General features: G+C 60.9%; 117 protein-coding genes, 3 tRNA genes and 3 pseudogenes (2 of these 123 only partly in view). 41 read left to right on the forward strand and 82 right to left on the reverse strand.

The window, feature by feature from the left end; translation table 11 throughout:
- The 3 genes from CIT31_RS29420 to glcF form a co-directional block, all read right to left on the reverse strand.
- On the reverse strand, positions 1–35 hold the 5' portion of the coding sequence (locus tag CIT31_RS29420) for a branched-chain amino acid ABC transporter substrate-binding protein (protein WP_165778595.1). Its footprint begins 1,219 nt before the window's first position; the window shows 35 of its 1,254 coding nt (coding positions 1–35); it begins with the start codon at positions 33–35; its stop codon lies off the left edge, out of view.
- A 219-nt stretch (positions 36–254) separates the two neighbouring features.
- Positions 255–1,787, reverse strand: coding sequence for an FAD-binding oxidoreductase (locus CIT31_RS29425; protein ID WP_095521410.1), 1,533 nt, complete (start codon positions 1,785–1,787; stop codon positions 255–257).
- Between the two features lie 11 nt (positions 1,788–1,798).
- Positions 1,799–3,154, reverse strand: coding sequence for a glycolate oxidase subunit GlcF (gene glcF / locus CIT31_RS29430; RefSeq protein ID WP_095521411.1), 1,356 nt, complete (start codon positions 3,152–3,154; stop codon positions 1,799–1,801).
- Between the two features lie 188 nt (positions 3,155–3,342).
- On the opposite strand from glcF, the gene CIT31_RS29435 reads away from it, so the two are divergent.
- Entirely contained in the window at positions 3,343–4,272 is a 930-nt protein-coding gene (locus tag CIT31_RS29435) for a LysR substrate-binding domain-containing protein (protein ID WP_165778596.1), read from the forward strand.
- Here the strand turns inward: CIT31_RS29435 and CIT31_RS29440 are convergent.
- From CIT31_RS29440 to CIT31_RS29470, 7 genes are all read right to left on the reverse strand, one after another.
- Entirely contained in the window at positions 4,269–4,985 is a 717-nt protein-coding gene (locus CIT31_RS29440) for an ABC transporter ATP-binding protein (RefSeq protein WP_245316508.1), read from the reverse strand. The genes CIT31_RS29435 and CIT31_RS29440 overlap by 4 nt on opposite strands.
- Positions 4,982–5,878, reverse strand: a complete 897-nt coding sequence (locus tag CIT31_RS29445) for an ABC transporter ATP-binding protein (protein ID WP_245316509.1) — start codon at positions 5,876–5,878, stop codon at positions 4,982–4,984. Before CIT31_RS29445 ends, CIT31_RS29440 begins: the two co-directional genes overlap by 4 nt.
- Complete coding sequence (locus tag CIT31_RS29450) at positions 5,827–7,536, reverse strand: branched-chain amino acid ABC transporter permease (RefSeq protein WP_095521413.1); 1,710 nt, start codon at positions 7,534–7,536, stop codon at positions 5,827–5,829. Before CIT31_RS29450 ends, CIT31_RS29445 begins: the two co-directional genes overlap by 52 nt.
- On the reverse strand, positions 7,533–8,618 hold the full coding sequence (locus CIT31_RS29455; protein ID WP_245316510.1) for a branched-chain amino acid ABC transporter permease: 1,086 nt from the start codon (positions 8,616–8,618) through the stop codon (positions 7,533–7,535). The genes CIT31_RS29450 and CIT31_RS29455 overlap by 4 nt, the downstream gene beginning before the upstream one ends.
- Before the next feature lie 115 nt (positions 8,619–8,733).
- On the reverse strand, positions 8,734–9,558 hold the full coding sequence (locus CIT31_RS29460) for an aspartate dehydrogenase (protein WP_095521414.1): 825 nt from the start codon (positions 9,556–9,558) through the stop codon (positions 8,734–8,736).
- Positions 9,559–9,583: 25 nt separating this feature from the next.
- Positions 9,584–10,135: a 3-hydroxyanthranilate 3,4-dioxygenase gene (locus CIT31_RS29465; RefSeq protein WP_095521415.1), complete on the reverse strand. Its 552-nt coding sequence runs from the start codon at positions 10,133–10,135 to the stop codon at positions 9,584–9,586.
- An 18-nt stretch (positions 10,136–10,153) separates the two neighbouring features.
- Positions 10,154–11,116 carry a dihydrodipicolinate synthase family protein gene (locus CIT31_RS29470; protein WP_095521416.1) on the reverse strand — a complete coding sequence of 321 codons (963 nt, stop codon included), beginning with the start codon at positions 11,114–11,116 and terminating at the stop codon, positions 10,154–10,156.
- A gap of 514 nt (positions 11,117–11,630) precedes the next feature.
- Between CIT31_RS29470 and CIT31_RS29475 the strand changes: the two genes are divergently transcribed.
- Together CIT31_RS29475 and CIT31_RS29485 are read left to right on the forward strand one after the other, a co-directional pair.
- Entirely contained in the window at positions 11,631–12,014 is a 384-nt protein-coding gene (locus CIT31_RS29475) for a hypothetical protein (RefSeq protein WP_095521417.1), read from the forward strand.
- 578 nt (positions 12,015–12,592) lie between these two features.
- Positions 12,593–14,785 (forward strand): adenylate/guanylate cyclase domain-containing protein, encoded by a 2,193-nt coding sequence (locus tag CIT31_RS29485; RefSeq protein ID WP_095521419.1) that lies wholly within the window; start codon positions 12,593–12,595, stop codon positions 14,783–14,785.
- A gap of 11 nt (positions 14,786–14,796) precedes the next feature.
- On the opposite strand, the gene CIT31_RS29490 is transcribed toward CIT31_RS29485, so the two are convergent.
- The 3 genes from CIT31_RS29490 to CIT31_RS29500 form a co-directional block, all read right to left on the reverse strand.
- Positions 14,797–15,324 (reverse strand): YHS domain-containing (seleno)protein, encoded by a 528-nt coding sequence (locus tag CIT31_RS29490; protein ID WP_280950419.1) that lies wholly within the window; start codon positions 15,322–15,324, stop codon positions 14,797–14,799.
- Positions 15,325–15,337: 13 nt separating this feature from the next.
- Positions 15,338–15,928 (reverse strand): ankyrin repeat domain-containing protein, encoded by a 591-nt coding sequence (locus CIT31_RS29495; RefSeq protein WP_095521522.1) that lies wholly within the window; start codon positions 15,926–15,928, stop codon positions 15,338–15,340.
- Between the two features lie 177 nt (positions 15,929–16,105).
- Positions 16,106–16,465: a hypothetical protein gene (locus CIT31_RS29500; RefSeq protein ID WP_245316512.1), complete on the reverse strand. Its 360-nt coding sequence runs from the start codon at positions 16,463–16,465 to the stop codon at positions 16,106–16,108.
- Between the two features lie 314 nt (positions 16,466–16,779).
- Between CIT31_RS29500 and CIT31_RS29505 the strand changes: the two genes are divergently transcribed.
- From CIT31_RS29505 to CIT31_RS29515, 3 genes and pseudogenes are all read left to right on the forward strand, one after another.
- Positions 16,780–17,412, forward strand: coding sequence for a hypothetical protein (locus CIT31_RS29505; RefSeq protein ID WP_095521421.1), 633 nt, complete (start codon positions 16,780–16,782; stop codon positions 17,410–17,412).
- A 321-nt stretch (positions 17,413–17,733) separates the two neighbouring features.
- On the forward strand, positions 17,734–17,964 hold the full coding sequence (locus CIT31_RS29510; protein ID WP_095521422.1) for a helix-turn-helix domain-containing protein: 231 nt from the start codon (positions 17,734–17,736) through the stop codon (positions 17,962–17,964).
- Between the two features lie 103 nt (positions 17,965–18,067).
- Positions 18,068–18,232 (forward strand): annotated as a pseudogene (locus tag CIT31_RS29515) (JAB domain-containing protein); the annotation flags it as partial.
- Positions 18,233–18,283: 51 nt separating this feature from the next.
- On the opposite strand, the gene CIT31_RS29520 reads toward CIT31_RS29515, so the two are convergent.
- Complete coding sequence (locus CIT31_RS29520; protein ID WP_425350677.1) at positions 18,284–19,735, reverse strand: MFS transporter; 1,452 nt, start codon at positions 19,733–19,735, stop codon at positions 18,284–18,286.
- Positions 19,736–19,880: 145 nt separating this feature from the next.
- Here CIT31_RS29520 and CIT31_RS29525 point away from each other — a divergent pair, with 145 nt between their 5' ends.
- Positions 19,881–20,789 carry a LysR family transcriptional regulator gene (locus tag CIT31_RS29525; RefSeq protein WP_095521424.1) on the forward strand — a complete coding sequence of 303 codons (909 nt, stop codon included), beginning with the start codon at positions 19,881–19,883 and terminating at the stop codon, positions 20,787–20,789.
- Positions 20,790–20,817: 28 nt separating this feature from the next.
- Here CIT31_RS29525 and CIT31_RS29530 read toward each other — a convergent pair whose 3' ends face one another.
- On the reverse strand, positions 20,818–21,342 hold the full coding sequence (locus tag CIT31_RS29530; protein ID WP_095521523.1) for a hypothetical protein: 525 nt from the start codon (positions 21,340–21,342) through the stop codon (positions 20,818–20,820).
- A gap of 453 nt (positions 21,343–21,795) precedes the next feature.
- Here CIT31_RS29530 and coxB point away from each other — a divergent pair, with 453 nt between their 5' ends.
- The 6 genes from coxB (at position 21,796) to CIT31_RS29560 (ending at position 26,994) form a co-directional block, all read left to right on the forward strand.
- Positions 21,796–22,611, forward strand: coding sequence for a cytochrome c oxidase subunit II (gene coxB / locus CIT31_RS29535; protein ID WP_065007787.1), 816 nt, complete (start codon positions 21,796–21,798; stop codon positions 22,609–22,611).
- Between the two features lie 86 nt (positions 22,612–22,697).
- Positions 22,698–24,467, forward strand: coding sequence for a cytochrome c oxidase subunit I (ctaD, locus tag CIT31_RS29540; RefSeq protein WP_095521425.1), 1,770 nt, complete (start codon positions 22,698–22,700; stop codon positions 24,465–24,467).
- Positions 24,464–25,168 (forward strand): cytochrome c oxidase subunit 3, encoded by a 705-nt coding sequence (locus CIT31_RS29545; RefSeq protein WP_095521426.1) that lies wholly within the window; start codon positions 24,464–24,466, stop codon positions 25,166–25,168. Before ctaD ends, CIT31_RS29545 begins: the two co-directional genes overlap by 4 nt.
- A gap of 13 nt (positions 25,169–25,181) precedes the next feature.
- Positions 25,182–25,904, forward strand: a complete 723-nt coding sequence (locus CIT31_RS29550; protein WP_095521427.1) for a heme-copper oxidase subunit III family protein — start codon at positions 25,182–25,184, stop codon at positions 25,902–25,904.
- A gap of 25 nt (positions 25,905–25,929) precedes the next feature.
- On the forward strand, positions 25,930–26,334 hold the full coding sequence (locus tag CIT31_RS29555; protein WP_095521428.1) for a cytochrome C oxidase subunit IV family protein: 405 nt from the start codon (positions 25,930–25,932) through the stop codon (positions 26,332–26,334).
- A gap of 186 nt (positions 26,335–26,520) precedes the next feature.
- Positions 26,521–26,994, forward strand: a complete 474-nt coding sequence (locus CIT31_RS29560; RefSeq protein ID WP_065007814.1) for an aminoacyl-tRNA deacylase — start codon at positions 26,521–26,523, stop codon at positions 26,992–26,994.
- A 54-nt stretch (positions 26,995–27,048) separates the two neighbouring features.
- Here the strand turns inward: CIT31_RS29560 and CIT31_RS29565 are convergent, their stop codons facing one another.
- The 3 genes from CIT31_RS29565 to CIT31_RS29575 all read right to left on the reverse strand — a co-directional run bounded on the left by CIT31_RS29565 (position 27,049) and on the right by CIT31_RS29575 (position 29,599).
- Complete coding sequence (locus tag CIT31_RS29565; protein WP_095521524.1) at positions 27,049–27,867, reverse strand: DUF2189 domain-containing protein; 819 nt, start codon at positions 27,865–27,867, stop codon at positions 27,049–27,051.
- A gap of 316 nt (positions 27,868–28,183) precedes the next feature.
- The gene (locus CIT31_RS29570; RefSeq protein ID WP_095521429.1) at positions 28,184–29,131 is read right to left on the reverse strand and encodes a heme o synthase; all 948 of its coding nucleotides are present in this window, start codon (positions 29,129–29,131) and stop codon (positions 28,184–28,186) included.
- An 87-nt stretch (positions 29,132–29,218) separates the two neighbouring features.
- The gene (locus tag CIT31_RS29575) at positions 29,219–29,599 is read right to left on the reverse strand and encodes a c-type cytochrome (RefSeq protein WP_095521525.1); all 381 of its coding nucleotides are present in this window, start codon (positions 29,597–29,599) and stop codon (positions 29,219–29,221) included.
- A gap of 286 nt (positions 29,600–29,885) precedes the next feature.
- Here CIT31_RS29575 and CIT31_RS29580 point away from each other — a divergent pair, with 286 nt between their 5' ends.
- Together CIT31_RS29580 and CIT31_RS29585 are read left to right on the forward strand one after the other, a co-directional pair.
- Positions 29,886–30,773, forward strand: coding sequence for an alpha/beta fold hydrolase (locus tag CIT31_RS29580; RefSeq protein ID WP_095521430.1), 888 nt, complete (start codon positions 29,886–29,888; stop codon positions 30,771–30,773).
- A 75-nt stretch (positions 30,774–30,848) separates the two neighbouring features.
- Positions 30,849–31,175 carry an antibiotic biosynthesis monooxygenase family protein gene (locus CIT31_RS29585; RefSeq protein ID WP_095521431.1) on the forward strand — a complete coding sequence of 109 codons (327 nt, stop codon included), beginning with the start codon at positions 30,849–30,851 and terminating at the stop codon, positions 31,173–31,175.
- Between the two features lie 79 nt (positions 31,176–31,254).
- On the opposite strand, the gene tig is transcribed toward CIT31_RS29585, so the two are convergent.
- Both tig and CIT31_RS34720 read right to left on the reverse strand, forming a co-directional pair.
- Positions 31,255–32,727 (reverse strand): trigger factor, encoded by a 1,473-nt coding sequence (gene tig, locus CIT31_RS29590; protein ID WP_095521526.1) that lies wholly within the window; start codon positions 32,725–32,727, stop codon positions 31,255–31,257.
- Positions 32,728–33,278: 551 nt separating this feature from the next.
- A complete protein-coding gene (locus CIT31_RS34720; RefSeq protein ID WP_206073429.1) occupies positions 33,279–34,199 on the reverse strand; it encodes a hypothetical protein in 921 nt (306 codons plus the stop codon).
- A 485-nt stretch (positions 34,200–34,684) separates the two neighbouring features.
- Here CIT31_RS34720 and CIT31_RS29600 point away from each other — a divergent pair.
- Together CIT31_RS29600 and CIT31_RS35805 are read left to right on the forward strand one after the other, a co-directional pair.
- Positions 34,685–34,767: transfer RNA gene (locus CIT31_RS29600), tRNA-Leu, on the forward strand.
- A gap of 238 nt (positions 34,768–35,005) precedes the next feature.
- The gene (locus CIT31_RS35805; protein WP_280950420.1) at positions 35,006–35,137 is read left to right on the forward strand and encodes a hypothetical protein; all 132 of its coding nucleotides are present in this window, start codon (positions 35,006–35,008) and stop codon (positions 35,135–35,137) included.
- Positions 35,138–35,170: 33 nt separating this feature from the next.
- On the opposite strand, the gene CIT31_RS29605 is transcribed toward CIT31_RS35805, so the two are convergent.
- Genes CIT31_RS29605 through CIT31_RS29615 form a run of 3 tightly spaced genes read right to left on the reverse strand, consistent with a single transcriptional unit; the run spans position 35,171 to position 38,365 of the window.
- Positions 35,171–36,619, reverse strand: coding sequence for an aromatic amino acid lyase (locus CIT31_RS29605; protein ID WP_095521432.1), 1,449 nt, complete (start codon positions 36,617–36,619; stop codon positions 35,171–35,173).
- Positions 36,620–36,671: 52 nt separating this feature from the next.
- Positions 36,672–37,253 (reverse strand): GDYXXLXY domain-containing protein, encoded by a 582-nt coding sequence (locus tag CIT31_RS29610; RefSeq protein WP_095521433.1) that lies wholly within the window; start codon positions 37,251–37,253, stop codon positions 36,672–36,674.
- Positions 37,250–38,365, reverse strand: coding sequence for a DUF2157 domain-containing protein (locus tag CIT31_RS29615; protein WP_095521434.1), 1,116 nt, complete (start codon positions 38,363–38,365; stop codon positions 37,250–37,252). The genes CIT31_RS29610 and CIT31_RS29615 overlap by 4 nt, the downstream gene beginning before the upstream one ends.
- A 236-nt stretch (positions 38,366–38,601) precedes the next feature.
- On the opposite strand from CIT31_RS29615, the gene CIT31_RS29620 reads away from it, so the two are divergent.
- Both CIT31_RS29620 and CIT31_RS29625 read left to right on the forward strand, forming a co-directional pair.
- The gene (locus CIT31_RS29620; protein WP_006335194.1) at positions 38,602–38,742 is read left to right on the forward strand and encodes a DUF1127 domain-containing protein; all 141 of its coding nucleotides are present in this window, start codon (positions 38,602–38,604) and stop codon (positions 38,740–38,742) included.
- Positions 38,743–38,796: 54 nt separating this feature from the next.
- Positions 38,797–38,937, forward strand: a complete 141-nt coding sequence (locus CIT31_RS29625; protein WP_023802557.1) for a DUF1127 domain-containing protein — start codon at positions 38,797–38,799, stop codon at positions 38,935–38,937.
- Positions 38,938–39,313: 376 nt separating this feature from the next.
- Here the strand turns inward: CIT31_RS29625 and CIT31_RS29630 are convergent, their stop codons facing one another.
- A complete protein-coding gene (locus tag CIT31_RS29630; RefSeq protein ID WP_095521527.1) occupies positions 39,314–39,865 on the reverse strand; it encodes a hypothetical protein in 552 nt (183 codons plus the stop codon).
- A 150-nt stretch (positions 39,866–40,015) separates the two neighbouring features.
- Here CIT31_RS29630 and trmFO point away from each other — a divergent pair, with 150 nt between their 5' ends.
- Positions 40,016–41,425 carry a methylenetetrahydrofolate--tRNA-(uracil(54)-C(5))-methyltransferase (FADH(2)-oxidizing) TrmFO gene (gene trmFO / locus CIT31_RS29635; RefSeq protein WP_095521435.1) on the forward strand — a complete coding sequence of 470 codons (1,410 nt, stop codon included), beginning with the start codon at positions 40,016–40,018 and terminating at the stop codon, positions 41,423–41,425.
- Between the two features lie 24 nt (positions 41,426–41,449).
- Here the strand turns inward: trmFO and CIT31_RS29640 are convergent, their stop codons facing one another.
- The 5 genes from CIT31_RS29640 to yajC all read right to left on the reverse strand — a co-directional run bounded on the left by CIT31_RS29640 (position 41,450) and on the right by yajC (position 46,056).
- Positions 41,450–42,301 carry a phytoene/squalene synthase family protein gene (locus CIT31_RS29640; RefSeq protein ID WP_165778598.1) on the reverse strand — a complete coding sequence of 284 codons (852 nt, stop codon included), beginning with the start codon at positions 42,299–42,301 and terminating at the stop codon, positions 41,450–41,452.
- Between the two features lies 1 nt (position 42,302).
- On the reverse strand, positions 42,303–42,692 hold the full coding sequence (locus tag CIT31_RS29645) for an Mth938-like domain-containing protein (RefSeq protein WP_065007774.1): 390 nt from the start codon (positions 42,690–42,692) through the stop codon (positions 42,303–42,305).
- Positions 42,693–42,707: 15 nt separating this feature from the next.
- On the reverse strand, positions 42,708–45,260 hold the full coding sequence (secDF, locus tag CIT31_RS29650; protein ID WP_095521436.1) for a protein translocase subunit SecDF: 2,553 nt from the start codon (positions 45,258–45,260) through the stop codon (positions 42,708–42,710).
- Between the two features lie 121 nt (positions 45,261–45,381).
- Entirely contained in the window at positions 45,382–45,639 is a 258-nt protein-coding gene (locus tag CIT31_RS29655; RefSeq protein WP_133116229.1) for a hypothetical protein, read from the reverse strand.
- Positions 45,640–45,717: 78 nt separating this feature from the next.
- Entirely contained in the window at positions 45,718–46,056 is a 339-nt protein-coding gene (yajC, locus tag CIT31_RS29660; protein WP_065007771.1) for a preprotein translocase subunit YajC, read from the reverse strand.
- Between the two features lie 289 nt (positions 46,057–46,345).
- Here yajC and CIT31_RS29665 point away from each other — a divergent pair, with 289 nt between their 5' ends.
- Positions 46,346–47,221 carry an ATP-binding protein gene (locus CIT31_RS29665; RefSeq protein WP_095521438.1) on the forward strand — a complete coding sequence of 292 codons (876 nt, stop codon included), beginning with the start codon at positions 46,346–46,348 and terminating at the stop codon, positions 47,219–47,221.
- A gap of 151 nt (positions 47,222–47,372) precedes the next feature.
- On the opposite strand, the gene CIT31_RS29670 is transcribed toward CIT31_RS29665, so the two are convergent.
- From CIT31_RS29670 to CIT31_RS29735, 13 genes are all read right to left on the reverse strand, one after another.
- A complete protein-coding gene (locus CIT31_RS29670; protein WP_095521439.1) occupies positions 47,373–48,872 on the reverse strand; it encodes a peptidoglycan DD-metalloendopeptidase family protein in 1,500 nt (499 codons plus the stop codon).
- A gap of 213 nt (positions 48,873–49,085) precedes the next feature.
- Complete coding sequence (locus tag CIT31_RS29675; protein WP_206073430.1) at positions 49,086–49,751, reverse strand: protein-L-isoaspartate(D-aspartate) O-methyltransferase; 666 nt, start codon at positions 49,749–49,751, stop codon at positions 49,086–49,088.
- Positions 49,748–50,506 carry a 5'/3'-nucleotidase SurE gene (gene surE, locus CIT31_RS29680; protein ID WP_095521440.1) on the reverse strand — a complete coding sequence of 253 codons (759 nt, stop codon included), beginning with the start codon at positions 50,504–50,506 and terminating at the stop codon, positions 49,748–49,750. Before surE ends, CIT31_RS29675 begins: the two co-directional genes overlap by 4 nt.
- Complete coding sequence (gene serS / locus CIT31_RS29685; RefSeq protein WP_095521441.1) at positions 50,506–51,810, reverse strand: serine--tRNA ligase; 1,305 nt, start codon at positions 51,808–51,810, stop codon at positions 50,506–50,508. Before serS ends, surE begins: the two co-directional genes overlap by 1 nt.
- 343 nt (positions 51,811–52,153) lie before the next feature.
- Positions 52,154–52,963, reverse strand: a complete 810-nt coding sequence (gene tatC / locus CIT31_RS29695) for a twin-arginine translocase subunit TatC (RefSeq protein WP_051695763.1) — start codon at positions 52,961–52,963, stop codon at positions 52,154–52,156.
- Between the two features lie 44 nt (positions 52,964–53,007).
- A complete protein-coding gene (gene tatB / locus CIT31_RS29700) occupies positions 53,008–53,700 on the reverse strand; it encodes a Sec-independent protein translocase protein TatB (RefSeq protein ID WP_095521442.1) in 693 nt (230 codons plus the stop codon).
- A 28-nt stretch (positions 53,701–53,728) separates the two neighbouring features.
- The gene (locus tag CIT31_RS29705) at positions 53,729–53,950 is read right to left on the reverse strand and encodes a twin-arginine translocase TatA/TatE family subunit (RefSeq protein ID WP_029353164.1); all 222 of its coding nucleotides are present in this window, start codon (positions 53,948–53,950) and stop codon (positions 53,729–53,731) included.
- Between the two features lie 180 nt (positions 53,951–54,130).
- Positions 54,131–54,910, reverse strand: coding sequence for an SMC-Scp complex subunit ScpB (gene scpB, locus CIT31_RS29710; RefSeq protein WP_029353166.1), 780 nt, complete (start codon positions 54,908–54,910; stop codon positions 54,131–54,133).
- Complete coding sequence (locus CIT31_RS29715; RefSeq protein WP_065007808.1) at positions 54,907–55,707, reverse strand: segregation and condensation protein A; 801 nt, start codon at positions 55,705–55,707, stop codon at positions 54,907–54,909. Before CIT31_RS29715 ends, scpB begins: the two co-directional genes overlap by 4 nt.
- Before the next feature lie 127 nt (positions 55,708–55,834).
- Positions 55,835–56,854, reverse strand: a complete 1,020-nt coding sequence (nagZ, locus tag CIT31_RS29720) for a beta-N-acetylhexosaminidase (RefSeq protein ID WP_095521443.1) — start codon at positions 56,852–56,854, stop codon at positions 55,835–55,837.
- 156 nt (positions 56,855–57,010) lie between these two features.
- Complete coding sequence (locus tag CIT31_RS29725) at positions 57,011–60,976, reverse strand: SPOR domain-containing protein (protein ID WP_245316513.1); 3,966 nt, start codon at positions 60,974–60,976, stop codon at positions 57,011–57,013.
- 103 nt (positions 60,977–61,079) lie between these two features.
- Positions 61,080–62,837, reverse strand: coding sequence for an arginine--tRNA ligase (argS, locus tag CIT31_RS29730; RefSeq protein WP_095521444.1), 1,758 nt, complete (start codon positions 62,835–62,837; stop codon positions 61,080–61,082).
- Positions 62,838–62,911: 74 nt separating this feature from the next.
- A complete protein-coding gene (locus CIT31_RS29735; protein ID WP_095521531.1) occupies positions 62,912–64,126 on the reverse strand; it encodes a deoxyguanosinetriphosphate triphosphohydrolase in 1,215 nt (404 codons plus the stop codon).
- Between the two features lie 73 nt (positions 64,127–64,199).
- On the opposite strand from CIT31_RS29735, the gene erpA reads away from it, so the two are divergent.
- The 4 genes from erpA to CIT31_RS29755 all read left to right on the forward strand — a co-directional run bounded on the left by erpA (position 64,200) and on the right by CIT31_RS29755 (position 66,141).
- A complete protein-coding gene (erpA, locus tag CIT31_RS29740; RefSeq protein ID WP_095521445.1) occupies positions 64,200–64,547 on the forward strand; it encodes an iron-sulfur cluster insertion protein ErpA in 348 nt (115 codons plus the stop codon).
- Position 64,548: 1 nt separating this feature from the next.
- Entirely contained in the window at positions 64,549–64,962 is a 414-nt protein-coding gene (locus CIT31_RS29745; protein ID WP_095521446.1) for a VOC family protein, read from the forward strand.
- On the forward strand, positions 64,959–65,753 hold the full coding sequence (gene xth, locus CIT31_RS29750; RefSeq protein ID WP_095521447.1) for an exodeoxyribonuclease III: 795 nt from the start codon (positions 64,959–64,961) through the stop codon (positions 65,751–65,753). The genes CIT31_RS29745 and xth overlap by 4 nt, the downstream gene beginning before the upstream one ends.
- Before the next feature lie 97 nt (positions 65,754–65,850).
- Complete coding sequence (locus tag CIT31_RS29755; protein ID WP_095521532.1) at positions 65,851–66,141, forward strand: hypothetical protein; 291 nt, start codon at positions 65,851–65,853, stop codon at positions 66,139–66,141.
- Between the two features lie 84 nt (positions 66,142–66,225).
- On the opposite strand, the gene CIT31_RS29760 is transcribed toward CIT31_RS29755, so the two are convergent.
- The 9 genes from CIT31_RS29760 to CIT31_RS29800 all read right to left on the reverse strand — a co-directional run bounded on the left by CIT31_RS29760 (position 66,226) and on the right by CIT31_RS29800 (position 77,851).
- Positions 66,226–67,062 carry a tetratricopeptide repeat protein gene (locus CIT31_RS29760; protein WP_029353183.1) on the reverse strand — a complete coding sequence of 279 codons (837 nt, stop codon included), beginning with the start codon at positions 67,060–67,062 and terminating at the stop codon, positions 66,226–66,228.
- Positions 67,049–68,773 carry a dihydroxy-acid dehydratase gene (ilvD, locus tag CIT31_RS29765; protein WP_095521448.1) on the reverse strand — a complete coding sequence of 575 codons (1,725 nt, stop codon included), beginning with the start codon at positions 68,771–68,773 and terminating at the stop codon, positions 67,049–67,051. The genes CIT31_RS29760 and ilvD overlap by 14 nt, the downstream gene beginning before the upstream one ends.
- A 279-nt stretch (positions 68,774–69,052) precedes the next feature.
- Positions 69,053–70,273: an OmpP1/FadL family transporter gene (locus tag CIT31_RS29770; protein ID WP_095521449.1), complete on the reverse strand. Its 1,221-nt coding sequence runs from the start codon at positions 70,271–70,273 to the stop codon at positions 69,053–69,055.
- 432 nt (positions 70,274–70,705) lie between these two features.
- Positions 70,706–73,489: a valine--tRNA ligase gene (locus tag CIT31_RS29775; RefSeq protein WP_095521450.1), complete on the reverse strand. Its 2,784-nt coding sequence runs from the start codon at positions 73,487–73,489 to the stop codon at positions 70,706–70,708.
- A 221-nt stretch (positions 73,490–73,710) separates the two neighbouring features.
- On the reverse strand, positions 73,711–74,607 hold the full coding sequence (locus tag CIT31_RS29780; RefSeq protein ID WP_095521451.1) for a PopZ family protein: 897 nt from the start codon (positions 74,605–74,607) through the stop codon (positions 73,711–73,713).
- Positions 74,608–74,818: 211 nt separating this feature from the next.
- Positions 74,819–76,225: a TolC family outer membrane protein gene (locus CIT31_RS29785; RefSeq protein WP_095521452.1), complete on the reverse strand. Its 1,407-nt coding sequence runs from the start codon at positions 76,223–76,225 to the stop codon at positions 74,819–74,821.
- 186 nt (positions 76,226–76,411) lie between these two features.
- The gene (locus CIT31_RS29790) at positions 76,412–77,080 is read right to left on the reverse strand and encodes a protein-L-isoaspartate O-methyltransferase family protein (RefSeq protein WP_095521453.1); all 669 of its coding nucleotides are present in this window, start codon (positions 77,078–77,080) and stop codon (positions 76,412–76,414) included.
- Between the two features lie 107 nt (positions 77,081–77,187).
- Positions 77,188–77,261 (reverse strand) — tRNA-Cys (locus CIT31_RS29795).
- A 329-nt stretch (positions 77,262–77,590) separates the two neighbouring features.
- The gene (locus CIT31_RS29800; protein WP_029353198.1) at positions 77,591–77,851 is read right to left on the reverse strand and encodes a hypothetical protein; all 261 of its coding nucleotides are present in this window, start codon (positions 77,849–77,851) and stop codon (positions 77,591–77,593) included.
- A gap of 220 nt (positions 77,852–78,071) precedes the next feature.
- Here CIT31_RS29800 and CIT31_RS29805 point away from each other — a divergent pair.
- The 5 genes from CIT31_RS29805 to CIT31_RS29830 all read left to right on the forward strand — a co-directional run bounded on the left by CIT31_RS29805 (position 78,072) and on the right by CIT31_RS29830 (position 81,935).
- Positions 78,072–78,146 (forward strand) — tRNA-Asn (locus tag CIT31_RS29805).
- Between the two features lie 159 nt (positions 78,147–78,305).
- The gene (locus tag CIT31_RS29810; RefSeq protein WP_095521454.1) at positions 78,306–79,295 is read left to right on the forward strand and encodes an AlbA family DNA-binding domain-containing protein; all 990 of its coding nucleotides are present in this window, start codon (positions 78,306–78,308) and stop codon (positions 79,293–79,295) included.
- Between the two features lie 480 nt (positions 79,296–79,775).
- Positions 79,776–80,003: a helix-turn-helix domain-containing protein gene (locus CIT31_RS29815; protein ID WP_095521455.1), complete on the forward strand. Its 228-nt coding sequence runs from the start codon at positions 79,776–79,778 to the stop codon at positions 80,001–80,003.
- Between the two features lie 573 nt (positions 80,004–80,576).
- Positions 80,577–81,458, forward strand: a complete 882-nt coding sequence (locus CIT31_RS29825) for a trypsin-like peptidase domain-containing protein (RefSeq protein ID WP_108722863.1) — start codon at positions 80,577–80,579, stop codon at positions 81,456–81,458.
- 264 nt (positions 81,459–81,722) lie between these two features.
- Positions 81,723–81,935: a hypothetical protein gene (locus tag CIT31_RS29830; protein ID WP_165778599.1), complete on the forward strand. Its 213-nt coding sequence runs from the start codon at positions 81,723–81,725 to the stop codon at positions 81,933–81,935.
- Positions 81,936–82,034: 99 nt separating this feature from the next.
- Here CIT31_RS29830 and CIT31_RS33965 read toward each other — a convergent pair whose 3' ends face one another.
- Together CIT31_RS33965 and CIT31_RS29840 are read right to left on the reverse strand one after the other, a co-directional pair.
- Positions 82,035–82,499 (reverse strand): hypothetical protein, encoded by a 465-nt coding sequence (locus CIT31_RS33965; RefSeq protein WP_133116230.1) that lies wholly within the window; start codon positions 82,497–82,499, stop codon positions 82,035–82,037.
- A gap of 210 nt (positions 82,500–82,709) precedes the next feature.
- The gene (locus CIT31_RS29840; protein WP_245316514.1) at positions 82,710–82,934 is read right to left on the reverse strand and encodes a hypothetical protein; all 225 of its coding nucleotides are present in this window, start codon (positions 82,932–82,934) and stop codon (positions 82,710–82,712) included.
- Between the two features lie 64 nt (positions 82,935–82,998).
- On the opposite strand from CIT31_RS29840, the gene CIT31_RS29845 reads away from it, so the two are divergent.
- The 3 genes from CIT31_RS29845 (at position 82,999) to CIT31_RS29855 (ending at position 83,870) form a co-directional block, all read left to right on the forward strand.
- Positions 82,999–83,250, forward strand: coding sequence for a hypothetical protein (locus tag CIT31_RS29845; RefSeq protein WP_245316515.1), 252 nt, complete (start codon positions 82,999–83,001; stop codon positions 83,248–83,250).
- A 146-nt stretch (positions 83,251–83,396) separates the two neighbouring features.
- The gene (locus CIT31_RS29850) at positions 83,397–83,576 is read left to right on the forward strand and encodes a hypothetical protein (RefSeq protein WP_095521460.1); all 180 of its coding nucleotides are present in this window, start codon (positions 83,397–83,399) and stop codon (positions 83,574–83,576) included.
- A gap of 3 nt (positions 83,577–83,579) precedes the next feature.
- Positions 83,580–83,870 carry a ribbon-helix-helix protein, CopG family gene (locus tag CIT31_RS29855; RefSeq protein WP_095521461.1) on the forward strand — a complete coding sequence of 97 codons (291 nt, stop codon included), beginning with the start codon at positions 83,580–83,582 and terminating at the stop codon, positions 83,868–83,870.
- Positions 83,871–84,035: 165 nt separating this feature from the next.
- Here the strand turns inward: CIT31_RS29855 and CIT31_RS29860 are convergent, their stop codons facing one another.
- The 3 genes and pseudogenes from CIT31_RS29860 to CIT31_RS29870 form a co-directional block, all read right to left on the reverse strand.
- Positions 84,036–84,266, reverse strand: coding sequence for a hypothetical protein (locus tag CIT31_RS29860; protein WP_165778600.1), 231 nt, complete (start codon positions 84,264–84,266; stop codon positions 84,036–84,038).
- Positions 84,267–84,271: 5 nt separating this feature from the next.
- Positions 84,272–85,131: pseudogene (locus CIT31_RS29865) on the reverse strand (ATP-dependent DNA ligase).
- A 477-nt stretch (positions 85,132–85,608) separates the two neighbouring features.
- On the reverse strand, positions 85,609–85,860 hold the full coding sequence (locus CIT31_RS29870; protein WP_206073431.1) for a hypothetical protein: 252 nt from the start codon (positions 85,858–85,860) through the stop codon (positions 85,609–85,611).
- Positions 85,861–86,124: 264 nt separating this feature from the next.
- Between CIT31_RS29870 and CIT31_RS33970 the strand changes: the two genes are divergently transcribed.
- The gene (locus tag CIT31_RS33970) at positions 86,125–86,361 is read left to right on the forward strand and encodes a hypothetical protein (RefSeq protein ID WP_133116231.1); all 237 of its coding nucleotides are present in this window, start codon (positions 86,125–86,127) and stop codon (positions 86,359–86,361) included.
- Positions 86,362–86,689: 328 nt separating this feature from the next.
- On the opposite strand, the gene CIT31_RS29880 is transcribed toward CIT31_RS33970, so the two are convergent.
- The 16 genes from CIT31_RS29880 to CIT31_RS29965 all read right to left on the reverse strand — a co-directional run bounded on the left by CIT31_RS29880 (position 86,690) and on the right by CIT31_RS29965 (position 96,001).
- A complete protein-coding gene (locus CIT31_RS29880) occupies positions 86,690–86,887 on the reverse strand; it encodes a hypothetical protein (protein ID WP_095521464.1) in 198 nt (65 codons plus the stop codon).
- A gap of 75 nt (positions 86,888–86,962) precedes the next feature.
- Positions 86,963–87,262, reverse strand: a complete 300-nt coding sequence (locus CIT31_RS29885; protein WP_095521465.1) for a DUF1236 domain-containing protein — start codon at positions 87,260–87,262, stop codon at positions 86,963–86,965.
- Positions 87,263–87,571: 309 nt separating this feature from the next.
- Positions 87,572–88,135 (reverse strand): HK97 family phage prohead protease, encoded by a 564-nt coding sequence (locus tag CIT31_RS33975; protein WP_133116232.1) that lies wholly within the window; start codon positions 88,133–88,135, stop codon positions 87,572–87,574.
- Between the two features lie 67 nt (positions 88,136–88,202).
- The gene (locus CIT31_RS29895; RefSeq protein WP_245316517.1) at positions 88,203–88,541 is read right to left on the reverse strand and encodes an HNH endonuclease; all 339 of its coding nucleotides are present in this window, start codon (positions 88,539–88,541) and stop codon (positions 88,203–88,205) included.
- A 219-nt stretch (positions 88,542–88,760) separates the two neighbouring features.
- A complete protein-coding gene (locus CIT31_RS29905; protein ID WP_095521469.1) occupies positions 88,761–89,018 on the reverse strand; it encodes a hypothetical protein in 258 nt (85 codons plus the stop codon).
- The gene (locus CIT31_RS29910) at positions 89,015–89,779 is read right to left on the reverse strand and encodes a hypothetical protein (RefSeq protein ID WP_095521470.1); all 765 of its coding nucleotides are present in this window, start codon (positions 89,777–89,779) and stop codon (positions 89,015–89,017) included. The genes CIT31_RS29905 and CIT31_RS29910 overlap by 4 nt, the downstream gene beginning before the upstream one ends.
- Positions 89,776–90,453, reverse strand: coding sequence for an ATP-dependent Clp protease proteolytic subunit (locus CIT31_RS29915; protein WP_095521471.1), 678 nt, complete (start codon positions 90,451–90,453; stop codon positions 89,776–89,778). Before CIT31_RS29915 ends, CIT31_RS29910 begins: the two co-directional genes overlap by 4 nt.
- A 13-nt stretch (positions 90,454–90,466) precedes the next feature.
- The gene (locus CIT31_RS29920) at positions 90,467–90,985 is read right to left on the reverse strand and encodes a hypothetical protein (RefSeq protein ID WP_095521472.1); all 519 of its coding nucleotides are present in this window, start codon (positions 90,983–90,985) and stop codon (positions 90,467–90,469) included.
- 69 nt (positions 90,986–91,054) lie between these two features.
- Complete coding sequence (locus tag CIT31_RS29925) at positions 91,055–91,330, reverse strand: hypothetical protein (RefSeq protein WP_095521473.1); 276 nt, start codon at positions 91,328–91,330, stop codon at positions 91,055–91,057.
- An 885-nt stretch (positions 91,331–92,215) separates the two neighbouring features.
- Positions 92,216–92,464, reverse strand: coding sequence for a hypothetical protein (locus CIT31_RS29935; protein WP_095521475.1), 249 nt, complete (start codon positions 92,462–92,464; stop codon positions 92,216–92,218).
- Positions 92,461–93,120 (reverse strand): DUF1376 domain-containing protein, encoded by a 660-nt coding sequence (locus CIT31_RS29940; RefSeq protein WP_095521476.1) that lies wholly within the window; start codon positions 93,118–93,120, stop codon positions 92,461–92,463. The genes CIT31_RS29935 and CIT31_RS29940 overlap by 4 nt, the downstream gene beginning before the upstream one ends.
- On the reverse strand, positions 93,117–93,329 hold the full coding sequence (locus CIT31_RS29945; protein WP_095521477.1) for a hypothetical protein: 213 nt from the start codon (positions 93,327–93,329) through the stop codon (positions 93,117–93,119). Before CIT31_RS29945 ends, CIT31_RS29940 begins: the two co-directional genes overlap by 4 nt.
- Entirely contained in the window at positions 93,326–93,667 is a 342-nt protein-coding gene (locus CIT31_RS29950; protein WP_095521478.1) for a hypothetical protein, read from the reverse strand. Before CIT31_RS29950 ends, CIT31_RS29945 begins: the two co-directional genes overlap by 4 nt.
- Positions 93,667–93,894 (reverse strand): helix-turn-helix transcriptional regulator, encoded by a 228-nt coding sequence (locus CIT31_RS29955; protein WP_095521479.1) that lies wholly within the window; start codon positions 93,892–93,894, stop codon positions 93,667–93,669. Before CIT31_RS29955 ends, CIT31_RS29950 begins: the two co-directional genes overlap by 1 nt.
- Positions 93,895–93,965: 71 nt before the next feature.
- Complete coding sequence (locus tag CIT31_RS29960) at positions 93,966–94,718, reverse strand: hypothetical protein (protein WP_133116233.1); 753 nt, start codon at positions 94,716–94,718, stop codon at positions 93,966–93,968.
- Positions 94,715–96,001, reverse strand: coding sequence for a tyrosine-type recombinase/integrase (locus tag CIT31_RS29965; RefSeq protein ID WP_095521481.1), 1,287 nt, complete (start codon positions 95,999–96,001; stop codon positions 94,715–94,717). The genes CIT31_RS29960 and CIT31_RS29965 overlap by 4 nt, the downstream gene beginning before the upstream one ends.
- A 353-nt stretch (positions 96,002–96,354) precedes the next feature.
- Between CIT31_RS29965 and CIT31_RS29970 the strand changes: the two genes are divergently transcribed.
- Together CIT31_RS29970 and CIT31_RS29975 are read left to right on the forward strand one after the other, a co-directional pair.
- The gene (locus tag CIT31_RS29970; protein ID WP_095521482.1) at positions 96,355–96,564 is read left to right on the forward strand and encodes a hypothetical protein; all 210 of its coding nucleotides are present in this window, start codon (positions 96,355–96,357) and stop codon (positions 96,562–96,564) included.
- Positions 96,561–96,854: a hypothetical protein gene (locus tag CIT31_RS29975; RefSeq protein ID WP_095521483.1), complete on the forward strand. Its 294-nt coding sequence runs from the start codon at positions 96,561–96,563 to the stop codon at positions 96,852–96,854. Before CIT31_RS29970 ends, CIT31_RS29975 begins: the two co-directional genes overlap by 4 nt.
- Before the next feature lie 259 nt (positions 96,855–97,113).
- Here CIT31_RS29975 and CIT31_RS35810 read toward each other — a convergent pair whose 3' ends face one another.
- Positions 97,114–97,899, reverse strand: coding sequence for a class I SAM-dependent methyltransferase (locus CIT31_RS35810; protein WP_095521484.1), 786 nt, complete (start codon positions 97,897–97,899; stop codon positions 97,114–97,116).
- A 486-nt stretch (positions 97,900–98,385) separates the two neighbouring features.
- Here CIT31_RS35810 and CIT31_RS29990 point away from each other — a divergent pair, with 486 nt between their 5' ends.
- Entirely contained in the window at positions 98,386–98,634 is a 249-nt protein-coding gene (locus tag CIT31_RS29990) for a DUF6894 family protein (protein ID WP_095521485.1), read from the forward strand.
- A 600-nt stretch (positions 98,635–99,234) separates the two neighbouring features.
- On the forward strand, positions 99,235–99,504 hold the full coding sequence (locus CIT31_RS29995) for a hypothetical protein (RefSeq protein WP_342586966.1): 270 nt from the start codon (positions 99,235–99,237) through the stop codon (positions 99,502–99,504).
- Between the two features lie 601 nt (positions 99,505–100,105).
- Here CIT31_RS29995 and CIT31_RS30000 read toward each other — a convergent pair.
- The 4 genes from CIT31_RS30000 to CIT31_RS30020 form a co-directional block, all read right to left on the reverse strand.
- On the reverse strand, positions 100,106–100,339 hold the full coding sequence (locus CIT31_RS30000; RefSeq protein ID WP_095521535.1) for a hypothetical protein: 234 nt from the start codon (positions 100,337–100,339) through the stop codon (positions 100,106–100,108).
- Between the two features lie 246 nt (positions 100,340–100,585).
- Entirely contained in the window at positions 100,586–101,128 is a 543-nt protein-coding gene (locus CIT31_RS30005; RefSeq protein WP_245316518.1) for a DUF924 family protein, read from the reverse strand.
- Positions 101,129–101,277: 149 nt separating this feature from the next.
- A complete protein-coding gene (locus tag CIT31_RS30010; RefSeq protein WP_095521488.1) occupies positions 101,278–101,847 on the reverse strand; it encodes a GNAT family N-acetyltransferase in 570 nt (189 codons plus the stop codon).
- Between the two features lie 302 nt (positions 101,848–102,149).
- Entirely contained in the window at positions 102,150–102,608 is a 459-nt protein-coding gene (locus CIT31_RS30020) for a cupin domain-containing protein (protein ID WP_095521490.1), read from the reverse strand.
- Between the two features lie 70 nt (positions 102,609–102,678).
- Between CIT31_RS30020 and CIT31_RS30025 the strand changes: the two genes are divergently transcribed.
- A complete protein-coding gene (locus tag CIT31_RS30025; RefSeq protein ID WP_095521491.1) occupies positions 102,679–103,638 on the forward strand; it encodes a LysR family transcriptional regulator in 960 nt (319 codons plus the stop codon).
- 453 nt (positions 103,639–104,091) lie between these two features.
- Here the strand turns inward: CIT31_RS30025 and CIT31_RS30030 are convergent, their stop codons facing one another.
- The 4 genes from CIT31_RS30030 to CIT31_RS30045 form a co-directional block, all read right to left on the reverse strand.
- Positions 104,092–104,832 (reverse strand): SDR family NAD(P)-dependent oxidoreductase, encoded by a 741-nt coding sequence (locus tag CIT31_RS30030; RefSeq protein ID WP_095521536.1) that lies wholly within the window; start codon positions 104,830–104,832, stop codon positions 104,092–104,094.
- A 418-nt stretch (positions 104,833–105,250) separates the two neighbouring features.
- The gene (locus tag CIT31_RS30035) at positions 105,251–106,504 is read right to left on the reverse strand and encodes a DUF5996 family protein (RefSeq protein WP_095521537.1); all 1,254 of its coding nucleotides are present in this window, start codon (positions 106,502–106,504) and stop codon (positions 105,251–105,253) included.
- Positions 106,505–106,600: 96 nt separating this feature from the next.
- The gene (locus CIT31_RS30040) at positions 106,601–107,527 is read right to left on the reverse strand and encodes a pirin family protein (protein ID WP_095521538.1); all 927 of its coding nucleotides are present in this window, start codon (positions 107,525–107,527) and stop codon (positions 106,601–106,603) included.
- 177 nt (positions 107,528–107,704) lie between these two features.
- Complete coding sequence (locus CIT31_RS30045; RefSeq protein ID WP_095521492.1) at positions 107,705–108,598, reverse strand: LysR family transcriptional regulator; 894 nt, start codon at positions 108,596–108,598, stop codon at positions 107,705–107,707.
- Positions 108,599–108,746: 148 nt separating this feature from the next.
- Between CIT31_RS30045 and CIT31_RS30050 the strand changes: the two genes are divergently transcribed.
- Positions 108,747–109,391, forward strand: coding sequence for a hydrolase (locus CIT31_RS30050; protein ID WP_095521539.1), 645 nt, complete (start codon positions 108,747–108,749; stop codon positions 109,389–109,391).
- Positions 109,392–109,542: 151 nt separating this feature from the next.
- A pseudogene (locus tag CIT31_RS35535) lies at positions 109,543–109,877 on the forward strand (alpha/beta fold hydrolase); the annotation flags it as partial.
- A 219-nt stretch (positions 109,878–110,096) separates the two neighbouring features.
- Here the strand turns inward: CIT31_RS35535 and CIT31_RS30060 are convergent.
- Positions 110,097–110,163: the 3' portion of a hypothetical protein gene (locus CIT31_RS30060; RefSeq protein ID WP_133116234.1), read on the reverse strand. It continues 152 nt past the right edge of the window; 67 of the gene's 219 nt are visible here — the last part of the coding sequence; its start codon lies beyond the right edge, outside the window — the gene reads right to left on this strand; it ends in the stop codon at positions 110,097–110,099.

Consider the following 110,163-nt stretch of genomic DNA (forward strand, 5'->3'; position numbering starts at 1 on the left):
GCCCATAAAGATGACAGGAACGGTGATTTGCGCATTCGAACTTCTCCCATTTGTTTGTTGTTCCGCTGACCATCGTTTCGTAGCCGGCTGGCCAATGTGGTTAGGTTTGCGCGCAATCGATATATCTCTCAATCATGGTTTATGATATCAATTGATCGCGCCTCGCTATAAGCCGCGAAGTCGATCATCCCATCTGACCGGGTGCGGCGGACAGCTTTTCCCATTCTTGCAATCACTGCGCCCTCCTTGCCCAGTCAGGCCGTCGCGGCTCGACCAATGCCATAGCGCCCTGGCGCGATGATGCCGCGAGGATCAAGCACATCCTTGATGGCCTCACATGTCTTTCGCGTCGCATCGCCAAGCAGCGACATGTGGAAATCCTGGTAGCGGATCGGTGACCTGCCGACCTGCAGTCCAAGGTCTGTGTAGGCGGCGGCAAGCGCCTTGTAGGCCTGGTCGGCCGCGCGGTCCTCAGCCTCGACCGTTCGGTTCCACAGCAGGTGGTGAAGGCCTCGCGCGAAACGCGGACCGCAGACATACATCTTCAAGTATTCAAGGCCGTGCGAGCGCAGGATTTCGCGTGACTTGCGGCTTGACTGGAGAACCAGATCGCGGTCCATCGGAACACCAGGGGTGAAGCTGGCCATTCCGCCGCCCGGACGCCAGGCGAGTTGCTTCATCTCGTGCACGCTGGGAACGCCGGCATAAGCGGCCACGGCCGAAGCAAGGGTTGGAGACTCCATCGCCTCTTCGTGGGAGATATAGCGCCCTCGTCCAAGGCTGGCGAAATGGCTTCGCACCCGCTCCACCATGGGGGCGATCTGGGCATCGCTGGCGCCGTAAAAGGCGCCCGACACCGTCCATGAGCCGAGATTGTGCGCGCGCTGAAGGTCCTTGCGCTCGTCGTCCGTAATGCTGCGACCGCTGACATAGCTGGGATGCGATGTTTCGGATGCCAACAGCCAGAGGTCGTTGCAAAGCCGCATCATCGTGGGCACGAAGCCGGACATCCTGAGCGGCCGGATTGCAGCCACGATGTCGCCGAGGTCGTCGTCATTGTCGAAGGTAAATGCGAAGGAGCGAATTGCCGGAGGTTTCGGCATAAGCCAGAAACCCGCTTGGGTGACGATGCCGTAATTCGACTGCACGAACAGTCCGTCGAGATAAGGCCCGTAGGAATATTTGGACATGTGCCAGTTGCGCGCCGTTTCCAGCGCGCCGTCCCCGGTGCGCAGTCGCTGTCCATTGCCGAGCACAATCTCCATTCCGCAGGTCATGGCGAAATGGTCTGCGTAGGGTGTATAGCCGGCGCCTTTGTCGAGGGCGTTTCCAAGCACCGATCCAGCCGGTGGCCCGGATGTCACGTCAACCATGAAGCGGTCGCCGCGGCGGACAAGTTCATCATGCATCTGCTGGTAGGAGACCCCCGGCTCGACTGTGGCGATGCCCATGTCCTCGTTGAAATCGAGGATCCGGTTCATGCGTCTGCCGAGATCGACAACGATCTGGTTGGCGCCGACCGGCGCCCTGCTGCCTTGCGAGATGTTGTTGCCGTTGCTGATTGGAAACAGCTGCGTGCCGGTCTCGTTGGCCGCATTGACGATCGCGACAACCTCATCCACCGAACCTGGGTAGACGACAGCGGGCGGGGGATTGTCCGAGCCGGGCAGCGTGGTTTCACCATAACGGCTGACGGTAGCGTCAGCCGTGTGCACCCAATCATCGCCAATGGAGCGGCGAACGATGTCGAGGAACTTCGGCGTCTGCGCTTGGCTGTTCAAATTCATCAGAATGGCCCTTACCAGAAGGATTGTGTCGCTGCGCTGAGCGGCGCGGTATCGTTTTGTGGCGCCTCAGTTTTCGTTTCGGGTGCCAGGGGGTAGGCGCGAAGCGCGGGCGGCATCGGCCCGCCGGTCGCCCAGTCAAGCAGCTCGACCGTGTGGACCGCAGGCAAATCAGAATAGTGGCCGATCTGGGTGAGACAGCCGAGATTGCCGGCGCACAGGATGTCGGCGCCGCTTCCTGCGATATTCGCCGCCTTGCGCTGCCCCAGCCTGGTGGCGATTTCCGGCTGCAGCATGTTGTAGACGCCGGCCGAGCCGCAGCAGAAATGCCGCTCGGCGATGTCATGCACGCTGAAGCCCGCCCGCTTGAGGACGGCCCTCGGCTGGACGACGACGCGCTGCCCGTGCAGCATTGAGCAGGCGTCGTGATACGCGACCTTGTATGCCATGTTTTCCTTGGGAGGATGGAGCTGCAGATCGTTGAGCAGCTCGGACACGTCGCGCGTTTTTCGAGCAATTGCCATGGCCGCGGCCGACATGTCCGCATCAGCCGCAAGCAGATGTCCGTAATCCTTGACGGTGGTGCCGCAGCCCGAGGCGGTGATCACCACTGCGTCGATCGCTTCCTTTTCAGCCATGACGTCCTGGACGAAGCGAATTGCCGCGGCCTTCGCCTGGCGTTCCTTGCCCATGTGCAGCGTGAGCGCGCCACAACAGGAGCTGTTCCCCAGCGCGACAACTTCAATCCCATGCCGCGTCAGCAGTCGGATAGCGGCTTCGTTGATATGCTGGGCGGCAACCTGCTGGACGCATCCAAGGTGAAGCACCACGCGTGATTTGCGCTCGCCATCCGCTGCGAAGACCTGACGCCGCCTTGGCGCGGGTGGATTTCTTTCGCCCGCAGGCAACAGCTCGAGCATGGCGCGAAGCCGGCCCCTGAACAGCTGGCGGAAGGGGCGGGCCAGGGCGCCAATGCGCAAGGCAGTGTGCAGGGCCCGTGGATTGGGCAGGATCAGCGCAAGTGCGGTGCGGATCAGGCGATCGGCAAGCGGCCGGCGATAGGTCTGTTCGATATGGATGCGCGCCCTGTCGATAAGGTGGCCATAGTCGACCTTGGCGGCGCATGTCGTCATACAGGAAAGGCAGGAGAGGCAGTTGTCGAGATGCTTTACCGTGTCTTTGCTTGGGGCGGCATTCGACGCGAGCATATCCTTGATGAGGTCAATGCGACCGCGCGGCGATTCATTTTCATCGCCGAGGAGTACGTAGGTGGGGCAGGTGTTGGTGCAAAAGCCATAGTGGACGCACGTCTTGATGATTGCGTTGGCTTCCGCCAGATCCCCTTTCGGCATGGTCACAGTGCTGTTCATGTCGGAGACGATAAGCCCGGCGCCGTTAATAAGGAAAATACTCGTTCCCTATCAGTTTGATCTGAAAATCAGATCAGAGCTGCTACGCGCATGCGCCGGGCGGAGAACCGTTAGCGCGGCCTTCTCGTTACGGCAGATATGCATTATGGGTTGTCTTGATAGGAAATTCGGATCAAGGGCGGGTCGGCGTGAATCTCAGGCAGCTTCGCTATTTTGTCGCCGTCTGCGAGGCGCAGCATTTCCGCCGCGCCGCCGAAAAACTCAATGTCTCGCAGCCTCCCCTCAGCCAGCAGATTAAAGAGCTCGAAATCGAACTCGGCGTGCAATTGCTTACCCGCTCGAACCGCATCGTCGAAATGACGCCGGAGGGCACGCTTTTTCTCAGGCGCGCCAAGGCGATCCTGGAGAGCGTCGAGGAAGCGGGCCGGGAGATGATGAATTTCACCGCCACTGGTGGGGGCATAAAGATCGGGTATATGAGCGCGGCGATGGCTTCGAGCCTGGTGCCGATCCTCTCGGCTCTGCGGGAGGCCAACAACGGCGCCACCACCTTCAAGCTGCACCAGCTCGACCCTCAGACCCAGCTCCGGTCCGTCGCCAGGGGCGAGCTCGACATCGGTTTTGCAAGCTTTTCGGCGCGCCAGGCGCCGCTCTCTTTCGACGATAAGCTGCTGGTCATCGAAAGGGCATGGCAAGAGGCCCTGAAGGTGGCGTTGCCGCGCAACCATCCGCTCGCCGGCAAGACCGTGATCAGCCTCGGCCAGCTCCAAAACGAGAGGTTGATCGTCATGGCGCGCCATCCGTTGCCTGGATTTTTCGACCAGGTGATCAGCCTCTGCTACAACGCCGGTGTGACCGTAAACATCGTCTACGAAGCCAGCCAGTTGCCAGAGGTCATGACGCTGGTGGCGGCGGGCTATGGCATTTCCTTGGTGCCGGAACGGTCGTCTGCGCTATGGGATCGACAGCTGGCGCTGATCCCGCTTTCGCAAAGCCCGACAACCGACGTTTCCATCATGTACCGGGCCGACAACACATCGCCCGTGCTGAGGCGATTCCGGGGTCTGCTCAAGAAGATCTACGGTTCGGGCTTGGCCGGCAACTACCAACCGGTCTAGCCGAGATAGGCCTCGCGCACCCGCTCGTCGTGCAAGAGCGAAACGCCGCTGCCCTGCAGGCTGATGCTGCCGCTTTCAATCACGTAAGCGCTGGTTGCGATCTGCAGCGCCAGGCTGGCATTCTGCTCGACGAGCAGGATGGTGATACCCTCGCCATTGATCTTGGTGATGGTGTCGAAAACGAAGTCCACCATAAGCGGCGAGAGGCCCATGCTTGGCTCATCAAGAAGCAGCATGCGGGGCCTGGACATCAGCGCGCGCGCCATGGCGACCATTTGCTGCTCGCCGCCCGAAAGCGTCCCAGAGATCTGAGCGGTTCGTTCGCGCAACCGTGGGAACATATCCATCAAGCGCTCCCGGTCGTCTTCGATGGCCCTGCGGTCGTTACGGCGGAAAGCGCCCATGCGCAGGTTCTCGTCTACCGTGAGCTTGGCGAAAAGCCTGCGGCCTTCGGGAACATGCGCCAAGCCAGTTCGAGCGATCAGATGCGCCGGCGCCTGTTCGATGCTGGCGCCTGCGAACTTGATGCTGCCCGATCGAGCGCGAAGGATGCCGCTGATGCTACGCAGCAATGTGCTCTTGCCGGCTCCGTTCGCGCCAATCAACGTCACGATCGCTCGCTCATCAACGCTGAGTGACACGCCGCGCAGGGCTTCGATCTGATCGTAGAACACATGCAGGTCCTTGACCTGCAACAGGGGCTGGTGAGTCACGCAGGTTGCTCCTGTCGATGGGCTGCTCGGCCCAAATAGGCCTCGATCACGGCGGGATGGCTCTTGACGTGTGCGGGATCGCCTTCGGCGATCTTCACGCCATGGTCGAGCACGGTAACGGTATCCGACACCTGCATCACGAGCCGCATCTGGTGCTCGATGAGCACGATTGTCAGGTTGAACACGTCACGGATCCGCAAGATAAAATGCATCATCTCCGTGATTTCCCGGGGATTCATGCCAGCTGTCGGTTCGTCGAGCATCAGGAGTTTTGGTTTTGTACAAAGCGCACGTCCGATCTCGAGCCGCCTCTGGTCGCCATAGGACAGGTTGCGCGCCAGCATGTCGCCGCGCCCGGAAAGCCCGATAAAATTCAGGATTTCGCAGGCCTCCTCATGCGCCTTCTTTTCATCGAGACGACAACGCGCGGAGTTGATGACGGCTTCCCACCAGTGCGACTTCAATTGGCGATGCATGCCGACAAGCAGGTTCTCGATCGCCGTGATCCCGGTGAACAAACGGATATTCTGGTAGGTGCGCGCGATCCCTGCGGCCGCCACCTTGTCGGGCGTCAGTCCAACCAGTCTCTCGCTGGCAAAATGGATGTCGCCAGACGAGATGCGGTTTGCCTGCATGATGCAGTTGAACAGGGTTGTCTTGCCGGCGCCGTTGGGGCCGATCACGCTGTGGATCGAGCCCCGGCGGACATCGACGTTGACCTTGTCGAGTGCTGTCAAACCGCCAAAACGCATGGTGAGGTCACTCGTGCGCAGCAGTACCGGCGCCAGCTCCTGAGTTTCGCCGAGACGCTGCGCGGCTTTGATCGGGGTGGTCATCGCAGTCATCCCTTTTCGGCCGCCCTGAGTTCGCGCTTTCGTTGCGGGGAAGGCCACAGGCCCTCGGGCCGCACGCGCATGACGACAATCAGCAAGGCGCCGTAGAACAGGTATCGGTATTCGTCGAACTCCCTCAGCACCTCCGGCAGCCCGATCAGCAGGATCGCACCGACGATGACGCCCGGTAGGCTGCCCATGCCGCCGACGATCAGCAGCGCCAGCACGTTGATGGAGATCAGCAGGCTGAAGCTGTGGGGATAAACCGAGGTCAGCATCGTTGCGAAGATTGCGCCTGCGAGCCCGGCGAAGGCGGCGCCAAGCCCGTAGGCAAGCAGTTTCGACTGCACCAGGTTGATGCCCAGCGCCTGCGCAACATCTTCGTCGTCCCGGATGGCCATCCATGCACGGCCAAGCCGCGAGCCCTCCAGCCGCCAGGCGATGTATGCCGCCACCAGTACAAAAACGAGCGTCAGGTAAAACAAGGAGACGGGATCGGCCAGTTCGAACGAGCCGATGTGGGGTTTGGGTATTTGAAGAATGCCTTGCGCTCCCCCCAGAACGGGTTTAGCGGCGTCCGAAATCACCAGGACACGCACGATTTCTCCGAGTCCCAGCGTGGCTACCGCCAGGTAGTCGCCTTTGACACTGAGCACGGGCAGCCCGAACAACACGCCGACCAAGGTCGCCGCCAGAACGGCGAAGGGCAATGCGCTCCAGAAGTTCAGGGATGGCAGGAAAGTGTCTTGGGCAAGCGCATACTCGCTGTCGGCGGTGAGCAGCGCGATCGTATAGGCGCCGACCGCAAAGAAAGCCACGAAGCCCATGTCCAGCAGGCCGGCGAGGCCGACCTCAATGTTCAGCCCCATGCCCATCAGCACGAAAAGGGACACCAGCATCATCACCTGGCCAATGTATGAACCGGCCACCAGCGGGAAAGCAATGAGCACCGCAATCAAGAGAAGCGCGCTCGCAAGCTGACTGCGCGCCTTCGGCGCCGGCGATTTGAGCGTTGTCGCCGCGCCCCTCCGCTTGCGTGCATCGAGGGCCTGCAACACGACGAAGGCAAAGAAAAAAACGATTGCCGCACCCTGGACGGTCAAGCCGCCCCACACGTAGAGCAACTCACGAATGGCCGCGACCGCGCCGCCGAACCTTAGCGAGATCTGGATGAGCTCCTGGAAAACACCGGCGATAAGAACGCACGCCATGCTCCAAAGTAGGCTCCGGCGCAGGCTATCGGACATCGACATCAACAATGCGCCGCACAAAGCCGCAGACATGCTCGCCGCGATGATCATCAGGCTGCCGGCGAGCGCACCCTGCTTGTATGTCAGGGTGCGCGACAGGTCAGCCGAAAGCGCGGTGAACATCCAGCGCAGGTTGAGCTGTGTCACGGCGACGACGAGACCCACCAGGATAAGCCCGGCAATCAGGCCTGCAGCAAATGCCTGGGCTGCGCGAATGTGGCCGGCCTGTGTCGATTTCCGCCAGACATAAGCGCCACAGCACGCCGCAAGCGTGGCCAGGAACAAGTCGCCGAGCGTCAGGGTATCGACGATGACATCGCGCTCGAAAAACAGCTTGAGGATACCGACGGCTGCTGAGTAGATCGCCAGGAGGCCGGTTATGATGCCGGTTTTGAGCGGAAGCACGACGGCTGGAGGAGTCAGCGGTTTGGTCCACGACAGATGTTGAGTGGCGGATTGCATCGTCATCCCCTCTTTCCGGCGAGCCGTTCGCCAAAGATCCCGTAGGGACGAAAGATCAGCACGGCGATCAATAGAGTGAAGGCAATCAGATCGCGCATCTGGTAAGGCGCTGGAATGCCCAGACCATCCAGCAGCAAGGCCGGCGCAAGCGATTCGCAAATGCCCAGGAAAATGCCACCGATCATAGCGCCGGGCACATTGCCGATGCCACCGAGCACGGCTGCGCCAAACGCCTTGATGCCCGGCGTGAAGCCCATGAAGAAGTAGACCTGCTTGAAAACCAGGCCGTAGAAAACCCCGGCGACGCCACCCACGGCGCCGCCGAGCGCAAAGGTGAATGTCACGACGCGGTTGACGTCGATGCCCATTAACGTGGCCGTTTCGACGTCCTCCGAAACCGCTCGCATCGCGGTGCCCATCTTGGTCTTGTGGACGATGAGATAAAGGACGAGCATGACGACGATTGCGCTTGCCACGACCAGGACCTGGACGGCTGGTACGTTAAACTCGAACAGCGACACTGGCGCGCGCAACCATACAGGATCTGGATAAGAGCGCAGACCGGCGCCGAAGAAGCCGCGGAAGGACTGCTGAAGGAAGAACGACACGCCGATCGCACAGATCAGCGGCGCCAGCCCCCTGACATGCCGGAACGGCCGGTAGGCGAACCGCTCAGTAAGAACCGCAATACCTGCGGAGACCAGCATGGCAACCGCCAGCATGGCTGCGAACGCCAACACAGGGTGTTGGTCAAGAAACCCGGAACGCTCCATCGAAGCGGCGATGAAGAATCCCGCGAAAGAGCCCGCCATCATGATATCGCCATGGGCGAAATTGATCAGCCGGAGCACGCCGTAAACCATGGTGTAGCCGAGCGCGATAAGCGCGTAGACGCTGCCAATGGTTATGCCGAATGCCACTAGGTCGAACCACTGATCGGCGGAATACCGGTCCTTCAAAATCGAGCCGACGACCCCGGCCACCAAAATGAGCGCGATGCTGATACGAAGCACCCAGGATGTCGCGGCGCTGAAACTGATGCGCCATCGGGCGCGCCGCTCAGGAAGAACGTTCGTGGCCGTCATCATTATTCCCCTTCGGCCCTTGGGAGGCCTTCTTGCGGTTCAGCATATGCATTCGCGTGAACCGACATTCATCTTTCATGCCAGGAACGCGACAGGGCCGGAGCGCTGGCATTTGGAGCTAGACAACCAGAGTTCCGGCTTCCGATTCAAGCAGCTTGACCAGACTGAGCGCCGCCATGTCGGAGGTCTTCGCGTTGGTCGGCATGGGTTCGTTCTCGATGCGGAAGCTCAATGCTCCGAATGCGCCCAGCGCCGTCACCTCGTGAATATTGCGTCGAGCGGCCGGGTCGGCGACAAGGCGCACCAAGGTCCTATCAAGCCCAATACCTGCAAGCGACGACAGCACAACGGCATTTGCGTTGGCTGGATAGCTACTTGCCGCCTCGCGCGCGCTGCCTTCGAACAGCGTTGTCGCTATCGGCAAATTCGATAAGTCGAACCCCGTTTCTGCTGCCGTGCCTTTCCAAGCCGCCGGCGGTTTGGAAATGATGTGTGTTACCTGATCGAGCGGCAGCAGTGATGCCGCAGACAAGGCGTGCAGGCCACCCAACGCACCATGCGGCACGACCAGTTGCGACCCCGACGTGTGTGCTGTCGTCAACAACGCCTCGCGCAACCCGTCGTCGGTCAGCGCGCTGGCAGAGCAGATTATGAACTTGCGCGCGCATCGCAATGCTGCTTCGCCCCATTCCTTGACCGCTTGTCGGCTTGCGGCCTCCAACACGATATCGGGACGCATTCCCGCCAGTTCGGTCGGACTGCTCAGCACCGGCCCAGTCCACCACGGCTGCACGTTGATGCCTGGCCGTTCCGCGATAGCCACCAACTCCATCGATTGTGCCAGGCGCTGTCCCACGAATTCCGCAACCCGCTGGCCGATGGCGCCGGCGCCTATCAGACAGAGCCGCATCTTGCGGTCGCGGGCAGTTGCGGCTTGGGTCATCGTGTCCACGCGCGCATGCCGCCGGTCACATTGACACCCATCCCGCCGGGGGTACTTTGCCCGGGTGAACGGTTCCACATTTGCTGCACGTACGGGCCGCCTCATCGGCATAAAACGCATGGTATATCGGCGGCAGATCGCGAACGATGCTCTTCAGCTTGACCTCGACCCGTTTAACCAGGTTGCTGCACTCGAAGCAGTACCATTCGAAAGCGTCCAGTTGATCAGGTTGCCGCTTCGGCTCCACGACCAAGCCGATCGATCCTTCCTGAGGACGCTGGGGCGAATGCCGGACATGCGGGGGCAAGAGAAAGATTTCCCCCTCCCGGATCGGCACATCGTAAAACTGGCCGTTGTCGACAACCTTCAACAGCATGTCACCCTTCATCTGGTAAAAGAATTCCTCAACTGCATCGTCGTGGTAGTCAGTCCTCTGGTTTGGTCCTCCAACGACCGTGACCATCAGGTCGGCGTCCTCCCAGATCTGTTGGTTGCCAACCGGCGGCTTCAGCAGATGCTGATGTTCGTCGATCCACTTGGAGAAACTGAAAGCGCTCAGCCGTCCTGTCTTGGCCATCGTCGAAACTCCTCCGCTTCACCGTTGATTGACGTTCAGGCCACTGGCCTCGAACGCGCTTTGCGTATTCCTTCGCTCTTGCGCCGTCAGTTCGAGCAACGGCGCACGAACGGCGCCGCCTGTTTGCCCGAGCAGCTCTTGCCAAAACTTCTGATGTGCATGCGGCTTTTCAAGCGGGCGCGTGGTGCGCAGGGCTTTGCGCACCGGCTCCAAACTGTCACGCACGGCCCGCGCCTCCGATTCCTTGCCTTGAAAGGCCAGCTCCGTATAGCGCCGCATCCTCAAATCCGTTGCGCTCTGGATAAGGTAGGGTGGCGAGGAGCACAGGTAGAGTTGCCAGCCGAGTTCCAGAATGTTGTCGAGCCATTCGCTCTCGGACGCTGTGCTCACCAGAATGCGGTCGCCCGCCAGCCTAGTCAGTTCTGCGTACATGGACCGGGGAACGCTGTACTTGATGGCGACGACATTCTCGATATCGGCAAGCCGTGTGCAAAGCTCCGGCGACATCAAATAACCGCTGTCCGGATGGCTCCAAAGTGCGATGCCAATGTCAACCTTATCGGCAATGGTCCGGTAGTAGTTGAAGAGCGTTTCATCCTGGGCTTCGAGAAAATGTAACACTGGCGCGTGAACGACGATGTAATCGGCGCCGGCGCGTTGGGCATGTATTGCAAGGTCGATAACGACATCGAGGTTCTGATCGGAACAAGACATGATTGTCTGCGCACGACCGGCGCAAGCATCAACCGCAATTTCGAGGCACCGCTTCCTCTCGTCGACGGACATCGAGAAAAATTCACCCTGCTTTCCGGCGACAAAGAAGCCATCGATGCCGAGATCGCCGATCCAATGCTCGTAGTTGCGCCGCATCCCCTCTTCGTCGATGGAAAGATCGGGTCTGAACGGTGCAAGCGCCGCCGCCCAGATGCCGCGCATCGTCGCACGTGAATGGTGTTTGGCATCTTTCTTCGCGTATTTCATTTAAGCTCCAGCGTCTTCCGTCCTGGCAAAGGAAGGTTACGAATGGCCGATATATATCTCAATCCGCCATATTCTTATTAAGTAAGAAGCTTCACTTATATATACGCGATTGTCAGATGTAACCGACCAGGCAACCACGTCGCGCGGCGACGTACCAAACCAAAGCCTGCTTCGTCTTACCCGTGAGCCCGACCGATTAGGCGATGGGGCGTCGCGGGAGCGGCGCCCCATAATCCAAGCGAAGACGGAGCAATCAGCATGACCACGGACAACGGCCAGAATGGCAGCGAACCGTTCTTTGGTGGCGATGCCGAGGGGAAATAATCGATCGAAAAGTTACGCGAGGTGCCGATCCCCGCGATCTGCCCTAGCCATGCCCTGGCCGTAACGCGGCTAACGGTGCCATCCATCCTGACATGAATGCGCCGACAGTCGTGCTACGTTGAGAGCGCGGCCGGCCGGTGTTCCGACACCGATCTGGCAGCCTGCCATGAAGTGAAAAGGAGAGTTCACCATGTCCAGGATCAATCGCCGCGCCTTGCTTCTCAACGCCGGCAGCGCCGTTATTGCGTCGACCGTTGCGGCATCGGCTTTCGCCACAGAGCCGCGACGCCGGGACCGGGAACCGTCCCGCGATCTGCGGGCGATCAAGGCGCACAAGGCAACGTACGCGGCGTTCGGCAAGGCAATCCACGAAGTGGACGGCAGTCACCGCGACCACCACAGAGCCAGCCGGGCTGAGGAAAGGGCACTGCTGGCTGTATGCGCCTATCCTGCGGTCAGGGAAGGTGATCGCCGGGCCAAGGCACGATATCTTTTGAGGATCGAGGCGCGCGGCGAACTCGACCTGGCAGAGCACATGCAGGCTCTCCTCCGCTCGACGATGTGGAAGGGATAGGACCGGCTTCCCCGTCGTGTAGGACGTCCGCGTCCTTAATGCGCCAAAGACCGGATCGCGTCCATGTTTGAGAGGTTCGCGTTGAAACAGCGCTAACGGAGATCAAACGCTGATTTGGTGGCGATCATTATGATCGCTGCCTGGGTCACTCGCAGTCAACTCTGCCGGCTGTGGAATGAGCAAGGAACGCCAGGAGCTGTCCTCGCTGCGCCGAACTCCAAACGTCGCGATAGGGGCCGGAAGCGGACGGTCGGCTTTCAGCCGTTAAAGGGGTGGAAGCGGACATTCAGGACCTTGGGGAGCATCGACGCGATCTGACCCATTCCGGTCATTCCCAGAGCATTTCGGCGTCTCCAAAGCGGACACTCAGCCAAGCCGGCGCTGATGACCTAAGCGGACATCTTGTCGAGAGAGCTTTCCGTTCAGAACTCTCGTGGATGGAAGGACCGGCGCGTTGCGTATGCCGAGTAACCCGCCATCCGCTAGCTATAGCTAAAGCACGCTCGCGTCCGAAGCAGGACTAGAATAGGGTGAAAGGTAAAGCCGCTACGACCGACCAGGGAAGGCGCACGGCACGGATGGACCGACGGCTTACGGCAATACTTGCTGCCGACGTGGTTGGCTACAGCCGCCTCATGGGCGAGGACGAGGTAGGCACGCTCGAGGGACTGAAGAGCTGCCGTCGCGAACTGATCGACCCCGAGATCACGAAGCACCACGGCCGCATGATCAAGCTCATGGGCGACGGCGCGCTCGTCGAGTTCGCCAGTGTCGTCGATGCCGTCCAGTGTGCTGCTGTAATCCAGCGCCGGATGGCCGACCGCAACAAGGGCACCGCCGAAGCCCGGCAAATCCGGTTTCGCATTGGTGTCAATCTCGGTGATATCATCGTTGAGGGTGAAGATATCTACGGCGACGGGGTAAACATCGCCGCCCGTCTGCAGGCGATCGCAGAGCCCGGCGGAATTTGCATCTCCGGCACGGCGTTCGATCACGCAGCGCACAAAGTGGATGTAGGCTTTGCCGGTCTGGGAGAGCAGCGCCTCAAGAATATCGCCGATCCGATTCGCGTCTATCGGGTCCTGCTAGATCCCGGACAATCGGGGAAGATCGTGGCCGCGCCACACCGGCCGGGCTCCTGGATCATGATTTTGGCAGGAATCGCGGCGGTCCTGTTGATCGGCTTGGTTGTAGGCATCTTTGCCTGGCAGAGGCCCTCCGCGCTTCAACGACCATCCGTTGCCGTCCTGCCATTTGCAAACCTGAGCGGCGATCCGAGCCAGGACTATTTTGCCGACGGCATCACCGAGGACTTGATTACCGACCTTGCCAAGCTTTCTGGCCTCGATGTCATCGCTCGCAATTCGGTTTTTGCCTACAAAGGAAAGCCCCTCGTTTTGGCCGATGTCGGACGCGATCTTGGCGTGCGGTTTGTCGTTGACGGCAGCGTGAGGCGGACCGGCGATCAAATCCGCCTCAATGCGCAGCTAATCGACATAGCCACTGGCGACAATCTGTGGGCCGATCGGTTCGATCGCGGCATCGCGGAAGTGTTTGCGGTCCAGGACGAGATGGGCCGGGAAATCGCCAAGGCGCTCGGCGTCCAAGCTTCGGCAGCCGAGAGCGAGCGAATGGCACGCCCGCCGACTGCAAATCTCGAAGCCTATGATACCTACCTGCGTGCGGAGCGGGAGGCGCGCACCGGTCGAGGCGACGGATTGCGCGAGGCGCTTGCGCTCTATGAGAAGGCGCAGAAGCTCGACCCTGCCTTCGCCGAGGCCTTCGCCGCCGACGCACGGCTGAGTGTCTATCTTTGGCGCACTGCCTCCGATGATATCATTCAGAGCGCGCTTGCGCGAAAGAGAGCATATGAGAAGGCAAGCCGTGCTTTGGAGCTTGATTCGGAGTTTTCATCGCCCTACGCCGTTCTCGGGATTATGCAGGTCATGGATCGCCGCTATGAAGATGCGATCACCTCGGCGGAGCGTGCTGTCGCATTAGGCTCCGGAGATGCTGCGACGCAAATTGCCGTTGGTTATATCCAGCTGTTCGCCGGCAATCATAACGAAGCGGCATTAGCCGTCGAGACGGCATTGAAGCTTGATCCCAATCTGGCTCCGATAGACCGCGAGGTTGTCGGAGTTGTCTTTCTTTTGCTCGGGGACACCAGGAAAGCCGTTGAGACTCTCGAGCGCGCTCGCAACGATGCTCCAGAGGCGGGCAGCCTTAGGATTCTGCTCGCAGCGGCCTATGCCCGCGCCGGCCGCTCAGAGGACGCCAAAGCGGCGATTGCGGACGGCCTCCGGCTGGTGGCGAGGACCGAATCCTTGGCTCGACTGCGGTCGTTGGAAGCGTTTCGGAATCACTATGCCCATCTTCGCAACGCTGAAGATTTGGCACCGATCATCGACGCCCTACGCCAGGCAGGACTGCCCGAATGGCCGTTCGGCTTCACCGCTGATGAACAGAACCGGTTGAACGGCGCGGAAATCGCATCTCTTGTTGTTGGCAAGACCTTGAAAGGCAACCTCGAACCCGACGGGCTTCCAGCCATTATGCGGATCGAACAGGACGGCACGGCAGTCTTCCGCACGATGACACGAATGATCACCGTGAGGGTCTACGTCGATCGCGACCTGTTATGTGAGCAGAGCGAAAATATGTTTGGGCGCCCCATCTGTGGTCCCGTCTACCGACGAAGAGACGCTGCCGGCAACGGGTATTCTTATGTCAATATAGGTATGGTGTTTCACTTCGTGACAGTGAATTGAGCTCGCAAGTCTCAGGGGTTATTGATCAAGTTCCAATCCGGCTCATCAACTGCCAACTTTGCCTGGACAACCGGCCATTTAGCATCGCCCTTCGGAACAAAATCATCGGCATTGTCCGCAAAAGCGGCCGCGTTCCCTTCGTCGTAGATCAGGTAGAGCTTGCCATCGATGATCTTGAACGCTTCCGGATCGACATTGACGGTGACGGATTCATTGAGTGCGACCTCGCCCGCGCAGTAACCACCGTATTGAGGAGCGTATTTGGCAGGTTCGCTCATGAACATTTCCTTGTGTTTCTTGCTGGCGAAATGCCACGGCGTGCCAAGCCACTCATGGGAAAATTCTTCGGAACCCTTTACGGCCTTGCCATCGGTGAAATAAGCGACCGTGTCGTAGCCCATGATCGCCACGCCGCCGAAGTAGCCAGTGTTCACTGAGTCGTCGGCGAAGGCAGAGCCTGCACCGGCCATCAGGGTGAGCGAACATACGGCTGCCGAGACCGAATTGCGAACCAGTCTCCTCGTGATCAATATGTTCATCTGCGTTCTCCGTTCAATCGTGGATAGCTTCGCACTTCGCAGCGTTCGCTTCGCCAAGGACTTTCGCCTGGCACGTGGCGCCATGCCGTTTGAATAGTTTTATGATGTCGGTGTTACCCTTCCAGAACGCGCGGGTAATCGGCATATAGCCATGACCCTCGGCCCGGTTCACATCCGCACCTTGCGCAATGAGGAATTCTGCCAGTTCGACATGGTTTTCCTCACCCGCTATCACCAAGGGTGTGACCCCAGACTTGTTAGCCGAGTCCTCGAGCACCGCGCCCTTTTCGAGCAACAGCTTGGCGATCGGGAGGCTTCCAGAAAACGCAGCCGCGTGGAGGGGGGTAAACCCACCGGAATTGCGCGCCATGATGTCGGCGCCCTTGCTCAGCAGGAATTCCGCAATGGGAAGCTGATCGTTGAGAGCAGCAGCGATGAGGAGCGTTGCCTGGTCGCGTGCCCGGCTGTCGACGTCGGCACCGCCTGCCAAGGCTTGCTCCACGGCACTCTTGTCGCCGGCAGCGATGGAGTCGAACAACGACTCACCTGCGACTACTCTTGTAGCCGCCAATACCAGCATAGTAAGTGCCAGCAGTCCGCGCATCATGTAAAATAGCATATTAGCTTCGAGTCATACAAGCTGCATTGGGCTCATCGGGGGCAGATGCCGGCGGACAGCGCGGCCGGATGTCCGCTTTTGGGATGCGGCTATGGTCTGCTCAACGGCCGATATTAGGCGCATACCAGACATCAGCAGCTTACCTTCTGCGCGCCGGTCGCCTCATTCGTTCCACATTGTCGATCGGAGAACGGCCTGCATATGCTCTGCGAGGTCGAGCTCACCGCGCGCCTCAATCTCTAAAAGATATCGGGCTTTGGCCAGGCGATCCCTTTCCATAACCGCAGCGTAGCCGCAGATGGCGAGCAGCGCCCTCTCCTCCTCCCGGCTAGCTCTGTCGGAGCCGCTGCCGCCGCCTATGTCATGCAGGGCTTTATCGAACGCCGCATAAGCTGCCTTGTGCGCCTCGATCAGCGCTCGCAGATTATTGGATGGCTCTTTGTCCCATCCCGGCGGCTCTGCACCGAGCGCCGTTGCCGCAATCGTCGAGGCGACGACTGCGCTGCCGGAGTGGAACAGCAAGACGCGGCGATTGATCCTGGACGTGGCAAACTCTCCCTGCTTTGATGGCAATCAGGCCAATGACGTAAAACCATTAGTTTGTAACACGACGGGTTGCGCATTCGTGTCAGGATGGACCCCTGGCAGCCGACAGCCAGTGCGGCTGAGCATGCGCAGGGCCTGCATCTCGGACAGGATGCGCCCGACCGCAGCCGCAGTGTGCGCCCTTTTATCCTGCCATCGGTCTTCGGTCGTGTATCGCGGCCCTCCCTCGGTAGTACCAACCCCGCGCTCTGCCACGAGGCAATGTCCCGCAAAACCCTACGAGGTGTGTCATGCCCACCGATAGCCAGTACATTCTCGAAAGCATCAAGCAGGGATGCGTGATGCTTTCCGATGATGAGTTCGTCATAGACAGGTTGGTGAAGTATTTCGGCAATGGCAGGATCCGCTGGCACGTCGAATTCCGTGGGCATCGCATCGAGCTGACGACCGGCCAGATCAAGAAGCAGCCCGCCTTCCGCAGGAAGATACTCGAACAGGCTGGCGTGCTGCCGCCCCAGCGTGCCGGGGCCAGCCACAGGCGATGGGCACTGGATCTGAGGAAGAATGCCATTGAGCTCCCCTGGCGGGACAGGCCGGTCGATGCCGATTTCGCCATCGACAGGCTCACCAGCCACGGAGATGGGCGCTGGACGGTTGAATACCAAGGCAAGTCAATCAAGTTCACGTCAATCAAACTGCGCAGGCAAGTCAGTTTCCGCAAACGCATGCTGGCCAAGGCAAAGGTGCTGCCGCCCCAACTGGATCCGGTTGCCTATCGGAAGTGGGTGGACTGGCTCATTCAAAACGCCACCGAGGCTGCACCGCAGGACGGCGATGCCTCGATGACAGAGAAAAGCTGGCTTGACGATCTGCCAGAGCTAGCCGGCTGGCAAAATGAAGCACCGCCCCAAGGGACCAGCTAGGGCGGCAGTGGTGGCGCGCTGACAGGATTCGACCGTGTTCCCTCTGCCTTCGGAGGGCCCTGCTGGTTGATCCTGCCCGGAGCACAGACTAATGATCGCGCTTCCCTCCGGCCTTTTTCTAGCCGGCAGCCCGAGATGGTCCTACCGTGGTCAGAACCCCCTTTCAGTCTTGCGCGAAGGCGCCGTAGAGATGCGTGACGCACCAGTATCGACTGATGTTCTCAATGAAGATTGCCTTGTCGACCCCGAGCGTAGGAGGTCGTCTCCGTTCATCATTCGCGGACCCGATCATCCCAACCGAGACTTGGTTTGAGGTAGAAGATGACGGAACCACTGTATTTGACACCGGAGGAAGTGAGCGAACGTTTTCGCGGCGCAATCTCGACCGGGACATTGGCCAACTGGCGAGCAATGCGCGTCGGGCCAGCGTTCGTGAAGATTGGAAAATCCATCGTCTATCCCGTGGCCGACCTAAACCAATGGGCAAATCAGCAAACTGTTAAGTGCCGCGCGACAAATCGCCTCAACGGGAAGGAACATGAGCAATCGTGAACCTCGTCGAATAGAGCTCCCTACGCACCCCAGAAACCGCCCCCACTAACTTCGTTATTGCAATTTTACCGTTATCTATCAGGTAGATACGGAGTGGCGACGGGTGGCGCACAATCATCCGTCAGGGGATCCGACGCCGTCGCGCGCCGACATCGAGATGACCAAGCTGGTCATCGAGACGGCCAAACCGCTCGGCATTGCCGTCCACGATCACATCATCATCGGCAAGAAGGGTCATGCCAGCATGAAGGGCCTGCTGCTGATCTGACGCCCGATCTGAGCATGCATCGGCTTCTTGTCGAAAGCGTACGGTCTCGTGTCAAGAAATATCTCCAGGCAGAGAGGGGCGCGCCGCGAGAGCACGGCTACCAACCGCCATCGCGAGCGCGACGACAATCAGAACCGCCGCGACTGCGAACGTGATCCGCATGCCGGCGGCAACGGCCTCGGGGCGCGCCGTTGCGATGTCGATCGTCACTGAGGCGAATGCGAACACGGCGCCCATGGCGGATGCACCGGTGATGAGCCCGAGATTGCGCGACAAATTGAGCAAGCCGGAAATGACGCCCCGCTGGTCCGGGCGGATATCCGACATGACGGCGGTGTTGTTGGCCGTTTGGAACAGCGCATAGCCTGATGTGACGATTGCGATCGGAGCGATGTAGCCAGGGATGCCTGATATTGTCGGCATCATGGATAGAATGAGGCAACCGGCCGCTATCGCGATGAGCCCAATGATGGTCATCCGCCCAGCGCCAAAACGGTCCGCTATGCGACCAGCTGGCACGCCGGTCAGCGCGGCGACAAGCGGACCGACCGACATGACGACGCCAACAAGAGCCGCGTCGAGCCCGAGCGCACGAGACAGATAGAACGGCCCGACCACCAGTGTCGCCATCATCACCGTCGCGACGAGTGCGCTCATGGCGAGGCTCGTACTCAGCGTCGCATTGCGGAATGCGGCCAATCGGATCAAAGGTGATGCCACCCTCGCCTCCACAAGCACAAAGAAGCCGGCTCCGAAAACGGCTGCGACCAACAGAGCCATGTTGAGCGGACCAAAACTGCCACGCCCGAACGTCATCGCGAGCGCATAGGCGCCAAGCGCCAAGGCAAGCAGCAGCGTGCCCACAACGTCGAAGCCGGCCCGATCCGTCTTCGATCCCCGGCGATCAGCCGGCAGGTAGCGATAGGCGAGAACAAGGGCCAGCAAACCCAATGGCACGTTGACAAGGAAGATCGCCCGCCAGCCGGATCCGGCAATCAGAAGGCCCCCGAGCGACGGACCGACAGCGGTGCCGATCGCCGACATCGTTCCGAGCAGCCCCATAGCGCTGCCGGTCCTTGCCTTCGGAACCGTATCACCGACGAAAGCCATGGTGAGGGCCATCATGATGGCCGCCCCCAAGCCCTGCGCCGCCCGCGCGGCGATCAGCAGCCAGAGCGTCGGCGCGACACCACATAGGACCGAAGCCGTCGTGAACAGGAACAGTCCGGCCAGCAACAGCTGCCGGCGACCGATGAGGTCACCGAGCCGTCCAACGCTGACGATCAGGGTGGTCACGGCGAGGAGATAAGCCAGCACGATCCACTGGACTTCCTGGAACGAGGCGTCGAACGCCTGCGCCAAGGTCGGCAAGGCAACATTGGCGATGCTGATGCCGAGTGAGGACAGCAACATTGACAGCGAAAGGCCGGCAAGCGCCCACCGAAGCGAAGGTGCTCGTTCCACATTTCCGGCGACTGCCCGTCCTGCATCGATTGGCTTCAATATGAACTCCGTTTTCTGGCGGCTCCGGAAACGGAGCTGGCAGACACGTAGTCCTTTGCTTGACATGGCTGAAGACGCATCGTTTGCACTTAATCATTGCGTTTGACGCTATGTCAGATCGTGCCAACCATGCTACGATCCATCTATGCCGCATCCCGATCTCAATCTGCTCGTCACCCTCGATGTGCTGCTGACGGAAGGCAGTGTGGCACGCGCCGCCAAGAGGCTGCGGCTTAGCCCGTCGGCGATGAGCCGGGCGCTGGCGCGATTGCGTGAGACGATCGGCGATCCGCTGTTGGTCAGGGCCGGACGCAGCCTTGTTCCCACACCCCGGGCCCTCGAGCTCCGCGAGCGCGTGGGTCAGCTTGTGGAGGACGCCGAAGCCGTTCTGCGTCCTGTTGAGACGCTCGACCTGAAACGGCTAGTGCGGACCTTCACGCTCAGAAACCAGGACGGCTTTGTTGAGAATTTCGGACCTGATCTCATTGCGCGCGTCGGCGAACAAGCACCGGGCGTGCGGCTGCGTTTCGTACTGAAGCCGGACAAGGACAGCACGCCCCTGCGCGACGGCAGCGCAGACCTGGAAACCGGCGTCGTCGGAAAGGTCACGGGGCCAGAGGTGCGCGCGCAAGCGCTGTTCCGTGATCGTTTCGTCGGCGTCGTGCGGATGGGGCATCCCTTACGCGAGTTGACGATCACCCCTGCCCGTTATGCGGCCGGCCGGCACATCCTCCTCTCCCGTCGCGGGCTCGACAGGGGACCGATCGACCACGCGCTTGAGCCGCTAGGGTTGAAACGAGAGATCGTGACGGTCGTCGGCGGTTTTTCGGAAGCTCTGGCTCTGGCGCGCGCCTCGGACCTGATCGCCAGCGTTCCCGAACGATATACGGGGAACCTGCGCGACGGAATGTACTGTTTCCCTCTGCCGGTTCCCCTGCCGGAAATCACGGTTTCACTTTTGTGGCACCCGCGGCTCGATGCCGATCCGGCGCACCGCTGGCTGCGCGGGTGCGTTCGAGACGTTTGCGCCGGAATAACTCACTGGATTTCTTAGTGGGTTGAGGCGAGCGCTGCTGATCCGATCACGGCAACTCGGTGTTGCAGGTGCCGGCGATCTGGCCGACCGCCTCGCTGAACCCGGCAAGGTCAAAATCGGCCTCGCCTCGCCCCGACAGCAGCCCGAACCGCCAGGACAGTTGGAGCCGGTCTGCGGAAACCAATCGCCTGATCCCGTCGGCACCATCCCGAACCAGCCTCCTCCCCCGCGCGCCGACCGACCAGCTTTCGTTGACCTTGCTGGCCTTGTCGACGGTCACCGACACGGTGATGGTCCGGCTGGCGGAGACGGCATCGTTCAACTGCAGCCATTCGCTCCAGCGCGGTTCGCCATTCGCCCGACAGGCAATGGTCAGAATCGGGCTGTAGCTTAAGGTGCCGCCGCTCGTGATGAGCTTGTTGGTAGCATGGAGCGAGGCAGTGACCAGGCCATCGCTGCCGGTGTCGAACCGCCAATTGTCAAGGACGCTGTCGGCCTGGGCGATACCGCAGACCGAGGCGAAGAGGACCGCCGTGGCGACCGCGCCTCCGATGCCGACGAATAATTTCAACGATCCCTCCAACGACCTGCACTTTGCAACTCGCGCAGATAATGATCAAAACATCGTATCGCCAGCCGCCAACCGCTGCTTGGGCGCGAATCTGTCGCTTATCGCATCGGTCCGAGAATCGGGATCGATTCTCGGACGCACGATTCGTAGATAGTGAAAATTCGTTCAGAGTTTCTGCGTCCAAGTGGACGCACGTCGCTTTAAGGCGACTATGAAAAAGGATGCATTGAGGGCGGTCTTTCATAATTCGGCGCAATGCCGTGTTGTTCGGCGCCTTTGGCAGCTTTTTCTTCGCTGCAGCCTTCTTCTTCTTGGGTTCTTCCGCATCATCGCCATTGCGTTTTCGGCTGACCGGAAGACCGCACTAGAATTTCGACGGGAAATCGAGCTATGATGCATTTGGCATTTCCCGGGGCGGCTTCGCGCCCTTGGAATGCCGGGAGGAAACGGGATATGGCCGTCGCGCTTGTACTCGTTTTGGTAGTTGTGGGCTCAGTGTTGTTTCACTTCCTGAGCCCATGGTGGTGGACGCCGATTGCCTCTAACTGGGACTATATCGACAACACCATCATCATCACCTTCTGGATCACCGGCGTCGTCTTCGCCGCCGTCGTCCTATTCATGGCCTATTGCGTCTTCCGCTTCCGTCATCGGGAAGGGAACCAGGCGGCATACGAACCCGAGAACAAGCGGCTCGAATGGTGGCTGACGATCGTCACCGCAATCGGGGTCACGGCCATGCTGGTTCCCGGCCTGTTCGTCTGGAACCAGTTCGTCAGCGTCCCAAGCGACGCAACAGTGGTCGAAGTCGTCGGCCAGCAATGGCAATGGAGTTTCCGCCTGCCCGGCAAGGACGGCAAGCTCGGCACATCCGACACCCGCAACGTCAGCCCTGAAAATCCCCTGGGCGTGAACGCCAGTGATGCCAACGGCCAGGACGATGTCGTCGTCGAAGCCGCCGATCTGCATCTGCCGGTCGGCAAGCCGGTCAAGATGCTGCTCCGCTCGATTGACGTGCTGCATGATTTCTATGTCCCTGAATTCCGCGCCAAGATGGACATGATCCCGGGCTCGGTCACCTATTTCTGGTTCACCCCGACCAAGACCGGAACCTTCCAGGTCCTGTGCGCCGAACTTTGCGGCCAGGGGCACCCGTTGATGAATGGCGTGGTCATGGTCGACACGCAGGAAGATTATCTGGCGTGGCTCGGCGAACAGCAGACTTTCGCGCAATTGTCGGCCCCCCAGCAGGTGGGCTCGGCAGAGTAGACGCCGGGAAAGACGGCGACGTGGGTTGAAATTGCGGTAGGGCTCGAAACTGTCGAGCCTGGTCGAAAAGGGCACGGAGTGTTCTTATGGTCGATATCACACCTGCAGATGCGGTACCGCCGGCCGAAGTCGCGGAGATGGAACTTTACCATCCACACAGCTGGTGGACGAAATACGTCTTTTCGCAGGATGCCAAGGTCATCGCCATCCAGTATTCGGCGACGGCCACGGCAATCGGCCTGGTGGCGCTGGTGCTGTCCTGGTTGATGCGGCTGCAGCTCGGCTTCCCCGGCACGTTCGACTTCATCAGCCCCGAAGCCTACTACCAGTTCATCACCATGCACGGCATGATCATGGTGATCTACCTGCTCACGGCACTGTTCCTGGGCGGCTTCGGCAACTACCTGATCCCGCTGATGGTCGGCGCGCGCGACATGGTCTTTCCCTATGTCAACATGCTGAGCTACTGGATCTACCTGCTCGCCGTGCTGGTTTTGGCGTCGAGCTTCTTTGCGCCCGGCGGACCGACCGGCGCCGGCTGGACGCTCTACCCGCCGCAGGCGATCATGACCGGCACGCCAGGCGGCCAGGACTGGGGCATCATCCTGATGCTCGTCTCGCTGATCCTGTTCATCATCGGCTTCACCATGGGCGGCTTGAACTACGTCGTGACGGTGCTGCAGGCCCGCACACGCGGCATGACGCTGATGCGCCTGCCGCTGACCGTCTGGGGTATCTTCACCGCCACTGTCATGGCGCTGCTCGCCTTCCCGGCGCTGTTTGTCGCCTGCGTGATGATGCTGTTCGACCGTGCGCTCGGCACCAGCTTCTTCATGCCGGCCATCGTCGAGATGGGCGAGCAATTGCAGCACGGCGGCGGCAGCCCGATCCTTTTCCAGCATCTGTTCTGGTTCTTCGGCCATCCCGAGGTCTACATCGTGGCGCTGCCGGCCTTCGGCATCGTGTCCGACCTGATCAGCACCCATGCGCGCAAGAACATCTTCGGCTACCGGATGATGGTCTGGGCCATCGTCGGCATCGGTGCGCTGAGCTTCGTGGTCTGGGCGCACCACATGTATGTCAGCGGCATGCATCCCTATTTCGGCTTCTTCTTTGCCACCACGACTTTGATCATTGCCGTCCCGACCGCGATCAAGGTCTACAACTGGGTGCTGACGCTGTGGCGCGGCGACATCCACCTCACCGTGCCGATGCTTTTTGCCCTGGCCTTCATCGTCACCTTCGTCAATGGCGGGCTGACCGGACTGTTTCTCGGCAACGTCGTCGTCGACGTTCCGCTGTCGGACACGATGTTCGTCGTTGCCCATTTCCACATGGTCATGGGCGTCGCTCCGATTCTGGTGATCTTCGGGGCGATCTATCACTGGTACCCGAAGGTCACCGGCCGGATGCTGAACGAGGCGATGGGCCAGTTCCATTTCTGGGTCACCTTCCTCGGTGCCTACCTGATTTTCTTTCCCATGCACTACATCGGCCTGATGGGCGTGCCGCGCCGCTACCACGAACTGACCGCCACGACGGTGATGACCGAATCGGCCCACGATCTGAACGCGTTCATCAGCATCATGGCGTTCCTCGTCGGCTTTGCCCAAATCGTGTTCCTGTTCAATCTGATCTGGAGCATTCGCCACGGCCGCGAGGCCGGCGGCAATCCGTGGCGCGCCACGACGCTCGAATGGCAAACGCCGGAAACACCGCCCGCCCATGGCAATTTCGGCAAGGAACTGCCGATCGTCTATCGCTGGGCCTATGACTACAGCGTGCCGGGCGCCAAGGAGGATTTTATCCCGCAAAACATGCCGGGCGCCTTCGGATCGTCCAGGGAGCCGGCATGAGCGTCATTCTGGTCTTCCTCCTCGTGATCGTCGGCTTTGCCGGATGGTGGCTTTCCCACCAGCGGCTGATGGCCAAGCCATGGCTCGAGCAAGGTGTCATCGGTGATATTATCGGCCAGGAAGGATCGGCGTTGCCGACCGCCAAGATCGGCCTCGGCGTCTTCCTCGCCGTCGTCGGCTGCCTGTTTGCACTCTTCACCAGCGCTTATTTCATGCGCATGGCGCTGTCGGACTGGCAGGCGCTGCCGTTGCCGCGCGTGCTCTGGTTCAACACCGGCGTGCTGGTCCTGAGCAGCATCGCGCTGCAATGCGCCTCGGTCGCTGCGCGCCGGGGCCAAATCGACACGGTCAGGCTCGGCCTCGTCACGGCCGGGCTCACCGCGCTTGCCTTCCTGATCGGACAGCTTGTGGCATGGCGGGAACTGACCGCCGACGGCTACTTGCTGACCGCCAATCCGGCCAATAGTTTTTTCTACCTGATAACCGGGATGCATGGCCTGCACATCCTGGGAGGGCTGGTGGGTCTGAGCCGAACAACTGCCGGCGCCTGGAACGGAGCACGGCCGGAGCGGCTTCGCCTCAGCGTCGAATTGTGCGCCATGTACTGGAATTTCCTGCTTTTCGTCTGGCTCGCCATTTTCGCGCTTCTGGCCGGCTGGGCCGCGACTTTCATCGAGATTTGCCGACAGTTGCTGACCTAGGAGGGCCGGACGGATGGCAGACACGACACTGACGCATACTGGCCAAGCACAGCCGCGGCCGGCGGGCTTGCAAGGCGTCGCCGCCGACTGGTCTTCGGATCAGCGCGCGTTCAAAAACGTGTCCTGGGGCAAGGCCATGATGTGGATCTTCCTGCTCAGCGACACCTTCATCTTCGGCTGCTTCCTGCTCTCCTACATGACCGCGCGCATGTCTACCCGAGTGCCGTGGCCCAATCCGAGCGAGGTCTTTGCCCTTCACATTGGCGGCTCGAATATTCCACTGATCCTTATCGCGATCATGACCTTCGTGCTGATCTCGAGCAGCGGAACGATGGCCATGGCGGTGAATTTCGGCTATCGCCACGACCGCCGCAAGACGGCGATCCTCATGCTTTTGACCGCAGCACTCGGCGCGACCTTCGTCGGCATGCAGGCCTTCGAATGGACCAAGCTGATCACCGAAGGGGTACGGCCCTGGGGCAATCCGTGGGGTGCGGCGCAGTTCGGATCATCCTTCTTCATGATCACCGGCTTTCACGGCACCCATGTGACGTTCGGGGTGATCTTCCTGATCATCGTGGCGCGAAAGGTCTGGCGCGGAGATTACGACACGGGACGGCCTGGTTTCTTCACCAGCCGCAGGGGCCGCTACGAGCACGTCGAGATCATGGGGCTCTACTGGCATTTCGTCGACCTGGTCTGGGTATTCATTTTCGCATTCTTCTATCTTTGGTGAGAAGCAGCATCTTTGAGAGGCAGATATGGCTGAGGTAACCGCAAACGGCCTGGCGCAACACACGCTTCACGGAGCTCAAGCGCATGATCCGGCGGCAATCGGCACCGCCCCCGCGGAAGTTTATCAGGAGCACCCGATCAAGCTCTATCTGGTGGTCTGGGCATGGCTGTTCATCCTCAGCGCCTGCTCCTATCTGGTCGATTATGTCGGCCTCCAGGGTTATCTCAGATGGTCGCTGATCCTGATCTTCATGATGCTCAAGGCCGGGTTGATCGTCGCGGTCTTCATGCACATGGCCTGGGAACGGCTGGCGCTGACATATGCGATCATATTGCCGCCGATATTGGTGCTGGTGTTCGTGGCGATGATGGTCTTCGAATCGGATTACACGCTTCTCACCCGGACGGTGTTTTTTGGGGCCGAGCCCTGACGCGCATCCGGGTACAGGGCTTCGGCAGCATGTCCATCAAGAGCCGGAGATGCCATTTGCGGCCCGCTCTGCGTTGCCTTGAAACAATCGACAGCTGGCCCATTTTTGTTGGTAGGGAAACGACGGAAGCAAAATGATTGTCCTCGTTTCCACATGCGTCGCGAACTCCAGCGAGGGAGGCTCAAGATGACGATCGCAAACAGACTGAAGGACTTTATCGACGAGAAAGGAATTTCCTACGACACCGTCGAGCACCACCGCACCTCGACAAGCAGGCAGTCCGCAATAGCGGCGCATGTGCCCGGCAGCATAATGGCCAAATCGGTGGTCGTTCACCACGACGGTGGCTATGCGCTGGCCGTGGTGCCCAGCACGCACAGGATCGAGCTCGGCACGTTGCAGGACGTCATGGACCAGCGCATCGGACTCGCCTCCGAAGACGAGGTGGTTTCGCTCTTCGAGGATTGCGACACCGGCGCCATCCCGCCGATCGGCGCGGCCTACGATGTGCCGGTGATCCTCGATGAAAGCCTAGGCAATGCCGCCGACATCTATTTCGAGGGCGGTGACCACAGGACGCTCGTGCATGTCAGCGGCAAGGATTTCCGCAACCTGACCAGCGATGCACAACAAGCCCGCTTTAGCTACCCGGCTTACTGAAGGCTCAGCCCTTGCCGTACCGGCGCGCTCGCCGGTGCGGCAAGGCAGGATTTTTCAGCTCGCCGGTTTGGTGGAAGCCGGCGATTCCACAACTTTGCGATAGACGTGCCAGGTGGCGTGACCGAGGATCGGCAGCACGACCGCCAACCCGGCAAACACCGGCAGCGAGCCTATGATCAGGGCGACGGCGACGATTAGGCCCCAGACAGCCATCACGATCGGGTTCGCCAGGACCACGCGCACCGAGGTGTGGATGGCTTCATAGGCGCCGACGTCGCGGTCGAGCAACAACGGGAACGCGACGACCGTGGTGCACAATACGACCGCGGCGAAGACGAAGCCGATAGCGTGGCCAACGATAATCAGCGTCCAGCCGCGTCCGGTGGCGAATATTTCACTGATGAAGCTGGAGAGCGATTCCGGCGGGGCCGGGCCGAACACCTGCTGGTAAAATATCTGCGCGGTCAAAAGCCAGGCGATGAAGATCGCAAGCAGCATGATCCCGACCGCCGCGATGGCCGGCAGCGCCGGAGAATTCCTGACCTCGAAAGCGTGGCCCCAGGAGGCGTCGAGTCCGGCTTCCCGCCTGCGGCTGATCTCATACAGCCCGATCGCCGCGAATGGACCGATCAGCGCAAAACCTGACACCAGCGGAAACAACAGCGGCAACGCATTGTTGCCCGACGTCCAGACAGCGAGCACGACGCCGACAAGCGGATAGATCAGGCAGAGGAAAACGATATGCGACGGTTTGACCATAAAATCGTCGACCCCTCGCTTGAGCGCGTCGAAAAGGTCGGAAACGCCGATCTTTCGAATTCTGGTGTGCTCCAGCGTCTCGCTGGCGCCTGCAATCACGTGAAAACTTGCCATGACCATTCCTCCAGACCAGGTCCGGTAAGGTCGCGATTCCACGGTGCTGCCGTTCAGCGTAACTGGCCACGCGAAACCGCGACCTGCACCATGGTCAACATACGCTCTTGCATGGGATTTGTCGCCGCCCTTTGTCTGAGGGACGGCTCCGGTGATCCGGCTAGCTCTAACGGCCTTTCTTCGATATTCTCCAAGCCGGGTTGAAGGGTGAAGGTCATGGATGGAAAGACCGTTCTCATGCTCGGCCTTGGCGTAGTTATTCTGCTGTTGCTGGGGTTCTGCGCAGTGCCAACGTGAGGTTGAGCAGGTCACGCCGTCAATTTCCGGCTGACATGATGGCACGCATTGCAATGGTGTTGGCAAGCAGCACGGCAAAGATCGCGAAAAGATAGAAGATCGAATAGGCAAACAGCGCCTTTGCGCGTTTCATCTCCCACCCTTCAACCCACCTTTTGTCGACCAGAAGCTTCCAGGCATGCCAGATGAAACCCGCGCCCAATGCGGCCGAAACAATCCCGTACAATCCGCTCGCGAATCCGAACGCCCAAGGGAGCACGCCGATTGGTGCCAGGATCAGTGAATAGACGAAGATTTGTCTTCTGGTCGAGGCCTGGCCGGCTACGTTCGGCATCATGGGAATGCCGGCCGCGGCATAGTCGCCGATCTTGAACAACGCGAGCGCCCAGAAATGCGGCGGCGTCCAGAGGAAAATGATTAGAAACAGGATGACGCTTTCAACCCCGACGGCACCGGTGGCCGCCGCCCACCCGATCACCGGAGGAAGGGCACCCGCGGCGCCGCCTATGACGATGTTCTGCGGCGTCGAGCGTTTCAGCCACATCGTGTAGATGACGACGTAGAAGAAGATGGTGAAAGCCAGCAGCGATGCGGCAAGCCACCCCACCAACACGCCGAGCGTCATGACCGAAAGTACGGAAAGCACCAGGCCGAAGCCGAGAGCTTCGCCTGGCGTGACCCGGCCTGACGGGACCGGCCGCTTTGACGTGCGTGACATCAACGCGTCAATATCGGCATCGTACCACATGTTGAGTGCCCCAGCCGCTCCCGCTCCAACCGCAATTGCACCAACTGCAATCACGGCGATGATCGGATTCATCGTCCCGGGCGCCACCATCAAGCCGACGAAAGCGGTAAAAACAGCAAGCGCCATGACGCGTGGCTTCAGAAGCGCGAAGAAATCACTGACCGTCGCTTCGGATATCTGGATACCGGTATCCTTGAGGCCGCTTTCCCGCGCCGACAATTCAGGCGACCATCGATGGAGGCAGGCAATCTGGCCGGCCCATCGGCCGGCGGAAGAGCCGGGTTACTTCCTGGCGGAAGAACCGGGTCATTTGGAGAATTGCTTCAGATACGCGATGACGTTGGCAAGGTCCTCGTCCTTCTTGAGGCCGGGAAACGCCATCTTCCCGCCTTTGATCATGGCTTTGGGATCGCGAAGGTAATTCGTCAGCGTGGCGTCATCCCATTTGATCCCGGATTTACCCGCCTCGGTCATGGCTTTGGAATATTTGAACCCCGGATGCGTGCCGGCCGTTCGGCCTATAACGCCGTTCAACGACGGACCGATCTTGTTCGTGTCCTTGTCCACGACGTGGCAGGCCTTGCATTTGGCGAAGACCTTCTCACCCGCGGCGGCGTCCTGCGCCTGGGATTGGCTCGTGTCTAAGATCGCAACGGATACGGTGGCGAAAAACGCGATTGCACGCATGGCATTTCCTCCCCGATCGCCAAATCTGCCTTGGACGATCTGCGCGCGCAGACTTTCGCCGGCATGCGCCCCTTGCACGAACAGAGCGGAATATCCGCGTCCCCCGCATGGAATTGCGGCATCTACATACCACAGAATCTGGCCGGCAGATAGAAGAAGTCGACCAGCCAGATTGCCCCCGAAGCGGCTCGAGCGGCGTCGGGGCGCGGTCGGAACGCATACCGGGTAAAGGCGTTAGACCAGCTACGGTTAAGCATCTGGAAGATCAAAGATTAGAGAAGCGTCCATGAACGACGGGAGCGTCCTGGAGGTGCGCCACGGCACCCTCACGATCGATGGCGACACGGTCTTTTACAGAGAGGCAGGCCCTGAAGCCGCGCCGGTGTTGCTGCTTCCGCATGGTTATCCCTGCTCATCCTTCCAATATCGCCGGCTGATGCCGGCGCTCGCCGATCGGTGGCGGACGGTTGCGCCGGATTTCCCCGGCTTTGGCTACAGTGGAACCCCGGATCCGGCACGGTTCGGTTATGATTTTGACGCTTATGCAACTTTCCTGGAGCGGTTCACCGACGCGCTGGAGCTCGGCAGCTACGCGTTATGGCTGCACGACTACGGCTCGCAGATCGGCCTGCGGCACGCCATAGCGCACCCATCGCGGATCAGGGCCTTGATCATCCAGAATGGCGACATCTACGCGGATGCTCTTGGCCCGAAATACGAAACGATCCAGCGTTTCTGGCGGGATCCTTCACCAGCGAACCGTGCGCCGCTCGAACAGGCGGTGAGCGAAGACGGCTTTCGCGCCGAGTTCGTAGGCGAAGTCGATGACGACGTCGCTCGACGTGTCCCGCCCGATCTGTGGAAGTTGCATTGGCCGCTGATGGATACGCCTGTGCGCCGTGCGCTCTCAGTCGGACTGATGGAGAAGCTCAAGGCCAATCTCGACTGGTTCCCTCGTTACCAGGGATACCTGCGCGAGCAGCGGCCGCCGGCATTGATCCTTTGGGGACCGAAGGACGAATACATGCCCGAGCCGGCAGCGCGCGCCTATCTGCGCGATCTCCCCGAGGCCGAGCTGCATTTGCTGAACGACGCCGGACACTGGCTGCTGGAGACCCATTTCGAGGTCGCCCTGCCGCTGGTGCGGCGGTTTCTTGGCAAGGTCCTGGGGTAGTTGCCAGCACAACGCCGCAGCGGATCCCGCCATCGCTGCCCCATCCTCATCAACACCCATCGAGAGGAGCACTTCATGACCGACAACGCCACAATTGCCCGGATCTGGCGGGGAAGGACACGCCGTGATCTGGCAGACGCCTACGAGCCATATCTACGCCGCGAAGGCATTCCGCCGCTTCAGGAGAAGGCACTTGGCTTGCAATTGTTTCGCGAAGATCGCGAAGAAGAAACGGAGTTTGTGACCATCTCGTACTGGCCAGACGTCGAAGCCATGGCGAGCTTCACCGGCGGCGACCCGCACAAGATCCACCACCTGCCGCGTGACGAAGAGTTTCTCATTGAACTGCCCAGGCGAGTGACCGTGATGCGGATCCTCGTCAGTCAATTGCCTCGCGACTAGGGCGGCGGCCTTACGACGTCGGCAGCAACGAAAAAGGCCGCCTCGTGGGCGGCCCTTTCACAATTCGCAGAATGCCGTGTTATTCGGCGTCTTTGGCGGCTTTCTTCTTCGGCGCGGCCTTTTTCTTGGGCTCTTCCGTATCGTCGGCCTGCTTGGCGTCGGCCTTCTTCGCGGCGGCTTTCTTCGCCGGCTTCGCCTTGGCCGTCTCGGTGTCCTCGTCGTCGGCCATCAACTCTTCCTTGCTGACCTTGACGTCGGTGATCGAGATCTGGCCGAGCAGATGGTCGACCACCTTCTCCTCGAATAGCGGTGCGCGCAGCGTGTTCAGCGCTTCGGGGTTGCTGCGGTAGAATTCGAAGGCTTCCTGCTGCTGGTTGGCCGGATAGCGGCGCACCTGCTCGAACAGGCCACGCTGCAATTCGTCGTCCGACACCGTCACGCCGGCCTTCTCGCCGATTTCGGCGAGAACCAGGCCGAGACGCACGCGGCGCTCGGCAAGCCGCATATATTCGGCGCGCGCCTCTTCTTCCGTCGTCTCCTCGTCGGCGAAGGTGCGGCCGGCGGCTTCCAGATCGCGGTTGACCTGGTTCCAGATGTTGTTGAACTCGGCCTCGACGAGCTTCGACGGTGCCTCGAACGAGTAGGCGGCATCGAGCTGGTCGAGCAGCTGGCGCTTGATCTTCTGGCGCGTCATCGAACCGAACTGGTTCTCGATCTGGCCGCGCACCACTTCACGCAGGCGCTCCAGCGACTCCAGGCCGAGATTCTTGGCCATTTCGTCGTTGATTTCCAACGCACCGGGCTTGGACACTTCCTTGACGGTGACGTCGAAGGTCGCTTCCTTGCCGGCCAGATGCGCCGCCTGGTAGTTTTCCGGGAACGTAACCGTGACCTGCGTCTCGTCACCGGCCTTGCTGCCGATGAGCTGATCCTCGAAGCCGGGAATGAATTCCTTGGAGCCGAGCACCAGCGGCTGGTCCGTGCCGGCGCCGCCGCTGAAGGCTTCGCCGTCGATCCTGCCGATATAGTCGATCGTCACGCGGTCGCCTTCGGCGGCCTTGCCGGCCTTCGGCTCATAGGTGCGTGCCGATTCGGCGACACGCTGGACCTGCTCGTCGATTTCCGAATCCGGCACGTCGAACACCTGACGCGTCACCTTGATGTCGGAGAAATCCTTGATCTCGATCGGCGGAATGATCTCGTAGTTCAGGCGGAACTCGAAGTCTGCGCCGCCGGCCAGGATCTTCTCGGCCTCCTTCTCGTCCTCGGTCATGATCACTTCGGGCTGCATGGCGGCCTTTTCGCCGCGCCCGGTAATGATCGAACGGGTCGAATCGTTGAGGATCTCGTTGACCACCTCGGCCATGAACGACTTGCCGTAGACCTTGCGCAGGTGCTGCACCGGCACCTTGCCGGGGCGGAAGCCGTTGATACGGACCTTGTTCCTGGCATCGGAAAGCCGCGCCATCAGCTTGGCTTCCATGTCACCCGCCGGCACGGTGATCTTGATCTCGCGCTTGAGACCGGAGTTGAGCGTTTCGGTGACCTGCATCATAGAACCTTTGTTTCCACCAATGAGGCAGCCAAACGGCTCCTGCCGTTTACAGCCTGCCGGTATTATCTTGCCGGGAATGGCTTTTGGTGCGGGACTTGGCGATCTGTCCGCCCAACGCGGCTCAAATCCTTCAGAAATACGCTCCAAAATGTGAATAAGTCTTTGTTTTTCCTACTTCTTATCACATTCGGCAGAAGCGGATCGTCGCATCCCGTCACATTCGACACGCCTTTTGTCACAGGCGCGGCTAATTTTCAACCATCTTCGCGTCTACAGCCCCGCGCGTCCTCTTGGACGCGCAAAGGACGCTGTAGCACCTTCATTTTGGCGCCTAATCCTTTCCGAAAATCGATTTTCGATTTTCGGGATCATGCGCCGGCGAACGGCCCTTGTTTTGACCGCGACATTGACAGAATGATGGCCCAGCGCAGCGATCCTGACGCAGAGAAGCCCGCCACGTTGCGAGTGGCGGGCCGGCCGCGAGCCCAGGAGAGTGTTGTCAAAAGCCTCCACGGCGGATGCGACACCCCCGTTTGCGCAACAGTCTCTCAGCGGCGTGCGATCAGCAAGCAAAGCTCACGTAGGTCGCGATCGTACGTGCCGCCGCTCCCGAGCACGTCGACGCAGCGCTTCTTCATGCGAGTCAGTTGGCTGCTGGACAACTGCGAGACCACGCTTGGCACGCTGGAAGTGCTCGGCGCCCCGGCTGTTCCAAGAGTTCTCAGCGTTCCAAGAGTGCCCGGTGTACCCGGAAGGCTTGCACCTGCAACGCCTACACCGGCACCCGCGGCGACACCACCAGTGCCACCGACATCGGCACCTAAGCCGACAGTTATACCCCTGGTGTCGCCGTCACTTGCGCCTGCACCAGCAGTTATACCCCCGGTGCCGCCCATATTGGCGCCGGCACCAGCGGTAATGCCCTTGCTGCCGCCAATCGATGCACCGGCGCCGGCATTCACCCCGCTTCGGCCGCCGATCGAAGCGCCGACGCCCGCGGTAATGCGTTTCTTGCCGCCTATCGCTGCACCGGCACCGGCATTCACCCCGCCGCTACCGCCGATCGAGGCTCCGGCTCCCGCATTGATGCCGCCACTGCCGCCAATCGATGCACCGGCGCCGGCATTCACCCCGCTTCGGCCGCCGATCGAAGCGCCGACACCCGCGGTAATGCGTTTCTTGCCGCCTATCGCTGCACCGGCACCGGCATTCACCCCGTTGCTTCCGCCGATCGAGGCTCCGGCTCCTGCATTCACCCCGTTGCTTCCGCCGATCGAGGCTCCGGCTCCCGCATTGATGCCGCCACTGCCGCCGATCGAGGCGCCAAGACCGGCGTTTACGCCGCCACTGCCGCCAACCGATGCGCCGGCGCCGACGCTAATGCCGCCTGCGCTGGAGGGTAAAGACAGAGATACAACAAGTGCACCACCGGCCAAAGCTGTGGCGAAACGCTTAACGACATTTGCCATGACACTCTCCTTTGGTAGTTACCTCAGCAGCAGTTTCAAAGCCTGCTACTTTGGCGACAACGAACCCAGAGAGTTTTTGAATTTGCTTACCCGGAATTTGTTTACGATCGTGACTTACGGGTAGTAAAAAATTCCGACTCAATTTGAAAGAATTGTGAATACATTCCCAGCAAGAAAGACCGACCGCCGATGAGTTCGTTCCCGCCGCCGTCGCCTACTTTGGACGGGAGATCCGCGCCGTGGCCGCCGATGGCACCATCTGATGCTGATCTTGGCCGACAGCTTTGCAAGAAACCCTGAATATGATCCGTCAGTTCGAGGCGATGCCGACGCGTGGCGCGGCGTGAAGTTCACGGTCCACCGATAGGGGAATTGCCCAGGCGACTGGCATAGACGGCACGCGGGGGCCGAAAAACCTTGAAAATCTAAGTCTTGAACTTATGACACAGCTTGTGACATAGACGTGTTACGGTAACACAAAGCCAGCGGGTATGGCGGAATTGGTAGACGCACCAGATTTAGGTTCTGGCGTGAGAACGTGGGGGTTCGAGTCCCTCTACCCGCACCACTGCTCCCCTAGAAAAGTGGATTAAGCTTCCAGCGCCGAAAGCGTAGGGTTCGTGTCCCTTCATCGTACCAAGTTTTTCGCCAGAAGGCCTGGAAACGCCGCGTTCTCCCAGGTGCGACCTGTTCGGCAGAGCATCAATTGGCCCTTGCGAAAGCTGATCCTGCTCAAGATGACTGCCGGGAACCAGCCTCGGCAAAACACGTTGCTAAGTCATCGACCTTCACAAAGGATCCGTGCGATGGCGAAAGACCTATCTCGCGAGGAAGAGAAACGCGGCACCGGAAAGGTCTTCATGTGGGGCGCCGTGATCATCGCTGTGCTTTTTGTTGCCCTAATGGCCGTGTTCATCCTCGGCCCGTTCTGGTCTTAGCCGCCATTTGGGCATCGTGAAACTCCAGGCCGCTTACTCCTCAAAGACCTGGCCGGTGAACAATTCGGCCAAATTAGCAAGTTCAGGTCCCAGCACGCGATCCCCGCCGACTGGCGGCACGATGCTTCTGATATCCGCGACGAACGACTGAAGCGCCGGAGGAACCACGCGCTTGGTGACATGCAATGCCTGCGAGGCGATCACAGCCAGCATCGCCATCGCGGCATCGAGGCAGCGGCCGGCGCGTGCTTCCTTCGTCCAGGCGAGGAACACCGTCGTCGCTACATCGTCCTGGCCGGCGCCGGCCGATTCGGTTCCCGGGATGAAGGTGCGCTGCGCCGCGAGTTTAGCCTGCTCCAGATAGCCCGTGATCGCCATCGGCACATAGCCGACATTGCCGTGACCATCGCTGTCACTCCAATCCCGCCCCGTCAAAAGCAGATCGGGCAGGAGCGATACCTTGCCGTTCAAAAGCTTCGAGGCGTGGCGGTCGCATAAGAGGCAGATATCGGCCCATATCGCTGCCAGATCATCCAGGGCGGGTGTTGCCATGGCATTGTGATAGCCGCCCGTGCTGATGCAGCGCCCGAGCGGATGCCCGTCGCCAGGCGGTATGTAGACCGGGTTGTCTGATATCGAGGCGAGCGACACAGTGGCCGCCCGCTCCGCCGATGCCAGCGCGCGATGCGCGTGCCCCAGAATGCGAGGGACGATGCGATAGCTGACCGGCGCCTGATAATTGCGGCGCCCGGTGCCGGTACTGGCAAGAAACTCCCTCAATCCCCGCAGGGCCGCTGCTTCGTGTTCATCGCCCCAAAGCGCGTCGAGCGCCGGATCGTAATGTTCGAGCGGCGCGCGAAACGCTTCGATCGAAAGCGCAAAGACCTTTTCGGCAAGGCGAACGCGACGGCGCGCCGCCAAGGCGGCATCGGCCACGAGTGCGGCAGCGCAGGGCGAGCCATTGATCAGGGATCCCCGTTCCTTGATTTCCAGGTCGAAGCGGGTCGAAAGCTCTGCAAAGAGCGGATAAAGAGCGAGGATTTCACCGGCGCCGCCCTGGCCGCAGGATGGCACCATGGGCATGGGTCCGCCGTCCAGCATCGCGGCGACGGCGAGCGCCATACGCGGTGTAGTCGCGGCATTTCCTTCGAGGAAATTCGTCAGACGGGCGAGCACGATCGCCCTCACCACGCGATCTGGCAAAGGCTCGCCGAATGATGTGGCGGCTGCGAACGCCTTGATGCGCGCATGGCGATCCCGCTCGCCAAGTTCGAGCCGCCTACTCGCGAGTTCTCCCATGGCGGTGGTTACGCCATAGATGACCGGCACAGGGTCGGTTTCGATAAGACGCAGGAACGACGCGCGACACTCTGCGATGCGCTGCAAAGCCTTGCCGCTGATTTGCACCGTGTCTTTCTTCCAGGCGACGCGGAAAACAGAGCTGAGATTTATGTCTTCTCGTGTCGTCAGGATAGTTGTCATGTTTGATGCTGTCCGAGCGGCCACGCTTTCCCAATTCTAATCCGGGCCAATTCTAATAAAGTGGTTCCTCGAACAGCGTCTTGTCGCCGTCCATCAGCGCCTTGATCTGCGCGGCGCCATCGGCTGCGATTGCGACGCGGACGCCGAACGGCCGCACCCGCATATCGTCCTGGATCGCTATTCCCTCGCCTTCCGGCAGGTAGAAACGTTCAATGCCGTAATCCGGCGCTATGGTGGTGGCTGCGCTGAGATCCCACCCCGCGGACACATGCCCGATGATATCGGTTTCGTCGGATGCTGCCGGCGCCGGCGCGTGCCCGAACCAGGCCGCTGTCGCCTGCCAATAGCCGTCGGCGCCCTGCTTCAGCCTGACGACGATTGGCGTGTCGTCGCTCGTGAGCTTGCCGGCTGGAATGTTGGCGATCAGCTTCACCGGTATGCGCGAAATATCGTAGCCAAGGCGAATGAAGTCGCCGCGCAGCAGATCGCGCGGATCGATCGGTTCGACCCTAAGCAGCACTTGCCTGCCGTCGCGCAGGATCGCCGCCCGACCAGCGATGATCCAGCTCAGGAAGCCGATCTGGATGAGCGCCAGCACCACCGCCGAAATGATCAGCCGTATACCGGTCATCATGCCGCTCCTTCCACGCTCGGGGCCCTCATGCGCTTTTCCACGCGGAGGATGACAAAGGCAAGGATGCCGAGAAGCACAGCTGCCGCCAGGAAGAAGCCTGCCGTGTCGAGCATCGACTGCAACATCACCACATAGATGATGGCGAGTTCGAAGGCGAAGCCGGCATAGGCAACCCAGCGCAAGCCCCTGCTGTCGCGTCCGCCCAGCACGATTGCCGCGACAATGCCGGCAAGCGCAACGGCCGAGGCAATGGCAAAGCCGCTGTTGTAGCTGCTTAAATCGGCTAATTCGAACTGGATCATCGCCAGGCCGGTGAGAAATCCGACCAGCGCGTGCAAGGGCAGCCGACCGCCCAGCTGCAGTATCCAGTCGACGGGCTCGGCAGCGAAGATCGCAGCCGAGAAAAGCAGCACCGACACGACGACGATCGGCACAGCGACCTGCAGTGTTTCGTATTCCGTAAACAACAGCACGAGATAGAAGATGACCGACAGGATGATCAGGTGGCGTGCCGCCTGGCTGCGGCTCCAGAACGAAATGGCGAACAACACGCTCGCCATCACGACGAAAAGATGCGGAAATTCCGCGCGACTGAAATAATCGAAGCCCTTCAGGAACAGCCAGGCATCGGCAATGCCGACAGCAGCGACTGTCAACGGGTTCGAGCGCAGCGCAACCGCAGCCAAGGCCGTGCCAGCGCCCCAGGTGATCAAGGCCGATGCCTCGTCGCCGGACAAATGATACATCTGGCCGATGAGCGCGATCGATCCCCCGAATGCCGCCGCGGCGACGATCCAGAGTGCCTCGCCCATTGCAGCATGGTCGCGTGTCTTCAGCACGGCGCCGCCGACATAGCCGGCGAAGATGATGGCGAAGAGCGCTGCCACCCGCGCCAGCCGCGGGATGGCCTGCCAATTGGCGGCGACGAAGATCAGGACGGCCGCACCAAAAAGCAGCGCCGCAATCATCGCCAGGATCGAGCCGAAGCTCAGTGATTTGCGCTCATTGGCCTCGACGTCGCGCGTCAGCGCGTCGGCCGTCGAGGCATCGATCAGGCCAACCTGCAGCCATCGCGCGATATCGGTCCTGACGCGTGACGAATAGCTCGCCATGCCTTTCTCCCCCAGCTTGGTCTTTTTTCAGCCGATCCGGCCAAACCGTTGACGCTACGGCATTTTCCGATTCGGGTGGATCTGTGTCGAAGACGTGATTTGGCGGTGATGGTGCATTGCACAATTTGCATTGCTGCTATGCACCAATAGCGGTTTTAAATCGATATGACCCCACCTATCTTCAGGTCGTACACAAAGACGGAATGATCCGAAAGAAAGACGAAACGAGAAATACCATGAACCTGATCCGCAATTACCGCAACTGGCGCCGCTACCGGGACACCGTTTCCGAGCTGAGCCGCCTGAGCAACCGCGAACTGACCGACCTCGGCATCAGCCGCAGCGACATCCACTACGTCGCCCGCAAGGCGGTCTAATCCTCTTCGGACCGCAAATGGTCCGAACCAGTTTGACTTGAAAAGAGAACGACAATGAACCTGATCCGCAACTATCGTAACTGGCGCGTTTATCGCTCGACGGTTACCGAGCTGGGTCGCCTTTCGAACCGCCAGCTGCATGACCTCGGCATCGTCCGCGAAGAGATCAAGAGCATCGCCCGCAAGGCGATCTAGTCAAGGAATTTCGCCAGGGTTGACCTCCTCCCCAACCCTGACGAATACGGTCAGCCTTCACCTCCTCCCGAGGGTTTGACCACAAAAACGGCGCCCGCCGCACCCTCCTCCCGCGGCGGGCGTTGTTTCCCCAAGGCGAAACAAATTTCGTCCCAGGGCGAAACGAATTTCGTCCCCAGGGGTTTCGCCCCCCTTCATCAGGCGAAAGGAATTTCGTCAAAGCCGACCTCCTCCCCGGCGATGACGAATACGGTCGATCTTCACCTCCTCCCGAGGATCGGCCAGCAAAACGACACCCGCCGGACCTCCTCCCCCGGCGGGTGTTGTTGTTTCAGAGTCGAAGCAGTCCGAGAGCCGTTTTGGCGGGGGACTGTCGTCAGTCCAGCGCACCGCTTTCCAGCACGCCCCGTTTCTTCCACTGGCTCAGCGGAAAAATGTCCGGTGCGCCGCCCATCGGCGCATACCAGGAATCCACCACCCATTCGGTGCCCCCGCGGTCGCTGATCACCGCCGTCCAATGGGGATAGCGCCCGTCGACAAACAGGCCCCGCGAGGCCTTGTCCTCGACCTTGTGAAACCTGAGCAATCTTCGCTCGGCAAGATAGACCAGCAGAGCATGCGTATTGGTCGATTCGTCGACACAATCCATCTGGCCCCTGATGCGCGATGCACCGAATTCCGACTGCGGCAGATCGCGAATGCCGATGGCCCGGAAAATGCGCTGCTCGAAATAGCGGACAGCCTTCGAAATAGCGGAGCGCTCGGCTTGGGGCGAACCCGCACCCGCACGCAGGATAGAGCGGAAACGCGCGCCGTCACCGGGGCCAAGCGCCAGCATCGTGCGATAGTTGCAACTATAGCCGTGGCATATGGGGATCCGCTTGGAAGCCGTCGCGGCCAGTTCGCCGGCGGCCGCTGATCCGGCCATGGCGATCACGACTGTCGAAAAGGTCGCTCTGGCAAAGTTCCCGAGACTCCCGTCCATTCTCCGACAGTAGACGATTGCAGCACTTGGCGCCAACAGTGCGACGAACTCATGCAATTGCAATCGCAGCTACAAGGGATTATTTCGGCGCTCATGAACAAGAATCCCATTCACGTCATCGGCGGCGGTCTCGCCGGCTCAGAAGCCACTTGGCAGGCGGCCGAAGCCGGCGTTCCCGTTGTTCTGCATGAAATGCGTCCCGTCCGCGGCACCGATGCGCACAAGACGGGTGGGCTGGCCGAGCTCGTCTGTTCCAATTCTTTCCGTTCCGACGATGCGCAAACCAACGCCGTCGGTCTGCTGCACGCCGAAATGCGGCTGGCCGGGTCGCTGATCATGAGCGCTGGCGATGACAACCAGGTGCCCGCCGGTGGTGCGCTTGCCGTCGACCGCGACGGATTTTCCGAAGCGGTGACCAAAAAGCTCGAAGCGCACCCACTCATCACCATCCAGCGCGAGGAAGTGCCCGGCCTGCCGCCGGCGGACTGGGACCAGGCGATCATCGCCACCGGCCCGCTGACCGCGCCGTCGCTCGCCCAATCGATCGCGGAAGTGACCGGCGCCGATGCGCTCGCCTTCTTCGATGCCATCGCGCCGATCGTCCATTTCGACACGATCGACATGGACGTTTGCTGGTTCCAGTCACGTTACGACAAAGTCGGGCCTGGCGGCACCGGCAAGGACTACATCAACTGCCCGATGGATAAGGAGCAGTACCTTGCCTTCGTGCGGGCACTTGTCGACGGTCAGAAAACCGAATTCAAGCAATGGGAAGGCACGCCATATTTCGACGGCTGCCTGCCGGTCGAGATCATGGCCGAGCGCGGCGTCGAGACGCTGCGTCATGGGCCGATGAAGCCGATGGGGCTGACCAATGCGCACAATCCATCGGTGAAGGCCTATGCCGTCGTGCAACTTCGCCAGGACAATGCGCTGGGCACGCTCTATAACATGGTCGGCTTCCAGACCAAGCTGAAGCACGCCGAGCAGGTGCGCGTGTTCCGCACCATCCCGGGCCTCGAAAACGCCGAGTTCGCTCGCCTCGGCGGCCTGCACCGCAACACCTATATCAATTCGCCGACGCTGCTTGACCATTCGCTGCAGTTGAAATCGCGGCCCGGCCTGCGCTTCGCCGGCCAGATCACCGGCTGCGAAGGCTATGTCGAAAGTGCGGCCATCGGCCTGCTTGCCGGGCGCTTTGCCGCCGCCGAGCGGCTGGGCCACGCGCCGGCGCTGCCGCCGATGACCACTGCCTTTGGCGCGCTGCTCAACCATATCACCGGCGGTCACATCGTTTCCGACGACGAGCCGGGAAAGCGCTCCTTCCAGCCGATGAACATCAATTTCGGCCTGTTTCCCCCTGTGGAAGCGCCGAAAGCCGAGGGAAAGCGCCTGCGCGGCAAGGATAAGACCGTCGCCAAGCGGCGTGCGCTGACGTCACGCGCGCTGGCCGACTGCCACGAATGGCTGGGATTGCCTTCGCGGGCGGAAGCAGCGGAGTAGCAGTTACGGAGTTGGTGTCAGCCTTCAGATGCCCGGCCAGCCTCGCGTTGCGCGACGCAAGAGCAGCCAATGGCGGCGCCAGGCCGAGAGCTGCGCCTCGCCGTTCAGAGGTGAATGAGGAGAACCTTCCATCTTGCCGAGATAGGCGCGCGACAAGGCCAGCGGCAAAAATGCCGGTCGCAGCGAAACTGGCAAGGCCGATGCACTCTTCTCGAAAGCAGACAAATGCTCCTGCGCTAGTCCAATCATCGCGGCGACAGCGCGTTGCGCTCCAGGCCCACCTTCGCCCGCAACGAACTCCTCGGGCGACGACCCTGCCGCAGCCAGAATGTCGGCCGGGACAAAGCATTGCCCACGCTTGCGATGCAGCGGCAGCAGCAGCAAAAGGCCGGTCATCGCTTGTGCACAACCTGCTCTGCCCGCAAGTTCGGCAAACCGTGGTGCTTCGACGGGATCAAGCACCATCGCTGCAAGCTGGATGAGCGCCGCTGCGGTCTCGCCGCAATAGCCTTCCAGATCGGTCCGCGACGGCATAGGGTCGTCATAGAGATCGAAAATACGCGCTTCGAGCATGTTCTCGAAGGCAGATTTCGGCAGGCGGTGGGCGGAAATCGTGGCCGTCAACGCGTCCGCAACCGGATGGCCGGTGCCTGCTCCGGCGTCCTCGGCTGCGATGACATCGCGCCACCATTGCAGCCGCACCTCGCCCGGCAGCGCCTCGCGGATACGGTCACGAATGCCTGATATCTCGGCATTGAAGGCATAGAGCGAAAAAAGCGCGTCACGCTTGTCCTCGCGCGCATAGAGCGCGGAAACATAGCGGTCATGGTCGGCGGCTCGCACCGTTTCCATGACGATTTTGGCGTTTTCGCTCACGTCACTCCACGGCGATCAGTGCGGCAGCCACCGCACGGTTTTCCGCCAGAAGAACATTGTAGGTCCGCACGGCCGCGCCGGTCGACATCGGATCGGCCGCAATGCCCACCGCCTTCAGCGCAGCACGCAGCGCCGCCGGCAACGGCCTGAGATCCTTGCCGGCGCCGACCAGCAGGATCTCGATCTTGTCAGCCTCGTTGAGCAGCTTGGCGAAATCCGCCGCCGTCAGTGCCAGCGGATCAGCCGGCTCCCAACCGTAGATGCCCGACGGCAGGCACAGGAGCGAGCCGCGATGCGACATGTCGGCGAAACGAAACCCACCATTGCCGTAGGCCTCGATCGGGGCGCGGCCGGGGAAATGCGCTTCACGGATGACGATGCCTTTGGTCATCCCGTTGGCCGCCCGTCAGGTTGCCACGGCTTTGCCGCCGCTCACCGGCTTCTCCTCGTCGGCCGTCGCGGCCTGTGGCCGCAGCTTGAACAGGATGAGCAGCGGGGCGGCGATAAAGATCGACGAATAGGTTCCGAAGACGACGCCGAACAGCATCGCCAGCGTGAACGAGCGGATCACCTCGCCGCCGAACAGCACCAGCGCCAGCAGCGCCAGCATCGTCGTCACCGAGGTCAGCGTCGTTCTGGACAGCGTCTCGTTGATGGCGTTGTTCAACAACAGCGGCAGCGGCATCCTCTTGTATTTTCGGAGGTCTTCGCGAACACGGTCATAGACGACGATCGTGTCATTGAGCGAATAGCCGATGATGGTGAGTATCGCCGCAAGCGACGACTGGTTGAATTCGAGACCGGTGATGACGAAGAAGCCGATCGTCATGACCACATCGTGGACTGTGGCGATGATGGCGCCGACCGCGAACTGCCATTCGAAGCGGAACCAGACATAGATCAGGATTCCGAGCAGGGCGATCAGCATGGCGATGGTGCCTTGCTTGGCGAGCTCGCCGGAAACCGTTGGCCCTACCACCTCGACGCGGCGGAATTCGTAATGGTCCTGCAACTCGCCGCGCACCTTGTCGATGACGGTCTGTTCGGCGTTCTCGCCGCCCTCCTGCGTGCCGACGCGAATCAAAACGTCGTTCGGGTCGCCGAACTGCTGCACCTGCACTTCGCCGATGTTGAGTTCCGAAAGCCTGCTGCGGATGTCGGCAATATCGGCGGTGCCATCCTTGGCCTGCACCTCGATCAGCGAACCGCCCTTGAAGTCGATGCCGTAATTGATGTCGACAGTCATGAAAAGCACGACCGCCAGGATCGACAGCACGCTGGACAGCGCGAATGTCCAGCGGCGGATGCCCATGAACGGAATTCTAGTGCCCGGCGGGACGAAGGTCACCGGCGCGCGCGGTAACTCCTTCGGGCGGGCGCGGCGAAGCCAGATCGACACCAGCAGCCGGGTGAAAGTGAACGCGGTGAAGACGGTGGTCAGAATGCCGATGGCGAAGGTTACGGCAAAGCCCTTCACCGGTCCGGTCCCGAGCCAGAACAGCACCACAGTCGCGATCAGCGAGGTGACGTTCGAATCGACGATGGTCGCCAGCGCTTTCGAAAAGCCCGTATCGATCGCCTGGATCACCGAGCGACCGTTTCGCCGCTCCTCGCGAATGCGCTCGTAGATGAGAACGTTTGAATCGACCGCCATGCCGATGGTCAGCACGATACCGGCGATGCCCGGCAATGTCAGTGTCGCGCCGAGCAACGACAACAACGCGATGATCATTGCCACATGCACCGCCAGCGCGATGTTGGCAATGAAGCCGAGGAAGCCATAGGCCACGAACATGAATGCGACGACGAGGATGGAGCCGATCACGCCGGCGACCTTGCCGGCGTGAATGGAATCCTCGCCGAGCCCAGGGCCTACCGTGCGCTCTTCGATCACCGTCAGCGTCGCCGGCAGCGCGCCGGCACGCAACAGCACGGCGAGGTCGTTGGCGCTCTCGGCGGTGAAGTTGCCCGAGATCTGGCCGCTGCCGCCAAGGATTGGTTCGCGGATCTGCGGCGCCGAAATCACCTGATTGTCGAGGATGATGGCAAACAGCTTGCCGACATTCTGCGAGGTGGCCTGGCCGAAACGCGCCGCTCCCTTGGAATCGAAGGTGAACGAAACCACCGGCTCGTTGGTCTGGGAGTTGTACGTCGCCTGCGCATCGACGAGATTTTCGCCCGAAACGATGACGCGGTTCTCGATCAGATACGGAACCGGCGGATCATCCTGCGAATACAGAACCGATGATCCCGCCGGCGGACGGCCGTTGAGCGCGTCCTGCACCGGCATGGACTGGTCGACCATCTGGAAGGTCAGCTTGGCGGTCTGGCCAAGAATGTCCTTCAGCCTTTGCGGATCCTGCAGGCCCGGCACCTGGACCAGAATGCGGTCGTCGCCTTGGCGTTGCACGATCGGCTCGGTAGTGCCGAGTTCGTTCACACGGCGCTCGACGACCTCGAGCGACTGCGCCAGCGCCGTCGACGTCCGGTATTTGATGCCGGCATCGGTGACGGTGAATTTGAGCAGGCCAGGCTCGGAATCATCCAGCGACATCTCCTGGACGGAGCCGCCGCTGAACAGGCCGGCGGCCACCGGATCGGTCAATGTCTTCAGCGCCGTCTTGGCGGCATCGACCTGGCCGGGATCGGTGATGCGGACCTGCACGGTCCGGCCTGATCCGGCAAGACCGGTGTAGCCGATCTTGGCGTCGCGCAGCAGTGTCCTGATTTGGTCGCGCGTCGTCTCCAGCCGATCCTTGGTCAGATCGTTCGGATCCATCCTGAGCAGGATATGCGAGCCGCCCTGCAGATCGAGGCCAAGCGTCATCTGGCGCTTCGGCACCCAGTTAGGAAGCTGGGCCAGCGTACTGGCAGAGAAAAGATTGGGCGCGGCGAGGATCACTGTGGCGGCCACGGCAAGCCAGATCAGGATCATCTTGAAGCGCGAGAAATAAAGCATATGGCGTCGTCCGTCAGGGCATTCTGGCGGATCGTTCCGCCTGGAATCGGGTTATTTCTTGGCGTTCTGGTTCGCCAGCGGCTCGCCGTTGGTCCGCACATGGGCAATTATCGAGCACGGGTCAGTCACTTTGGTCCTGCCATCGGGCTTTCTTCAGCAATGACCTGATTTCATCGCGTGTCGTCTCCAGCCTGCCCTTGATCAAATCGTCCAGATCCAAGCTGAGCAGGATGTGCGAACCGCCGTGTTGATCAAGGCCGATTGCCCTTTCGAGTTTTGGCATCCAGTCGGGCTGCTGCTTGGCGAGCGGACTGGCGGCGAAAAGACTGGGCGCACCAAGAACCCCTGCGATCGCCACGGCTACCCAGATCAGAGTCATCTTGAAGCGCGAGAAATACAGCAAATGGCGTCGTCCGTCAGGGGGCGTATCCGCGGATCGCTCCGCCAGAAATGTCGGTTATTTCTTGGCGTTCTGGTTCGCCACCGGCTCGCCCTTGACGCGCACATCGGCGATCGTCGAGCGCAGCGCCGTTACCTTGGTGCCACCGCCGAGATCGATCTCGAGCTCGTTGTCGTCGATCACCTTGGTCACCTTGCCGACGAAACCGCCGCCAGTGATGACCGTGTCGCCGCGACGAACCGCCGCCAGCATCTCGCCGCGCTTCTTCAACTGTGTGCGCTGCGGCCGGATGATCAGAAAATACATGATCACGAAAATCAGAACAAACGGCAAAATGCTGATGAACATATCCGGGGAGGTGCCGACGCCTTGGGCATATGCCGGTGTCACGAACATCGAAGTACTCCTGAATTTTGAAAAACAGCCGCCAAACCGTCCTGGGGAAATTTGGCGGCCCCGTGAAATTTGGCCGGAATATAGTCGGTAAAGTTACCAATGCAACTGCGGCCAGGCATTTCAGCTGCTTTTCCGGCTGGTTGAGCCGTGTTAGAGCATGATCCCAAAAAATGGAGCGCGGTTTCGGAAAAGATCATGCTCTAACAAAAGGTTGGAGCCGGTCCGAAACCGCCGGGCTCGAATAGGTTCCGTTGTCACACTCCTGAATGCAAAAACAAAAAGACAAGAAATGAGCGACAGCACCATTGAAGCCCTGAACAAGAAGCTAGACCGTCTGATCGAGGCGGTCGCCCGCCTCGCCCCGCCGTCGGTGCCGGAAACCGACCTCGGCGAGGCCGATTGCTTCGTCTGGCAGGCTGATCCCGGCTATCTGGAGCCGGTGCTCAAGGTCAACCGCGTCGACATCGGCCTGATCCGCGGCGTCGACCGCGTCCGCGACATACTGGTCGACAACACCGAGCGCTTCGCCTCCGGTTACGCAGCCAACAACGTGCTGTTGTGGGGCGCACGCGGCATGGGCAAGTCCTCGCTGGTCAAGGCCGTGCATGCGGCGGTCAATGCCTCGGCAAAGCTGGACCTGCCGCTCAAGCTCATCGAGATCCATCGCGAGGACATCGACACGCTGCCGAAGCTGATGAATTTGCTGAAGGCAGCACCTTACCGGTTCATCCTGTTTTGCGACGATCTCTCCTTCGACCACGACGACACGTCCTACAAGTCGCTGAAGGCGGCGCTGGAAGGCGGCGTTGAGGGCCGCCCGGCCAATGTTATCTTCTACGCCACTTCAAACCGGCGGCACCTACTGCCGCGCGACATGATCGACAATGAGCGCTCGACCGCCATCAACCCGTCAGAGGCGGTCGAGGAAAAAGTCTCGCTGTCCGACCGTTTCGGCCTCTGGCTCGGCTTCCACAAATGCTCGCAGGACGAGTATCTCGACATGGTCGACGGCTATGTCCGCCACCACGGCCTTGCCATCGATCCCGAGACGCTGCGCGCCGAGGCGCTGGAATGGGCGACGACGCGCGGCAGCCGCTCGGGCCGCGTTGCCTGGCAATTCACCCAGGATCTGGCAGGTCGGCTCGGCAAATCGCTCAAAGATTAGGGACGAAGACTGAAAAAGCCCGCCCCTTGCGGAGCGGGCTGAGCCGGCGGGCCGGACTGGAGGTCAGGCGGCGCGCAGTTGCTTTTCTTGTTCTATTCGAGATAGGTCGACGGATCGACTTTTCTTTTGTAGGTCGATGGATCGACTTTCTTTATTCAAGATAGGTCGAAGGATCGACCGGCGCCGAATTCTTGCGCACTTCGAAATGCAGTTTCGGCGAGTCGGTGGTACCGCTCATGCCGGACTGCGCGATTTCCTGGCCGCGCTTAACCTTCTGGCCGCGCTGGACCTCGATCGAGCGGGTGTGGCCATAGACAGTGACCAACCCGTTCTCGTGGCGCACCAGCACCGTATTGCCGAATTCCTTGAGGCCATCGCCGGCGTAAATGACGACACCGTTCTCGGCCGCCTTGACCGGGGTTCCTTCCGGCACCGCGATGTCGACACCATCCTTGCCGCCGCCAAAGCTGGAGATCACGCGGCCGCGTACCGGCCAGCGCATTTTGCCGATACCGGTGGCGTTTGGCGCCACCGCGTCGTCGTCCTCGGCCTGCTGGATGACCTTGGCATCCTTCCTCGGCGGCGTGTAGGCGGCCAGCGTCTCCGACGGCGTAGTCTTTGCCGCAGGCGGGGTGGTGGCAGTCGTTACCGGATCGACCTTTGCCGGCTTGGCACCGGCAACCGTCGCGGTTCCGCCGGCCGGCACCTTCAGGGTCTGGCCGATCTTGAGCAGACCGTCTTGCATGCCGTTCGCCTGCTTCAACGCAACCACGCCGACGCCGGTCTTCCTGGCGATCGCCGACAGCGTATCGCCCTGCTGGACCGTGTAGGTGCCGCCGGCACCAGTCGTCTTGGGGGCGGCTTTTCCGTCCTTCGGCTGGCTTGCTGCGGCCGATGCATCCAACTGCGCGGCGGACTTGCCCTCCTTAGGCTTCGGCTGCTGCGGCAGCACGGCCACCATCTCCGGCGCCTTGGCCGGCAAATCGTGCTTGGTGTCGTTCGCAGGCTTGGCGTCCGCAAGCTTCGGCGCCGGTTTCTTGCCCGAATAGGCATAGGCCGGGATGACGAGCTTTTGGCCGGTCTTCAGCCCGTTGGTCGCGCTTAGCCCATTGACCTTCATGAGGGCATCGGCGGGCACGCCGTAGCGCCGCGACAGGCCGGAAATCGTCTCGCCGCCCTTGACGACGATCTCGGTAGCACGCGGTGCGCCGCCTGCCGTCGCCATGCGCGGAGCATCAGACTGTGCGTCCTTGAACGGCTTTGCCGCTGTCCCCGTTGCGATCCGGTCGACCTGGGGGGCGGCTGGCGCCGAAGCGGTGCGCGCCGGACTGGCGGCGGGCGCCGGCTGCGACTGGCTGACCGGCGGCAATTGGTGCGTCGTAACCGGCTCGAGGCTTGAGCGGCTGACCGACTGGGTATGGCTGCCGTCGAGCGGCGCGGCCGACACCGGCGCATCGCCAGGATAAGGCTGTGCGGCGTCCTGCTTGTCGATGATGGCGCGCTGGTTGTTGGTCGAGGAGGTGAAAACGTCATCGACGCTGTTGAACCGCGAGACCTGGGAACTGCATCCCGCCGCGGTGCCCGCAACCATGAGGACAGCGAAACCACGCGCCAGGTTGCGTCCGTTTGCCTTCAAAATACTGAATTGCATCGCTTTTACCCGCAGATACCCGGTACAGACTGACCGCGATTAAAGCGCGTTAATGTTACTGGTCGGTTAAACCTCTAGAATCAGACGCAAATTTTGTTAAAATATTTAAGGCTGGACCTGTCGGCCTGAGGTTCAGGTAGGGCCCAGTCGCGGACGGGCGCGAAGCGACCAGACCGGTCGGTTGCGGCCATCACCTGAAATATCGACAGATCCCTAGATGACCGCGGCTACGCCGCGCAGGATCGGCTGCAGGCGGACGAGGCCGATGTCCTCGCGTTCGAAGCGGCTGCCGACCTTCGTCAGTTTGGCCAGCACCTGCTCGCCCTCCTCGGGTCCGATCGGGGCGATGACGATGCCGCCGCTCGACAATTGGTCGAGCAGGAAGCGCGGCAGGCTGTCGAAGGCCGCCCACGCGACGATACGGTCGAACGGCGCTTCATTTGCCAGCCCGTTGGAGCCGTCCGCCTGACGCACGATGACACTGCCGATGCCGAGTGCCTCGAAGCGCTGTTTGGTCTGCTCAACCAGCGTCTTGTAGCGGTCGATGGTGACGACCCGCGCGGCAAGCCGCGACATCACAGCCGCCGTGTAGCCCGACCCGGTGCCGATCTCGAGCACGCGGTTGCCCGGCTCGATGGCAAGCGCTGCGATCACTGCGGCTTGCAGATCGGCGCCCTCGATCGCCTCGCCGCATTCGATCGGCAGCATACGCTCCGACCAGGCGATCGGATGGAACTGCGCGGAAAGGAAGCCGCGCCGCGGCGTCGCCTCGAAGGCGGCGATCAGTGCCTTCGGCACCACGCCCTTGCCACGCAGGCGGAGCAGGAAAGCGGCGAAGCCTTCGCGGTCGTCGAGCGTCGGACCGTGGTTCAGGTTCATGCGAGCGCCTTGGTCAGTTGATCGCGGATTTCATGAGCGGTGAGATCGAGCTGCAGCGGCGTTACTGACACCAGCCGGTTGCGCATGGCATAGAGGTCGGTGCCTTGCTTGCCCTCGACCGGCTCGCGGCCGAAGCGCAGCCAATAATAGGGAAGTCCGCGGCCGTCGCGGCGCTCGTCGACCCACAGGCTGTGGACGAGCTTGCCTTGCGAGGTGACCACCGTGCCGGCGATCTCTTCTGGCGCGCAATTGGGAAAATTGACGTTGAGCAGTACGCCGTCCGGCAGCGGCATGGCGACAAGTTTCCTGAGCAGCGCCGGCGCCAGCGCCTCGGTGGTCTCGTAAGGCACGACGCGATCCTCGCCGACATAGGAATAGGCCTGGCTGAGCGCGATCGAACGCACGCCGAGCAGCGCGCCTTCCATGGCGCCGGCGACGGTGCCCGAATAGGTGACGTCGTCGGCGATGTTGGCGCCGGAATTGACGCCGGACAGGATCAGGTCGGGTGCTGCCGGCAGGATCTTCTTCACGCCCATGATGACGCAGTCGGTCGGCGTGCCGCGCACGGCAAAGTGTTTTTCGCCGATCTTGCGCAGGCGCAGCGGCTCCGAGATCGACAGCGAATGCGCGTAGCCGGACTGGTCCTGCTCCGGCGCCACCACCCAGACGTCCTCCGACAGCGTGCGGGCGATGCGTTCGAGCGATGCAAGGCCCTCGGCATGGATGCCGTCATCATTGGTCAGGAGGATGCGCATTATTTCGATTCGATCTTTTCCAGACCGCCCATGTAGGGCCGAAGCGCTTCAGGAATGGTTACGCTGCCATCCTCATTCTGGTAGTTTTCGATGACAGCAATGAGAGCGCGGCCGACGGCGGTGCCGGAGCCGTTCAGCGTGTGGACGAAGCGGTTGCCCTTGCCGTCCTTGTCCTTGTAGCGGGCGTCCATGCGCCGCGCCTGGAAATCGCCGCAGACCGAGCAGGACGAAATCTCGCGATAGGCGTTCTGGCCCGGCAGCCAGACTTCGATGTCGTATGTCTTGCGCGCGCCAAAACCCATGTCGCCGGTGCACAGCGTCATGGTGCGGAACGGCAGGCCGAGACGCTTCAGCACCTCCTCGGCGCATTCGGTCATCCGCTCGTGCTCGGCCAGCGACGATTCCTGATCAGTGATCGAGACCAGCTCCACCTTGTAGAACTGATGCTGGCGCAGCATGCCGCGCGTGTCGCGCCCGGCCGAGCCCGCTTCCGACCGGAAGCACGGCGTCAGCGCCGTATAGCGCAGCGGCAGCTTTTCGTGCGCCGTGATCTCCTCGCGCACGAGGTTGGTGAGCGGCACTTCGGCGGTCGGGATGAGGCCAAGCCTGCCATCTCCATGCGGGGCGAAGAAGAGATCCTCCTCGAATTTCGGCAGCTGCCCCGTCCCGAAAAGAACCTCGGCTTTCACCATCAGAGGCGGCTGAATCTCCTCATAGCCATGCTCGGTTGTGTGCAGGTCCAACATGAACTGGCCAAGTGCGCGCTCCATCCGCGCCAACCCGCTCTTCAGCACCGTGAAGCGCGAGCCCGAGAGCTTCGCCGCCCGCTCGAAATCCATCATGCCGAGCGCTTCGCCGATCTCGAAATGCTCCTTCACCCAGTTCGGTCGCGTCGGCACCTTGCCGACGATGCGCTTGACGACATTGTCGTGCTCGTCCTTGCCGACCGGCACATCGTCGAGCGGTACGTTGGGCAGCACCGCCAAGGCGTCGTTCAGCGCCTTGTCGAGCTCGCGTTCGCGCGCCTCGCCGTTCTGGATGAAAGCCTTGATCTCGCCGACCTCGGCCTTCAGCCTTTCGGCAAGGGCGGCATCGCCCGAACGCATGGCGTTGCCGATCTCCTTCGAAGCAGCGTTGCGGCGCTCCTGCCTTGTCTGCAGCTCGGTCAGATGTTCGCGCCGCGCCTCGTCCCTGGCGATCAGATCATCGACCGTGGACTGCGCGTCCTGAGCCGACCACGAGCGCTTCTTGAGCGCTTCGACAAGGGCCTTCGGGTTGTCGCGAATCCATTTGATGTCGAGCATGGTTGTTCGTCCTCGGCGGGCATGTCGCCCAAAAGTGCGCTGCGGTTTTGGGACAACGACATGCCCAAAATAAAGACCTAAAACGCATCGCATTTTAGGCCAGAGGGCGTAAACCGCATCCTTGATCGATGCAAGATGTGAAGGCCGAGTTCCTTCGCGCCCCCCTTTGTCCTGCCGGACATCTCCCCCACAAGGAGGGAGATTGGCAGCTTTGCCGACGGCTCACCTATTCCACCCTGCAGATTAGCGAAAGTCGCGATGACAGCCGATCTCCCCACCCGTGGGGGAGATGTCCGGCAGGACAGAGGGGGGCGCGACAGGATGCAACCTATGTAGATGCAGACTACGTAGACGACGCATCCACCGGCTTTTCGGCCGCCGCTTCCGCAGCCTCCCGCTTCTCGCGCGCCAGACGTTCCCGTTCCTTGCTGCGCTCGATCAGCCGGGCCGACCAGATTGAGACCTCGTAGAGAATGATCGTGGGGATGGCGAGGCCGATCTGGCTTATCGGGTCGGGCGGTGTCAGCACAGCAGCCACCACGAAGGCGATGACGATCGCCCATTTGCGCTTTTCAACCAGCGCCTCGGACGACAGCATGCCCACCCGCGCCATCAGGCTGGTCACCACCGGCAACTGGAACACCAGCCCGAAGGAGAAGATCAGCGTCATGATCAGGCTGAGATATTCCGACACTTTCGGCAGCAGCGAAATCTGCACCTGGTCGTCGGTGCCGGCCTGCTGCATGGCGAGGAAGAACCACATCACCATCGGCGTGAAGAAGAAATAGACCAGCGACGCGCCCATCAGGAACAGGATCGGCGAAGCGATAAGGAACGGCAGGAAAGCGTTGCGTTCATTCTTGTAGAGGCCGGGCGCGATGAATTTATAGATCTGCGTGGCGATCAGCGGAAAGGCGATCACCATGCCGCCGAACATCGCCAGCTTGACCTGGGTGAAGAAGAATTCCTGCGGCGCCGTGTAGATCAGCTCGACTTTGTGCGGGTCGAGCCCTGCCCATTGGGTTGCCCATTTGAACGGGATAACCAACAGGTTGAACAGTTGCTTGGCGAAGAAGAAGCAGAACAGGAAGGCGACGAAGAACCCGCCGATCGACCACATCAGCCGCCGGCGCAACTCGATCAGATGCTCCATCAGCGGAGCCGCCGATTTATCGATCTCGTCCTTTTCCGAAATGCTCACTTGGCGGCTCCCGCCGTCTTTTTGGCGGCTGCAGTCGGCTTCTTCACCGCTGCCGGTGCAGGCTTCGGCTCGGCCTTTTTAGCTGCGGTCTTTATCGCGGCAGGTTTTGCCGCTGCTGCCGCTGGCGTCGCTGCGGCCTTGGAGGCCGGCATCGCTTTCGCTGGCGCGGCCTTCTTCTTCGCTGCCGCTGCCTTTTGAGGTGCAGCCGGCGTCGCCGTTGCGACAGGCGGTGTCACCACCGACTCATCGGTCATCGCCGGGAAGGTCGGCGCCGCCGGCGCCGCTTCCGGGGCGTTGACGCCCGGCAGCACCGTCGCGCCATTCTTCAGCTCGGTATCCTGCGGCGTCGAAGCAGCTGGCGTGGCCGGGTCGACTGCTGGCTTCGGCTTCATCACCGCGTCGACGCCTGAACGGACATCGGCTGCCGCCTGCTCGAACGGGTTGAGCTGTTTCCTGATCTCGGCGGCCGGGTTGAGGCTTCTGAGTGAATCGACCGACTTCTTGACGTCGTCAAGCTCGGCCTCCTTCAGCGCGTCGTTGAACTGTTTCTGGAAGTCGGCTGCCATGCCGCGCATCTTCGCCGTCGTGCGGCCGAATGTGCGCAGCATCTTTGGCAAATCCTTGGGCCCGACGACCACGATCATGACGATCGCGATCACCAGCATCTCGGTCCAGCCGATGTCGAACATGGCGATGCGTTCCGACTAAAGTTTGGGCTCAGCTCTTGCTGGCCTTTTCCTTCACTGCCGAAACGGTTTCGTCAGCACGGTGTTCAACGGTGCGCTTGTCCTCGGCAACCTCGTCGTCGGCCATGCCCTTCTTGAAGCTCTTGATACCCTTGGCCATGTCACCCATCAGCTCGGGAATCTTGCCGCGGCCGAACACCAGCAGCACGATCACCAGCACGATCAGCCAGTGCCAAATCGAAAATGAACCCATAACAATCTCTCTCGAAAGTTTTCTCTGACGATGATCTATGCGCTTTCGTGTCGGGATTCAAACACAACCGCGACAGAGTTTTATAAATCAGTGGCCGAAGTCACGCACTTTCGGCGCCATAGCCCGCTACCAATCGGCGCAGCCGCGAAATACCAGCGGCTTTCGGCACGTCGTTTGCGGTCAATCTTCCTCGACGCGCGGCGTCAACAAGCCGAGTTCCTCAAGGTCGATGTCGGTTAGCGGATCCTCGTCGTCGGTCAGCGCATCCGGATCGGCCGGTGGCAGCGGAATGGTAAAATTCGACGGCATGCGGCCCGAAAGCAGCCCTGCGCCCTTCAATTCCTCCATGCCGGGAAGGTCGCGGATCTCCTCCAGAGCGAAGTGGTCGAGGAAGATGTCGGTGGTGCCGTAGGTGACGGGGCGGCCGGGCGTGCGGCGCCGGCCGCGCATCTTCACCCATTCGGTCTCCATCAGCGTGTCCAGCGTGCCCTTCGAGGTCTCGACGCCTCTGATATCCTCGATCTCGGCGCGCGTCACCGGCTGGTGATAGGCGATGATCGCCAGCACTTCGAGCGCCGCGCGGGAAAGCTTCCTCTGCTGGACCGTGTCGCGGCTCATCAGGAACGCGAGATCGCCGGCGGTGCGGAACGCCCAGGCATCGCCGACGCGCACCAGATTGACGCCGCGCCGCGCATAGATCTGCTGCAGTTCGGCCATCGCCGCGGCGATGCTGATGCCGTCAGGCAGGCGTGCGGCAAGCTGCTTTTCGCTGACCGGCTCGGCGCTGGCAAAGACGATCGCCTCGGCCATGCGCACGGCTTCCGCCATATGCAGCCGCTCGCCAGGATTCTGGGACAAGTTCTGGGCCTGGCTTTCTGCCGGTGCCCCGGCGAGCACGCCCTCTTCGGTCTCGTCGTCGACGTTGAAAGGAATGACCGAAGCGTTGGCGCGTTCACTCATGATGCCACCTCGACTGCCCTGATGCCTTGCGCACGGCCGCGCAGATAGAGCGGCGCGAACACCTCGTCCTGCCGCATTTCCACTTTGCCTTCGCGCACCAGTTCCAGCGTCGCCGCAAACGAACTGGCAATCGCGGTACGCCGCTCGTCCGGGCCAGTCAGATATTCGACCAGGAAGCTGTCCAGCGCCGTCCAGTCGGCAAGCGAGCCGATCAGCCTGTTGAGGATATCGCGCGCATCCTTGAGCGACCACACACCGCGCCTGGCGATCGTCACATTAGTGATGGCCTGCTTCTGGCGTTGCGCCGCATAGGCGGTCAGGAGATCGTAGAGCGAGGCCGAATAGGCGTTGCGTTTCTCGACGATGATCATTTCCGGCATGCCGCGGGCGAACACGTCGCGTCCGAGCCGGTTGCGGTTGACCAGGCGTGCCGCCGCGTCGCGCATCGCTTCCAGCCGCTTTAACCGGAATTGCAGCACGGCCGCCAACTCCTCGCCGCTTTCGCCGTCGTCGCCGGGTTGCTTGGGGATCAAAAGCTTCGACTTGAGAAACGCCAGCCACGCCGCCATCACCAGATAGTCGGCGGCAAGCTCCAGCCTGAGCGCCCTCACCTTCTCGACGAAGGCCAGATATTGCTCGGCCAGCGCCAAGATCGAGATGCGCGACAGATCGACCTTCTGGTTGCGGGCAAGATGCAGCAGAAGATCGAGCGGGCCCTCAAAACCGTCGACATCGACGACCAGCGCGGGATCGCTGGTCAGCCGCGAATCGTCGTTCTCGGCCCACAGACGGTCCATCGGTGCGGCCTTGCCGGCCTTGTTGTCCAATGTTTCCGCCACTTCCTGTTGCTTTCCTTTGGTTCTATCTTCTTGTTTGGCCATGATCTGTTCCGAACAACCGGCTCCCATTTTTCGGGATCATGGTCTAGGCCACCGCATCGAAATAGGTGGCGAATTCGGCGCGTATCTCGGCTTCATCAGCCCAATCGCGGTTCTTGATATAGGTCAGCGCCCGTTGCGCGCGTTGCAGCGACGTGCCTTCAAGCCCCGTTGTGCGGGACGCAATGCCGGCCATCTCCTCGAAAACGCCATTGCAGTGAAGGACGAGATCGCAGCCCGCCGCAAGGATCGCGGCCGCCTTTGTCGGGAAATCCCCAGAAAGTGCCTTCATCGAGGTGTCGTCGCTGATCAGCAGCCCGTCGAAGCCGATTTCGCCGCGGATGATCTCATCGATGACCTTGCCGGATGTCGTGGCCGGGTTCTTCGGGTCGATCGCGCTGTAGACGACATGCGCCGTCATCGCCATCGGCAAATGATTGAGCTCCCTGAACGGGGCGAAATCATGCCGCTGCAAGTCGCTCATCGAGGCATCGACGGTCGGCAGTTCGAAATGCGTGTCGGCAAAGGCCCGTCCATGCCCGGGAATATGCTTCATCACCGGCAGCACGCCGCCCGACATCAGGCCCTCCGCCGCTGCGCGACCCAGTTCGATGACGGAGCGAGGCTCCTTGCCATAGGCGCGCGCGCCGATGACGTCGCTGGCGCCCTCGATCGGAACGTCGAGCACCGGCAGGCAATCCGCCGTGATGCCGTAGCGCAGCAGGTCGAAGGCATGCAGCCGTGCCATCAGCCAGGCGGCGCGGTTGCCGGCGTCGTGGTCGTTGCGCCACAGGGCCCCGAGCGCGCCACCGGCCGGATAATTCGGCGCCAACGGCGGGCGCAGGCGCTGCACCCGGCCGCCTTCCTGGTCGATGAACACCGGGGCGTCCGGGCGCTCGATACAGTCGCGCATCGCGGCGACCAGATCGCGGATCTGCTCGGTCTCGCCGATGTTGCGCGCAAACAGGATGAATCCCCACGGGCATTCATTGCGATAGAAATTGATTTCTTCGCGTGTGAGCGATTTCCCGGCGCAGCCGAGGATCATGGATTTTGATTCGGTCATGGGCAGGAGTTTAGAGCTTCACGCGGACAAAGGGAATCGCATCGAACCACATGCGGCCAGGACCCCTTCCACACAAAGAACTCCCTTCCACAAAAAACCGGCGCGGTTCGTGACCGCGCCGGTTCTTTCCGCCCAAGGGCGGGAGACTTGAAATGGCTAGCGCGACACGAAGCAGTTGCCGCCGGCAGCCTTGTAGCTGGTGCACAGGTTGATCGCATCGTTGCGCGACTTCGCCGGGACGCGGACGCGATAGAACGTTCCCTTGCCGGCGATCTCGGCCTTGACGATGTTGGCGGTATGGCCGGAAAGCACGCTGCCATATCGGCGCTGCAGATCCTGATAGGTCGACTGGGCGCTTTCGACGGTCGGCTGCGAGGCAATCTGCATCGACCATGAACCACCGCCGGTCGAGCCCGCCGCGGGATTGATGGACGCAACCTGGTCGGGCTTGACCTCGCCGACGACGTCGACCGGCTGGTCGGACGGACGCTGCGGCGCCACCGGAACCGAGGCCGGCGTATTGGCAGGCTGGGCGGTTTGGGCCTCAGCCTCAGGCGCGGCTGCCGGCGCGGCCGTCGGATTGACTATTTCCGGCTTGGCTGTTTCCGGCTTGGCGGCTTCGGTCTGGTCGCCGCCCACTGGGTCGCCACCCAGTAGGTCGTCACTTGCCTGGTCGGCAACAGGCGGTACCGTACCGGTCTGTTGTTCTGCGTCGTCGGCCTGACCCGTCGGGGCCACATGCTGCGGCGCCGGATCGACAGGCTCGAAGGCAGCGATCTGCGGTGCCGCAGGCGCCGGATCCTCGCGCGCAACCAGCGAGCCATCGGGTTTGACGACCATGGTTCTCACCTTGCGCGGCGCAACCGCGACGAGGTCGGGGTCGATGCCCTGGTCGGCCTCTTGCAGAACCTGGGCGATACGATCCTCGGATTTGGATGCCGGCACGGCGGCGACGTCGGCATTTCCGGCCGCTTGCGTGCCGCGGATCGCATTGGCTCCTTCAGCGGGGGCGGATTCGGCATTGCCGATCGCATCGGCGGCTTCAGCCGTGTCGATATCGTCGGGCGAAAGATCGACCACACGGCTCTGCGGCGGCTCCTTGGCCGCCACGTCCACCGGCTCTTCAGTGTTGGTGACCAGTTTTTCCTGGACCGGTTCCGCAGGCTTTGCGCCACCCTTGGCCACGGCGTCATAGACCTTATTGTCCTGGTTCGGCACGACGGTGCCGCCCGGATTTTCCGGCCTGACCTTGATCGGTGCGTTGTCCGCCTTGACGATGACCGGCGCATCGGTGCCGCCGGTGCCGCCGAAAGACAGCGCGAAGGCGCCGAGACCGCCCGCGAGCGCCACGGCGCCGACGACCGCGGCGACCAGCAGGCCGCGGCTCCGCGGCCTCGCAGCATCGTGCTCAGCCAAGCCGGGAACTGACATGGCCTCATCCAGTTCGGGGTCGTAGTCGAGTTCGTCCAAGCCAAAGTCGTCGGCCTGCGAAGCCGGCCGGCCGTTGGGCAAGTCGCCCAGATCGAAGCCGCTGGCGGCATCGGCATAAGATGCACTGACAGACGCTTGTGCGGGTCTCGCCGCATAGGTGCGCGTTTCAACGCGGTCGGGCTCATAGCCTGACTGGAACCCGGCCGCTGACTGGAACCCGGCCGTTGACTGAAATCCGGCCCCTGACTCAAATCCGGCATTGTAGGATTCGTCGTCATAGGCCGCGCTGCGCGCCGGAGCGGCAGCGACGTCTACGGCATTCATTTCCGTGAGAAGGCTGGCGAACTCGGTGTCGAGATCGTCATAGGCAGGCGCCGCCGGTTCGTCGTCATTGAAGTCGAGGTCCGGAATATCGAGGTCGTCCGCCAGCGCGACCACGCGCTCGGGCACATCGACCGTCTCGACATCGGGCATCTCGTCATACGCCGAAGACTGTTCGCTTTGCGCCGGCGCAGATGCCGCATCGGCGGCGCCGTCTTCGGCCGGCTCATCCTGATAGGACGGTGCCGTAGCCATTGGCGGTGTCGCTTCCGTGGTCTTCGCCGAAGTCGTCGGCTGGGCTGCAAAGGCAGGCTGCGACTGTGCGACCGGCGTTACGCGGCTCCACGAACGGGCCGGCGTCGGCGGGGCGGAGGGTGCCGCCATCCAGCTGAGCGCATCAGCCGGATCCTGCTGGGAAGCGGCGGCCGCAACGTCATCGCCGTCGCCATGATCCAGACCGATGTCCTTGGCGAACGCGGTATGCAATGCGTCATCGTCGAAATCGACATCGGCCTGCCCGGCGGCATCTTCAGCGCTGAAATCCTGGCCCTCGAGCTCATCGAGGAGAACGCTATCGAGATCGGCGTCGTCGGCGGCGTGAACCGCGCTACTATCCGGCGACCCCAAAAGGTCTTGCTCGTCGAGGCTCCAGTCCAGTTCTTCGACGGGCTTCGCTGATTTGACGGCGACCTTTTCAGTCGCGGCTACAGGGTGCCGAACCATAGCGGGTTCGTTGGCCGCGGAGGCCGCCACGGGGGAAGCTCGTGTGCGCATGGTGCCCAACAGCGCGTTCAGCTCGTCTTCGAGGCTCCGCTCGTCAGCGATGGGGGCTGGCGCCGCCGACTGGACTCCGGCGGCCGGCGCCGTCGGTTGGGCAGCAACGCCGGAGGCCTGCGGAACCGGCTTTTCGGCTTCCTCGGCAAGCGCGTCCTCGAAGCTCAGGTCAAAATCGGCGTCGAACGCATCTTCCGGGGTCTCGGCGGAAGGTTCGTGCTTGGCGACGATAGCCTCCGATTCGTCAATTTCTGGCTCGTCAATTTCGACCGGTTCAGCCGTGCGAACGTCGAAATCCATGTCGACATCGACCATGACATTGTCGAAATGGCCGGCAAAGTCCTCATCGGACTCGTCCGAAACAGCCCGAACAGGCGCAGCAGGAGCTCCAACAGCGGCCTGCTCCATCGGCCCATGTTCGTCGAGCATCAACTCGTCTTCGAGCGAGCTTGCGACGGCATTGTCGAATTCGTCGTCGAAGGCGGGTTCGGCGGCCGGCGCGGAAACGTCGGCGGGTTCGGCAGCCTGCTCCATCGGCACGTGTTCTCCAAGCATCAGCTCGTCTTCGAGCGAGCTTGCGACCGCATTGTCGAATTCATCGTCGAAGGCGGGGTCGGCAGCCGGCGCGGAGATTTCGGCGGCTTCGGCAACCTGCTCCATCGGCACCTGCTCGTCGAGCATCAGCTCGTCTTCGAGCGAGCTTGCGACTGCGTTGTCGAATTCATCATCGAAGGCGGGTTCGGCGGCCGGCGCGGATGCATCGATGGCGGCAGTATTCTGTTCGGACTCGCCCGTCGCCTCGTCGTCGACCAGTAAATCCTGTTCGAGCGACGCGGCAAGCTCGCCGTTCCCAAGCTTGTCGTTCCCAAGCTTGTCGTTTATTGGCAAATCGTCTTCGAATGGCGACACATCTTCGAGCGAACTGGCAAGCGCATCGTCGAAATCGTCATCGAACGCAGCTTCAACAGCCGGCGCGGATGCTTCGGCAACACCAGAACGCGAGTCGTCGGCAGCAACGGCATGGGCGGATTCGTCCGTCGCATCGTCGTCCAGCAGTAAATCCTGTTCGAGCGACGCGGCAAGCTCGTCGTTCCCGAGCTTGTCGTTCCCTGCCAAATCGTCTTCGAAAGGCGACACGTCTTCGAGCGAACTGGCAAGCGCATCGTCGAAATCGTCATCGAACGCAGCTTCAACAGCTGGCGCGGATGCTTCGGCAACACCAGAACGGGCGTCGTCGGCAGCAACGGCATGGGCGGTTTCGTCCGTCGCATCATCGTCCAGCAGGAAATCCTGTTCGAGCGACGCGGCAAGCTCGTCGTCCACGGCGTCGGTGGCAGCCGGTTCGAAAGCCGGCTCGCGAATCTCGGTTGCGCCGTCGTTGTCGTCGGCGCCGAATTCGCCCATCAACTCCTTCTCGAGATCGATGTCGAAATCGCCCTCGTCCGCCGGCTGGCTGGGTGGGGCCGCCTTCGGCTGGGCCTGCGGCTTGACCGGCTGGCGCGGGTCGAACCCCATGATCCTGGTCAGTTCCGCGAACGGATCATCGTCGGCGATATCGTTTTGGGCGGCTGCTCTCAGCTGGGTTCTGTCTGCCATTATTGTTCCCGAACTCGCACTCATTCGGACGCCATGGACGTCGCGCAGGGTTGGCCCTTACCAGCGCAATGTGGGCAAAAGGTGACAGGTTTTTTAGTCAAACCTAACGCATCTCGGTGGGCGCATCGGCCCCGATCAGCATCAGGCCGGACGTCAAAACGTCCGAAACAGCCTGCACCAGCCCTAGTCTGGCATGCGTCAATTGTCGGTCGTTAACCTTAACAAAACGTAAGTCCGGATTCTCGGTCCCGCGGTTCCAATGTCCGTGGAAGCTGGAGGCGAGATCGTAGAGGTAGAATGCCAGCCGGTGCGGCTCGAGCGCAAGTGCCGCGGATTCAATCAGCCGCGGATATTCGGCAAGCTTCCTGATCAGGCCGATCTCGGCTTCGTCGGTCAGCGAAGCGGTGGCGGCGGCCAGCCGATTGCGGTCGAAATTGGCCTCGCCCAACTGTTCGCTCGCCTGCCGGAACACCGAATGGCAGCGCGCCGAGGCGTACTGCACGTAGAACACCGGATTGTCCTTCGACTGCTCGGTCACCTTGGCGAAGTCGAAATCGAGCGGCGCATCGTTCTTGCGGTAGAGCATCATAAAGCGGATCGGATCGCGGCCGACCTCCTCCACCACTTCGCGCAGCGTCACAAAATCGCCCGACCGCTTCGACATGCGCACCGGTTCGCCCTCGCGAAAAAGCCTCACCAACTGGCAAAGCAACACGGTAAGCTTCACCTCGTCGCCGGAAATCGCCCGGGCGAGCGCTTCCAGGCGCTTCACATAGCCGCCATGATCGGCGCCGAGCACATAGATCAGCTCGACGAAACCGCGATCGACCTTGTCCTTCAAATAGGCGACGTCCGCGGCAAAATAGGTGAAGGTGCCGTCCGACTTGACCAGCGCCCGGTCCATGTCGTCGCCGACCGCAGTCGAGCGGAACAGCGTCTGCTCGCGATCCTCCCAGTCGTCCGGCTTCTCGCCCTTGGGCGGCGGCAGCTTGCCCTTGTAGATATGGCCCTTGAGCGTCAGGTCGTTGATGGCGGAACGGATTTTCCGGGCGTTGTCGGCGTGCAGCGTGCGCTCCGAGAAAAAGACGTCGTGATGCACATTGAGCAGCGCCAGATCCTCGCGGATCATGGCCATCATCGCATCGATCGTCCTGTCCTTGACGATGGCAAGCGCTTCCTCGTCGGACATCTGCAGCAGGGAGCGGTCGAATTCGCTGGCCAGCGCCTGGCCGACCGGCACCAGATAGTCGCCCGGATAGAGCCCGGCCGGAATCTCGCCGATGTCGTCGCCGAGCGCCTCGCGGTAACGCAGCATGACCGAGCGGCCGAGCACGTCGATCTGCGAACCAGCATCGTTGATGACATATTCCTTGGTCACGTCATAACCGGCGAAGGCCATCAGATTGGCGAGCGCATCACCCACCACGGCGCCACGGCAATGGCCGACATGCATCGGTCCGGTAGGGTTAGCCGAGACATATTCGACATTGGCTTTCTTGCCGCCGCCGACCGTCGAGCGGCCGTAATCGCGGCCTTCGCCGAGCAGCACAGTCAGATGCAACTGCCAGAACGCGTCCTTGAGCCTGAGATTGACGAAGCCTGGACCGGCAACGTCCGCAGCGGCGATGTCGATGTCGGCGCGCAGCGCCTGCGCCAGCCTTTCAGCCAGTGCGCGTGGGGGCTGGCCGGTCGGCTTGGCCAGCACCATTGCCGCATTGGTCGCCAGGTCGCCATGGCTGGCGTCGCGCGGCGGCTCGACGGCGATGCGCGACAAGTCCAGCGAACCGCCGTCTTTGTCTTTTAAATCAAGCGCTTCGACAGCTCTGGTGATTCGCGCGTTGAAATCGGCGAAGATGTTCATTGGTGTAGCTCTGGGGTGTGGCTCTGGCGGCTTTGCAGGGATCCGGCTTATTGGCCGGCAAAATCGAGCTCGGCCTAGCTTAATTCAGGCGTATGGTCAAACAAACGGCGGTGTTCTTTCAAAGCGTAGGTATCCGTCATGCCCGCCAGGAAATCGGCGACGCTGCGCGCCTTGATGCGATCGTCGGCCCGGTCCAGCCCTTCGCGCCAGCCGTCGGGCATGGCGCGCGGATCGGCGAAATAGACCTCGAACAGGTCGTTGACGATCTGCTCGGCCTCGTTACGCACGCGCATGACCTCGCTGTGCCGGTAGAGATGCTTGTAGAGAAAGGCTTTCAATTCCTTTTCGAACGCGGCCATTTCGGCTGAAAAGGTCACCATCGTCTCGCCTGCCGCCCTTACCGCGTCGGCGCTGTCCGGCTTGATGCGGGCCAGATTGGCGGTGGTGGAAACGATCACATCCTCGACCATCATCGTGATCTGCCGTCGCATCAGTTCGTGCCCTGTCCTCACATCGTCCAGCGCCGGATAGCGCTGGCGCACGCCTTCGAGGATCGAGCCGGGCAGCGAGACCTTTTCCAGCATGCCCAGCGTCAGGAAGCCGGATCTCAGGCCGTCGTCGATGTCATGGGTGTTGTAGGCGATGTCGTCGGCGATCGCTGCGCACTGCGCCTCGATGCCGGCGAAGCGGTCGAGTTCGAGGTCGTGCAGCTCCGAATAGTCGCGGATCGCCTGCGGCACCGGCCCCTTCAGACCCTTTCCGCTGGCGTCAGTCAGCGGTCCGTTGTGTTTTACCAGGCCCTCCAGCGTTTCCCAGGTGAGGTTGAGCCCGTCGAACTCGGCATAGCGGCTCTCCAGCCGCGTCACCACGCGCAGCGATTGCGCGTTGTGATCGAAGCCGCCCCAGGCGACCATTTTCTCGTTCAGCGCGTCCTCGCCGGTATGGCCGAAGGGCGTGTGGCCGAAATCGTGCACCAGCGCCACCGCCTCGGCCAGGTCCTCGTCGCCGCGCAGCGCCCGCGCCAGGGCACGCGCTATCTGCGCCACCTCGATCGAATGCGTCAGCCGGGTGCGGTAATGATCGCCCTCATGCGCGACGAAGACCTGCGTCTTGTGCTTCAGCCGGCGGAATGCCGTCGAATGGATGATGCGGTCGCGGTCGCGCTGGAATGGCGTGCGGGTCGGGCTCTCCACCTCGTCGAACAGCCGCCCGCGCGACTTCGCCGGATCGCAGGCATAGGCCGCGCGCGGCCGATAACCAAATCCGATGTCGCCCAACTCGTTTGTCATCGCCGCTGCCGCAGTTGACTTGCCCCCTCGCGCTTCATACCTATCATGTGAAACCGAAAGCAAGGTGACGCCCATGGGCGCTGATGCCAAGACCGCCATAAAAGTCGAGATGACCGACGCCGCAGCCAGGCGGATCGCAAAGATTGTATCTGGCGAAGCCGGCAAGACGGCGCTGCGCGTTTCGGTCGAGGGCGGCGGCTGCTCCGGCTTTTCCTATAAGTTCGACCTGGTCGAAACGCGCAACGATGACGACGTCGCCATCGAGAAAGACGGCGCAACCGTACTGATCGACGACCTCTCGCTGGTCTATATGGATGGCTCGGTGATCGATTTCGTTGACGACTTGATGGGCCAGTCGTTCCAGATCAGGAACCCGAATGCGGTCGCCTCGTGCGGCTGCGGCACCAGCTTCAGTATTTAGAATGCCTGCCATCGGCGCGGTCCGTCAGGTCGCGCTTTCAGCCGGGCGCGATCTCGATGCAACGCTGGCGTTCTGGCACGACGTGCTTGGCATGACGGTGCACGTGCGCTTCGATCCGCCGGGCATCGCCTTCATCATGGCCGGCGACGTGCGGCTGCTGTTCACCGATGGCCTGCCGGCCGGCACCGTCTATCTCGACATATCGGGCCTCGACGATTTCTACGCCTCGGCAAAAGCCGCCGGTGTCCCCTTCACCGCGCCGCCGATGCTCGTCCATCGCGACACCGAGGGCCTGTTCGGGCCGGCGGGGGAAAGCGAATGGATGGCCTTCCTAAAGGACCCGGCAGGCAATACGATCGGCCTCGTCGAACGTCATCCGCCGGAACAGCCCGAAACATCAGTGAGGCCGTCATGAAAATCGTCACCTGGAATATCAACGGCGTTCGGGCCCGCATGGGCAATTTGACCCATTGGCTGACGGAAAGCGCGCCTGATATCGCCTGCCTGCAGGAGATCAAGACTGTCGACGAGCAGTTTCCGCGCGCGGAGATCGAGGCGCTCGGCTACAACGTTGAAATATATGGCCAAAAAGGTTTTAACGGCGTCGCCATCCTGTCGAAGCTGCGCTTCGACGAGGTCATCAGAGGCTTGCCGGGTGACGACACCGACGAGCAGGCGCGTTTCATCGAGGGCGTGTTCTCGACCGACAAAGGCGCGTTGCGCGTTGCCTCGCTCTACTTGCCGAACGGCAACCCGATCAATGACGAGAAGAAGTTCTCCTACAAGCTTTCCTGGATGGCGCGGCTGGAGCGCTGGGCCGAGGAACGGCTCATGCTCGAAGAGGCGCTGGTGCTGGCCGGGGATTACAATGTCATCCCCGAATACATCGACGCGAAATTCCCGGAGAACTGGCTGAGCGACGCGCTATTCCAGCCGCAGACGAGGCAGGCGTTCCGCCGGCTGAAGAATCTCGGCTTCACCGAAGCGGTGCGCGCGGTCACCGACGCGCCGGACATCTTTACTTTCTGGGATTATCAGGCCGGCGCCTGGCAGAAGAACAACGGCATCCGCATCGATCACTTGCTGCTCTCGCCCGAAGCCGCCAACCGCTTTTCCTCGGTCTCGATCGAAAAGCATGTGCGCGCTTGGGAAAAACCCTCCGACCATGTGCCGGTGGCCGTCGAACTGGCTTTCGCGCCAATCTGATCATTTCGGGCTCGGACCGCCGGATTCCCGGTTGATGGACCGTCATATCGCCACAATCGGGGTTTCCGCTGCAATCCGGGTTCGGCCGGGGTTCAAGATGACGATCAGATTTGCGCTTTGCCCATGTGCCGCCGCGCTCGCCCTCGCGGCGACGCCGGCGTTTGCCGATCCTGAATGCCTGGCCAACGGGAAATCATTCCAGATCGGCCAGGTCGCCTGTCTGACGCTGTCCGGCCGGAGCCATCTCGCCCGCTGCGATATGGTGCTCAACAACACGTCATGGACAAAGATTCGGGACGAATGCCCGCGAACGACGCTGGCGCCGTCGGCCACGCCAATTTCAACACCTGAGTCCGGTCTCGTTCCGACGGAACCCACCGAGAACTGATCTTCCGACTTGATTTTTCGAAGTAGCCAGTCCTCCGACTTATTGCCTTTCTCACTATCGGCTTCGTGGCTACCGGCTTCTTGGCTACTGGTCGCCGCCGCCCTTGGTGAGGATGTCGTCGGCCAGCGAAATCGCGGTGCGGCGGTCGGCCTCGCCCGCGGCGGCAAACGCCTCTTCCTGCATGCCGCGTATCCATGGCTGGTCGGAAGGTGAGGCCCGTTCGAGCGCCGCGGTCATCATCGCCAGCCCCCGAACGATCTTACCGCTCTGGAAAAGCAGATGGCCGAGCGTTGCCTGCGCGCCGGCATGGCCCTTTTCCGCGGCGAGTTGGAACCAGCGTCCGGCCTGCTTGATGCTGGCCTTGACGCCGCCCTTGCCATTCAGGAAGATCTGGCCCATCTCGAACTGGGCATTCGGGTTGCGGTAATTGGCGGCGGCGCGCATGTAATATTCCTGGGCCGCCACCTCGTTCTCTGTGATGGGGCTGCCGGGGATGCCCTTTCTCAAATAGTCGCCGAGCGCCACGAGCGCGTCCGACACATAGCTCTCTTCCGGCGAACCGGGCTCCACGTCCTGGTCGGCAATCTCGCTGAAGAACTTGAACGCCGCGTAGTCGTCGCGCTCCACGCCGTCACCCTCGGCATACATGCGCGCAAGCTTCCAGGTGGCGCCGATCTGGCCGTTTTCGGCCGCGTATTTGTAGGCCTCCGCGGCCTGTTCCTTGCGGCCGTTCTTGTAGGCGGAGAAGCCGAACTGAAACACCGCCCACGGGCTGGACTGCGGCTTCACGCCGGTCTTGTCGTCGAACACCTTGTCGTCGAAGGCCATGGCCTGGCCCGCGGCGCCCAAGGTCGCGCCAAAAGTGGCGATAGCGACCAGTGCCGAAAAGACAGACAACCTCAGCAACTCAGATATCCGCATAACAATGTGTTTCTTTCGCACCACCGGGATGGGTGACCGCGCCGTCGCGGGCAGGCCCCACCGTTTGTGCATATTTCCAGATCGCGCCCGACTGATAGTCGGTCGCGCGGGCCTTCCAGGCCTTTGCCCTAGCCGCCAGTTCGGTGTCGGACAGCGCCACCTCGATCGTGCCGTTCACCGCGTCGATCGAGATCAAATCGCCATCCCTGAGCAGCCCGATCGGACCACCCACGGCGGCTTCCGGCCCGACATGGCCGATGCAGAAGCCGCGTGTCGCACCCGAAAAACGTCCGTCGGTGATGAGAGCCACCTTGCCGCCCATGCCCTGGCCATAGAGCGCCGCCGTCGTCGATAGCATTTCGCGCATGCCCGGACCGCCGCGCGGACCCTCGTAGCGGATGACGAGGACCTCGCCTTCGCTGTAGCTGCGATCCGTAACCGCCTCGAAACATTCCTCTTCCGAATCGAAACAGCGCGCCGGACCAGAGAATTTCAGCTCCGACATGCCCGCGACCTTCACGATCGCGCCTTCGGGGGCAAGGTTTCCCTTCAAGCCCACGACGCCACCCGTTTGGGTGATTGGTCGGTTGGCGGGACGGACCACATCCTGGCTATCATTCCAGGCTACGTGCTCCATATTTTCGGCTAAAGTGCGGCCGGTCACCGTCAGGCAGTCGCCGTGCAGATAGCCGTGGTCGAGCAACGTCTTCATCAAGAGCGGAATGCCGCCGGCCTCGAACATGTCCTTGGCGACATATTTGCCGCCCGGCTTCAGGTCGGCGATGTAGGGCGTCTTCTCGAAGATCCTGGCTACATCGAAGAGGTCGAACTTTATCCCGGCCTCATGCGCGATCGCCGGCAAATGCAGCGCTGCGTTGGTCGAGCCGCCGGTGGCCGAGACCACGGTCGCCGCATTCTCCAGCGCCTTCAGCGTGACGATGTCGCGCGGGCGGATATTCTTTGCGATCAGCTCCATGATCTTTTCGCCGGAGGCGAAGTTGAAGCGGTCGCGCATCTCGTAGGGCGCCGGTGCCCCGCAGGAATATGGCAGCGCCAGACCGATGGCCTCGGCGACGGTGGCCATGGTGTTGGCGGTGAACTGGGCGCCGCAAGAGCCGGCCGACGGACAAGCGGCTTGTTCGATTTCGAGGAGCTCGGCGTCGCCGATCGTGCCGACCGAGTGCTGGCCGACGGCCTCGAACACATCCTGCACGGTGATCTGCCGGCCCTTGTAGGAACCGGGCAGTATCGAGCCGCCATAGATGAAGATCGACGGCACGTTGAGCCGCACCATGGCCATCATCATGCCGGGCAGCGACTTGTCGCAACCGGCAAGGCCGACCAGCGCATCGTAGCAATGGCCGCGCATGGTGAGTTCGACCGAATCGGCTATGACCTCGCGCGACACCAGTGACGATTTCATGCCCTGGTGGCCCATGGCGATGCCGTCCGTGACGGTGATGGTGCAGAATTCGCGCGGCGTGCCGTTCGCCGCGGCGACGCCCTTCTTGACCACCTGCGCCTGGCGCATCAGCGAGATGTTGCACGGTGCCGCCTCGTTCCAGCAGCTCGCTACACCGACCAGCGGCTGCGCGATCTCGGCCGCCGACAATCCCATCGCATAGAGATAGGAGCGGTGCGGCGCGCGCGCCGGACCGACGGTCACATAGCGGCTGGGCAGCTTGGCCTTGGAGATGACTCTGGCGTTCATACTCTTCCTTGCCGCGGGCGGTGCGACCTGCCCCATTGCCGAGCCTCTTTGGGCACGTGTTCCGGGACAAATTCGAGTGCGCCGGGTTTATGGCGGGAAATAGGCAATCTCCCCGGGCGTCCTTGTCGTGCGAGGGTTGCTCAGAAACTGTTGCCAAAACGTCACAATCGCGGGAGGCAGAGGGGTGCCGCGTTTTTGTAACCCCGCCTGCATGTCAGGAAGCCGCTCGAACAAAAAAGCCGGGCAATGCCCGGCCTTTTTGCTATTGAAAACTTATGTTTAGAACTTGACCTTAACCGAAGCTGAGCCGGCAAGGAGCAGATCGTCGTCGTATGTGTAGGTGACGGCATTTGCCGTGTCGCCAACACCGGTGAAGGTCGACGACCCACTGGTCAGAACACCGATCGAACCACCAAGTCTGACCTCGATCTTGTCGTTCGGCGAATACGAAATGCCGCTGGCCACGGACCAGGTGTCCGACTGATAGCCGGAGGTCGTCGAGGTTCCACGATCCCAGGTCAGCGAAACCGCGCCAGACAATTGGTCGGAAAACTTGTGAGCTATGCCACCCGAAACCGTCCAGCCGTCGCGATAAAGCAGGTCGAAAGAAACGGGCGAGGGAGCGCCGGTCACCGGACTGCGCACGCCATTGATGGGAATGACGCCAAGCCTGCTCCATTCCTGCCAGCGGATGGAACCAAAGGCCAGCCAGCCAGGCGCTATACCGCTCTGTAGCTTGAGTTCCACAGCTTGGGGTATCTCGGCCGAGGCGGAGACAGGGAAGACCCCGGTAGCGCCTGGAATCAGATCCGCCGGAAAGGCGCCCCTAAAACCGGTGGTGTCGACAGTTCCCGACAGCTCGTCATATTTGTAGCTCGAAGAGTACATCAGGCTTCCGCGCAAGGCGATTTCGGGAATTTCATAGGCGGCACCAACACGCCAGCCCCACGCCTCGTCTGAAAGCTGAAACTTGCCGATGCCGGTATTGCCGAAGGCCAGCAAGGTCTGCCGCGACAGGAATGCATCAACCTCCTGGTAGGAGACGCCGCCGATGAACCGCATCGAGCCCTTGCCAACATTTACCTTGTAGGAGCAGGTAAGGCCGAAATCATTTGTTTTGACGTAGTATTCGACCGCCGTTGGCGAATAGGCGTTGTTCATTCCGAAGTCTGCCTCCGCACCATACGGTTCCGTATAGGTGGCAAGGCAATCCACAGGTTCAAAGAGGTTGGCCTTGATACCGATGCGCGGCACCGCATAGTCGCCACCAACGTCCACTGACGAAGACGACAATCCGGAGCCATCCAGGCGCTGCACATTCTTCAGCGTACGCTGTGGCGAAACATAGGTGACGCCAGCGTCGACCGAATATGGCGCGGCATCAAACAACTGGTCGATGTTGACGCCGCCCCGGTCGAAACCGCCCGCGTTCGCAACGCTCGAAATCAATAGCGAACAGCACCCCGTCCCCAGAAGCGCTTTCAGACGCAAATTGTTCACGAATCTCCTCCCGAATACGTATGGGATTAAGCTAGAACCAATTCAGGTTAACGGCGCAACAATGAATTCCCGATGCGTACATGTACACCTTCGCCGACCGCATTTTAGACAAAGTGACAGCTTTCCTCGCAAAGCCGGAAAACGGCCCGTTCGGTTGCAAATCGACAAAAAATCCAGAAAACTCGCGTGGAACGACGCCAAAACGGCCGGTTTTGCGAAGACAAGGCCACATTGTTACATTATGGCAACAATTGGGCTAAAACATTCCGTTTACGTCAAGATTTACGCTGCGGAACGCCTATTCTCGCGGCAGGAAGCCGTCCGAAAAGCAAAGTTCGCAGGACTCGCGAATCCTGAGCATCGGACCCAAAAGCGGAAGCCGGTTTTGGCCAATCCGAACCTCAGCCAATTCGATTCTCAAACCAGAATAAGTCAACCGGCTTCGCGCACTCGTGTCAGCGCTACCGAAAGCTTTTCTTGCGCCTCGCGATACTCGGCGAGTTTTTCGCGCTCGGCATCCACGACATCTTCCGGCGCGTTGGCGACGAATTTCTCGTTGGACAGCTTCTTGTGCAGGCGGGCGATCTCCTCGGTCACCTTGACCAGTTCCTTCTGCAGCCGCGCCGCCTCGGCGGTAAGGTCGATCAGGCTGCCGAGCGGCAGACAGATGGTCGCCTCGTTGAGCACGATCTGGGCGGAGCCCTTAGGCGCCGTATCGACCAGCGAGATGTCGCCGACCCGCGCCAGTCGCTTGATGGCCGATGCCTGGCGCTCAAGCCTTTCATGGGTCGCGGTATTGGCGCCGATCACCATCAGGGGCGCGATCGCGGCCGGCGGCACATTCATTTCCGAGCGCACGGAGCGGATGCCTGAGACGAGCTCGACCAGCCAGTTGATGTCGGCGGCCGCTGCCTCATCCTCAAAGTCTGGCGACGGCCACGCTGCATGGCAAAGCAGCGACGGCCGTTCCTTGCCCTCGCCGGCGGTCTCAGCCCACAGCTCTTCGGTCATGAATGGCATCATCGGATGCAGCAGCTTATAGATCTCGTCGAGCACGAAGGCGACACAAGCCCGGCTTTCGGCCTTGGCAGCCTCGTCCGGACCTGTGAACACCGGCTTCAGCAGTTCCAGATACCAGTCGCAGAACAAGTTCCACACGAACCGGTAGGCCGCACCTGCAGCCTCGTTGAACCGGTATGAGGTGATGCCTTCGGTGATTTCGCGCGCGGCGCGTGTCAGTTCGGTCAGGATCCAGCGGTTGACCGCCAGCTTGGCGTCGTTCAGCCAGAACTCGTCGTTCCTCGCGACGTCGTTCATCTCGGCAAAGCGCGTCGCGTTCCACAGCTTGGTGCCGAAGTTGCGGTAGCCGGCGATGCGGGCCGGATCGAGCTTCACGTCGCGTCCTTGCGCGGCCATCACCGTCAGCGTGAAGCGCAGCGCGTCGGCGCCGTATTCGTCGATGAGATCGAGCGGGTCGATGACGTTGCCTTTCGACTTCGACATCTTCTGCCCGTTCTTGTCGCGCACCAGCGCATGGACATAGACGGTGTGGAACGGCTCTTCGTCCATGAAGTGCAGGCCCATCATCATCATGCGGGCGACCCAGAAGAAGATGATGTCGAAGCCGGTCACCAGCACGTCGGTCTGGTAGTAGGTTTTCAGTTCCGGCGTCTGGTCCGGCCAGCCAAGCGTCGAGAACGGCCACAGCGCCGACGAGAACCATGTGTCGAGCACATCCTCGTCGCGGGTCAGGATCTCGCCCGGCTTGAAGTTCTCGAGCTTGTCCTCGACCCAGGCCTTCCATGGCCCTTCCAGCGCCAGATAATATTCGACGGCAGCTGCGAGCGCCTCCTCCTCGGTCTTCTCGACGAAGACGCGTCCATCCGGTCCATACCAGGCCGGGATCTGGTGACCCCACCAGAGCTGGCGCGAAATGCACCAGGGCTGGATGTTCTCCATCCAGTCGAAATAGGTCTTTTCCCAGTTTTTCGGCACGAAATTGGTTCGGCCCTCGCGCACCGCACGAATAGCCGGTTTGGCGAGCTCCGCCGCGTTCGCATACCATTGTTCGGTCAGGAACGGTTCGATCGGCACGCCGCCGCGATCGCCATGCGGCACGGCATGGCGATGCGGCTCGACCTTTTCGAGGAAACCGCCCGCCTCCATCAGCTCGACGATCTTCTTACGCGCGACGAAACGATCGAGGCCGTTGAGTTCATCCCAGACGGCCTCGCGCTCGGGCGTCACCTCCAGCCCGGCGAGAAAGTCGTCATTGTCCGTGAGGGTGACCGCCGCCTCTACGGTGAGGATATTGATCGCCGGCAGCTTATGGCGCCTGCCGACCTCGAAGTCGTTGAAGTCGTGGGCCGGCGTGATCTTCACCGCGCCGCTGCCTTTCTCCGGATCGGAATATTGGTCCGCCACGACCGGGATCTTGCGGCCGACGATCGGCAGGACGAGGTTCTTGCCGACCAGATGCCGAAAACGCTCGTCGTCGGGATGCACCGCCACCGCCGTATCGCCTAGCATTGTCTCGGGGCGTGTCGTTGCCACGGTGATGAAGGTTTTAGGATTTTCCGGATCGAAAACCTCGCCCTCGACGGGGTAGCGGAAATGCCAGAGGTTGCCGTTGACCTCCTGCTGTTCGACCTCGAGGTCGGAAATCGCAGTCAAGAGCTTCGGGTCCCAGTTGACAAGGCGCTTGTCCTTGTAGATCAGGCCTTCCTTGTAGAGCGTGACGAACACTTCGAGCACCGCCTTGGATAGGCCCTCGTCCATGGTGAAACGTTCTCGGCTCCAGTCGGCCGAGGCCCCCAGCCGCTTCAACTGGTTGAAGATCGCGCCGCCGGATTCAGCCTTCCACTCCCAGACTTTCTCGATGAACTCGTCGCGCGTCAGGTCGCGGCGGTGGATCTGCTTCTCCATAAGCTGGCGCTCGACCACCATCTGCGTAGCGATGCCGGCGTGATCCATGCCGGGCTGCCACAGCACGTTCTTGCCGCGCATGCGCTCGAAGCGCACCAGAATGTCCTGCAGCGTGTTGTTGAGCGCATGGCCCATATGCAGCGAGCCGGTGACGTTCGGTGGCGGGATGACGATGGTGAAGGCTTCCGCACCCTCCTCGGCGCCCGCGCCGGCACGAAACGCGTCGGCCTCCTCCCAGATTTTGGCGATCTTCGGCTCGACGATTTTAGCGTCGTAGGTTTTTTCGAGCATAGGGAAATGGTCCGAGCTGTCGGGTTTTTTGCTGGTCCGGTGTAAATCGGAAGGTCTTGGCCAAGTCAACCGCGAGGCGGCGGGCGAGCGGGCTCGCCTGCCATACAGATAGATCTGACAAGATCACAGGCAATGCCACTGCCGAGGCCGTAGGCATTAAATCGCACATCAACAAAACGCCGCCAGCGGCGGCGTTCCCCATCCGCCAACCGTCGGAATTGTTACTGCGCGCCGCGCGCTACGCGCTCGATTTCCTCGCGCACCAGCCGCTCGACCAGCGTCGGCAGATTGTTGTCCAGCCAGTCCTGCAGCATGGGCCTGAGCATCTCCTCGGCCATCTCGTCGAAGGTTTTCTTGCTGCGGCTGGCGAACGCATCGGAAAGCTCGCCGAAGGCGGCGGCGACCTGCCGGCCCGTATGTTCGGAAAGGATCGCCGGACGAGTGGACGGTGCCTCGCTTGTCGCCGGGCGCGCCAACCCGCTTCGCGGCGGGGCCGGCTCGAAAGCAGGTTCGGCCGCGTCCTCGAAAACCTCGGCCTCCGGTTCGGCGTCCGGCGTTCGTCGCACCTCGGCCCTGTCCGGCTTGGCCGCGGTCATCGTTTCGCCGACCGCGGCGATCTCACGCCGCCAATCGGCAACAATGCTGTCGGTCGTCTCGGCAACCCTTGCCGTCGCAGGCATATCCAACTCCGGCTTGGCGGCCGGGCCCGGCTCGGCCGCGACCCTGGCACCAGCAAGCGTCACGGGCGCTTTGACCGGAGTCGGGTCGGAACGCAGCGGCGGCTCCATACGTGCGATGACAGGCTCGGCGGCCGACGGTGGCGCCTGCACCTCGGTCAGCGTGACCGGCCTCCTGGCGTCGAATCCCGGACGCAACTCGGCGCGAAACGCACCCGCCTCCGGCGGCGCCACGCCTACCGCCGGCGGCGCCTCGCCTGCCGCCGGTGGCGGCCCGCCTACCGCCGGTGCCGGCACGGCAACCGACGCTAAATCCTGCAGCAGGTCGTCCGCTTCGTCCGGGTGCTTGCGGCCGGTATCGTTGTCCTCGATGATCCTCCTGATGGAAGCCAGTATCTCCTCCATGGAAGGTTCGCGCTGTACGCTGCTTGCTGTCGCCATCGTCACATCCGCCGCCCTTGTGACTCGTTGCAGATTTCCAGTCCGGCCAAAGCCGGATTCGAATCATGGCGACAGCGTAACCGACGGATCGCCTTACGAGAATCCCCAATCTGAGGGCGCGTTGGATTTCAACAGATTAGAGCCCGCGCGTTCCTTTGAACGGCGGGCTCTAATGCCTTGAAACTGGACGGAATTGAAACTGGTGGAGCGATCAGCGGCCGTCTGGCGTGCGCAGGCCGATCCACTTGTCCTTGACCGCATTGTAATGCTCTTCGGGTCTGTATTTCGTCACCTGAAGGGCGAGACGATCGACCGAAAGACGACCTATCGCCGAGAGGATGGCATAGCTCGCCACCACCAAATCGCGTTCGGAACTGGCCTGGTTGATCTTGGCGGTGATGAGGGTGGCTTGGGCGTTGAGAACGTCGAGCGTGGTGCGCTGGCCGACATTGCGCTCCTCGATGACGCCGCTCAAGGCAAGCTGCGCGGCGGCGATCACCTGCCTGTTGGCCACCACGGTTTGCTGCGCGGCGATGTATTGCGTCCACGCCGAGGTCACGGCTTGCCGCACGGTGTCGCGGCTTACATCGACCTCGATCCGGGCCTGGCTAAGTGATTCCTTGTTCTGGCGCACTATCGCCGACGTCCGCCCGCCCGAATAGATCGGTATAGTCAACGTCGCACCGATGGTGGCCGAATTGGTTGTGCCATCCTGCCCCGTATCGGCAGAGCCCGGGGCCGTCCTGCGAAAGGCGCTGGAAACGCCGGCGGAAGCCGAAAGCTGCGGCAACAGCGCGCCTTCGGCCGATTTCACCGTAAACGCCGCCGCATCGACCAGATGCTGGGTCGAGAGGATGGCCGGGTGCTCGCTGGATGCGATCGCGATCGCCGCATCGAGGTTCGACGGCAACAGCTTCGACAACGGCGAAGCGCCCCTGAGCCTGCCCGGCTCGTCGCCAACGATCTGGCGATAGGTCGCAGCGCTTGCCAGCGCCTGGGCGCGGGCGGCGGCCAGTTCCGCCACAGCGGACGAGCGCTCGGCATCGGCCTGTGCCACGTCGGTGCGGGTGCCTTCGCCGACGTCGAAGCGCGAGCGCGCGGCGCGCGCCTGCTCGGTCAGGAACTGCAGGTTCTGCTCCGTCAGCACCGCCACTTGCCGGTCGCGAATCACGTCCATGTAGGCGCTTGCCGCGTTGAACAGAATATTCTCTTCGGTGTTGCGCAGGCTCTCGAACGAGGCGCGGACCCGCGATTCGGCGGCGGCGACGTTGTTCCTGGTCTGAAAGCCGTCGAACAGGGTCTGGTCGATCTGGACGCCGAAGTTGCCGGTGGTCAACGAGATGCCCCGGTTCGAACCGAGATTGGTACGGGCATCGAAATGGCTTCTGGAAAAGTCGATGTCCGCAGAACCGGTGATGGTCGGGCGCCACCCCGACTTGGCGATGGCGACGCCCTCATCGGTGACACGGACGCCGGCACGAGCCGAATTGAGCTGGGAATTGTTCTGGTAGGCTTTTGAAAGTGCACCGAGAATAGTTTCCGCCGAGGCGGCCAGCGGAGAAAGCGCGGTCGCCGAAACGAGGACGGCGGCAAAAAGGCTCTTGCGTAAAGACGGCACGTTATTCCCTCATTCGTTTTGCATGGGAACCACACCGCGCCGGCTTCTCCCATTTGAGCAGCCGGCGCGGTGTGTTTCAGGTTCCCTGCTGTCAGCCCCCAAAAGAACACCCCGGTTATGCGGATCAGCAACGATTGTTCAAGCGCAAGCGAACATGACAACGCCTTTGCTGCAAGCCAAAATCATTCAGAACTCAAACGCACGAATACGTTCGAATCCCGGTAGTGGCTTAATTGCCGCATTAAATGCGCCTCTTCCGGCTACAACCCCCCCTGTTTTCAGAAACAATCGGGCCACACCCGAATTCCCCTGCCCTTCGACGGCGACGAGCCGACCGCCTTCCGCAAGCTGCTCGAGCAGCGGCTCCGGCACTTTCTCCACGCTGCCGCCGATGAAAATGACATCGTAGGGTGCTCCCGCGGCATGGCCTTCCGGCAGCGGTCCCGTGACCACGCTGACATTGTCGCAGCCAAGCGCCGAAAGAGTCGACATGGCGGTCTCGGCCAATGCCGGATCGCTTTCCAGCGCAACGACGGACTTTGCCAGCCGCGACAGGATCGCCGCCGCATAGCCGGTGCCGCAGCCGACATCGAGCGCCGAATCGCCACGGCCGATTTCGGCCAGCTGCATCAGCTTGGCCAGCGGCGAAGGCTCCATGAGGTAGCGGGGGCCATCCACCGCATTGGCAATGCGGATGTCTTCGTCGATATAGGCTAGATCGCGCTGGCCGGGGGCAACAAAGGCCTCGCGCGGCACGACAAGCAGCGCCTCGAGCAGCGGCGCGCTGGTCACGTCGGTGGTGCGGATCTGGCCATCGACCATCTTCACCCGACGTTCGGCAAAATCAGCGCTCATGTTCCAACCAATCCGCCCAAAACCAATCTGCTTGCCGCGCCAAGACCGCGGCTCATTTCGACCGGAACTCAAGCCCCCTGGCGCTGGTGCGCGGGAGCTTGGGCATTTGGAGGCCTCGCCCGGAATCGAACCGGGGTGCAAGGATTTGCAGTCCTCTGCGTAACCACTCCGCCACGAGGCCTCATTGCTTCCGGCGTTCCACCCGGTTCCAATAGGTTGCGGCGAAAATGCCGTCAAGCGGCCATGGTGCATTCCGGACGGTTTCCCCTCGACCATGATTCCACGCATCGCGTCGTCGACACGCATGCTGCAATCAAAATATTAGTTAACTGTTAAGTACGGAATTTTGCAAAGGGAAGCCCGGGGCCTGGACCTCACGTCGGGTAAGCAGAAGGTCCGCCGTTTTGAAGGAGTTGCAAGGGCCGGAAAAAAGCGCGCCGGGCATCAGCCGGGTTGAGTCGAGCCGGAAAGACCGCCCCTTCACAGAGGCTTGCCACGGGGTGCAAACCGTCAGTTCGGCCGCCGCCGCCGTTCCCACCACACGACAAGCCGGCGCCGGTGGCGGCGTACCAAGGCGAACTCGTAGGAGAGCACCAGCAATCCGATCGGTATCATCCAGAATCCCAGGATCGGCAGGAAGCCGAGAATGCCGCCGAAGATCAGCACGACGCCGATCGCAATCCTGAGGCCGCGCGAGCGCGGCATGGTGAACTGACGGCCGAAGACCGATATTTTCCGTGCCGGTGGATGGTTGTGGCTTGCTGCGCTCATGTCTGGTCGGTGGTCCATTCGGGCAAAGTAAAAGCACCAGCTGACGAAAAGCCGCAACCACGTTTTCGGTTCCGCGCCCCCGTCAGACGGCTCATATGAGGACGCGCGCACATGATTGCTAGAAATCGTCGCGCGAAAAAGCGCCGAAAATACGAAATGCTTCTTTGCAAAGCCGAAACGGGTTTGCTATAGGCTGCGCCACTCACATGAGAGCCTCTGTTCCCCGGTAGCTCAGTGGTAGAGCAACCGGCTGTTAACCGGTTGGTCGCTGGTTCGAATCCGGCCCGGGGAGCCAACATTTTCAAAGATTTAGCCGACGCCAGAATTAGCCAAAAATTGGCATAGGTACGCTATAGGTACGCCCTGCGCGTTTGCTTGCTGGGAATCGCTGTCGCTAAGATCGACCCGTTAGAACCGATCTGCGGTCCTGCAAATCGAACCCAGGGGGGACGGGATGGAATTCGACGACATCATTTCTGGCAAGGAGGCATTCCTCCACGAGGCTATCCTCCTCGAAACGCAAGAAGGGCTGAGGCTTGATTTCAAAGCGCCGGCTATTGGCAAGCCAGGCGCAGCGTTTACTGCGCAAGGCCAACTTACCAAGGAAGGCCGAAGCAGCTTGGCCAAAGCACTCTCGGCCTTTAGCAACTCTGCCGGCGGCGTTTTGGTCATTGGGGTTGTCTGCCGCAAGAATGCTGATGGAGTAGATGCTGCCATCGCTCTCGAGCCGCTGCCCAATTGGAAAACCGCTCTCAGTGTTGTGAGTTCAGCTGTTGGGGATTTGTTGCAGCCCAAAAATGACGGCGTCCGTGTCGATGGTTTTGCATCCCATGGGAACCAGGGCGCTGGCTATCTAGTCATAGACGTGCCTCGTTCCGAGCGGCGCCCCCACCGGAGCGAAGCCACCGATCAAAAGCAATATTTCAAGCGCTCGGGCAGCTCTACCCATGCGATGGAGCACTTCGACATCGAAGATGCCTTTAAGCGCGCATCTGTTCCTGACCTACAACTCAGCACTCGAATTCGACGTAGATCTTCTTCAGGACCGCAAGGCCAGTTTCACTTGGAGTTTTGGTTGGACAATGTCGGCGAGGCCACAGCATTCTTCCCTTCAATGCATTTGGAACGAGCTTCTACATTCTCTGTTGAATGGCCCGACCACATTCTTGGCGTTCATCGCGAGCGTACGCCAGACGGCCAAATGTCTTATGGGAATTCAGAGTATGTGATTCATCCCGGTCAATCCAGGCTAATGGAAAGGCTTGAGATGACTATCCTATTTGATGACTCGCGGAGCGTTGTGGAATTCGTTGGAGGCGCGCCTGTTGGGAATGCAATGCTATCGGTGCCCTACAGTATCTTCGCCAAGGACATGAGGCGGAAGATTGGAGAGGTTGTTCTTAGCCCAGCCGAGTTCTTGGAGTTGGAATGGGACAGCACCTAGCCCGCCACCGAAGCAGCGGGCCAAGGTGGACGACTTGTCCACTTTCGTCAGTTGAGAGTTGGCTCCGCTAGCCACTCGTTTCTGCCGAGCGATTGCGGATAGACGCTGAGGCAGACCGGATAACCGACCGAATTCGACGCCCGCAAGTATTCGTCGAGTGCGGTGGCTAGCTCCCTTCCTAGCCGCTTTAGTTTTTGTTCAGCCGTAGCGATCTCTTGAAACCGCCAAGAGTGTTGGAGGTTTCTCGCCGGAATTGTTGCGCCGCTCATATCCCCGACTCCAAGCAGGGCGCGGCGGGAAAACCTCCCGATGATGGTGGTAGGCTGGGCAGCGGGCAAAGCTTCGCCGGCCGCCGGAACTGAGGTGTTCGGCACTGGTTGCTCCTATTGAGAAATTATCAAGCGTGGTTGAGTAAACCACAAGCGCGCAAAGTGTCAAGCGTAGTTGATAATATCTCTACTTCGCCGTATAGCTTGTGGCATGATCTCACCACATCAAATCAGGGGTGCCCGGGCTATGCTCGGTCTGACGCAAGCAGAGCTGGCGAAGCGCGCAGGAATATCGACGACCGGTCTGAACAATCTTGAGAGCGGGGCCAGCGACCCTAAGGCGTCGACGCTGAGAGCAATACAGACCGCCCTCGAATCGGCCGGCGTCGAGTTCATCCCCGAGAATGGCGGCGGCGCCGGTGTGAGGCTGCGGAAATGACTAGGTTAGGCTTCGCCGTACTCTTGGCCTTGGGGACGATAACAAGCGTTAGCGCCAGCGAGGCGGCAGAATGGCAAGCGCTTCCGGGAATGACATCGGCGAGCCTTGCGCAATCAGGTTGGCGACAGACAGGTGCGGCGGGACTTTCGTGGCCGGACGGAAGGCAGGCTGTGGTGTCATTTTGGGAGAGCACTAGTGAGAAGCAGCGCTTCACGTTCCGCTGTGTCGCCTACTTCGACAAGGACTTCCATCAAACGGGCGATGCTTGCTATCAGGCGGTTGGCAAAGACTAAGAGAGCGGTTCTCCTCGATCTGCACCTTGTCACCGATCTCCCTTCGCCAGGGCTTCGGCTCTTATGCGTTCGCTGCCAAATATGAAGACCGTCGATAAGGCTGAACTGGCAGCAAAACACCGCCAGGACAAAACCGACGAGGTCATGAGCCTTCTGCTCGAATACCGTTTGCAGCATCCGTGCCAGTAGTCGCCGGCGACGCTGTTTATCAGCGGCGATGTTCCGGATATGGAATGAAATTGTATCAGCAGTTGTCATTGAATGAGCGGGGAGATCCAAGATGCCCGAACGTGGGGTTCGCTCGACCTATTCGCAGGCTCCAGTTCAAATACTTCTCTATGATGGTGGCGGCATAGTTTCATCGGGCAGCGGGTTCTTTTTTACCCATCGGGCAGATCGATACCTCATAACCAATTGGCACATTGTGACCGGGCGGAATTTCTTCACTCGCGCCGTTTTGGACAAGGTAAATGCAAGGACTCCGTCATGGCTCGAGATAAAGACATCAACATGGGTCGATGATGTCGGCATAGAGCCGCGCAGGTTCGGCGTATCGCCAAAGCGTTTGGAGATCTACGGCAATTCTGCCGCGCAGACTGACCCACTCTGGCTTGAGCACCCTCGACTCCAGTGCGATGTCGTCGCAATAAGACTTCCCAAGCCGGCAGACGAGCCGGACTTCATGCACAACAGTGCCAATCTGATCAGCACGATGAAGATACCGGTCCGGCCGGGAGGTGTGGCCTTCGTGATCGGATTTCCCAAGAATCTTAGCGTCGGCTTTGGCCTGCCAATCTGGAAATCTACCTTTGTCGCATCGGAGCCTTTTTACGACGTTGTTCTCGGCGGCGAACTGCACGGTTTTGGCGGCATGAAAGGCGGCACCCGTTACCCAGCCTTTTTCTTGGACGGATACACGCGAGAGGGGATGTCAGGCTCCCCAGTTTTCGCCTACTTTGATGGCATATGGGACATGAACAATCCGTATGCCGAGATCGACGTAGATGCAGCGGGCTTCTGGGATAGAGATGACGTTGCGTTGAATGCATCAGCATCTGAATTCATAGGAATCTACAGCGGGCGTCTACCCGAACAGGAAGCCCAAGCGGCTTTGGGGCTTTGCTGGCGAAGAGAATTGATCGACGAGATCTGCGCAGGCTAACAGGTTACGCTAAGCGCAATGCCGCTCGCTGATCGATAGACAAGCCACCACGGCGGCGCCGGAGTGAGGATGGCAAAGTTGAGGACGTAAACTTTGCCAAATTGGAGGATGCACAGTTTGCCAGTTTCAAAGTGGAAGATCTCCACTTTGATGCCGACTCCATCTAGCAGCCACCAGCGCGCGTTTTCGTCGGCCTAGCTCGAGGTTGGTCGTAGTTGGTGGCAGAATGATAGGGTAAGGGACGGCAAATTGAGGGCTGCCGTTATGCCATTCTCGCGTTACAGCGGAGTGTTTGAGCCTGCCGATCTGGGCTTGCTCCAGCGGGTTTTCGACCAACTGTGCGGCGAGCGCCGTCTAGCCCAAATGGACAAGGAACAGAGGGAAGACCTCGCTGAGGAAATCGTCATCGTTTTCCAGAACGGAATCGATGACGAAGCGGGCCTACTGCAGGCCCTTTCTAAGCGTCGCCGAGTCTGAGCGCGAGCGGCGTCAGTCCGCCAACCCTTGGGCCATGTTAGTCCAACGCTGCCGTTGTAATAGTAGCCTCGCCAGCGCGCGTTTCGGCTGGCCGCTGAGCTACAGCGGGAAAGCGCCTTTCGCGTCCTGGCGCCCGCCTGTGACCAGCGCCATGCATTGGCGGGCCATACCGCGGGAAAGGCCTTCCTGTTTGTCCAGCCAGGGGCCGAAATGACCATGCGGCAACGCTGCCTTGTTGCGGAGCAGCCAGCGGCCGATCGCCATCTTCTGATCGATCGACAGGTGGCCGCCGGGGACCGCTCGAGGCTCGACCGGCTCGCTTGCCGGCCGCTCCATGTTCGATGGCGCCATCAGCATCAGATAGGCGCGATCGAGCTCGGCCTTGGTGGCGTCGGGCAGTTTCATGAACTGGCGCACTGTCATCCCGCAACCAAGGGCCAACACCGCGATGTGGCGTTTCAGGCCGCGCAGCCTATTGACGCGCTGCAACTGCCATTGGTTCGGCAAGCGGTAGGTGCCGACACCCTCGATCTCGATCTCGGTGAAAGGGGTGCTCGCCAGCATGCCGCGCCTCAACGTGCAGAATGCCCCGGATATTTGCATAAGTATCGACTTATAGGCAAGCTGCGGCCGGGACGCTCGATAAGCTCGCTGTCACGTTTCTTCCCGAAAATCCTGCAGTGAGGCATGCCGCAAATCCTGTTCGCCGCGTAGGTGCTTCACGCGGCCGATCAGCCCGGCTTTAGAAATGGCCGGCGCTAGCACCCCGCTCCGCTACCAGCCTCCGCTACCAGCCCAAATGCTTAGCTGGGAAAGCTCGGCGATGTCGCCATAGATCATCGAACCTTTGACGAGAAAACACTTGTCACCTACGACTTCGAAGAGTGAGCTTGACGCGGTGCAAATCGGCAGGTTCTTCGAATTGGCGTACGTACCGAGCGTCGCGGTTTCGACCTTACGGTCCGCGGCTTCGGCATAGCTGACGCTGATCGCGAGCATAGCGATAGCAAGGTGGCTCGGGGGTAAGTTAGGTCGCGACATGCAATCAGAATAGCATCGGCCTTTGACGGGCTTCGTCCATCGATTGGATGAAGCGGTCACCTATATTAGCTACCACTTGACTAAGGTGCCGGCCGCCCCAGAGAAGGGGCAGCAGATCGAGCTTACCGGTGAGATCACCCGCATAGACGAGGAAGGCGGCAGGGTGACCATCGACATGGGACCGCTGGTGACGGTTGACATCGACAAGGTCAGGCTGGTCGAGAAATGCCGGGCGCCGAAACGCAAGAAGCCCCTGCGTGACATGGTGGATTAAATCGGTGGGCGAACTTGCGTTTTGCGCGACAAAGGAGAAAGCTCCCCCGTCTTCAACGCAGGGGAGTAATTGGGATGCGTGGTCTTCGGGTGTTACTTGTCTCGGCGATTTTGGTTTTGCCCGCCGCTCCTGCAGGGAGCAACTTCATGGACAAGAGCACATGCCTGCAAGGCGCTACAAGGATCATGCGTGACCTAGCCGACCACATCAATGGGGTCAGTGAACGCCTCGCTGCCTGCGTCAACTACATTAACGATCGGGAGGTCGAGAACCACAACAATCAGCAGGAACTGCTCCGCGAACTGGCTGAACTTGAACGGCGCTAGAAGATGACACGCCTATCTGTTGCGGAAGAGCTTGAAAGCGCCGCCGACCGCATCGCGGACATGTCACGCGCGGATCTGCAGGTCATCCTGCGTCGCGCCGCATTGATGCTCAGAAACGTTGCTGGTGTTCCACTCGAGCCGGCTACCGCAGACACGCTCGATTCGATTGCTGCCGAGATGAAAGTTGGCCGGTCTGATCTCATACAGATCGTGCTGCGCGAATGGCTGGAAACCAACGCCTATCTGCCGGTCCGGGCGATCGACGAGGAAAGCGAGACGGACGGCAGCGCGTAGGGACTACCGCGAACGCGTACCTACCGCCCGCCCCCAACCGCTGTTAGCTTGTTCGTACGGCGGACCCTCCCCAATCCGCCTAGGCCGGCTCCGTTACAGGCAATCTACCCCAACGCCCCCCCAAGCGGCGCCGGCCACTTCCTGCTTTAAAATTTGGATAGTTGCCTATTGCGAACGCTCGACCGCAAATGTTGGCGCATCATCTCCCTTGCCGGCCTTGAGAAATTCAACGACGGCAAATAGAAGTTGTTCGGCCAAGGTCCTGTTCATCGCCAGTTCGATCGTGCCGGTGTCGGTCTCCAGTTCGAGGAGTCCGATCAAAGGCTCGGCTGATAGGAGTGTGGTGTCGACGTCGAGAAGTTTGTTGAACCCGGATTTGCTGGGCTTGCGTTTCATAGTGCTCATTCCTCTTCCCGGAAGTCCTGCAGCGAGGCGTGCCGCAGGTCCTCCTCGCCTCGTAGGTGCTTCACTCGGCCGATCAGTCCCGGCTTGACCCATTGCGTCGCCGGCCGCTTCATGCCCTTCGGCGCCGGCCCTGCATGCTCCTGGACCCGCTTCCATAGCCGCTCGCGGATCTCGCGGCTTGAATTGATAAGGCAGACCCGACTTATTTTCGCGTGCCGATCTCCCCCATGAGGGCGAAGGCCGGCTTGCCTGCCTCTCGCTCGACGCCGAGCAATTCAAACTCGCCGACGGCGTAGCACTTCGCCTTCAGCCAGTTGGTCGATGGGCCGCTGCGGTATTTGCTGTCCCGGCGCTTCGAAACCATCCCCTCCATCCCGGCCTGATCGAGCAGGTGAAAGATTGCTTTGGCTTCGCCCGGAAGAGACCCGCTGAACTGGATGCGACTTCCCGGAGGGATCAAACCCGCAAGCAGTTCGCGCCGATGTTCCAGTGGCAGGTCGCACAGGTCATGGCCATTGAGATGCAGGAGATCGAAGGCGACGAAATAGAGATCATGCTGGCGTCGTGTGATCGCCTTCCGCAAGGCCGCGAAGTCGGCAAGGCCTGCTTCATTCGGGACAATGAGTTCCCCGTCGACGATGGCGCTGTCGACGTTGAGCCCTTTGGCCGTTTCGACCAGATCGGGATACTTCGCCGTCCAGTCCATCCCGTTGCGCGTGAAGATGCGCGTGCCGGCTTCATCAATGATCATCTGCGATCGGAAGCCGTCGAACTTGACTTCGTGAATCCAGCCTTCGCCCTCGGGAGGCTTCTCGACCAATGTCGGCATCAGCGGCGGGATGAACTTCAAACGCATGAACGGCACTCACGAGACCGCCATTCAATCCTTCTGGTTATATTAGGTTCCAGAAATAAACGGTGCGGGCAACGAAACCGGCATCGTCAATGCTGCAGGTCAACGAAGCTCCGCACCAGGAAAGCGAGAGGGACGGCAGCGCGTAGGCTGGTACCCTCTATGCACAAGACCCGCCGCTACATTTGCAAAGCGACGGGCCCTGAGTGCCGTGCATTGGGGTGCCCGGTATTGCTGACGATGCAATTTCGGTGTGGGGCACCTTATGGCTGCTACACAGCGGAATTGGCGCCATGTACTTCGTACGAATGTTTCGACTCCATTAGCTTGAGGCATGGATTCCGGCCAGCCAGGTGAGCGCCCCCCGAAGGCTCGCTGGTCAGGCGCAGCGGCCCATCCCCCCACAAGCCGCTGGGCCGCTGCCGAATTTCAGCTGCTCACCGATCAATCCCCCGCCGGGCCTGATGTCCCGAGGTACCATCAGCCGCCGTTAGCAGGTGCTGCCGGAGCGGGCGCGGCTGGCGCTTCGACCTTGGGCGCTTCGACCGTAGGCGCTTCGACCTTGGGCACTTGAACCCTAACGTCGACGTCCTTTCCGGTGCCTCCGCCGTTGATGTTGAAAACACCGGTAAACAACAGCAGGATCACGATTGCAAGAATTGCGAGAACGACGGCGACAGCAGTGCCGGCACCATTTCCGCCCGAGTTAACAACAGTGGGACCGTCAGCCATGACTACCTCTCCTATTCTGAATTATTACTGCTCGGCAAACGGGACCGGCGGGCGCTTAGTTCCGCCGCCGGGCTTTGGTCCATGATGCAGTAAGACTGAAGTCTTTTCGTTAAAGTCAGAGGGCTGAGGCTGGCAACCAAGATCTGACCAACGAATTGGTATTGGGCCGCCGAGCAACGTCCCTTCATCGGTGGTTCAGCGGGTGCCCGCTGTTTGTCCTTTTCGGCGGGCACCCGATATGACACCCTAACGGCGGGAACAACTGTGACCCTTATCCAGAGCAGACAGAATGTCGATGAGGTCGCAAGCCGACCCGCCAATGACAATCACACTCCTGACCCAACAGATTTCGCGGTGGTTGATCTCGTTTCGTCGAGCGACGACGACGTCGCTGCAGTCGTCAGGCGAACAGAGCGCCTGGCCCTTGCCGTGATTATCGTAATGGCGATCTTCCTGATCTTTGCGCCGGTGATCTTCATTGCCCTGATGTATGGGATCTGAGACGTCCCGATTGGCGCCAGTAACTCCCAATTTACGCGCTAGCCGTCTTGCATTAGCCCGAGTGAACTGAACGTGATTCCGCAGCTCCCGGCGGGGTAGTGGCCAAGTGTGCGTGCTTCTGGAAGATCGCGATCTTATCGGGATAGGTAATCCGGATGTCGCGTCCGCATCCGTCGCACTTGTAATGGGAAACGACCTGAAACCAGCTGCCATTCTTGATGACGGTGAAGTTGCACTGCGGGCATTGGAAAGTGAGACCGACAGAGGATAGGCTTTGAGAGAGGGACATTGAGCGCTTGCTTTCTTGAGTGCTTAAAGGCGGCTTTGGTTAGTTCAGCGTCTCGACGAAGGATGCGGCAATTAAATCGTCGGCATCGATTCTGCCCTTGCCGTCCTCCATGACGGCTGCGACCTTTCGAAATGTCTTCAGTTCACTCTCGGTAATCCGGGCGCCGCACATCCTCTCATTGAGGTCGGCCACCCGTATTCGCAGCGCCTGGGACGCTCCAATCTCACGATTCGACATAATGATCACATTCCTCCCTTGCTGGCCTCCCGCCGCACCTTTCGGCACGGCGGGCTGTCCTCCCAGTCGCTTAGGTCATTCGATGACTTTGATGATCTTGCGTGTGCCTGGATCAACAAGAACGGTACGGTTGTCGACCACCACGTAACGATATTTGACGTCGGGTACTTCGTGAAGCTCGACCGTCTCGGGCAAGGTCGAGCCGATGTTGAGCTCCACTCCAGGGATTTTCACCGACGCGAGCGGCTGCTTCTTCACATACTCCCTGATGACCGTCTCCTGTTCAGGCGCGATGATCACGTCCTGAGCGGCAGCGGCGCCGATACCTGCCAGCAGCAGAAACCCCGCGGCTGCAGTGGAAAGATGCATTTTCATAATTGGCTCCTTGCGTGAGTTCTGTTGCGCTGAACGGCATCGTCTTCGCGCCAGCCCCACCCAACCGCCGGCGTCCGCAAACGTTCCTTGATTGGGCTTCGGTCTATTCAAAGGAGGACCTAAGTCTGAGGTTGCTGTCGCAAAGGACGACGACGGGGTGCAGCCCGGAACCGCGACCGTCGGCACTCGTTTCTTGCCATGTGTTCACTGGAGAGAGACCATGGAGAATAGTATCCACCAAGCTCGCTGGTTACTCGCTCCGGTGTTCGCCGTATCGATCACGTTCCTGGCGATAGGAATCATCGTTAGCTAGGGGCCGCCCGCCGGTCTGCGCGGTCGCGTAGACCTTGGCCGCGACGCTGAGACCCCTGGTTCCGCCGTCCCATTCAAAATTTCAGGGACGGCCAGGATCTCGGCACACAAGGAATTGCCGCCATCGATCACCTCCCGCAAACCGACTTTTCGACCGAGCGAAAGGCCGAGACAGCCCGCCTCAATCCGCGCGATTGCCGCTGGTGCATCCACGCGGCCGATCACGAACAGACCGGTTTGATCCGCAGTGATTTTCAACCATTCGCCAACCGGCTCCCCTTCATGCCCACCAAGCATCTTGGGAGAAAAGCCGCGCTGCAGAAGGTTGGTGAAGGCGCCGGCCGCAATCACATGCTGACCATATTGACCGCGACGCCGAAGGTTGAGGCATAGCCGGCGATCAGCGTGAGGCCGCCCGGCTGTGCATCCACGGACTAAAAAAACCTCGGGTTTTTGCATCCACGGACTGGAAAAACTCCGGTTTCGGGACAGGCCGATTTTCTCAGCGGGAGAATAAAATCCGCGAATGCCGGGGCAGCGGCTATGGGGCTTTTTCGACAAATCCGCTCCCACACGCCCCCCCGGGTTGTTTTCCATCCACGGACGGGAAAAACCTCATCCGGAGCCATCAGTACCAAACCCCCTTTGGCATAGCGGCTTCCTCTTTCTGCTTGGTGGTGCTGTGACAGGTGCGGCAAAGGGTTTGCAGTTCACCTTCCCAGAACTTAACCTGGTCATTTCGATGGGGGATGACGTGGTCGGCGACGAGCCGCGAAGTGTCGGGCTCGATGCGTTTGCACATGCGACAGGTGAAGCGGTCGCGGACCAACACCTCGAGCCGGAGCTTCTTCCATCGCGCACTATTCAGCCATTTGAAAGACGGCTCGGTCTTTGATCGAAGCGATGACCGCTCGCGTTCGTTGGCTGGGCCTGGCGTGCCGAGCCGTGGCGGCATGGTGCCGAGCATCGGCTTGAGGTTTGAGAGCCTAGCCACAGAGGAGCCTCCAGTCGCCAGGGCGCACTGCCTGGTGCCATTCGGCTTCAAGGAAGTGCTGCCGCTCTATCGCAATCGGCAACTCGAAAGACTGCACTAGGTCTCGATCGGGATCCGCGGTGTAACCGACCAACAAAACCGTCCTGTCATCCTCGCAAAGGATGGCCTCTAGATCAATGATCTCCGGCGTCATCACTGTTGCCTCATCTCTGGAGGCTCGATCGAGTGCGCGGGCACGCCGTGCCAGCGCTGTACCGCTGCCCAAATCAACAGGCTCTCTCGATCGTCGGGAAGGCGAGCTTGGGCTTTGTAGAAAAGCATCATGCTCTCGCGCATGGTTGCTCGCAGCATGTCGTTGCTGAAGTTCCAGTTCGGGCCTTCACCGCTGATGTAGAAGCTCTCGATGGTCGGCTTCGCGGCCGGCGTGTTATCGTTGGCGGCGTTGGTCATGGCCGGGCGTCCTTCCCATCGCGACCGCGCTTAGTCATCAAGGTCCAGGACGCGGGATTGCTCTCACCCGGCTGCAACCCTTGTGACTTGATGTTGGAATGCCAACTTGATCCGCCGTGGCTGACGATCTCGCCGGGGACATAAGTGGTGGATGCGCTCCACACGCCGGCGTACTTGAGCGTAGGCCTGTTCTCGATCTCAGCCAGACACGTTTCCAGCGACATGCATCGACCAGAGAGCCATAGGAAATTGGCCTTCTGCACTCCGATCATGGTGGCCATGAAATCCAGTCCGACCTTTACGTCAGGATGGAATCCGTCTTGCCTAAACTCGTCCTGGATCTTCGCGACCCAGTAATTGACGGAGTGGTCGTATTCCTTGAAGAATGCCTCGTCCTTGTCGGCGTCACTGCCCCTTTTGATGTCCGGATATTCCGGCACGCGGGCCTTCAGAACCTTCTCGTCAATCTCCCAAGCGCGGCGTTGGACAGGCGCCGCCGACACCTGTTGCTTGGGCTCGACCTTCTCGACGTAGATGCCGGCCAAGATCTCGGCGCGCTTCGTTTCGAGTGCGTCCAGGCTGGAACGGGCGGTTCCCATAGCCTTCCTGGTGGCGTTCCATCTGGCATCATCGAGCTTTTCTTCGGCGTCAGCGTACTCTGCACCGAGCCTCTTGATGCGCGCCTTGGCATCACTGATTTCTCCATCGATCTTGGCGAGATCGCCCGCTTGCTGATCGACTATGACGGGTCCCTTCGTCATTTCGCATCCTCGATTTCGTGCACGAGCTTGTTCCGCAGACACCACTCAAGGGATTGCGGCTCGTCCTTTGCGGCCTCGATCGCAAGCGCGGCGAGGTCGGCGCCCGACCTGTCGGCGATGACGTTGAGGTACAGGCTGTCGGTCTGCCGCAGCCGGCGCGCTGCCTCGATGTGCCTGAACATCGTCCAGCGATCGCGAGGATCTGGGCAATCGGCTGTGAGGTGCAGCATGTACGCGGTGTCCGCCGACGCCACGCGATGATCGCAGGCCATACTGATGAGTACGCCGGCCGACTGGCAGCGCTTGCCAAGCTTTGCCCGCTTCGTGCCAGCGTGCCACCTTATCGCGCGGTGAATCCTGACGGCGGCATCGAAATCACCGCCTGAGGTGTCGATGAACACGCTAATTGCCGGCGAGAGCCGAGTCGCTTCGAGCTGGTCGTGCACGTTCAGCGCCAGGGCGTCGTTGATGTCGCCGACCACATAAATTTCTGCCATCTCAACGACGGAGTGGTTTGCCAAGTCACGATCGATTTCAGCCCTGGCTTGAACATCAGCCATGAGCCAGTCGCACGGCTCCAGACCGCCGCGCCGCCGCTCCAGTGCCGCCGGCAAGAATTCGCCGACCTGCTCTTCCAGGGCAGCCAAGCGATTGAGGATGATGTCGGTGCTCATGCGCGTAAAGCCATCAGCGATTGGCGTGATCGAGCGCTGCGCGGACGAGTTTTAGACGCTCGATCGCGTGCGGGCAGATGCCGGGCAATTTGCTGATTTTGGCGAGGTCAAAGCTACCGGCGCGCGCTTTGAATGAAACGCCGTGGTTGAGGACCGTTTCCAGATTCCCCATCGCCTCCTCGATGGCGTCGCGAAGCTGTTTGATCGGCCCGGCAAGGGAAGGTGCGATGCTGCTTTCGTAGGCCTGGAGCACCTGATCCCGGTGAGCCTTTGCCGCTGTCTCTGCCTCGAACAACGGGGCCAACGCGAAACCAAGGTCGTCGACTTCCTTTGCTGTGATCGCAGGCGGCTCGCCCAGACGCTGAGAGGCAAGACGCTGGCCTGCTTCGATGTGGCGGCGCTGTCCTGCCTGGCGGGCCGCTGCGGCCTCCTGCAAGGCTGCCTCGGCCTCGCCAACCGCGGCCGGCCGCTCGGGGATCACCAATATCTTTTCGAAGTCAATCGCGGTGGGCTTAGTCAGGCGGGCAAGCATCGAGCGCTCCTGTTTTCAAATCACCCGCTGATTCTAACCCAGGTCCGATAGGCGTAACCGCCGATCGTGTTACGCATATTTTTCGCAGAGATGCCGGCACATGCGGTCGAAGGCTTCACGCACCTTTGCCGCGTCGTGTTCGTCCTGCGGGTTGAGGTGGTTGTCCTCGACCAATACATCGCGCATCGGCTTATCGATGACGACATCGGCTCGGATCGGTTCGACGCGACCGACGTCTTTGCGATGGGAGTTCACCCGGCAGTAGGCGCTGCAGAACTTCGCATCAGCCCGCTTACCATCGAGGCCGCCGCTGCAATGCTGACACATGCGATCGGGCGCGCTCATGCGTCACCAGCCCGGCGCCAATTGTGGCAAAAAGTTACGGGGCAAAAACTTTTTTTGTAACGGTTTAGCGCAAGAAACCGATGGCAGCTGGTAGCGCGTTGAAACCTCTTCGGACTGACAGGTCCCCCGCGGCTTGCACATTGGCCAAGCCAGAATGTTATTCTGAAAACGCGCGAAATTCGGATCGGGGAACGGTGTGCGATGGAACGTGCGGCCGATCGAACCCTCCGCCCCCTGCCACATTGAACGTCGCGAAATTCTAATTTGGTTTTGTGCGCGTTTTCGATCGGGGACCGGTAGTGTCCAGGCGGCGTGCCGGAACGATCCGCTTCGCCATGAGTTAGCAACTCATGATGAACACCATGGAACCCCACGGGCGCGGGATGGCGGCCGATATGCTCGCCCACCTCCAAACTAGTCGAAACGGCGAAATGCGTCGCGCAGCCAGGCTTGCGATGCTTAGGCACCAAGTGATCCACCACATAGAGCGCACCGAAGCCTCGGCTCAAAAAGTCGAGCAGGCAATCGCCATGTTGGCTGAAGCCAACGCGCTCACGGACCCGGGTCATGCGGCGCTCCGTTCGACGTCCGACCAGACCAGACCGCCGTCGACCATCTTGCGGGCTAGACCGTCGAGATCACCGGGAACTACGTCATGGGCAAGCAGCCATTGCCGAGCCTGGGCATCAGAGCAGAACAACGGTATCGGGTCTCGCGCGCGTGCAGGCGTAGGCGCTACCTTGTCTTCGTAGCGAACTTCCTCTGATGCTGATGCTACTGATGGCCATTGGCAAACCGATGGTGTTGCTATCGCGGTCCGTTCACGCTTCGAAGCAGCTTCCGATCGCTCCAGGTCGAGCCGTCGTAGGTCCAACGCCGCGCGGGTCATGCGGCGCTGTCCCGACATTTTGCCAGGCGCGGGATCGTATAGGCTCGCCATGCCGCGATGAATGCGTCGAGGTCGGCGGCAATCCGATCGGCATCCATGCCCGCTTCGGCAGAGCGCGCTATCAGCGTCCAGCCCCAGGCCTCGGCGCGTTTGTTGCCCGCGTCGAAACCTTCCCGGATGAACGTATCGGCTATGTCGCGGAGAACATGCTGCCGGCGATGAAACGGAAAGGGGATCTGAGTCATGCGGCCGCCGCCCTTTCGATGTCAGCCCACGTCAGCGCACCGGCCACCATCTTGGCAACGCATTCGTCGAACTGTGGGCCGAACGGATCGACGCCATGGTCATCGAGCCATTGCCCTGCCTTTACCTTGTCGACGATGTGGGGAGGTTGTTCCTCTCGCGCGTGCGGGTGTGCGTGTGTAAGCACTTCCTTTTCATAAGCAGAGTTCTTCATCTGGGGTTGGAGGCCATTGGCATCTGCATTGGCTGTGCCATTGGCAGAAGGCATGGCACTGCCATCCTTGGCTATGGCAACGCCATTGGCCGTGCCATTGCGGTTGCCATTGGCTTTGCCATCGACACCCCAGCGGCCGAGAGCACCTTTCTTGCCGGCCGCGGACTTCTTTTCGCGCTGGCCGGCCGCCAATGTGCGATGATGTTCGAGCTTCGCGTGGGTCCATTTCGGACCGAACAGCGGCTCGATCGCTCGGACAGAGAGCCATCTTTCGAGCGAGAGCCGGGTGATCCTCGAAAGGCGCTCGTCGTCATCGGTGATCGCCCCGTGCTGCCACAGCGCCATCTTCAACAGCGCATAGGCGCCGTATTCTTCGGTCGACAAGTGGGACGTCTCTGCCAACTCGTCGCCGGGGAAAACTGGCATCCATGGCAATGTCGTCATGTCGACCTCGCCTTGATCAAATTGGCCGCGGCCATGGCTTGGCAGGCCTCTGGCGCCGTCAGGCCGAACCGTTCGCGTAGCAATGGCACCGCCGGCTTGTCGCGCTGGCGGCGCGGTGTCAGGGACAGCCATTCGGCAGCCTGGTCGATCGCCGATGTGCTTTCGTGGCAAAGGCCTGTCGTGCCTCCCACCGGAAGCGCGCCGCTCATACGGATTCCCCTAGTTCCTTGAGAACGTCGATGCCCAGCGGATCCCCGCGGCGAGCCTTGTCGCGGGCAGCTTCGATCAGCGGAGTTCCGGCCGGCATGCCATCGAAAAGGGGCATGTAGCGGCTTGTGATCAGGTTCGTTTCGGCCTGATATTCAAGGGCGCGGTCCTCCAAAATGCCGGCAGCATCTTCCATCGCTATTTCCAGGTCGGCGCCTTTGGCATCGGGCGCGATCTTGGCCAGATAGCGCATGAGAGGTTTGACGCCCTGCCCAATCAGGGCTTCTGGTGCGTTCAGGATGCCGTCGACCAGTTTCCGGTGTTGCTCGCCCTTGTTCATTATGCGGCCGCCTCCTCGTCGCGTGCGGCGGCAAGGCGATCGACGACGGCGGCCAGTTCGCTTAGGCGCCAACGGTTCGTGCCGGGTCCGACCTTGATCGGTTTTGGATAGCGGCCGGCGGTGACGCCTCGCCAGAGCGTTGAGCGGTGGATCGGACTATTTTCGCCTCCGAGCACCTTGCATGCGGAGGGCTCGTCGACGAGATCGGAAAGTGCAGATTGCTGCATCTCTGTTCCTCGCGTTTCTAGTTGACGCAAGGAACATCGTTCAGTTGCAGGGAGCCGTCACCGTGGAGTTTTCAGCGAAAATCTGGGTCAGAAAACTCCACCTCCCTCTCTTTGGCAGAATGCACGATCTCCAGAGCAACAGGTCTGATGTGATCTATGATTGCTGTGTGCAATGTCTTGTTGGGCGGGCAGTGCTCACCGAGCAACTTTTCCAACGGCAGCCGCACGAACCGGATCAACGGATTATCTGGATCTGGATCGCGCCGCGGAAGGCCAAGGTCAGGGTCGACGAAGCGCGACCAGATGACACAAATGTCCCTTATGAAGTTGAAAATATGCTCGGGCAGTCGGGAGCGACTTTCGATCCCGCGGTTCCAGTGCTCTCGCTCCACAATTTTCTCGGCCTGGATTGCGCTGTTAAGCCACTCCCAAGTCTCGGAGAGCAGGTGCCACATGGTTCGTTCAAAGTAACGGTCGCTCCCGCCCAAATAGTCCCCGACTTCGGAATTGAGGTCGTCACCACCTCCCAGCCATTCGAAGGCGCTTTCTTCGTCCGTGAAGGGAGCGAGTTCATCGTCCAGGTTCCAATGTCGAGCTATATGGGCGGCCAGGGCTCGCTCCAAATACTCGAGTTTTTTGGCTTCGGCCTGCACTGCTGACGAATACCATCCACATTCGATCGACTGGACAAGGTGGAAGGATTGAATCAGCAACTTGTAAATTTCGCGCATCTCGATTGGAAATAGCGACCTCCCGCGCAATGCCTTGCATCGGCTGTTCGCGATCATCAGCATTGAACGAATAAGCGGATTGCGCCGGCTCATTGCGCCACCGCCTTTCGCAGCGGCACGACATTGCCCCTGCCCTCAACTAAGGCGACGAGCCGATCGGCCCACAGATCCAGTGCCTCCCGCTTCTCGCGCGCATAGTCATATCGAGCATAGACGCGGCTGGTGATCGACGCCTTCGTCGCGCTGACGTGATTGAGAACGTGGCCGATGACAAACGGGGAGATGCCGATCTCTTCCATGTGCGTGGCTGCGGTGCGCCGCAAATCGTGAGGCGTCCATGGTGATATGCCCATGATCGTGACGACCCCGCGCTTCGTCACTTCCTCGCGCTTCACGGCTTTGGCGATTGCGGCGCCGGTCACGGCAGCGCGTGCGCCCGGGCCGGGGAAGACGAAAGCCGCGACGTCCCTATCCTTGCGGGCGGCTAGCGCCTCGGCGTCCGCCATCTGCTCTTTGACGATGTCGATCGCCATGTCGGACAGTGGCACGACATGCTCGCGACCGTTTTTCGATCGCTCGGCCGGGATCGTCCACAACTTGCCGTCGAGGTCGATCTCGTCGCGAGTCATGCCCGAGACTTCGCCAACACGCTGCGCGGTGACCAGACACAGACGAACGACGCGCCGCGTCGACTCTCGCATGTCGGCGTCGGCCAGCGTTGCCCACATGGTGCGGATTTCACCGGCAGACAGAACACGGTCGCGCTCTGTCGTCTCGGTCGGCCGGCGCATTCCTTCGACAAGGTTGCTGTCGAGGTCGCCGCGCCCCCTCGCCCATCGCACCATGGCGCGGACATCTTCGAAGATCCGGTTTGCCTCAACATGGGCACCACGGTCCTTCACGGCATCTATGCATTTGGTGATGTCGCGGCGGTGCAGTTCCGCAAGTTTGATGGTCCCGATCACGTCCTTGACGTTCTTCCGAAGCCGGCGGGCGATCTCGTCACCAGAGCGCTTTGTGGCGGCTTGCCGAGCAACATAGTTGTCAATGAGGTCAGCGACTGTCTGCGAGGCCGCCAGCGCGCGTTTCTCGACAAGTGGGTCCGTTCCTTCCCTGATCTCGCCGCGCGCGCTCCTGGCCTTGTCACGCGCCTTGGCTAGCGTCAGCTTTGGGTCGCCTTCGCCATACCGCCCGATCTTCATTCGCGCACGCTTGCCGTCGGCCGGGCGCGTGTAGTTGAGATAGAACGCCTTGGTGCCCGCAGGCGATGCCCGGAGGCTCAAACCCTTCACCACGGTGTCGAAATAGTCAGTCTGGTTTCCGTCTACGGCCTTTGCGGTTTGGCAGAACCTGTCTGTCAGTTCGATTGTTGGCATTTGGCATCCCCAGAGACCAACCGGTTTCGATTAGGTACGGCAATAGGTACGCCAATACATGCGCTTTGTCGATACACGTTGCGACAAGCGGCGACGACATGCATCGATGAATGCCTTGTGCAGCAAGGGTTAAGCGAGTTTCAGGCTGTCGCACGGTATTGCAGGAAGATGTGGAGGCAAGCCTCTGTTAACCGGTTGGTCGCTGGTTCGAATCCGGCCCGGGGAGCCAAGCATTTTCAAGCACTTAAGCTGGAAGCCTTCGCAATCGCCAAGTTGGGCGATTTGCTCCCAGGGCAACATTTGGGGCAACATTCAAAACCCGCCGATGGTTTGACAGTGCCGAGGAGTGTGACATGGACGACGACCAGTTCGAGGAAATGTACCGGCGCAATCCGCTGAAGGCTTTTTCAATCTACACAGTGACTCAGCTCCAGTCGCTCCGGCGAATGGCTTTGGAGATCAAGGCGGCTCTAGACCAGAAGGATCCCGGCCCGGATATCATGAAGGCGTATGACTTTTTTGGTTTTGGACGTTGGGTGCTTACGAAATCATTCGAACGATGACGCAACACAAGCAATGCTTTTCGAGCAAGATCGCCTCTGAGGCCGCCGCTTTGAAAGAGCAGTTGGCCAAAGTTAGGATGCCGTTTGCCAAACAGGAAAAGTCAGCTCGTCGCGGTCCCGTCGATGGCCCTTATAACAGTCTTGTCAGTGTTGGCGACAAATCGCTGATCTTCGAGATCGAGGGCGCGACGATCGGTTCGCGAGAACTGATGAACGAGGTGGAGGCATTTTTTGCGTGCATCCAGCCCGCAGACGTGCTCGCGAAATTCCCGGAAGGCCAACGGCCTTAAGGGCGATGCCCGGCCACCGAAGCGGCCGGGCATCGTTTCGCTTGCGCAATGATCAGTGCCGCTCCCTCGGCGCCTCCAGAAATTCCACGAAAGTAGACGCAGGGCTCAACGATCGGATTCCGCGCTCATGACTGCACCAGCAGGAAAGAAGGGCTTGCGCCTCTTGCTGTTCCAAGATCATTGTCGCTGTAGCCCAGCTTGTCGTCGAGAAGCAGAGCGGCCTTCATCTGGACGGCCTTCATGGTGTAGCAAGGCGCCTTTAGCAGTTCGTCGAAGACAGTCTTTGCTGATGCTTTCGGATTGCAACAAGCACCGCGCCGTCATCCAAGCTACATTCAACCGACCCTACCGCGGCCAGCGCGTCAGTGGCATCCACCGAATCCCCACCCGGTCCAGGCCCTCTGATAACGAAATGTCCTTTCTCACATGTGAAGTCCCACTTGTGCAGCTGCTTGTACGATTCCGTCTTTCCCTCGTTTTCAGCATGATAAAGCACGACGAAACCATCATGTTTTGTGACCGAGAGCATCTGTTGTATTGCCTTGAGTGGACTAGCCGTGTGATCTATACAATTCTGTCCATGCACGATGTCGAAACTGTAATCGCCAAATTGGATGCTAAGATTTTCGGCGTCACCAAAGACTGTTCGCACAAGAGGTTGGATCCCAAAATCTCTCAGAACTTGATCATATTCTGTTGCCAGCAGGTCAGTTGCAGTAATCATGATCTCTTTCGAGGCATGTACTTTGCCGAGCTTCGTCAAGGGGCCAGCGCCCACATCGAGTATGGAAACTGGGTTGGTCGTCAACCTGTCGACATATCGCCCAACGTGATCCTGAATTGGTAAATTGGGGTCAAGACGTTCCTTGTAGTCCTCTGGCCAGAATGATCCCTGAGTGGAGAACCAGTGTCTCCAAAACAGAACTTCGTCTCTGAGCTGTTGGGATCGGCTGTCTCCCTCCAGCCCGCGCAGGATCTTTCGTCCGAGCCGCCGAGCCCTAGTCAAGACCGATGTCGATCTTCTCAGAGACCCTTCTCTAGCCATGACGGGAATCCTCGCGGTGAAGAGGGTTTACGGTCCGCTCTGGCCACGGCGACGATCAGGGCATTGACGACAAGTCTGATCATGCGACACCCTTGCCTATGCGATTGCACCTTCGGCCAATGTAGGAAGCGAATTGGCCGTTTTCAGGATGCCCACGCCGGCTGCTCCGGCGCGCGTTGTCTTTCGCATGGTATTCCCCTTTCGAGACCTGGCCAAGGCGGCGGGGGTTCATCGAAACTCAATCTCGAACTTTGAGACCGGGAAGGTTGGCGGCTCCCTGGAGGCTCTAGACTTTGTGCGGCTCGCCCTTGAAGCGGCCGGCGTCGAGTTCATCCCCGAGAATGGGGGCGGCGCCGGTGTAAGGCTGCGGAAAGCCTGAGTGTCAAGCCCGCCCTGCCGGGGACGAATGCCCTGCCGTTGCCAAATCTATTCAGAGGTTGAAAGGCTGAGCGGAACATCCGGCCCAGCCTGAGGTTAGAAGCGATCATGCCTCGCTTTTACTTCGATTGGGATGAAAGCAACGAGCTCGCTATCGTCGATGACATTGGCTTGGAGTTGCCGGATTTGGCGGCCGCCAAAGCGGAAGCTGCGCAAGCTCTCGCTGAATGGTCAAAGAATGTAGTACCCAGAGCCGATCGGCAGGAACTGGCAATCACTGTACGTGACGGGCACGGCGACCCCTGCTTGAAAACCCATCTCATCTTCGAAGCAATCGTTCTACAGTTTCCAAACTGAGGCACACCCAAAGCAGATCTAGCAGCAGCGGCTTTCTGAACGCTTCTTTTTTCTTATCGGGCTATGCTTGCGTTTTCCCTGAGGGGTTTTGCGTCCAGAGCCCGTCCCGGTTGAGAGGTCCGGAACGGGCCCGAAACCCATGGAGGTGGGCGTGACGGGGCAAATTCTGCGCTAGATTCACCCGATCCCAAACTTCTAAGTCAGCGCAATGTTCCATCGCGTGGCGATCATTTTGCCTCGCGAAAGTCCTGCAGCGAGGCATGCCGAAGGTCTTCCTCGCCAACGCGGGTGTTTGACGCGGCCGATCAGTGGCGTCCGCTCCCCCGCCGCTACATTTGCGAAGCGACGGGCGAATTCCCGCCACGTAATTCGTTCGCATGTTTCGCTTCCATTAGCTTTAGCTCATGTATCTGCCAGCCAGGCGAGCTCCCCTAAGGCTCGCTGGTCAGGCCCAGCGGCCTCTAGCTGCCACCCTCCGCAACCAAGCCGCTGGACCGTCTCCGCTAGCGAAGCGCGCTGTCTGGTATATTAGCATCCTCTTGACTACATAATACGCCGCCCCAGAATCGAAGGATGGCTAGGGGGCATCAAGATCTTGAGGTGGCGATAACCTCGACAGTCCGTCGGCGCGTCACCGAGGACAGGATCAGCGTCTCCATCCCCTCCTATGGGTTCCCGCATTCGATCGTTGACAAGACGGTGAAGCGCGGCCACCAGATCGAACTCGTCGGGGACGTCCTGCGCGTCGATGAGGGCAAGGTGACGATCGGTCTAAGCCCGGCGGTCACGGTGGATATCGATAAGGTCAGGCTGGTGACCAGCTATGTCCCGCCGAATCGGAAGACGCCGCTGGTGGATAAGCGGACTTGATGCTGCATCAGCCCGAAATAGCGCTGGCTGGGCAAGATATCTTTCAGCCCTGAACGGAACCCAAATGGCGGTTGCAAGTTGATTACATGGTAGAAACGGAAGGCACCCACCCGTTTCAGGCCACATAAAAAACCCGCTCCGGTTGCCCCTCGGCCGGGCGGGTTTCTTCCTAGCTGCTGCGGCAACATACTTATGATGGCGACAAGACGCCATCGCTTCGGGGAGATCTGGCGACCTGGCCGGGCTGCTGTTGCGGCATCATAGGCACTGTAGAGGCGCCGACCATTCTCGCCGTAGCGATCGCCGCTGTCATAACGCCGCCGACGCGCCTAGCGCGGCCTGGCGCCGGCTTGGCGACTGGCGTCTTGTTTGCTGGTCTGGATTTAGCGCCAGTCCGCCTTGACGATCCGGCGAGTGTAGGCGCGCTCAACCTTGATGACGGCATCCTCCACTGTCTTTGTCAAACGCTCGATGCTTCAACGGAAAGGTCTAAGCCGGGCCGTCGAATGCCGTCTACCTCTACAAAGGAAATGCGGGGCTATCGCTTACCGGTGGCCGCTATTGAATCGCCAGCGGCGGCAATATTTACGGTTGGACAGCGCTACGGGCCGTCATTGACACGCTCGGCTATGGCGAACGCTTGAAGGTTCTTGGCCTTGCCGTGATCTTGGTCCGCGTTTGAAAAGATCGAGAAGAACGCCGCCCTGGCTATGTCCTTCCTGGATGCCTTGGGGTACGCCTTCTTGACAGCTTTCAGCAATTGCTTCGGTGACATGTCCGGTGCCACAACACGCATGAGCGTATCGGCAATGGCCTGCATCTCGCCCAATTCCATGACAAACTCCACGTTGGTTTCGGGGCAAACCATAGCACCCGCAATTTGTTCCGGGAACGTACATAAGGCGTTCATCGATTAGGGGGTGCTTATGTCTAACGCCGGTCCGCCTTGACGATTCGGCGAGTAAAGGCGCGCTCGACCTCAACTACCCCCTCCTCCTTGGTCTTGACCGTCCCGCGCGCGCCGCCCCCGAGTGCTGTCGCGGTGCTCAACAAGCTGTGGCTGCCAACAACGTTGTCCACCTCATCCTGCGAACCCTCCGTTGGCCAGGAAATGCAGCTCCTCCGCGGTGCTTTCACGCGAGAGAATAGCGTTGCGATGGGGAAAGCGCCCGAAGCGGCGGACGATCTCGCGGTGGTGCTTCGCCCGCGCGAAATATGGCTCGCCCAGCTGGTGAGCCAGCGACACGGACAGATCCTGATCGACGAGATCCTCCGAGTGGCCGAAAGGCAGATAGTAGAAGAGCCGCAGGTCCTGAGGTCCTTGCCTGTCGTGTCCGAGCTCAATCGCCGTGGAAGCGAGCCGGCGTGCCTTTTCATCGGTGGCGTACATGCGCGGCGATCCGCGGAAGGCGTTGCGAGGATACTGGTCCAGCAACAGGATCAGAGCCAGGCTGCCATAGGCGGACGCCATCCAATGATCGAGGGCGTGACTGGCGGCCGCGTCATGGGCGTCTGAGAAGCGATGCCGGAACCGCCGGTCGAAGGTTTCGTCCTTTGCGAACCACAGCTCGGGTCCAGCCTCGCGCCAGAATGCGACGGCATCGACTGGGAAAATGGGCTGCATGGGGAGAGTGGGAGGGCTCGTCCATGCATCATCATGCGGGCGAGCCCGTCGAAGAGATGGCGACATCTTAAAGCTCCCGGTCTGGTTTGGTTACTTGCGTTTTGGATGGGTGCTCAGTGGAACCCAGCCCCCGGTTTGTCAGTGGGATATTAAGCGCCTCTGTTCATCACTGACTCAGCACGTCGATCGAGAGAGCGAACGTAACGAAGGACAACGCCGAGCTTGTCGTCCGCGATGGTCTCGCTGAGCTTGAACCCGCAGGCTTCCAACACTCGACGCGATGCCTCCAAGTGTGGAAGCGTCCTTGCGGCGACACCGGTCACGATTGGGTCGGCAGAAGCCCGAGCGAGGAGGAGGGCGACCGCTTGGCGGGCGTATCCATTTCGCTGGTGCGGCGCGGCGATCGAAAAGCCGATCTCCACGAGGCCGCGCGCGTCCGGGGGACCCTTGAAGCCGCAGAACCCGACAAGGCGGTTAGCCGCGATCACGTACCAGCCGCCATACTGCCCCAGCGCCGGATGGCGCTGCATCAGGTCCAGCAGCACGCGCCGATAGTGCTCTCCCCCGAACTCGGCCGGCCATTCGAGGGGCGGATCCACATCGAGAATTCGTGCGAGTCCGGCGACGCCCTGCTCTTCGATGGCAAGCAATTCGGCCGTGATCGGAATGATACGAACGGGATGGGCGAATAGGGAGGCGTGATCGGAAGGCATGATCATCTGTTTGTTCGCTTGTGTAAGAACTGCTCGGCAGCCGTAGTCCCGGCACGACCGGTCATTGCCGCAATCATAGCCGCTGCCGTCTTCACAATCGGGTCACGACGTCGGACAAGCGCGCGCGCTGATCCTTGGGCGCGTAGCCGCGCTGCCGATGCAGTTCGTCGCGGGTCTTATGTGCCTCCTCGGATCCTCGAGCGGCTTCTCTCGAAGACGCACTGCGATGCGGCAACTCTAATCCGGTGAGCGCTGCCAGCTCCAGAAAAGCCTCCCGAGAGTACAGCCCATGCATGAGGGCGGCCCATTCAAACGTCCACGGCATCCAAGCCTCCATGCTGCGGCGTGTGAATGTCTGCTCCGTCGTTTGCAGGGCGATCGACCATTACCGTGTCGAATTCGCCGAGCGTCGTGCGCAAATCGGAAACCTCCGTCGGATCCAGCAATCTCTCGATGAGACGGTCGATCTTCGGCGTCAGGATGATGAGGTAGCGGCTCGGCTCGATCGCCTGATAGGTGTGCGCAAGGCCGGCGGGCACGAAGACCGTCGTTCCGGGGGTGGCATCGACCTCCCGATCCAGGAACTTGAAGCGAAGCATCCCTTCCAGCACATGCCATGCCTCGTCGTCGGACTCATGTACATGCATCCAATCGGGGCCGGACATCGTCCACTCTCGAACAACGAGGGACGTTCCGACGGCGGAGATCGGAGGCGTGCCGGGTTTGGCAATGATTGGTTGCAGGACCTCAGCGGCTGCTCGTGACATGAAATTCTCCGTACGATTTGTCTAAATCGCACTTGCAGAGACCTGAATCCAGTGACATGTTTTCAGCGACATGCTGAATGAGATTGATCTATCGAGAGTTGACCTCAATCTGCTCGTCCTGTTCAAGGTCGTGCTGGAAGAGCGGCACGTCGGCCAGGCGGCGGAAAGGCTCAGTCTCTCGCCGTCGGCCGTCAGCCATGGTCTCGGCCGACTGCGACGGCTGCTCAATGATCCGCTGTTCCTGCGAACACCGAAGGGCGTGGTACCGACGGAGCGAGCGATGGACCTGGCCGCACCGATCGCCGACATTCTCACGCGAACGCGCAGCGTTATCGCTACTGCCGAGCCATTCGACGCCGCCACATCCACGCGCCGCTTCACGATCGGCGCACCCGATGGCGTCTCGGCCGTTTTCCTCTCCCCGTTGCTTTCCGCCCTGCATGTGTCCGCACCGGGGGTCGATATCAGCGTCCGCCAGATCCTTCCGCCGCGTGCCGTTAGGACGACCGATAGTGTTTGGGAACCGGTTCTCCCGGACATTGAGGCGCGGGCGATGGATATTGCGGTGGTCCCGGCTGACAACGCCGTTCCGGCGCGCTTCGTCGCCCGGGCCCTCTACGAAGAGGATTTCGTGATCGCCATGCGAGCTGGCCACCCGTTCAGCAAGAATCCGACGCTAGATGCTTACTGCCAGGAGCAGCATCTGGTCGTTTCGCTCACCGGCGATGCCTACGGCTTCGTTGACGATTTTCTTGCCGAGCAGGGACGCACGCGCCGGGCTGCGCTTACCGTCCCCAACTTCATGTTCGCGCTCGGTGTGATCTCGGAGACGGATCTTATCGCTGCGCTTCCGAGGAGTTTTTTGGCAATGTATAGCCGGTATTTCGGCTTGGTCGGCGTAGAGCCCCCATTACCTCTCATTCGTTCGCGCATCTGCGCGATCACGTCGAAGGCTGCCCTGATGGATGCGGGTGTGGCATGGCTTTTCGACCTGCTCGAACGAACGGCGCGACCTTCAGCGACGGGGTAAGAACCGGCCCGGCCCCAAGCTGGTACCTGGTTGCACCTGATCGCACAGGGTGCGGATACGCAGCGGATCCTCCCGATGAAATCTCCGCTGCTGGGATTCCGGTAAGGCCTCCTCAACGACTGATCGGTGCGCAAGTTGCCGGTCCGCTTAGTCTAGGTCAGGTCACGACTATGCCCTCCCCGACGCGAATGCCCGCCTTTCGATATTTGCGGCTCTAAGCCGCCATTCCGCTGTCGGCCCCTTTTCAGGCAAATTTGCCTGGTCTGGTTCGCGCCTTCAACTCAGTCGTTCAGACAAACTTTCCCTTCGGCCTGAAATCCAACGGCCCTGCCCTGTAGCGCCGGGCCTAAATGCGACCGGCAGGTTTGGTTTCGGCACATGCAGTCCGCGACGAGGCCGTGCTCGATGCAGCTTGCAGCAGGCGATTGGCCTGCTGGCGAATATCAAGTTGGCTCAGGCGATTGCACTGCCGTCGGCGGTCAAGATGGCGCCCGTAATCACGCTCGCGGCGGGACTTGCCAGAAAGACCCCAGCGTTGGCGACTTCGCGCGGCTGGGCGTAGCGTCCCAAAGACGTCAGGCTTCGCTGGAAATCGGCAGCCTCGCCATCCGCCGGATTTGAATCCGTATCGGTCGCCCCGGGCTGCAGAAGATTGACGATGATGCCGTTCGGGCCGAGTTCGCGCGAAAGACCGCGCGTGAAGGAGGTAAGTGCCGCCTTGGACATCGCATAAGCCGTTATGCCTGGGAACGGGACCCGCTCCCCTAAGGACGAACCGATCGTGATGATGCGTCCCCCTTCGCTGAGATGCGGAATGACTGCTTTCGCAAACAACACCGGCGCTCGCACGTTAACGTCCATCACGGCCTGATAGTCATTCACGTCGATCTCGGCGATCGCTCCAGTGTGGCCGATGGCCGCGCTGTTGACGAGGATATCGAGTCCACCGAGCGCCGAGACGGCTTCGCTCACCGAGCGCATGATAGCCTCCGGGGTGGCGCTGTCGGCTTGGATGGCGACTGCGCGACGCCCTGTGCGCTCGATGGATTTGGCCATCGCTTCAGCTTTTTTGGCCGAGCTCTGGTACGTGAACGCGACGTCAGCACCGTTCTCTGCCAGCGCCAGCGCGATCGCGGCTCCGATGCCCCGGCAAGCTCCAGTAACCATTGCACGCTTCCCATTAAGATCGATCATATGTTTGTCCTTTTCTACCATGTTGGTTCAAGCGCCCAGGCGATTGGCGTGAGACGCGGCAGGCGGTCAAAGGCCTGATCACCAATTTGGTTTCGGGATCTGTCACTTTCAGTGTCGAGAAATGCCAAACTGTGTTGCGAAGGGGGAACGCCGGCCGATGGCCTCTCAAGCCGGACAGGGCGACAACCTTCCGGAGCGATGGCCGGTCCGATGCCACCGACTCGTTCAAGCCGGGCCTTTGCGCGAAGGGCAATTCCGGTTTCGGCTTACGCTTTCCTCGGTCGCGCCGTACCACGCATCGCTGCTTCAGAGGACGGTGCCCTCAGTTCGATTGCGTTGGTGATCAAGCGACTTTGCGGGCCCGATACGCTTGGCGATGTCCGCGGCCTGTTGGTGTTTCGGCGGACAGCCACGCCCCCTATGATCGACGTAGCACGTCCTGCCATTCCGGATGACGGCCGATCTGCGCCTTTGCGAACGGGCAGAGCGGCATGATGATGACCCCGTCGCGCCGGGCATCCTCGACCGCCTGTCTCACCAGCCGCTCGCCGACCTTGCGGCCACGCAAGGCCGCCGGAACTTCGGTATGGTCAATGATGATCAACCTCTTACCGGCCCGGCTGTAGGTCATCTCCGCCTCGACGCCATCGATGATCAGCCGATAACGCCCTTTCGATGCTCCATCCTCGCGTTCAACCCGTTCGTCGCCGGCTGAAGGCGCATCCTTTGCCAGCGCCGCGTCCGGGCGGCGCACCTGACGCGAACGCCCTTGCGCGCATTCCAGCAGATCACGGTCCCATCTGCCCAGATCGGCAGCCGCCTCGTAGGTTGAGACTAGAAACTCCGTAAGGGCCTCATCGGGATCGGCCGCCGACTGCACGGCATCGTAAGGGAGGATGAATTCAGATAGGCCGTCGTGCCAGAACGCGGCATCGGGCCGGACCGTCGCGGCCCGGTAGCCGTTCGGCGTCGGATAGGCGTAGGCGTAGAAGGCAGGATAGTCGATGCCGCCGCCGCCCGGCCAGAAGCCCGCTGACGAGACCTCGCGGTCATAGGCCTCGTGGGCCACGTCGTCGGGCAAGGCGGGAATACCGCCGGGGTGGAGCGGGGCACGCCTCCCTGAGAAGCGCGTGACGGCCAGGTCGAGAGCGCCCCAGAACAGATGCACGGGACTGGATTTGCCGACAAAGGAGGTGCGGAACCGATTGAAAACCCTGTCGACCGCCACGAGCGCTTGGTGGAAGCGCCGAACGGCGTCGCGGTCATAGGGCCGCTCGCGATGATCTTCGGCGAAGGGTACGGGGTTGGGCACCTCGTTGGGTTGTCCGTTGAATGTCGGCGTGCCGCCGAGCTCCGAAATCAACTCCACGAAGCTGGCGTGGAACGCCGCGACGGTCATCGGCTCGAGTGCGAACGACGCCTTGCGCCCGTTGCCGCAGGTGCCCATGACCCTGTGCTCTCGAAGGTCGAACAGGACCTCGATGCCCGGACCGTCCGGTATTGGTGAGGATGCCAGTCCGTTCGGCGTGACATAGAAGGTCGCGTTCCAGGAATGGTTCAGCCACGGCGTATGCGCCAGCCGGTATTTGCCCGCGACCTGCAGGTAGAGATGCAGTGCGGAACAAGTCTCGCGCCAACTGAGGTAGTCGAGGTGGGGCCAGTTGTCGTTCATTCCGCCTTCTCCATTCAGCATCTGCCCTATACGGGAGCGATTCGTGTGGTCCGGGTCGCTTGAATTGCGCCCGCGCAATCACTCCATCATTGTCACTCAGTCCGGAACAGGAATGTGCTCTTTCCGGTCATCGACGGGCAGATCGAAGCGTCCCTTGCCCCAATTCTCGGCGCGCCATTCGGCCTTGGCCTCTTCGATGCGCTCCCGGGACGAGGCGACGAAGTTCCACCAGATGTAACGCGGTCCGCTGAGCGTTGCGCCGCCGAGGATCATCAGCCGCGCGCCCTGGTCGCCGGCCGCGACCGTTATCCTGTCGCCGGGGCGGAAGACCATCATCTGCGGTGCCTCGAAAGTCTGGCCGGCGATCGAGATCGAGCCTTCGACGATGTAGATGGCGCTGTCCTCGTGATCGTCCGGCATTGGCAGCCGGCTTCCCCGCTCGAGTTTCACATCGGCGTAGAACGTCTCGGAGAACATCGTCGCGGGCGCGACTTTACCGTAGGCGTTTCCAAGAATGAGCCGAACCGAAATGCCACTATCCTCGATCATCGGCAACGCCTCCTTGCCGTGATGTTCGAAGGTGGGCGCCATATCCTCATGCGTGTCGGGCAGGGCCAGCCATGTCTGGATCCCGAACAGACTGTTCGGACCGCTCCGGGCCGCCGCGGAGGTGCGCTCCGAGTGGGTGACGCCACGCCCGGCGACCATCCAGTTCAGCGCGCCAGGGCGTATTATCTGGTCGGCGCCGGTGCTGTCGCGGTGATGAAAGTCGCCGCGATAAAGGTACGTGACGGTGCCGAGCCCGATATGCGGGTGCGGACGGACATCGATGCCCTGTCCGGTCAATAGTTCGGCCGGCCCCGCCTGATCGAAGAAGATGAACGGCCCGACCATCTGCCGCTTCGGCGCTGGCAGAGCGCGCCGGACCTCGAAGCCGCCGAGGTCGCGGGAACGGGGAACGATGAGGATTTGGATCGCGTCGATTCCGACCTCATCCGGTTCGATTGCCGGGTTCCAACTCATGCGCGCCATCCTCTCTTGGGCTTCCGGAATGTCTAAACTGGCGCACGACCGTCAACCGAACTAGCCCCGTGATACGTCAAGCTGTGTCGCAGCAAGTGGAACGTGCGGGCCATGTCGCCGAAAGTAGGGCCAACGTCGAACACGGTTCCCTTGATAATCCTTTGAACCGTTCGCGTTCTAGCGGTCGAGACCCCAAAGGTCCGGGTTCCGTTTGAAATACTCAGTCAGCATCTCGGTGAGCACCCGCACTTTCCGCGTGGGATGCTGACCCGGCAGGCGTACGACATACGCGGCCCCCGGAGGTACCGGATAGCGTGTCATGATCGGGACCAGCGCGCCGGAGGCCACATATTCATGTGTGATGCAATCGGGGAGCCAGGCAATGCCGAGACCTGCCGCCGCCGCGGCGGCGAGCGCCGTGGCGCTGTCGGCCTTGAACCTGCCCTGCGGCTGGACCGTAACAATTTTGCTGCCATCCATGAACTGCCAGGCTTCCGTTCCCTGCATGAGGGCCTGATGGGTGACGAGTTCGTCCGGAGTCTCGGGTGACCCGTGGGCTTCGATATAATCGGGGCTTGCGACAAGCTTTCCATGGATCGGCCCGACGCGCTTCGCGATCAGGTTGGAGTCCTGAAGGTAGGCGCCGCGGATCGCGCAATCGAAACCCTCTGCGATGAGATCGACGAAGCGATCGCTGTAGGAGGTATGGATGTGCAGCTGCGGGTGCTGGCGCGCCATGTCCGCGAGCACCGGGGCGAAGTGCGTCGGGCCGAACGTCAGCGGCATGGCAACCCTCAAGCGGCCGCGCAGCTCGCCGGTCGGGAGGATCGTTTCCTTGGCGGTGTCGATCTCGGCGCTGGCCCGGGCCGCATGTTCCCTGAACGTGATCCCCGCCTCAGTGAGCGCGGCGCCGCGGGTCGTTCGTGCAAGCAGCTGAACGCCAAGTTCCGCTTCAACCCGCAACAACCGCCGACTGACGATTGACTTGGAGACGCCAAGCCGGCGCGCGGCCGCCGATACGCCCCCTGCATCCGCTACCGCGACGAATGTCTCTAGGTCTTCGATTTCCATTCTGGCGTTCCGTTTCTCGCGACACAGCTTACCGAACTATGGCACTACCGCATCGCGATGGGGGACGACAAGTTGCGGCGGGCGACGTCGCCGCTGACGCATGCCGGAAAACCCGATGCCGCTTACAACAGCAGGAAAGGAAGTCGTAATGGCTTTTCGCAACGGCCTTGATTCGCTTCTTCGCCCCGAAGATTCGGTCCTCGTTCTGATCGATCACCAACCTTATCAGCTCGCAAACCTGAACAGCCACGATCCGCACATGGTGGTCAACAACACGACCGCGCTGGCGAAGCTAGCAAAAGCCTTCAATGTTCCGACCATTCTCACCAGCGTGATCGCGGCGCGCGGTGGACTTCTCTTTAAACAGATCACCGACGTATTTCCGGACCAGGAAGTCATCGATCGCACCTGGGTGAACACCTGGCAGGACGAGAATGTGGTGAACGTCATCACGGCGACCGGCCGCAAGCAGCTGATCATCGCCGGCCTGTGGACCGAGGTCTGCGTCGCGATGCCTGTGATCCAAGCCGCCGGCGAAGGCTGGGACGTGACCGCGGTCACCGACGCGTCGGGCGGGATTTCGAAGGAGTCTCACGAAGTTGCCATCCAGCGAATGATCGCGGCCGGCGCGAACGTGATGACGGTGATGGCGCTCGCTGGCGAATGGCAACGCGATTGGGCGCGCACCGAGCATGTCGAGGAGCTGACCGAGATTCTCATTCAGCACTTCGGCGGCAGCGGCATCGCGTATCTTTGGGAGCAGCAGCTTCTCAACACGCCAGTAGCTGGCTGATCCTGGCCGGCATGGCGAGCATTTCGGTGAGGATCGGAATCGATCCGTTTGCCGGCCCTCGCCGCCCTCACCTCACAGGGAAGCCCGCTCATGTGAGGCGATTGCGTGTGATCCCACCCGCCGCCTTTTGAATAACTCGCGGAGTTCCTCGATGCCTCCTACTTTCACCCTTGGCCTACCGCTCAACCGCCGCGACGCCCTGATCTCGGCCTCGACGCTTACCGCAAGCTTCGCCTTTCCATTGGTTAGCGCGCGTGCCGCGGGGCCCGCCACCCACGATACTTCAGAAGGAGAACACACCATGGGCTTTGTCACGACCGGCGACGACGACAGATTTTTTACAGGGATTGGGGTCCCAAGGACGCCCAGCCCATCGTTTTTCACCATGGCTGGCCGCTCAGCTCCGACGACTGGGACGCGCAGATGCTTTTCTTCCTGTCGAAGGGCTATCGCGTCGTCGCGCATGACCGGCACGGCCACGCACGCAGGAAGCCCCTCCCGTACCAACAAACATGGTCGAGGATCGGGGCGATTGCAACAGCCATTTTTAGATAAGCTGCTGAAATGTTTAGTCTTTCTCGCCTAAAGGCGTCAAGCAAATATGGGAAAGCGCCTACCTGTTGAAGTTGCAAGGCAATTTGTGTCAGGCCGCAGGAAGTGGTCAGCGGAAGGTCGCCGGCATGACATAGTCGCAGCTTGGGTTTCCTATTTCGACTTGGCGAGCCACTTCTCCAGCACGACAAGGTTCATGTCCACCTGCCGCTGATAGTCG

The sequence above is a fragment of the Mesorhizobium wenxiniae genome, from assembly GCF_002284535.1.
GTDB classification, from domain to species: Bacteria; Pseudomonadota; Alphaproteobacteria; order Rhizobiales; family Rhizobiaceae; genus Mesorhizobium; species Mesorhizobium wenxiniae.

What these genes read in the sequence shown, in the direction of transcription:
- argS (WP_095521444.1), bottom strand. Translation starts at nt 62,837, where the DNA reads ATGAACATCTTCGCCGATTTCAACGCGCGAATCACCAGAGCTGTCGAA.
- CIT31_RS30040 (WP_095521538.1), bottom strand. Translation starts at nt 107,527, where the DNA reads ATGAGTTGGAACCCGGCAATCGAACCGGATGAGGTCGGAATCGACGCG.
- CIT31_RS29790 (WP_095521453.1), bottom strand. Translation starts at nt 77,080, where the DNA reads ATGAGCGCTGATTTTGCCGAACGTCGGGTGAAGATGGTCGATGGCCAG.
- CIT31_RS29760 (WP_029353183.1), bottom strand. Translation starts at nt 67,062, where the DNA reads ATGCGGATATCTGAGTTGCTGAGGTTGTCTGTCTTTTCGGCACTGGTC.
- CIT31_RS29855 (WP_095521461.1), top strand. Translation starts at nt 83,580, where the DNA reads ATGACACGCCTATCTGTTGCGGAAGAGCTTGAAAGCGCCGCCGACCGC.
- CIT31_RS29895 (WP_245316517.1), bottom strand. Translation starts at nt 88,541, where the DNA reads ATGCTCGGCACCATGCCGCCACGGCTCGGCACGCCAGGCCCAGCCAAC.
- serS (WP_095521441.1), bottom strand. Translation starts at nt 51,810, where the DNA reads ATGCTCGACATCAAATGGATTCGCGACAACCCGAAGGCCCTTGTCGAA.
- CIT31_RS29935 (WP_095521475.1), bottom strand. Translation starts at nt 92,464, where the DNA reads ATGACTCAGATCCCCTTTCCGTTTCATCGCCGGCAGCATGTTCTCCGC.
- CIT31_RS33965 (WP_133116230.1), bottom strand. Translation starts at nt 82,499, where the DNA reads ATGCTGGCGAGCACCCCTTTCACCGAGATCGAGATCGAGGGTGTCGGC.
- CIT31_RS29575 (WP_095521525.1), bottom strand. Translation starts at nt 29,599, where the DNA reads ATGCGTGCAATCGCGTTTTTCGCCACCGTATCCGTTGCGATCTTAGAC.
- nagZ (WP_095521443.1), bottom strand. Translation starts at nt 56,854, where the DNA reads ATGACCGAATCAAAATCCATGATCCTCGGCTGCGCCGGGAAATCGCTC.
- CIT31_RS29485 (WP_095521419.1), top strand. Translation starts at nt 12,593, where the DNA reads ATGGACCGACGGCTTACGGCAATACTTGCTGCCGACGTGGTTGGCTAC.
- yajC (WP_065007771.1), bottom strand. Translation starts at nt 46,056, where the DNA reads ATGTTCGTGACACCGGCATATGCCCAAGGCGTCGGCACCTCCCCGGAT.
- CIT31_RS29860 (WP_165778600.1), bottom strand. Translation starts at nt 84,266, where the DNA reads ATGAAACGCAAGCCCAGCAAATCCGGGTTCAACAAACTTCTCGACGTC.
- CIT31_RS29880 (WP_095521464.1), bottom strand. Translation starts at nt 86,887, where the DNA reads ATGTCGAATCGTGAGATTGGAGCGTCCCAGGCGCTGCGAATACGGGTG.
- CIT31_RS29940 (WP_095521476.1), bottom strand. Translation starts at nt 93,120, where the DNA reads ATGACGACATTGCCATGGATGCCAGTTTTCCCCGGCGACGAGTTGGCA.
- coxB (WP_065007787.1), top strand. Translation starts at nt 21,796, where the DNA reads ATGGCCGTCGCGCTTGTACTCGTTTTGGTAGTTGTGGGCTCAGTGTTG.
- CIT31_RS29870 (WP_206073431.1), bottom strand. Translation starts at nt 85,860, where the DNA reads ATGGCTGACGGTCCCACTGTTGTTAACTCGGGCGGAAATGGTGCCGGC.
- CIT31_RS29715 (WP_065007808.1), bottom strand. Translation starts at nt 55,707, where the DNA reads ATGGACCGTCTGTGGGCCGAGAACGACGATTCGCGGCTGACCAGCGAT.
- ilvD (WP_095521448.1), bottom strand. Translation starts at nt 68,773, where the DNA reads ATGAACGCCAGAGTCATCTCCAAGGCCAAGCTGCCCAGCCGCTATGTG.
- trmFO (WP_095521435.1), top strand. Translation starts at nt 40,016, where the DNA reads ATGAACAAGAATCCCATTCACGTCATCGGCGGCGGTCTCGCCGGCTCA.
- CIT31_RS29620 (WP_006335194.1), top strand. Translation starts at nt 38,602, where the DNA reads ATGAACCTGATCCGCAATTACCGCAACTGGCGCCGCTACCGGGACACC.
- CIT31_RS29800 (WP_029353198.1), bottom strand. Translation starts at nt 77,851, where the DNA reads ATGAGCGCAGCAAGCCACAACCATCCACCGGCACGGAAAATATCGGTC.
- CIT31_RS29545 (WP_095521426.1), top strand. Translation starts at nt 24,464, where the DNA reads ATGAGCGTCATTCTGGTCTTCCTCCTCGTGATCGTCGGCTTTGCCGGA.
- tatB (WP_095521442.1), bottom strand. Translation starts at nt 53,700, where the DNA reads ATGTTCGACATCGGCTGGACCGAGATGCTGGTGATCGCGATCGTCATG.
- surE (WP_095521440.1), bottom strand. Translation starts at nt 50,506, where the DNA reads ATGCGCATCCTCCTGACCAATGATGACGGCATCCATGCCGAGGGCCTT.
- CIT31_RS29745 (WP_095521446.1), top strand. Translation starts at nt 64,549, where the DNA reads ATGCCTGCCATCGGCGCGGTCCGTCAGGTCGCGCTTTCAGCCGGGCGC.
- CIT31_RS35805 (WP_280950420.1), top strand. Translation starts at nt 35,006, where the DNA reads ATGGCGAAAGACCTATCTCGCGAGGAAGAGAAACGCGGCACCGGAAAG.
- CIT31_RS29970 (WP_095521482.1), top strand. Translation starts at nt 96,355, where the DNA reads ATGGACGACGACCAGTTCGAGGAAATGTACCGGCGCAATCCGCTGAAG.
- CIT31_RS29910 (WP_095521470.1), bottom strand. Translation starts at nt 89,779, where the DNA reads ATGACGAAGGGACCCGTCATAGTCGATCAGCAAGCGGGCGATCTCGCC.
- CIT31_RS29510 (WP_095521422.1), top strand. Translation starts at nt 17,734, where the DNA reads ATGACGGAACCACTGTATTTGACACCGGAGGAAGTGAGCGAACGTTTT.
- CIT31_RS29815 (WP_095521455.1), top strand. Translation starts at nt 79,776, where the DNA reads ATGATCTCACCACATCAAATCAGGGGTGCCCGGGCTATGCTCGGTCTG.
- scpB (WP_029353166.1), bottom strand. Translation starts at nt 54,910, where the DNA reads ATGAGTGAACGCGCCAACGCTTCGGTCATTCCTTTCAACGTCGACGAC.
- CIT31_RS29525 (WP_095521424.1), top strand. Translation starts at nt 19,881, where the DNA reads ATGCCGCATCCCGATCTCAATCTGCTCGTCACCCTCGATGTGCTGCTG.
- CIT31_RS29550 (WP_095521427.1), top strand. Translation starts at nt 25,182, where the DNA reads ATGGCAGACACGACACTGACGCATACTGGCCAAGCACAGCCGCGGCCG.
- CIT31_RS29775 (WP_095521450.1), bottom strand. Translation starts at nt 73,489, where the DNA reads ATGCTCGAAAAAACCTACGACGCTAAAATCGTCGAGCCGAAGATCGCC.
- CIT31_RS29850 (WP_095521460.1), top strand. Translation starts at nt 83,397, where the DNA reads ATGGACAAGAGCACATGCCTGCAAGGCGCTACAAGGATCATGCGTGAC.
- CIT31_RS29670 (WP_095521439.1), bottom strand. Translation starts at nt 48,872, where the DNA reads ATGCAATTCAGTATTTTGAAGGCAAACGGACGCAACCTGGCGCGTGGT.
- CIT31_RS29945 (WP_095521477.1), bottom strand. Translation starts at nt 93,329, where the DNA reads ATGAGCGGCGCGCTTCCGGTGGGAGGCACGACAGGCCTTTGCCACGAA.
- CIT31_RS35810 (WP_095521484.1), bottom strand. Translation starts at nt 97,899, where the DNA reads ATGGCTAGAGAAGGGTCTCTGAGAAGATCGACATCGGTCTTGACTAGG.
- CIT31_RS29495 (WP_095521522.1), bottom strand. Translation starts at nt 15,928, where the DNA reads ATGCGCGGACTGCTGGCACTTACTATGCTGGTATTGGCGGCTACAAGA.
- CIT31_RS29810 (WP_095521454.1), top strand. Translation starts at nt 78,306, where the DNA reads ATGGAATTCGACGACATCATTTCTGGCAAGGAGGCATTCCTCCACGAG.
- CIT31_RS29560 (WP_065007814.1), top strand. Translation starts at nt 26,521, where the DNA reads ATGACGATCGCAAACAGACTGAAGGACTTTATCGACGAGAAAGGAATT.
- CIT31_RS29465 (WP_095521415.1), bottom strand. Translation starts at nt 10,135, where the DNA reads ATGGCCAAGACAGGACGGCTGAGCGCTTTCAGTTTCTCCAAGTGGATC.
- CIT31_RS29605 (WP_095521432.1), bottom strand. Translation starts at nt 36,619, where the DNA reads ATGACAACTATCCTGACGACACGAGAAGACATAAATCTCAGCTCTGTT.
- CIT31_RS29725 (WP_245316513.1), bottom strand. Translation starts at nt 60,976, where the DNA reads ATGGCAGACAGAACCCAGCTGAGAGCAGCCGCCCAAAACGATATCGCC.
- CIT31_RS29490 (WP_280950419.1), bottom strand. Translation starts at nt 15,324, where the DNA reads ATGAACATATTGATCACGAGGAGACTGGTTCGCAATTCGGTCTCGGCA.
- CIT31_RS29610 (WP_095521433.1), bottom strand. Translation starts at nt 37,253, where the DNA reads ATGATGACCGGTATACGGCTGATCATTTCGGCGGTGGTGCTGGCGCTC.
- CIT31_RS29450 (WP_095521413.1), bottom strand. Translation starts at nt 7,536, where the DNA reads ATGACGATGCAATCCGCCACTCAACATCTGTCGTGGACCAAACCGCTG.
- CIT31_RS29630 (WP_095521527.1), bottom strand. Translation starts at nt 39,865, where the DNA reads ATGGCCGGATCAGCGGCCGCCGGCGAACTGGCCGCGACGGCTTCCAAG.
- CIT31_RS29580 (WP_095521430.1), top strand. Translation starts at nt 29,886, where the DNA reads ATGAACGACGGGAGCGTCCTGGAGGTGCGCCACGGCACCCTCACGATC.
- CIT31_RS29905 (WP_095521469.1), bottom strand. Translation starts at nt 89,018, where the DNA reads ATGACCAACGCCGCCAACGATAACACGCCGGCCGCGAAGCCGACCATC.
- CIT31_RS29585 (WP_095521431.1), top strand. Translation starts at nt 30,849, where the DNA reads ATGACCGACAACGCCACAATTGCCCGGATCTGGCGGGGAAGGACACGC.
- CIT31_RS29675 (WP_206073430.1), bottom strand. Translation starts at nt 49,751, where the DNA reads ATGAACCTGAACCACGGTCCGACGCTCGACGACCGCGAAGGCTTCGCC.
- CIT31_RS30000 (WP_095521535.1), bottom strand. Translation starts at nt 100,339, where the DNA reads ATGGAATTGGGCGAGATGCAGGCCATTGCCGATACGCTCATGCGTGTT.
- CIT31_RS29755 (WP_095521532.1), top strand. Translation starts at nt 65,851, where the DNA reads ATGACGATCAGATTTGCGCTTTGCCCATGTGCCGCCGCGCTCGCCCTC.
- CIT31_RS29915 (WP_095521471.1), bottom strand. Translation starts at nt 90,453, where the DNA reads ATGAGCACCGACATCATCCTCAATCGCTTGGCTGCCCTGGAAGAGCAG.
- CIT31_RS29625 (WP_023802557.1), top strand. Translation starts at nt 38,797, where the DNA reads ATGAACCTGATCCGCAACTATCGTAACTGGCGCGTTTATCGCTCGACG.
- CIT31_RS29470 (WP_095521416.1), bottom strand. Translation starts at nt 11,116, where the DNA reads ATGAAATACGCGAAGAAAGATGCCAAACACCATTCACGTGCGACGATG.
- glcF (WP_095521411.1), bottom strand. Translation starts at nt 3,154, where the DNA reads ATGAACAGCACTGTGACCATGCCGAAAGGGGATCTGGCGGAAGCCAAC.
- CIT31_RS29555 (WP_095521428.1), top strand. Translation starts at nt 25,930, where the DNA reads ATGGCTGAGGTAACCGCAAACGGCCTGGCGCAACACACGCTTCACGGA.
- CIT31_RS29645 (WP_065007774.1), bottom strand. Translation starts at nt 42,692, where the DNA reads ATGACCAAAGGCATCGTCATCCGTGAAGCGCATTTCCCCGGCCGCGCC.
- CIT31_RS29780 (WP_095521451.1), bottom strand. Translation starts at nt 74,607, where the DNA reads ATGGCGACAGCAAGCAGCGTACAGCGCGAACCTTCCATGGAGGAGATA.
- CIT31_RS29455 (WP_245316510.1), bottom strand. Translation starts at nt 8,618, where the DNA reads ATGATGACGGCCACGAACGTTCTTCCTGAGCGGCGCGCCCGATGGCGC.
- CIT31_RS30020 (WP_095521490.1), bottom strand. Translation starts at nt 102,608, where the DNA reads ATGTCACGAGCAGCCGCTGAGGTCCTGCAACCAATCATTGCCAAACCC.
- CIT31_RS29615 (WP_095521434.1), bottom strand. Translation starts at nt 38,365, where the DNA reads ATGGCGAGCTATTCGTCACGCGTCAGGACCGATATCGCGCGATGGCTG.
- secDF (WP_095521436.1), bottom strand. Translation starts at nt 45,260, where the DNA reads ATGCTTTATTTCTCGCGCTTCAAGATGATCCTGATCTGGCTTGCCGTG.
- CIT31_RS29925 (WP_095521473.1), bottom strand. Translation starts at nt 91,330, where the DNA reads ATGAGCGCGCCCGATCGCATGTGTCAGCATTGCAGCGGCGGCCTCGAT.
- ctaD (WP_095521425.1), top strand. Translation starts at nt 22,698, where the DNA reads ATGGTCGATATCACACCTGCAGATGCGGTACCGCCGGCCGAAGTCGCG.
- CIT31_RS29950 (WP_095521478.1), bottom strand. Translation starts at nt 93,667, where the DNA reads ATGAACAAGGGCGAGCAACACCGGAAACTGGTCGACGGCATCCTGAAC.
- CIT31_RS29565 (WP_095521524.1), bottom strand. Translation starts at nt 27,867, where the DNA reads ATGGCAAGTTTTCACGTGATTGCAGGCGCCAGCGAGACGCTGGAGCAC.
- CIT31_RS29705 (WP_029353164.1), bottom strand. Translation starts at nt 53,950, where the DNA reads ATGGGTTCATTTTCGATTTGGCACTGGCTGATCGTGCTGGTGATCGTG.
- CIT31_RS30050 (WP_095521539.1), top strand. Translation starts at nt 108,747, where the DNA reads ATGGCTTTTCGCAACGGCCTTGATTCGCTTCTTCGCCCCGAAGATTCG.
- CIT31_RS29840 (WP_245316514.1), bottom strand. Translation starts at nt 82,934, where the DNA reads ATGCTCGCGATCAGCGTCAGCTATGCCGAAGCCGCGGACCGTAAGGTC.
- tig (WP_095521526.1), bottom strand. Translation starts at nt 32,727, where the DNA reads ATGCAGGTCACCGAAACGCTCAACTCCGGTCTCAAGCGCGAGATCAAG.
- CIT31_RS30030 (WP_095521536.1), bottom strand. Translation starts at nt 104,832, where the DNA reads ATGATCGATCTTAATGGGAAGCGTGCAATGGTTACTGGAGCTTGCCGG.
- CIT31_RS29655 (WP_133116229.1), bottom strand. Translation starts at nt 45,639, where the DNA reads ATGACTCTGATCTGGGTAGCCGTGGCGATCGCAGGGGTTCTTGGTGCG.
- CIT31_RS29825 (WP_108722863.1), top strand. Translation starts at nt 80,577, where the DNA reads ATGCCCGAACGTGGGGTTCGCTCGACCTATTCGCAGGCTCCAGTTCAA.
- CIT31_RS29885 (WP_095521465.1), bottom strand. Translation starts at nt 87,262, where the DNA reads ATGAAAATGCATCTTTCCACTGCAGCCGCGGGGTTTCTGCTGCTGGCA.
- CIT31_RS29425 (WP_095521410.1), bottom strand. Translation starts at nt 1,787, where the DNA reads ATGAATTTGAACAGCCAAGCGCAGACGCCGAAGTTCCTCGACATCGTT.
- CIT31_RS29975 (WP_095521483.1), top strand. Translation starts at nt 96,561, where the DNA reads ATGACGCAACACAAGCAATGCTTTTCGAGCAAGATCGCCTCTGAGGCC.
- CIT31_RS29920 (WP_095521472.1), bottom strand. Translation starts at nt 90,985, where the DNA reads ATGCTTGCCCGCCTGACTAAGCCCACCGCGATTGACTTCGAAAAGATA.
- CIT31_RS30035 (WP_095521537.1), bottom strand. Translation starts at nt 106,504, where the DNA reads ATGAACGACAACTGGCCCCACCTCGACTACCTCAGTTGGCGCGAGACT.
- CIT31_RS29475 (WP_095521417.1), top strand. Translation starts at nt 11,631, where the DNA reads ATGTCCAGGATCAATCGCCGCGCCTTGCTTCTCAACGCCGGCAGCGCC.
- CIT31_RS29735 (WP_095521531.1), bottom strand. Translation starts at nt 64,126, where the DNA reads ATGACAAACGAGTTGGGCGACATCGGATTTGGTTATCGGCCGCGCGCG.
- CIT31_RS29460 (WP_095521414.1), bottom strand. Translation starts at nt 9,558, where the DNA reads ATGACCCAAGCCGCAACTGCCCGCGACCGCAAGATGCGGCTCTGTCTG.
- CIT31_RS29955 (WP_095521479.1), bottom strand. Translation starts at nt 93,894, where the DNA reads ATGCAGCAATCTGCACTTTCCGATCTCGTCGACGAGCCCTCCGCATGC.
- CIT31_RS30025 (WP_095521491.1), top strand. Translation starts at nt 102,679, where the DNA reads ATGCTGAATGAGATTGATCTATCGAGAGTTGACCTCAATCTGCTCGTC.
- erpA (WP_095521445.1), top strand. Translation starts at nt 64,200, where the DNA reads ATGGGCGCTGATGCCAAGACCGCCATAAAAGTCGAGATGACCGACGCC.
- CIT31_RS30045 (WP_095521492.1), bottom strand. Translation starts at nt 108,598, where the DNA reads ATGGAAATCGAAGACCTAGAGACATTCGTCGCGGTAGCGGATGCAGGG.
- CIT31_RS29505 (WP_095521421.1), top strand. Translation starts at nt 16,780, where the DNA reads ATGCCCACCGATAGCCAGTACATTCTCGAAAGCATCAAGCAGGGATGC.
- CIT31_RS29830 (WP_165778599.1), top strand. Translation starts at nt 81,723, where the DNA reads ATGCCATTCTCGCGTTACAGCGGAGTGTTTGAGCCTGCCGATCTGGGC.
- CIT31_RS29665 (WP_095521438.1), top strand. Translation starts at nt 46,346, where the DNA reads ATGAGCGACAGCACCATTGAAGCCCTGAACAAGAAGCTAGACCGTCTG.
- CIT31_RS29965 (WP_095521481.1), bottom strand. Translation starts at nt 96,001, where the DNA reads ATGCCAACAATCGAACTGACAGACAGGTTCTGCCAAACCGCAAAGGCC.
- CIT31_RS30005 (WP_245316518.1), bottom strand. Translation starts at nt 101,128, where the DNA reads ATGCAGCCCATTTTCCCAGTCGATGCCGTCGCATTCTGGCGCGAGGCT.
- CIT31_RS30010 (WP_095521488.1), bottom strand. Translation starts at nt 101,847, where the DNA reads ATGATCATGCCTTCCGATCACGCCTCCCTATTCGCCCATCCCGTTCGT.
- CIT31_RS29990 (WP_095521485.1), top strand. Translation starts at nt 98,386, where the DNA reads ATGCCTCGCTTTTACTTCGATTGGGATGAAAGCAACGAGCTCGCTATC.
- CIT31_RS29960 (WP_133116233.1), bottom strand. Translation starts at nt 94,718, where the DNA reads ATGAGCCGGCGCAATCCGCTTATTCGTTCAATGCTGATGATCGCGAAC.
- CIT31_RS34720 (WP_206073429.1), bottom strand. Translation starts at nt 34,199, where the DNA reads ATGGCAAATGTCGTTAAGCGTTTCGCCACAGCTTTGGCCGGTGGTGCA.
- tatC (WP_051695763.1), bottom strand. Translation starts at nt 52,963, where the DNA reads ATGGAGCATCTGATCGAGTTGCGCCGGCGGCTGATGTGGTCGATCGGC.
- xth (WP_095521447.1), top strand. Translation starts at nt 64,959, where the DNA reads ATGAAAATCGTCACCTGGAATATCAACGGCGTTCGGGCCCGCATGGGC.